Here is a 115,343-nt window from a genome sequence, read left to right as displayed (position 1 = left end):
ATATCGGGGACATTGGATATTCTTCTTCTTTAACTAAAAATACAGAGTTGGACAATGGGATGAGATATCTATTAAAACTCAGGGCCGAACTTCCTAAACTATTTTCCTCTTCCATGAGCTCTTCAGAGATCTGGCATAAGATAGACCAGGATTCTAAACAGAATGGATTTGATAATGTGCACTCTTTGTATCCGTTTGCAGTTCTAGGACATAGAGTATATAAAGTTCATTTGCCTAATATTTCTTTTCCTATATTGCCAATCAGTTTTGCAAGTTGGTTCAGTCTACAGGGATCTATCGAATTCCTAAGTCATAAGGTACTTCCAGAACTTTTGACTCCGGATCATGAAGGAGAGAAGACAGGGCTTTGGGCGATAGAACCACATTTAGGAAAGGGAAAAACCGGTTTTAAATTTGAAGAGATCCTTGTGGTGGAAAAAGATAAGGCATACTGGCTGGACGAAGAAGTTCCGCATGTAAAAAAATACGGGAAATTATTGGAAGCAGTATGAAATTAAATCATAAAATACTAATATTTATAGCTCTATTTTTCCTAATTGCTTGTAATCCTTCTGGAATTAAGATAGGAGAAGCATACAAATTGGGAGAAGTCCCTTCTTCTATTTTAGAAGTACAGGATAAACAGGATCCATTCTCAAATGATCTCAAAGTTGAGATGAAGGATCTTCCTGGCCACGACGATCTAGTTTTCGATCGTGCCAAAGGATTCGGATATGCGTCTGGAATGGACGGATGGATCTGGAGATTGAATTTAAGAACGGGAAAGGCGGAACAATGGGTGAAACCACCTGTCAATCCTGCAGGGATGCAATATTCAGATCATAGCAAGGATAAAATTCTAGTCTGTGCCTCCAGGCTTGGAGGAGAGGCCTATGAAGAAAAAAATAGAGTGGGGCTCTACGAAGTAGATATTGAAACTAAAAAGATAGATCCGATCATTTTAGATCTTCCTAAATTAGAAAAAGAAGAATTCGAAAAAGTGTATTCTTTTTCAGAGATGCCTAACTTTTCCCTTACAGATCTGAATTCTTCCAATTCAAGACCGTTCTCCTTATGTAATGATCTGGCAGTATCCGAGGATGGAAATCGTATCTATATCACCGAACCTTTTGAAAGAGTCGATGCGGCCATGGGAAGCGGCGCTGTTCCGGAAGCAATCGGACTTTATCCACATGGAAAGCTGTGGGTATTGGACAGGCAAAAAAACACAGTCTCACTTGCGTTAAGCGGCTTTACCTTTGTGGATGGAATTCTGATCGAAAAGAGTCCGGATGGAAAGGAAGAGTCTGTAGTATTTACGGAAACCACTAAGTTTAGGATCATCCGTGCCTTTCTCACAGGAAAGAACCAAGGAAGTTCGGAAGTATTATTCGAAAATCTTCCAGGCCTCGCGGATGGATTAGAGAGAGATAAAGACGGAAGGATCTGGACCGGGATCATCAAAAAAAGATCCGGGCTTGTCAATTTTATACATAAGAACCCTTGGCTTAAAAAGATAATCCTATCGTTGCCTCAGAAAATCCTGCCCATCTCTCATACTACTGGAATACTTGTGATTGATTCGAGTGCAAAAAAACCTCTTTATTATTCTATGCATGACGGTTCTAAGATTAAGGATATTTCAGTTTCGATCCCTTTTGAGGACAGAGTGTATTTTCCGTCCTTCGATAAAACTTCTAGGGGACTGTATTCCTTGCCTGTTTCTTCTTTTAAAATTAAGGAATAAGATTCGGGCGATTCCTCGCGATGCTCGGACCGGGCAGTAAATAGAAAAAATTAGTGAATTATATAAATGTATATTATGTTTATATAATTCTATTTTAGAACATAGGAGGAATGGTAAGTAAGATGCTACCTGCATCGGTCCCGGTTTGTATATCCGTTCCGGAACTGAGGGTAACAGTATGGCTCAAAGAACAGACTTGAGTAATTCCTCCTCCATCCCCGAATCCTACTAAATCCATAGAAATAGAATATTGATCTCCCGAAGTGAACGATATAGTGGCAGGAAGGCCTCCCGAGCCGTTGAGAGAACCTATATAGCCGGAACATCCATTTACTTCGAGATCGAAGGTGAATTCGTCTTGGTACCAGGAATCTGGTATATTACGGACCCTCGCTAAGTAAGAACCCGTACTTGGATCGGATGGAGTAGGTGCAACAAGTGTTAAACTGCTTGGAGAGATTTCTATGTAAGGTTTGCCGAAATGATTTGCTGCACCTAGAAGTAGTAATAGGGAACTGGCGTCCTCTTTTTGAGAAGGATCAAAGTTTTGCATGAGCAAAAGAACAGTCCCACAATTGAACTGTACTATAATACAAAATAGAACTAAGAGAGAATAAAATGACCGAGACATACCGGATTTTTCCATCTAATCCGAATATTGCGAAAAATAACGACGAAAAAATCGATTCGTCCTGGCACATTCACGAAAATTCTAATGAACTTCGACCGCTAGTAAAGTGACGTCATCTTGGAAACCTCTCGGACCCACAAAAATCTTAAGTTCCGAGATCAAATCTTCCGCTACTTCTTGGATACCTGTATTTCTGCTTAAAATGGATAGTACCCTGCTTTCTCCGAATTCCTTTTTTTCCTGATCGAACTCCTCGAAAATCCCATCCGAAAAGAAAAAGATCCTGTTCCCAGGAAGAAGGGGCACAGTCACATTTTTATACGTAGCTTCTTTTTTCAGACCTATGATCGGTCCTCTGGAATACAGATAATCCGCACCTTCCTGTTTTTGTTTTAAGACCTGAGGAGGATGCCCCGCCGAAGAGTAATACAGAACCTTATTGTTTAGATCTATATCAGCTAAAACCGCGGAAAAAATGATATTGATACTTCTGTATTTCTGGCAACAAGACGCATTTAATAATTCTAATATACGAGAAGGCTGGTCTTTGACGAATTTAATACTTTCGAACTCGGCCTTGATCGCCATTGTAAGAAGTGCAGCCTGAACTCCGTGGCCTGTCGCATCGACCAAGAACAAACGAAAATATCCTGGTTCCAGTTCGAAAATATCATAGTAGTCTCCTCCAATTTCCGACATAGGAAGATAATACGGATGGATAGACACATTCTTGCCGTTTAGATTGAGAGTAGGTAAGGTCTTCTGCTGTAACTTTTTAGCGAGAGAAAGATCTCCTCTTAAAAGTTTCAAAGACTCGTTTAAATTTTCAGTTCTTTCTACTACGATCTGCTCGAGGTTTATATTTAGTTTTTTGAGTTCTTCTCCCAGATCTTCTGCAAGTACGAAACCTTTAGAAAATCTGGACGCTAGTAATACACATTGGGAAAGGACAAGTGCCAGGACGCCGTAGGGAACTAAGTAAAAAGAATCTATAAATTTATTCAGATATAGAATATCGTTCGCTACTGTGATCAGATTTACTACCAGACTGAAAAAGCAAATTCTGGCCCCTTCTACTCCTTTTGCAGACATGAATGCCAATCTGAAAAATAGGTAAGTTAAAATTCCTAACATCATTATTTCCAAAGAATTGATGAAGAAGGACATAGTATAAAATTTTGTAGGAAAGAAAGCCGCAAAGAAAACAAGAGGAATACTTAAATAAAATATAATATTGAATACTTTGTCCTTTTTGAAATGCTCCTTGAATACGGATTGGACATATAATATTGTCCCTGGCAAAAGTAAAAATAAGAATAGGATCTCTCCTCTTACCGAGAACTCGTAGTTCTGAAAAAGAGGAAATACATTATAAAAGATCCTTTCTCCGTAAAAAGAGACTCTAAGCGCGATACACAAGCAGAGCACTGCAAAGAATAAGGCGGAAGCGTCCCTTCTTCTCATTAAATAGAACGTAAAATGATATAAAGACATCACGAACAAGGTCCCGAATGTGATGGAATCCAACATGGTTGCTCTTAAAGAAACCTGTTGTATATCAGAAGTGTTTCCTAATTGGATCGGATTCCAGATCCCGGCTCCGTTGGAGTATTTATAATTCGAAACGTGGATAAGGATCTCTAATTCAGGTTTGTCGGAGATAAAACTAAAAACCCCAGGTTTGTAACCTGGAGAATATTCAGATTCTTCTTTCCCTACGTTTCCAGCTCTGGAAATCTCTTTTCCATTTACAAACAATGTATACGAAGAGCTAATAGAAGAGATCTTAAGACTAAGTTGAGTATTTGCTTCGGGCAATAATACTTTTGCCCTATAACTTGCGTAACCGTGGCTGGGATACTTATGAGTGACGTTACGTCCTTTGTCCCATTTTGCAGGTACCTTTATATAAGAAGGGATTGCTTGCTCTTTAGATTTGGTGTCGGAAAGAAGCTCATTCCAATAAAATTCCCAGTCTCCATCTAGATGGATATTGCCGTCCGTTTGGAAATTCCATTGCCTTAGATCCAAGATCCCTTTTACAACTTTTGGGTTTTCCTTTCCAGGTTGGCAGCCTAAAAAAATGAAGAATAGTATAGATCCTAAGAACCATTGCGGTATTCTATTCTTGCCCAAAATCCGGATCTTCCTGCTAAGAAATTTCATTAGGCTTATGCTCTATATGGATTTCTGATAGCTAAAAATATTCAGATCGGATTTTTTTTAGGAAGAGAAACGCGGGTTAAACGCTTTGTTTTTTTCGTCCAATGCCTGATGCGGTTCAATATTTTAATTATAGAAGATAGGGAAGAAGAATACAAGTGGATCCGGACCCTATTGGGAGGTATCGAATCCTTTACTCCCAACTGCACTAGAGCCTTGGATTTTCAAGAGGCTTTAGATAAGACCAAGACAGAGTTCTTTGACGTTATACTATTCCAATATAATCCTCAAAAAAGTTTAGAGGTTCTGGAGAAGTCCCAGATCCGTCTTCCTCTGATCGCCATTGCTGAAAATCCTGAAAATAAAGAAGTTCTTAAAAATTCTAAGATCGTCCTCGCAGATCTTTTGCTTAAAGAAAACGTGAGTTCAGATCTTCTAGATCGTTCTTTACGTCTCGTGTTGCAAGCTAGGATGACGGAAGAGAATCTAAATCTTCTCAAGATAGGGATTGAAAGATCCAAAGATATTTTTCTGATCACGGAAGCTTCTCCTATAGATGATCCCGGCCCTAGGATAGTATATGTTAACGGAGCTTTTGAAAGGCTGACAGGTTATAAAAGAGAAGAAGTATTAGGAAAAACTCCTAGGATCCTGCAAGGCCCTAAAACGGATAGAGTTGTACTGGATCGTATCCGAAAGGCGATCTCGGAAGCAAAGCCATGTTTCGAAGAGATCATCAATTACGATAAGGACGGAAAAGAATATTGGATTGAGATGGATATCTTTCCTATCGTGAACGAGCAAGGTATTGTTACTCATTTGATGGGAATTGAAAGAGATATTACCGAAAGACGAAATTCTGAAGAAAGGATCAGGCATTCGCAAAAGATGGAAGCAGTGGGACAGCTTGCAGGAGGAATGGCCCATGACTTTAATAATTTATTAAATGTAATATTAGCAAATCTGGATCTTCTCGAAATGAAGTTGAAAGATTCTGAAGATCTGATGAAAAGGGTCAGGTCTGCACAAGACGCCATACAAAGAGGGGTCGAGATTAATAAAAGACTTCTTGCTTTTTCCAGAAAGCAGGCTTTGAATCCAGAAGCATGTGACGTAAACCGGGTATTGAGGGACTTTGTTCCCATTTTGGATCGTATCCGGACCGAAAAAATAGAAATAGAATACGAGATCGCCGACGAGAAGGCGGTTTGCGACATAGAAAAGACCGGACTCGAGAATGCTATTCTCAATCTTGCGTTGAATGCAAGAGATGCTATGCCGGACGGTGGTAAAATATTTATTTCTACGGGATTTGTCCGAAATGGGGACTCAAAAGGCCCTAAAATTTCAGGATTGGATGAAAAAGATTACTTTCTGGTCTCCGTTACCGACACAGGGACAGGAATGGACGATATTACTAAGGCTCGTATTTTTGATCCTTTTTTTTCGACCAAGGGCGGAGGAAAGGGAACAGGTTTGGGATTGACCATGGTTTACGGTTTTGTAAAACAATCGAACGGTTTTTTAAAAGTGATCACAGCACCTGAATATGGTTCAAGTTTTCTAATATTCTTGCCGGTGCATGAACAGGACAAAAGTGAAGAAGTTCTCACGACCAAAAAGAAAACTTTGGTCATGGAAGAAAATCGAGAAACTGCTGAATTGGCCTGTGTATATTTAAGAGAACTGGGTTACGAGCCACATGTGAGTTCGGATATGAAACGATTGGCAAAATTTTTCTCAGGTGATCCAGAAATTTCTTTCGTGTTGTTGGATCTCCAACTTGCGAATTCTAAGGGGATAGATCTAAAAAAAGAACTGGAAAGATTCGGTTCAGGAAAAATAATCGCTACCTCTTCGAGCCGGAGAGAAAGTTTAGAACTTCCGAATACTATTCCTCTGGTTCGAAAACCTTATACAAAAACCTCATTGAAAGAAGCAGTTCGCAATATCGGAGAAATTCTTCCATGACGGATACAAGAAATTCTAAAAAACTTCTGATCCTGGACGACGAAGAAGAGATCGCAAAGATCTTGGGAGAGATTGCAGTAGATTGCGGCTTTGTAGTTTCCTTAACTCATACTGCTCCAGATTTTCTAGATAAGTTGGATCCAAGTTTCGATTGTGTGATCTTAGATCTGATGATCCCCGGGATGGATGGAGTAGACGTTATCCGCTTTTTGTCCGAGAAGGATGTTCATCCTGACGTGATCTTGATCTCAGGTGCGGACAGAAGAACACTTCATAGTGCGGAAACATTAGCCGGAGAATACGGACTACATATCGCAGCGGTTATGGAAAAACCCATCCGAGTTTCAGATATCCGAAATACGTTGTCTGCGATTATCGAGAAAGAGAGCGATATTTCTTCCCGCACCAAGACAGGAGGAAAAGGAGCGTCCGGTCCTACATTCGAAAAGGAAGAAGTTTTAGACGCAGTTCGTTCCGATCAGTTTATATTATTTTATCAACCTAAGTTCGATCTAAAAACCGGAAGGGTAGAAGGTTTCGAGGCCTTGGTGAGGTGGAACCATCCTAAATTGGGATTAGTATTCCCAGATTCCTTTTTACCATTGATGGAAAAAGAGACCCTTATCTTAAATCTGATGACTGAAAAGATCATCGATCTCGCATTGGATGAAAAAAGGATCTGGCATGCAAACGGCCGAAGGCTTCGTGTGGCGGTTAACGTTTCTCCTGTGACTTTGACTGAACTTGATTTTCCGGAAAGAATACTCTCTAAGATCAAGAACAAAGGTATTCCCCAAAGCCAATTCCAAATGGAGATCACGGAAACAGGCTTTTTAGAGAACATTCGTTTTACTCAGGACATTTTGACCAGGCTTAGGATCCGAGGGATCGGTCTTTCTATCGACGATTTCGGTACGGGATATTCTTCCCTGAAACAATTGCATAGATTTCCTTTTACTGAATTGAAGATAGACAAATCATTCGTTATGGATTCCCCAAGGGATAGGGAATCTTTGTTTATTTGTCAGGCTTCTATAGATTTAGGGCATAAATTAGGAATGAATGTCGTCGCCGAAGGGATAGAGACTGCAGAAGTGGAAAGATTAATGAAAGAAGCCGGTTGCGATGTGGGGCAAGGTTACTATTATTCCAGACCAATCCATCCTGAAAAAATCCCAGAAATTCTTTCCAAATTCGGTTAACAATAATACCCTTGGCAGAATGTCCTCGGGGAAGAGTAACAAATTATCGGAACAAGGCCTTCCGGGGAAGACTCCCGAAACAAATCAAGAAACAAACTTGGTGTTTGATCATATACCTGACGCATTTATCTTTGCGGACCTCGAATGGAACCTAACGTATGTGAACAAGAAAGCGGAAGAAGTCATACGCAGGCCGAAAGAAAGCCTGATTGGTAAAAATTTACTTACAGATTTTCCTAGACTATTAGGGACTGACTTCGAGGCTCAATACAAAAAGGCAAAAGAAACCGGAGAATCCCGTGTATTCGAAGCTTTCTTCGAACCATTCAATTCATGGATAGAAGTTAGGATCTATCCGAGACCGGACGGATTTCTAGTTTATTATCTGGATATTACGCAAAGGAAAAAAAAAGAAATCTCCTGGGCAATCGGCGAAAGTCTACTTTGGGACATTTCCACCTCCGATACTCTAATTTCCGCATTCGACAAAGTACTCAAAACATTAATTAAAAATACTGCATGGACTTACGGGCAGATCTGGAGATCCAAAGACAATGCAGTCTATATCAACGAAGAAGATCCTTATGTTTACGATTCTGACCTTCAACTCGTATTTCGAAAAGAATCTATAAACAAATTTTTTAGCATCAAAGAAGGGATACTAAAGAAGGTCAGTGAATCGGGAGAATTATACTTTATTCCGGACTTAGCAGCCGACACAGAATTAAAAAGAAGGGATGCAGCATTAGCCTCAGGTTTTCGCTCGTGGTTGGGGATCCCCATACTTTCTCATGGAAGATTTTATGAAATAGAACTTCTATCCGAAAGAGTTTTGAATGCTGAAGAAGCATATCTGGATCTATTAGGGGTCGTTTCTAAAAGATTCGCGGAAATAGTAAGTAGAAGGGTAGCCGACGAGGAAAGAAAGGCGCTGATCGAACTTTCTTCCGAGATCATTCTGAGTGTGGATTCCGACTATGTGATCCGAAGAACGAACTCTGCTTTTCAGAGGATTTTAGGTTACGAAAGAAAAGATATTAAAAACAAGAATTTGTTGGAATTCCTACATCCTGATGATGTAGAATTCACCAAACAAAAAGTCTCCTCAGGATCCAAAGAAGGATTCGAAAATCGTTATATAACGAAAGAAGGAAAGATCTGCCATATGAGTTGGAATACTGTCCGCCTTCCTGACTCGGAAACGATCTTCTGTATCGGCAGGGATATAACAGAAGAAAAAGAATGGAACGATTCTCTTCGACAATTCCAAAAAATGGAAGCGGTAGGCCAACTTGCGGGAGGAATGGCCCACGATTTTAATAACCTTCTGAATATCATTTTAGCTAATTTGGACCTTTTGGAATTAAACCTAAGAGAGACCCCAGAGCTATTAAAAAGGGTATTCTCCGCCCAAGAAGCAGTTAGAAGAGGGGCCGAACTCAATAGAAGATTATTGGCGTTCTCACGTAAACAGGCATTAAATCCGGAACAAGCAGATGTAAGTCATGTAATCTCGGACTTTGCCGACATACTCACTCGTATAAGAAACGATATAGTCAGTATAGAATTCTGTTTCGAAGATTTTCCTTTAATCTGCTCTTTCGAGAAAAATGGTTTGGAAAATGCTCTTCTAAATCTTTGTTTGAATTCAAGAGATGCGATGCCTCATGGCGGGAGAATTTTAGTAAGCACAGGGTTTTCTCCAGCCGGAAAAGAACATAGATCCATGATCCCCGGATTTGTGGATATGGAAGATGCATGTATCATTTCCGTTCGAGATGAAGGTAACGGAATGGATGCATGCGTATTGGAAAGATTATTCGAACCATTCTTTACCACAAAAGAGTCCGGAAAAGGAACCGGTCTAGGCATGCCAATGGTTTATGGATTTGTAAAACAGTCCAACGGGATGGTGCATGTACATAGTGAAATTGGTAAGGGAACCTGTGTGGAAATTTTTCTTCCATTGAGCAGAAATCCGGAGATTATTAGTGAGAATCGAAATGAAAAAGTCCTGGTATTAGAAAGAAACTTAAAAGGGCAGACTTACTTAATCGCCTTGTTGAAAAGATTAGGATTCGATATATTTCCTGCTTACGATCTCCAGGAAGCAAAAACTGTTTTAGAAAATTATCCTGAAATGTACGCAATCTTTGCGGAAGAGGAAATCCTATCCGAAAATTCGGACTGGGAGCAATTAAAGAATAAAGACAGGATCATTATAACTTCAGAGTGGAATTCCAAAACGGACCTTGGACCTTCTTTGAAAATTTTGAGGCGGCCCTATACCTGGACTAAGTTGAAAAAAATGTTAACTTAAAGAAAATATAAAGTATTTTCGTACCTGCCTTCAGACTTCCGATCAAATTACCGCTGATCTTGGATTTTCCGCCTTTTCTTTTTTCATAATGCACCGGGACTTCTTGGATCTTAAATTTCTTTCGAATCGCTTTTATCTGCATTTCAAGATTCCATCCCCAAGTAGGATCTTGTAGGTTCAAATCCAGCAGGGATTTCCATCTTAGAATACGAAATGGTCCCAGATCGGTGAATTTTACTCCGTAAAAAGTTCGGATCAAAAAACAAGAAAGCCAATTGCCGAACTTTTGCAAAAAAGACAAAGAACCAGGCTCTGCATTTCCTAAAGTCCTTGAGCCTATCACAAAATCTGTATTCGGATCTTGGGAGAACGCGGAGAATAAGTCTTTCAGATTTCTGAGATCGTCTGAACCATCCGCATCCATGAATACAATAAAGTCGGGAGAAATTTTTCTTTCCAGGAGATAGCGAATGCCTGCTAAGCATGCTGCTCCATAGCCTCTTTTTGGTTCTTGGACTAATATGACTCCAGTATCGATTGCAATCTGTGGAGTAGAATCTTTGGACCCATTGTCCAAGATCAAAACTTGCTCAGGCAAAATCCCGGATCCAAAGAGAGACTCCAGGACTTTGGGCAAGGCTTCTTCTTCGTTTAGGGCAGGGATCAAAAATTTAGAATTTGCCCAGGGAGCTAACAAAAGGTTTATTCTCCTCGTCTGTTCTTAGAGATCCTGAAAAGTTCCTCAGGAGAATAGATCCTGTTTTTTCCGGAATTTAGATCTATCTCTTCTTTATGAATTAAGCTGGAAAAAGGATAATGATTTTCTATTTCCGAGATCTTTTTGCGAAGTTGATCGGAGGTAATATTCTCGCTATTCTTTCTCATATGTTCCGCATTGGATTCTTTCAGACGAGTATGATACATTTCGAATACGATTTTAGAATGACTTTTTTCGATCCCCGTAAATAGATCCTTCCAAACTTTGGTTTCTCCAGGAAGAATACGCGTATCTGCAACTAGCCTCGCCTTAGGATACCATTCCCATTCTTGTCCGAATTTGATCTCTTTGGTTGCCAGAGATTTACCTTTGGGATCCAATATGGAAATTTTCAGAAGTATAAATCTTTCGGGATCTCCCGTCGGAATATTATGAGCCGCCTTTTCATTCGTAAGAGAAACTGAATATTCTAGGTCATTCCCTTTCGTTTTCCATTGAATAGGTTCTACCTTTAATCCGGTTTTATATCCTCCAGGGATTTGTTTTTCATAAAGTTCGAATTTTTTCGGAACCCCTCCTCCAATAAAGGAATGTTTATGAGAAGTTCGGATCGGAGTGTTTAGTTCCGGTTTGACTAACTTTCGTTGTAATTCTCCCATATGGCAGGAACCGCAGGCCAACTTTCCGTGGGAGTTCCCCTTTTGTTCTAACTCGATTCCTGTTTTGAAAGCACATACCAATTGGTCGTCCAAAACGTAATTTGCGTTATGACAATCTAAACATCTATTCCTCAATTTATCCGGAATAATTTTCACAGGATGAGGAGGTTTTGTTTTTCCATTCGCTCCTAGAACGTAGGAATTCCCATTTTCGTCCAAGCGAACATGGCATACCGCACAGGTAACCGCCTCAGCTTTCATCTTAGGATCGAAGTTAGGATTTGGTTCTTCTATAGGAGTTCTATAATCTCCGTTATTTAGATAGTTGACCAGAGTTTCTCTTTGGTTGGCAACAGGGGTATGGCAGTTCAAACAAAGCCAGCGCGGAGAAGAAGACTTAGAAAGTTCAGACTGGAATTGAAGGTCGGAAAGCGCGTTTGCGTGAGTGGACGTTTTCCATTCTGCATAAATTTCAACGTGGCATTTGCCGCAATTCTCTGCTCGAACTTCTCCCACTCCTGCAAGAGGAGGAAGGACAGGTAAAGGTTTGGACCAAGGAGCCTGGGAAAACACCTCTTCCACAGGGATTGGTTTATCTTTAGGTTTTGTAAAAATACAATAGAATAAACTAGCGGCCAACGATAAAAATAGGACCGAGAGAAGGAAACTTCTTCTTTTATTTAAGAACATTATAAAAACTTTATCTAGTTACCAATGGATAATGTTGGTAACCTTTAGAAGACCATTCCCACATGGATCCCGCATAGTTTTTTGCATTATAACCCACAGAGACCAAAACGGATGTCATCCAACCTGATCTGACTCCTCCAGTGCAATAAGAGACTACCGTCTTATCTTTGGAAATCCCTAATTCATATAATTTAGCTACAATCTTGGACTCGCTTAATAAATATCCATCTTTATCCAGAAATTGTCTATAATAGATCCATTTAGCTCCAGGAAGATGTCCTCCTCTGGATTCTCCGTACGGAGTCTGTCCCAAAAATTCCCTTTCTTCTCTAGTGTCTATGAACGCGAATTTTTTATCCGAGAGTTCGGATTGGACCAATTTGGAATCTGCGGACCAATTTTTATTCTCCAAAGCGGAAGCGTTTATTTTAGAAAGTATTTCCGGGCGGATCGGGATTGGGGAATTAGAAGCCTTATGCAGAGCGTTAATCCCTCCGTCTACTACAAAAGATTTAGAAAAACCTAATGTACGCAAGGACCATACGATCCTACCTTCTTCTCCCCATCCTCCTATTGGATCTCCGAATACCAATACGATCTTATTGGCTTCCAAACCTTTTTTACGTAGGAGTTCCTTCGCGTCCGAAGTCTGCATTAAATTTCCTTGGTTGGGAAATTCTTTTTGAGAGATCTCCTGCCAACCCAAGGGAACCGACTTGCAGAATGTGGATATTTTGATCCCATCTCTTGCATCCACAAAGATAGCGCCTTGCCCATGTAAATACAATGCTTCCGGCGCACTGATGAACCATCCTCTGACTCCGGAAAGTTTTTCGGAGGCAAAGAGTGAGGACGAAATTAGAAAAACTACGGCAAAGGAGAGGATACGTTTCATTAGTGCTAACTTGGGTGGTCATTTAAAATTCGTCAATAAGTAATACTAAAATTCTTATATAACAGAATATTTTTAATATTACAGACGGACGGTCGCGATTTTTACTGGTTTTTAATGGCGGTAAGGGAAATTGACTTTGGAATTCGAAAAGGATAAAGAAAGAAGAAGCCTTATTCTAAATCGGACAAACTTGGTTTGGATCCTTGCGGCCTTATCTTATCTATGCATTTTTCTCTTTTGGGAAGGTAAGAACTGGGAAAGAAGTTTAAGCGGAAGTTTGTATATCTTTGGATTTTGCGGATTAAGTGCTGTTTATGGATTTTTATTTTTTTCTAAAACTTTCGAAACTTCCGGAAAACTGAGTTTTGTTTTAGGACTTTTACTTAGAATTTTTTTGGTCTTTTCTACACCTATCTTCGAAGATGATTGGGCACGTTATCTTTGGGATGGATGGATCAGCTCAGAAAAAGGAAGTCCTTATGGGATCACTCCTGAATCTTTTTTTGGGGAATTAGATCCGACCAGAACGGAAATACTTTCCAGGATCAATCATCCAGACTGGCCCACTATCTATGGTCCAGCGCTCGAGATCTATTTTTATCTCATCCATCTTCTATTTCCTTGGAAGCTTTGGGCTCTCAAACTTTTTCTTTTGGTTCCTGACATCCTTCTCTTCTTTTTGATTAGGACTAAATATGGGGTTCGTTCCTCTGCTTTATATTTTTGGAATCCAATTCTTATCAAAGAAGTCTTTCTGAACGCTCATCCGGATATTATAGGGATATTTCTTTTATTCTATTCTTTTTATTTGGCGGAGAAGTATAGGTTTCGTTTAAGTTTTTTTATATGGGGACTCAGCCTTGCTGTAAAAGGATTCGGAGTTTTACTTTTTCCTTTTTTATTGAAGTTGTATTGGAGCAAAACCCCTAATTGGAAAAAAGCAGGGATAGTTGCCGCGATTTCCATTTTGGGGATAGTCTTGGCATATTCTCCTTTTCTATTTTTTTCACAAGAGACGGACTTTACTGCTCTGAGTAGATTTATAGGAAGTTTTACATTCTTTCCTTTGGGTTATAATATCCTTCATACTATATTTGGAGAATTCGCTCGGGCATTTTGGACTTTTCCTGCGATAGTAAGTATATTATTCTTTTTGAATAAAAAATATTCTTCTCACCTGGCAGAAGAAGAGAAGATCGGAATTACATTCTTCTTATTCTTCTACTTCTCCCCTGTAGTAAATGCATGGTATCTACTTTGGATGTTTCCGTTTTTGCTCAGGATCCCCGGAACATTTTGGCCTTCTTGGGTGCTTTTGTTCTTAGGCCAGGTCTCTTATTTGAACTACGCGAACACGGGAGATTGGAAATCCGTATTAGAAAAAGGTTATTATGCGCATCCGGATCTGCTTTTGATCTCGATCAGTTGTGTCTTCTTACCCATTCTTCTTGCCTGGTTAAGAGTCCGATTTTCTGCAAAAATCACTGATTCTCTCGAAAAACCCTCTCATTTGAGCTAAATCGGATTTTTTTCTCCTTTGAAAGAATTTTGGTTGTTATTTTGGATACTATTTCCAATAAGTTGGATAAAATCTTATTATAACTGCTCGGAATAAACGCAATTCCGATCTAGTGGGGAGAACCGAGTATGCCAACGATCGATCCGATTGAAAGAGGTTTGATCCAATCTATTGGGACCTTGGTTCGGAAGAGAAGACAAGAGTTAGGTCTTTCTCTTGGGAAACTTGCAGAATTATCTCAGGTAAGTCGAGGAATGTTAAGCCTCGTGGAATCCGGAAAGGCGGCGCCTTCTATCGCTTTATTATGGAAAATTTCTAAGGCGATCCGTTTGCCTTTATCCAGCCTCATGGAATTTTCTAAGGAAGAATTTCCTAAAATATACAGGAAAGAAGACTCCAGTGAAAATTTAGTAGAAGAGAACCAGTACGTGATCCGTCCTCTTCTTCACGAAGAAACTAGATTTCAAACTAGATTGTTCGAGATTCGACTTCTTCCGGGAGTCGCTAAAACCTTTATTACAAAAGTACAATCCAAACAAAGACAAAATTTGTTCCTACAGTCAGGCGCGCTTCGTTTGAAAGTGGGAGGCAAATGGTTCGATTTGCAAGAAGGAGACAGTATGACCTTTTTAGGAAAGGACCTGCAAGAACTTGCAAATTTAGGGGAGAAGGACTCCTATTTGATCTGGTCCTCTTCTCTTTCCGATGATTGAAATAGATCTCTGCTCACGTTTTGTTAATTGCAATTCTTAAGGGGGCTTAGAGTATAATCCGGACTTTTCATTTTGAGAAAGTCTCTTGGTTAGATGAAAGTCCTCAATAGCATCCTGGAAATTTTTTCCAAACGAAAAAAACTGATCGTGTCCGTACTGATCGGATTTGTTTCTATTTTTTTCTTAAAGGAAGCCTCTTACTTTTTATACAAATCCTCTCCAGAATCTCAGGTAATCAATTCAGGATTTTATTATCTTTCCAAGTCGGATCTTTCTAAAGAATACGATTCCGATTCTTTTCTGTTTCCTTATCATCTAAAGATCCTCAAGATAGATCTTTCTCCGGAAGGATTCAAAAGGTATTGTAAGTTTTTATTATATATCATTTCTGCGATCCTCATTGCTTACGCTTCCTGTTTTAGAGGCTACTTTACAGGGATCTTTCTAGGTTTTTTCTTACTTCTTTCTCCTGTTTATCTCATCCAAAACAATTGGATCGGTTTTGCAGACCATCTCACATTTTTCTGGTCTGTATTATTGATTTTATTTTTAGATCTGAGAGATCGTGACAAAGGTAAGAAGATCTATTTGTACGTTCTATTCTTACTTTTCGTTTTGGGATCTTGGACCCATTTTTATCAGTTTATTGCGATTTCCTTTTTCGTCTTGTTTTTGAATTTCTGGGAGAAGAAAGAGATCGATCGTGAGATATTAAAGATCTTTCTACTAGGGATAGTTGTAGGGAGAGTTTCTTCCTTTCTAGTTTTCTATCTAAATGGAATCGAATGGAATGAAAGAAGATTGGATACCGCCCAGTCCTTAGGTTTTGCGCGCTGGTATTCTATGCATACGAAACATATTCTTCTTACCTTAGTTTCTTTCTGGAACGGTTTGCTGTTTCTCTTTTTGGAGAATTTAGCACGTAGAAAGATCTCGATCTTGCTCGTGTGTTTTGGGGCCTTCTTCATTACATTCTTTACTGCAGACACCACAAGAGTGTTTTCTCACTTATTCTATCCGGCTTGGATCTCTCTTTGGTTGATCCGTTCTCAAATAGGATTTTCTAACCGGGAAAAATGGATCCTGGGCTCCGGATTGGTCCTGGCAGCGATCTATCTTTTGGCTTTTGACCCTTTTTATAAATGGGGAGGGGACCTGATCTACTTAGGACCCCGTATTTCCTTTTGAAGCGGAATCACTTTATAAAAAGGTAATTTCTAATTTTTGAATATTCTGCTTTAGCGGAAGATAACGTTGCATCGGGTTACAGAAACCCTTTTTTCCGGCCACTTTGTTCCCTATTTTTTAGAGTTTATTCCGTTTTGTTCAAAAAATTGATCCTTTATTATAATATATTGTCCAATTAATTAGATATTATGTTCGTTATATTGAAATAATCTTGGTAAAAACGACGCCTTATCTCGACTTTGTGCTTAGAGTCCGCAGTGGAATAAACATGAGGGAACCCCGACCGGACCAGCATTTAGGAGAACAAAATGAAAAATACGCTCATTTATTCGAGCCTCCTGGCAATTGCGCTGGGATTACTCGGGAATTGTGGAGAAGGATCGTCTGACAGTTCCGCACTTGCATTAGCTGCAATCGGCGGAGGAGCATCAGGTGTAAAAGTTGCGAGCGCTTCCGATCTAGCGATAGAATCTGCTGCCGATTATAACGAGAATCAATACGGTCTGATCACTGCGGCTACTCTAAGAAGTTGGGTAAGCGATTGGGCAAATAATAAGCCTGCTAGCGTTACTGGAAATTTGGTGATCTTCCAAGCAAACAAAGTGGGAGCGGATGCAAATAAAAGTTTGATCCTTCCTACAACTGGAGTAAAAGTTTTTGTCTCCGTTGCGGGAAACAACACTGCACTTTATTCTTGGAAAACTTTTAGAGAGACCAGATACAACGGTTTGATCTCTATTCCTGGTGGTACTGCAACCACAGGTGGAAACGGACTTATCAGCGGAGCTAGCATTGACGAATGGTTCCAAACTTACGGAGTAGATCCTACTAAAGATCTGATCGTATTTGCAAGCGGTAACGGAGACAACTACGGATCCATCGGTCACCAGCATTATTCTTTAAGATATTGGGGTGTGGCTCACGAACATCTTGCTATCCTGAACGGAACTATCAAAGGTCAATTCCCTGAAGCAGAATTGGGTAATGACACTGACGAGTCTGTTCCTCCTTTGAACGGAACGTTCTCTGTTAAACAATTAAAGAATGTAGATAATAGGATCTTAACATTAAGTATCGAAGATACGATCGAAGTTGCTAAGAACAACGGACATCATAGTGTGAAAGGACTTTCTTCTACCGTTCTGATCTCCGATAACAGAACTGCAAACAGTAACAACGATATCAGCGTCTATACTTCCTCTGCCGGATGGCAGGAATATAATGGTGGAGAGAACACTACCGGAACCACTAAGTCCGGAGGTGGAGCAGTCGCTTTCGAAGGTCACTTGAAAGGTGCTGTTTTCGTTCCGCATTACAATCTTGTGGATCGTTCTTCTTTAGATAACGCTTACGCTTATACTACTTCCGCTGTTGGTACTTTCAACACTCTGAAGTTCAAATCTAAAGCGGACGTCCAGGATATATGGGACACTTATGGAACAACTGGCGGACCTAACGCAGGTGCTCCTGCATACGAAGAAGGACAAACCATTCTTCAATACTGCAGAACTAATACCAGAACTCAAACGAGCGGTATTTCCACCCTATTGATCTTGGGACGTCCTTCGGTGTTCTTGGAAGACGGATGGAGTATCTTCGGATTCTTGTCTGGAAGTTTCCCATCCGGCAATTTCAACGACGACGTAACTGCGGGAGCTTCTTCTTATCCTTCCGTTCCGGTTAAGTTTGCCGCCGACGTTCAAGGTGCGATCGAGTCCGGCGCAAGAGGATCCGGTCTAGGAGCTCACTATAATACAGGTGTGAAAAAATCCACTGTGGATTATTTCCAAATTAACTCTTCGGCTACTACTACCAAAGCAGCCTTTGTAGAAGACTGGAATTACAAGAACCAATAAATCGAGTCACATAAACTGGGCGGGGTATACCCGCCCTTTTCTATTCTGTAACATAATATAAAAAGAGGGAGTTACTGCTTTATGAAAACTTTATATATCTACGCGCTGATCTGCGCATTGATCTTCTCTTCTTTTCAAGGGATTTTTGCTTCCGGAGGATTCGGGGGCGGCGGAGTGGCCGGACAGGCTCTTCGAGGTAAGGAAAGGGAAAAATTCAATCTAGGCAAGGCAATCTATAATGCAGAGGTCGCCTTAGACGCCAAAAAAGAAGATCTAGTTAAATCCCAGAAAAATCGTTTGGAATATCTGCAAGGCTCCTTGCCCAACTCCGAAAAAGGAAGGGTAAATTTGGAGGATTTGGCAGGCAAATTATCCGAAGAACAGATTTCCGCTTTGGAATTTTTCATAAGTATCCGCTTCAACGTGAAGTTGGAGGATAAAAAGGATTAATCAGGGAATCATTATATAATGAAATATTTATTTAAGAAGGGAGTTTTTCTTCCCCTTCTATTTTTGGTTCAGCCGTTTTTTATCGGGGAATTATTTTCTCAGACGGTTTGGGCGCCTTATCAAAGACAATTATGGGTCCGGACTACCGCAGTGAATTCAGTATATGATTCAGCTTATGTAGGCAGATACCATACCACTTACGATGATGATGTTCGTATCAATGTAGGCGCTCTTGCTTTTGAATACGGGATCACGGATCGTTTGACTGTGGATCTGCAGACAGGTTTCGGTAAATTGGGAAGGACACAGTTGATTGACCGTTATTTCGGTACCTTAACTTCTCCGGAACAGCCTGATAAATACGGGATCATAGACTCTCGGGCAGGGTTACGTTATAAGGTTTTGGACGAGTATGATTTCGATTCTATTTGGGTTCCAACAGTCAGTGTAAGGATTGGTGGAATAAAGAAGGGAGACTACGATAGAAATCCACAGGCTCTCGGAGACGGAGCTAACGGTGCGGAAGTAAATATCTATTTAGGAAAAGACTTCAATATCTGGGGACTTGGTGCTCTTGGAGAATGGAGTTATCGCAGAAGGGAAAAACCTGTGCCCGACGATGTCCTGTATTACGGAGCATTGTACAAACGTTTCTTTGATTCATTTATCTTTATCGTAGGAAGTAGGGGACAGATCGGTCAGGGAGGATACGCGTTTGCAGATCCTAAAGGAACTCCTCCTCTAAACTTGATCCAAATAGATACACCTTCGATTGCACCGTTTGGGACGGATTGGTACAACTATTATCTGGAACACGAAAGACCTGCTTGGGGAAGGAAGGAAATATATCATAACCTTGAAGTGAGTTTAGGTTATACCGACAAGTATGGGAATTACTATAACTTCTTCTATTCTCATACCTATTCCGGGTATAACACCGCAATCTTAAGAACCTTCGGGTTCCTAATCAATTTTCCATTTAATTTATGATCGGAGGGGAATATGTTAAATTTTAATATTAGAAAATTAGGAATTCTTTCTATACTAATTTCGGTTTTCGCTTCTTGCGATGCGCCGGAATATATCACTCCGTATCAGAAGCTTGCTTTGGTGCAGCCAGTGCAGGTGTTCGAGACTTCACAACTTTTGTCGGTATCCAGCGATGATTATAATAGCAATACCTTTGGACTGATCACTGCATCCACTTTGGAATCTTGGAGATCGAATTGGGCAGCGAATCATCCCTCTGCGATCAGTGGGAGATTGATCATCTTTCAGATAAGTGGAGGAGCGCTTTCCGGTTCTTATGTAAGACCTGAGACAGGGGTAAGAGTGTATGGGATCACTGCAAGTTCTACCGATTATACTTTTTTCGGACAGACTAGGTTTAACGGGCTGATCGATACCGAGACCATCGTTCCGGAAGGAAAGAATATAGACGCGTTCTTGAAACGTTTTGGTGTGAATCCCGCAGCCGATTTGATCGTGCTTGCACAAGATATTCCTTCCGACGGAAACCTGATGCTTACGTTACGCTCTTGGTATACATTATATTATTGGGGAGTGGAAAAAACTCATCTTGCAGTTTTGAACGGAGCAGTTTCCACAAAGATAGGAGCTTCTCAACTTACTGGTGGGTCTTCCTACACTGTTCCTACAACTAGTGGAGCAGGTACTGTGGGAGCTTTATACAGAGATCATACCATCTTGCAGGCTACATTGGCGGACGTTTTTAATGCGGTCCAAGGTATCACGAGCCCAACTTTTGAAGGTTCTACTCCGGCGCCTGCAGGAGGAAGTTTCATTATGGATGCTAGGTCGTCTACGGAATATGACGGAACTGGAAGCACAGTGGGGCCTTCCAATCTTACCTGCGCGGACACTCCTAGTTGTTATACACCTTTCGAAGGACATGTGAAAGGAGCAAAAAATCTTCCGTTTGCGAACTTTATAAATGCGAACAAGGAGTTCCTCGCAAAATCGGATCTTCAAAATCTTCTCTCTACGAACGGATATTCGGAAGGACAGACGATCATCGCGTATTGCAGAACTAACGTAAGATCTTCCATCACTGGATTTGCTACTCTTGCGATCCTTGGATACCCTACCAGATTTTATGACGGTTCTTGGGTAGAATGGGGATCTCTTGCTTATGATTCCAACGGGGTTTGGTCCAATATAAGTGCGGTATCTGCTTGGAGAACGGATCGTTCTTCCGTAACTGAAGCAATTACGTATAACGTAGGAAAATCTGGAATAGACGCATCCAATATTTCTAATTTAGGAACTTATTTCACACCGGAACGCAGCTTTGCGAAAGGTACGAACGATATCATAGACCAGGATAAAAAATATCTTTCAGGCTCTGCTTCTTCCGGTGGCGGGGGAGGTGGTGGCGGTTCAGGAGGAGGTGGAGGAGGAAATCCTTGCGGAGGATAGGCCCCTCATTCTTCTTTGCTGCACTTTTTGCGGCGGCCTTCTTCTTAATATTTTGTAAAGAAGAAGGGTTTCACCAAAGGCATTGGGTATTCCCCCTCGAATCCCAAGGCTCGCTTACAGTAGATCCGAATCCGGCCTCTTGCGGGAGCTGCCATTTACAACAGTTCGGTTCCTGGAAGTCGACTCTTCACTCCCGGGCCGTTGGCCCGGGCTTTCTTTGGCAATTACCTCGGATCGGAAAACATGGATCCGAAAATTGTATGAACTGCCATAGCCCGAATCCGGAAACCAAAAATATATTACTCTCTCGTTTAGGTTGGGAAGAAGTTTCCGACTCTAGTTGGAAACCGGGCAGTGAGAACAACGGAGTCCAATGCGCAAGTTGTCATCTCCGAAAGGGAAAAGTATACGGGCCATTCCCAAAAGACGGGAACAAAGACAGAATATTCCAAAATTCGAATGTTCCTCACCAAGGTTTTATCCCTCAGAAAGAATTCGAAGAATCTGAATTTTGTAAAACCTGCCATCAATCTCCCGAAACTGCAAAACAGGTAAACGGAAAGTTCCTGATGGACACTTATGGGCAATGGAGAAGATCCGAATTCGCAAAATCAAATGTGCAATGCCAGAACTGTCATATGCCTGATAGAAAACACGAATGGAAAGGTATCTCAGATCCGGAAATGGTAAAACATGGAGTCCAAACTTCTTTACAGGTTATACCAAAAGAAGAGGGAGCGGAAATTATCTCCGAACTGAAAAACTCAGGAGTAGGGCATTTATTTCCCAGTTATTCCGTTCCAAAAATATACTTAGAAGTTTGGGCGGAGTCCATTACTGGAGAAAGAAAAAAGATCTCAGAAAGAACTCTAGGTTGGATGCTTGATCTTGAATTACAGAAAGAAATTTTCGATACAAGACTTTCTCCCGGAGAATCTACTCTTTTGCGCACCAGCGTATCCAAAGAGGAATTTTCCAGACTTGGAAAGGTAGAGTTCGTCGTTGTAGTAGATCCCAAAGAATATTATAAAAGAATGTTTCAGGACAATTGGAACTACAGAGACACTTTCCGAGAAGATACAAAACCTTGGGTTTTGCCGAATTTGAAAAAAGCGTTAGAAGAAGCGAACGCAGCAAAATATGAATTGGTTCGTTTGGAATGGAAAAAATAATTTCCGAATAAACGGACCTTCCTAATCATTATCCCGAGTATGGGCTCTTTATTAGAAGAACCGGAATTTCCAAAATTGATAAGCGCTTATAGAGAAGCTTTAAAAAGAAGATATTCCAAAGACAATCTTTCCAAGTATCCGAAGTTCTCCACAATATCGGAAGAGAAAGTGGATCTTTTGGTACGTTACTTTCTGGAACTGTTGTACCCTGAATATGAGGGCAGAAAAAGGTTAGACGGGGCATTTACGTCCTTGGCTGGATTTGTACATTCTCCGCCAAAAGTATTCGGGTTATTGGGTTCTTTGAGTATGGCAGTGTTCAAACTAGGCCGTCATTTAAAGTCCGCGTTCCAAGCAGGATTTGCAGCCTTACATTCTTATGTAACCGCTCATAGATTCGAAGAGATCATGTTCTCCAAAGCAAAGGAATTATTAAAAGAAGGGAAGGATCTCGAAAACAAATCCGTATTCAATCAGGTGCTTGCTTCCGTTTCAAAAAAAGAGGCGGATCAATTCAGAGAAGATATCTTAAAACTATTTTCCACACTTTCGGATAAGGAACTTCTTTCCAAGATCAAACAACTCATGGACGCAGTCGTTAAGACGATGAAGTCCAAAACAAAAACATACACTCAGGAAGAAGTGGAAGGTATCATGTTAGGTGCAGGAATTCTCACAAAAGGAGAAGAACTATTTGCAGGAATGACTAGAGAAGAAATGGATTTGATCTTGGAAGCGATTGATCAAGTGGAGAAGGATGCGTTTGAAGAAGCGATCGCCTCTGTAAGTAAATAACCCTTGCCGACGGTCGGAGTCGAACCGACACGGGGTTGCCCCCGCTGGATTTTGAATCCAGTGCGTCTACCAATTCCACCACATCGGCGGGTTTTATAATTCCGTATTGGATCAGGAATCGAGTTCGATGTATTTACCCTTACCGCGGGCAACAATCTTACCGATCTCGTTCTCTATTTCGGCTCTGTTTTCGATCACTTTTTTGTTCTTTTTAACGAACCAGCCACGTAAATGCAGAGGTTGATTTACTTGAGCAGGTTGTAAGAAACGGATCGTCAACTCGCCAGTTGTCGTTTTAAAATTCATCGCCTCATTGATTTTGGCCATGATTTCGTCCAAAATAGTGGCGATGATTCCGGGATGGATCACGTCTGGGGACCCTTGGAACTTTTCAGGAACCGTGTAGTCACCGTAAGCGGTTTTAGTGTCCTCATCAAAGGTGATCTTTAACTGAAGACCGTCCGGATTATCAGGACTAGACCCGAAGCTCAGGTTTTCCCGAACCGTTGATTTCATATATGTCAACTTATTACTTAACATTCATGGTGTCAATCGGAAAAAAGCTATTGGGTCCCGTTTAAGAACGACGTAATGTTCTGTCGAAAATACTAGGTAAGATTTTTTCCAATGACAGCCCTTCTTTTATTACTAGGACTTCTTTCTGCGGGAGCAGGAGCGTACACTTTATTCCGAGATCCGAATAGATCTTCCGGAAGTCCTGCGCCTTCTCCTGGAGGAGGAAGTGCGGGTGGAGGAGGCAGTCCAGGGTCGGGTAGCGGAGGTGCAGGAACTCCCGCTCCGGCTGATCGTGGAAAACTAGTCAATGTAGGAGACCAAAATTCTCCTCCTTCTTCATCATCTTCTCTACCGCAAAAAGGTGGAGGGCAATCGGAAGCGGAGAAGCCGGATCAAGAATGGAGTCCTCCTTCCGGAAGTGGTGAAAAGCCAAACTATCCGGGCTTAAAGAAGAAGGATAAATTACAACTTCCTCATACAACGGATGATATCATCCGGAATAACTCTCGTTATGCGCATCATAGAAGACCTCTTTTACATTCGGAAGCGTTAGTAGATAAAGAAAATTTATTAGGTGCGTTGGAGATCTTAAAGAGAACTAACGCTAGGATTCCTGATGCGGATATTAACGAGAAGATAGACAATAATATCCAAGCAATCGAAAACCATCTAAGTTCTCCTCCTGAAGAAGAGACTTATACTCCTGACGATCCGAATTATAGCGGAGCCCCAATTCCGATGGGAGATCTGGTCAAGGCGATCAAGGATATCAGCCAAGCATTAGGTGGCAGCCTCTCCCAAGGATTTGCAAACCCGATCCAGATCCAAGCTCCTCCCGGAACAGAAGCTCCAAAACTTCCCACGGAATTACCTCCTGGGCCGGTATCTTATCAAATTATTTCTTATGCTCCTTCTTCCGGGCCAATGCCTCCGCCACCACCTGGAGCGCCTATTTCTTATTCTGCGGGAGTTCCTTCACCTCCAGGAGGATTTCCTCCTGGTCCGGGCGGCGGTCCTCCTCCAGGCGGTGGGCCAGGTCCTGTTGGACCGGAAGACTTTGCTCCTTCGGAACCTTCTTCCAAACCGAAAGACCAAGAACATTTAGATCCGAGCGAGATGGATCTTCCGGAAGATACATTCTTCTCGGATGAATGGGATAAGTTTAAGGACCTTCCTCTTGTTGATAGAAGGACAGGTGAAGATCGTCGTTCCCAAGGAGAAAGAAGAGGCGGAGAAGGTTCTCGAAAAGATAGAAGGGGAGAAGACGATAGAAGAAAAGAAGATCTCTTCCAAGAGAGAGATGATTATCTTAAGAAGAAGGCGGAAGAAAAACGCCAGGAAAGAGAAGAGCAATCATTAGAAGAACCTTTACCTCAAGATTGGCCTAGACCTGAATATCCACTTTCAGATCAGATCCCAGGTTATGCGGCACCTGTTGTTCCTCAGATAGATCTTGTTCCGATCCGTTTACCTGATCCGGAAGATAAAGTTATCCGAGGAGAACCTGAAGGAACTCCGACGAGTTCTCCTTCACCGACTCCAAGTGGAGAAGCTGCTCCTTCTCTAGGTCCGATCGAATTACCTAAGATAGATCTTCCTGACCCTGTGGATGAAACAAAGCAGGAGGAATATAGACCTGAAATTCCTCCACTCGCGGGACCAGGTGCTCCTAGTTCTGCGCCTTCTCCTTCTCCAAGCGCGGAAGAAGCTCCTGAAATAGAAGTATTGGATGGAGGTCTGGAACCTTTAGACCAGGATAGGCCTGAAGGTCAAAGCGGAGGCGGGGACGACGAGCCTAAAATGATCCACGGTATTCTGGAGTTAAAACCTCCGGAAGTGGATGATGCTCCCTTCTTGACCTTGACCTACGATTTCGGAAAGATACCTCATTCTTTCAAACTTTCCAAGAATTACAGTATTATGGAATACTCATATTATAAGTATAAACCTATGCTGATCAAGGCCCAGGAATTCGCCCGCAGGAAAATGTTGAAGAACGCTTTGAACTATTATCGTGTGATCAAATCCCAGAATATCCCTCCTGAGCTCAGAAAGATGATCAATCGGAACATCAAGGACATCACAGAGTTCATGGAGAAATACTTAATGGCCAAAGGCTGAAAAACTTTTTCTAAAAATTTTATTTGACTAATTAGGACGGGTGTCCTATTGTTTTCAAAATTAGGACAATTGTCCTAATTTAAGAAGATGGACGAATGAAAGGCTTAGCTACGCGAGATCAAATTATCGAAGTGGCAGATAAACTTTTTTACGAGAAAGGTTTTGAAAGTACTTCGTTTGCGGATATTGCCGAAATTATAAAAATTTCCCGAGGCAATTTTTATCATCATTTCAAATCGAAGGATGAGATCTTGGATGCTGTTATCGAATATCGACTGACTAATACCAGGAATATGCTTAATAGCTGGGAGTCGGAAGTCGGTTCACCCAAAGATCGTATTCTAAGTTTTATTAATATTCTAATTATGAATATAGCTAAGATAAAGTTTTACGGATGTCCTGTCGGAACTCTTTGTACAGAACTCGCCAAATTGAATCATCCGGCTCAGACGAATGCGAATAAACTTTTTACTCTGTTTAGAGAATGGTTAAAGAAGCAGTTTCGCCTTGCCGGTCATTCTAAGAATGCTGACGAGTTTGCTATGTATATTTTGGGTATGAGTCAAGGAGTAGCTACTCTTGGGAGCGCTTTTCAAGATGAGAAGTATATCAGACAAGAAGTAGGCCGAATGACGAACTGGCTTGAAGGTTTAAAATAAAAAGGAAAAGTATATGTATATTGTATTACTAAAATTTGATTTTAATAAAAGTAAAGCTCCGCAGCTTATGGGTGCACACAACGAATGGATTAAGAACGGTTTTGAAGATGGTCATTTTATACTTGTGGGAAGTCTCAAGCCAGGACTTGGAGGAGCTATTCTTGTCCAAAATATATCGAGAGAAGATTTGGAAGAAAGAATATCAGCGGACCCGTTCGTAGCAGAAAATGTTGTGAAGGCTGAAATTTTAGAAGTAGAACCTTCAAAAGTTGTTCCGTCTTTAGAGTTCTTGGTGGGATCCTCAAAAACCTGAAATTCTGTCTGAAAATCGAGATTGGGTGAAATAATTGGTTTTTTAGAAAAAAAGAAAAACTGCTTTCCTTCCTGGCTGTCTAAATTTAGAATGATTCTAAATAGGAGAGAGCAAAATGCCTCAAGTTACTTCACTCGCACCGGACTTTAAAGCAGAAGCCGTCATCGGCCAGCAAATCAAGGAAATCAAACTTTCCGAATATAAAGGAAAGTGGGTTGTTCTATTCTTCTGGCCCCTCGACTTCACTTTCGTTTGTCCTACTGAGATCATCGAGTACGATGCAAAACTGGACGAATTCAAAAAAATCGGAGCGGAAGTTCTAGGAGTTTCCGTAGACAGCGCTTTTACTCACCTTGCATGGAAGAACACTCCTCGTAAACAAGGCGGATTGGGAGATATCAAGTATCCTCTAATCGCTGACATAACCAAGTCAATCGCAAGAGATTACGGAGTTCTTACTGAAGGCGGAGTTGCTCTAAGAGGGACCTTCGTGATCGATCCTGCCGGAGTGATCCGTCAGTCCACCATCAACGATCTTCCTGTAGGAAGAAACATAGACGAAGCGATCCGTCTAGTCAAAGCTTTCCAATACGTGGAAAAACACGGCGAAGTTTGCCCTGCAAACTGGGACGAAGGAAAGAAAACCATGAAAGCGGATCCAGAAAAGTCCAAAGAATACTTCTCTTCGGTAAACTAATCCCATTCTTACGGAAATCCGGTCCTAGGACCGGATTCTCCTTTCTGAATTTCTCCTGGTCCAAGCATCCATCCTTCTAAAACCTGGTTATATAGCCCTTATTCGGGCAAAACTCACCTTTCAGACCTTCGGAAAGGATTGCATCTTTCCTTTTAAAGTCTAAGATATGGGAGAAGAATATTATGGCACAAGCACTTGAGATCATTTCCGACGAAGATAGGTATTATCGTGCAGATAATTTTCCCAAAGGACTTACCCGCAAAGTGGTAGAGTCTATCTCCCATATTAAAAATGAGCCAAGCTGGCTAACTGAATTCCGTCTAGAAGCATTTAAGGTTTTTGAAAGTAAACCTATGCCTAGTTGGGGATTTTTTCCCAACTTCAAAGTGAATATAGACGAGTATGTACATTATATAGGCGCAAATCATAAAAAGAAAAAATCCTGGGACGAAGTGGATCCTGAAGTATTAAAAAGTTTTGAAAGACTTGGGATCCCTGAACACGAAAGAAAATACCTGGCTGGAATTGAGGCCATGGAAGATTCAGAAACTGTTTACGCTAACGTCAAAAAGGAACTTACCGACTTAGGAATTCTATTCTGCGATATCGATACTGCGATTCGCGAATATCCAGATATCGTTCGTAAATACATCGGGAGTGTAGTCTCTATTGGGGACAATAAATTCTCCGCATTGAACTCCGCGGTTTTTTCGGGCGGATCTTTCGCTTACGTCCCTAAGGGTGTTAAAACCCCTATGCCTTTACAGGCATATTTTAAAGTGACTGCAGCTTCTTCTGGGCAATATGAAAGAACTTTGTTGATCGCAGAAGATGGAGCAGAATTGGAATATTCGGAAGGATGTTCTTCTGTGCAAGACAAGGGCACAAATTTCCATACTGCTGTAGTAGAACTGATCGCTCATAAGAATTCCAAAATATTCTACACAACCATCCAGAACTGGAAAAAGAATATGTACAACTGGACCGTTAAGCGTGGCCTTTGTCATGAAGCTGCTCATATTACCTGGACGGATGTGAATATAGGCGCAAACACGATCAAGTATCCGGGCATCGTATTACAAGGGGATAATTCTACCGGCGATATTCTGTCCTTGGCTTTTGCCGGTTCCGGCCAGATCCAAGATACAGGAGCAAGGATCATTCACGTTGGTAAAAACACCCGCAGTAATATTCTGGCAAAAGGTGTTTCCTTGGATGGCGGGATCAACTCTTACAGAGGTCTTGTAAAATTTACAACTGGTTCTTCCAACGCATACAGCCACGTAAAATGCGACGGTCTGATGATGGACGATCGTTCCCAATCCCATGCGTATCCTTATAATGATGTAAGCGGGCAGAATGGAACCTTGAACTATGAGGCGACTGTTTCTCGTATTGACGAGGACCAACTCTTTTATCTTCAATCCAGAGGACTTTCGGAAGACGACGCAAAACTTCTGATCATCAACGGTTTTTGCGAGGGTGTAACTAAACATCTAAACGTAGAATATTCGGTAGAGATGACTAGGCTTATCAGAATGATCCTGGAAGACGGGAAAGTTATTTCCGAACATTCGGATTCTGTCGTTTCCTGACCGGAAAAAAGCTGGTATTCCTTTTAAAATCCGGTCATACAAATCGTATGCAGAGAATATTGGGTATTTTCCTAGTGGTGGGTTTGATCTTGGCGGGGATTCAGATCTTTTCTCCGGATGGGTCTGTTTCTTCTAACGAGCCGGAAAAATCGGACACACAAAAAGAAGAACCAAAACCGGAGACTTCTTTACAACTTTCCGCACTCTTTTCTGGGATAACCGATTTTATAAACCAGTTAGAAAAAGAATCCGCAAGTCGCAATAGCACTCCTGAAATTCTTTCAGACCAGGAATTGCAGGAACTTTTCCAACAAGGTTTAGATTCTTATAATGCGGCAGAGTATGAAAATTCTATCTCTCAATACGATCGTTATATTGCTGTGAATTCCAAAAATACTTCCGCATTCTATAATCGTGGTTTGGGTAAATATTATCTGAATAGATACGCCGAGGCCGAAACGGATTTTGATTCCGCATATTCTTTGGATCCTAAGAATCTGGATTCATTATATTACAGAGGTTTAAGTCGTTTCGGTTTGGAAAGAAAAGAAGAAGGTTTGGAAGACTTGAATCGGGCCATCGATTCCGGACTGATAAAATCATACGCTTTTGCGGAACGAGCTATCCAACTAGGTATATTAGGAAAAGCGAAAGAATCTTTGGCGGACGCTAAAAAAGCGGTACAATTGGATCCGGAATATCCTAGAGCGATCTTTGCCCTAGGTTTTGCCAATTATGCTTCCGGAAAATATAAGGATAGTATAGATTCTTATTCCAAAGTTTTGAAGATACTGCCGGACGATTCGATCTCTTACTTCAATCGAGGATTGGGTTATGCTGCCTTAAAAAGAAAGGCAGAGTCCTGTAAAGATTATAAAAAATCCTGGGATCTGGGATATACAAACGCAGAAAAAGAATATAAGGATTCTTGCAAGTGAACGAAACCCTTTCCAATTCTGAACTCCAGGAAAATGGAACCCGAAAAATACCGGTCAAGGGCCAAACCTTGGAAGAACTCACCCGGATCATTTCAGAACTGGGAGAAAAGCCATTTAGAGCGAAACAAATTTATAATGGATTGTACGTAAATCGTTACGAGTCCTGGGAAGAATTTTCCACGATCGGAAAAGACTTAAAGGAAAAATTAAAGGAGAAGTTTACCTTCTCCTCCATCAGCGTCGCGAAACATTTAAAATCGGTAGATGGGACCCAAAAATTCACATTCGAGTCCGCTCCAGGAAGTGGAAAAGAGTTCGAATCAGTTTGGATCCCTTCCGGTGACGGTGGAAGAAAAACAATCTGCATTTCTTCTCAAGTGGGTTGCACCTTAAATTGTAAATTCTGCGCCACAGCTAAATTGCCTTACCAAGGAAATTTAAAAGCGGGAGAGATCATAGACCAGATCCTTCAGGTGGAAAAGATAGTAGGCGATCGAGCCACGAACATAGTCTTCATGGGAATGGGCGAGCCTATGCATAATTACTTTAATGTAATGCGTGCAGCGGAACTTCTTCATGACCAGGAAGCTTTAGGTATGGGCGCAAAAAGGATCACAATCTCCACCTCAGGAGTAGTGAACGGTATTCGTAGATTTATAGAAAATAAAGAACCTTATAATCTTGCGATCTCGCTCAATCATCCGGATCCGAACGGAAGAAAAGAGATCATGGACATAGAGGAGAAGTTTTCGCTTCCCGAACTTTTAGACGCAGCCTTAGAATATACCAAAGTTCTAAAGCGTAGGATTACGTTCGAATATGTAATGATCCCCGGTGTGAACATGAGCGGAGAAGACGCTAAAAAATTAGTGAAGATCGCAAGAAGACTGGATTGTAAAATAAACGTAATCCCTTTGAACACCGAGTTTTACGGCTGGAGAAGGCCCACCGATCAGGAAATAGATGAGTTTTTACGTCATCTGGAACCTGCAGGAGTTCCTATTTTAAACAGACGGTCCCCCGGAAAAGACATCAATGGGGCCTGCGGAATGCTCGCCGCAAAAAGTTGACCTTAGATCCGTATCGAATAACCTAGCTGGAATGAGGCTGTCCCTTTTTTCGACCTTATTCTTATTTTCTTTTATTATGATCGGGCTCACCGATTGTAAGGATCCTTACCAACAAAAATGCCAAGAGATCTGCGGATTTTTCACCTCTTGCGTGGAGAAACAATTCGAATCTAAGGGACGGATGGAAGCTTCCCAAAAAAGTTTCATGCAGATCGAGTGTGAATCCGGATGTTTAAGAGAACAAGGATATGCAATGCCTTGTTACGAGTCCGAAAAAACATGTACCGGATTTACTCGTTGCCTCATGGAATCCGGGCTCATGGATTGAGATCATCGTTTTTCTATTAAGTTTGGAGTATTATAAAAATATGAATTTCGTTCAGGATGGGAAAAACGTTCCGCTTGTGAAATATTCTGTTTGGTTTCTTTTGGCAGTAGCTGTTCTGCCCTTGTTTTTGACATTTCCTTTGGATGTGATCGATATCGACTCTTCCCAGTACGCGGAGATCGGCAGGGAAATGACCGATAGCGGGAATTGGTTTTTTATCCGAGACAATGGCAGAAGATACCTAGACAAACCGATCCTTACATTTTGGAAGATCAGTTCTTCTTTTACTCTTTTCGGCCAGAACAATTACGCATTCCGTTTGCCTGCAATACTCATGACCTTACTCTCTCTCTGGGGAGTGTTTACGATCACCAAGTTATATTCAGGAAATATAAAACGTGCATGGATATCCGTATTCTTATACGCTTTGTCTCCCGGATTGTACGCGATGGTGGTGGATCCTAAGATAGACGTATATGTGACTCCTTATATCATTTTAGTATTCGCTTTTTATTATTTAGGAACAAAAAAGAATCCCGCCTATTATTACGCGATGTATCTTGCTATGGGACTCGGCTTTGTCACAAAAGGGCCGATCGCAGTAGTGATCCCCGGAATTGGGATTGGCGGAGACATTCTTTTTAGAAGGGACTGGAAAAGACTTCTCGGGATGAAATTATTCCCAGGAGGAATTTTGGCATTACTTCCTCCTTTCTTATGGTCTATTCCTTTGTATTTGGAATTCAATACTTACGGACCTTATTTCTTTCTTTGGGTCCAATCTTTTGGTCGTTTTTATATCAAGATGTACGACCAAAAATTCAATCCTCTATTCTTCTATTCCAACTTCTCTTGGGCGTTTGGTATATTTATATTACCTTTCTTTGTCTGGATTGGATCGAATTTTTATGGATTCTTAAAGGAGAAGGGCGGAAGTCTATTTTCTAATATTCGAAAAAATGAATGGAAGGATCAGGATTTTGTTCCGGCTTTCTGGTTATTCTTATTTTTGTTTCTGATCAGTTTTTCCAAATACCAATTGCCTCAATACATTTATTGGTGCCTTCCTGCTGGAGCGGTCGTCGGTTCGGGATTTTTACTGAGATTGATAGAAAGCCCGGAAGGATCTCTTTCTTTCGCAGGTAAAATTTTAGTTTATCTTACTAGCTTGGGATTCGTATTTGCAGGGATCTTATTCCCCATCTTGGTTTTAGATGTTCCTGTTTCCTATTATGTTTGGTTGGCTATTTATCTAGGAATTGCAGCGATCGTTCTATTGTATTTTAAAACGGAAGCTGTGCTTGGGACCTTAGTGGTATCCGTCTCCTTCTTCTTTACTTTAGTAAGTTTGTATGCTTATCCATTGCTTGTGTCTTACCAACCTTCGAAAGAAGTAGGGGAGATTATCCAAGAAGCGGAACCTGGAAAAGAAAAGTTTCTGATGTTCGGAGTGCCCGCTTCTAAAAGATCCTATGCATTTTATTCAAAACGTTTGACCAGGACCTTATTCGATCCTGAAGTTCTATTCGAAGCGCTGGAAAAGGACGGAGAAAGAATGATACTCATCTCTGAAAAGTATCTGCCTCATTTCGATGCGTTCACCGCGAATCGAGTGGATCTGGATATTTTTGCAGAATATGAAAGTTATAAGGTGGCCACTCCTGAGTTTGGTTTCTTTCTAAAATCCAAACGAGATTCTTTGACTACCAAGGTGTATTTAGGAAAGATCCGATTTAAACCCGGAAAAGAGACTGCAACGCCGAATTCTAAATAATTCTTTTTTTTAAATTTAAGAAAAAAAGTATAAGGGAAATTTTAGAAACCCACCGAATTCTTAAGTAGGCTTTGTTATGAGCCTGGTTTGGTTTTGGTCCCAGGGTCCTCCTGGGGCTACTTTTCCCTGTTTCTTCTAAATTTCTGGACGCTGAGTCGCTTATACTTTAGAAATGGCGAATGTTTGCTTCCCGCACATTTCTTCACCTTTGTTCTATCTTATTCCTTTTTCAATGTGTCACATCCCCCATTAAAAACACTCCTCTAAAAGAAGAGAGTCATATCCTATCTTGGGATAAGAGAGAATCAGAAGCGGTTAAAATTCTCACCGATCTGATCCGGATTAAATCGGTGAGAGGAAACGAAAAACGAGTCGCAGAATATATCCGATCTATTTTCGAAAAGGAAGGGATCAAAACTAAGCTTATCTCCGAGCCTGGCTTTCCGGATAGAGTGAATCTGATTGCAGAGTTGGAGCCAAGTGTTCCTAGTTCTGAAAAAGGTTTAATTTTAGGAAACCATTTGGATGTGGTAGAAGCGGATCCTAAGGAATGGACGGAAGATCCTTTTGCGGGGATTATCAAAGACGGTAGAATTCACGGGAGAGGAGCCTTGGATTGTAAGGGATTAATTGCGATGCAGATCATTTCTTTTCTGGAACTCAAAAGATCTGCGGTTCCACTTAAAAGAAAAATAATGTTCTTAAGTATGGCGGACGAAGAATCGGGCAGCGAAAGAGGCGCCAGGTTTTTACTCAGGGCTCATCCTGAATTATTCAAAGGTTACGGATATATGTTGAACGAGGGGAGTTTCGGGACGAGGGATGTCGCTATTCCAGGAAGTATCATCTTCAATATCCAATATGCAGAAAAAGGAAATCTTTGGTTGAATGTAAAGGCTAAAGGGGACCAGGGACATGGAAGCACTCCGAGTCAAAATTATCCAAGTCTTAGACTTTTGAAATTTTTGACAGAAGTTTTGGAATACGATAGTGAGATCCGTATTTCCGAGGAAACCCAAGGATTTTTTTATCAGTTGGGAACGATCAGTCGATTTCCTAATTCATTTATATTAAAAAATTCAAATATTCCAATCTTGAGAAGATTACTGTACGGGCCAATTCGTGCAAGTAGACAGCTCAGTGCGATCACTCGAAATACTAAGGCCGTTTCCGGTCTGAAAACGGAAGAAGGTAAAGGTCATAATGTACTTTCCTCCTTAGCGGAAGCGAAACTGGATGTGAGACTTCTTCCTGGATTTGAGCCTCTGGAATATTTGAAAGAGATCCAGAAGATCGCCGAAAAATATGAAGTAGAAGTGGAACCTGCATCCACAGTTTCTTCAGACAAATCTAAATTAGATTCTATTCTTTTTCAAACGGTTGCTTCTGTTGCGACTCGTAAAATCCCGGGAAGTGTGGCGGCACCTTTTATTTCTCCAGGTAAAACGGATAATGCTTACTTTCGTCAGATAGGTATGGAGTGTTATGGGTTAATTCCTGTTCTTCTGAACGAAAAAGAACTCACTATGCTTCATGCTAAGAACGAAAGTATTAGTCTGGAAAATTTGAAATTGGGAACACAGATCCTATTCGAGATACTACATCAAATGAACTGAGGGTCTTTTTGCTTGTCAAAGAACCTGGACCGGGTCCTTATGTTCGAAAAACAAGAATTGGATCTACTTTGGTTCGCTATATTATTCCTTATATCTTTTTATACTTATTTTATCTACCGTTCAGAATTCTACCTTATAGAGCCTGTTTAGTTTACGGAAGATTTTTGGTACGTCTTCTTTATCCACTCGCTAAAAAACATCGTAAGATAGCTTACGATAATATTTCTTATGCATTCCCTGAATATTCGGAAGAAAAGAAGAAGGAACTCGTATGGAAAAGTTTTCTTCATATAGGTGATCTTCTTGCGGGAACTTTATTCGCTCCTCGTTTAAGTCGTAAATGGATGGATAAGTATCTGGTTTATGATGCTGAGTCTCTAGCAATCGAACAAAAAACGATCCAAGATGGAGTAGGAGTTGTTCTGATCTCAGGACATTTTGGGACCTGGGAAATCCTTGTACAATTCATGGGGATCAGAATGAAGGGAGGAGGGATTTATAAAAAAGTCCGAAACCCTTACGTGGATAGACTCATTCATAAATTAAGAAGTAAGAATGGGATCAAATTAGTTTCCACAGAAGAATCCAGCCAAGTTACTAAAATGTTAAAACAAGGATACTGGGTGGGATTCGGTTCCGACCAAAATGCCGGTAAGGTCGGGATCTTTGTGGACTTCTTCAATCGTAAAGCTTCTACTTACCAAGGCCCTGCGTTGATGGCTTATTTGACCGGCGCAAAAATGTTACTCTATTCGGTTTTATGCGGAGAAAAAGGAAAGGTCATGGTCCGAGTTAAAGATCTTGGCTTCGTAGATAAATCCGCATTCTCGGATAGAGAAGCTGCGATCCGTCACTACACTGAAGTTTGGACGAAAGCTTTAGAAGAAGAAGTGAAACTGTATCCTGAGCAATATTTTTGGGTGCATAGAAGATGGAGGACCAAGCCAGGAGACTTTCCGGGTCAAACTTAGTTATGGTTCCTGCGATCCCGATCATCTCGTTTACAATCTGCGTTTTTTCCGCATTTCTGATCTTTACTAAACGGCCAAGATATCCTTTCGATTCTATTTATTCCGTGTTTACGATCTTTCTTGCGGCACCTCATCTAGGACATTTACTTGTTCACAGATTCGAATGGGGGCCTGAGTTTTTAGATTTTACTATTCTATTTCCTTATACCTATGGTCCGTTATTATTATTGTATATTCGAAATTTGACGATGGAAGGTAAAAGTTTTAGAAGATCGGACCTTCTTCATTTTGCTCCTTTTATTATCTTACAATTTATTCTTTTGACTAGGTTTTTCTTCTTCCAAACTCCTGAAGAAGAATTTTATCCTCACGATTGGCATAGGCCGAGTAGGGGATTTCATCCAAACGGCGGATTATTAGTTACTTCCATGCTAGTGTATTCCGTTTGGACATTTCTACTTTTGAACAGACATAGGAAGAATATCGTAAATCATTTTTCTAATATCGACAGTATTAAGGATTTACGATGGATGTATTGGAGTTTAGTATTATTCGTAATTTCTACCTGTGTTCATTTTTTGTTAGAAGGTTTACTGTTTACGGATCTTCCTCCAGAAGCCTACGAACCAAGACTGGTTCGAGGAGCAGCAGTATTAGCGTTCTCCGTGTTTTTCTGTTGGTTCGGGGTTCGACAAACTGTGGTTTACACTCATAGAGAACTGCACGCGTTTCAGTTCCAACAAAAGGGTCCAAAAGAAGATGAGGAAGTGGAAGAAGAACGCAAAAAATACGAAAAGTCCGGATTGAGAGAGGATATGATTCCTGAGTATCTTTCTAAGATCCGGAATTATATGGAATCTGAAAAACCTTATAAAGATTCCGAATTTTCCATCGATCTACTTTCCGAAAATACGGAAGTTCCTAGATTCTATATCACACAAATCTTAAGCGAAACCTTAGAAACAAATTTCTATAATTTTGTGAACGAATATAGGATCAAAGATATCATTTCCGCTTTGGAAAATATTTCGGAAGAACGTCCTAATTTTCTGAGATTGGCCCTTGAGTATGGGTTCAATTCCAAGTCCACTTTTAATACTTCCTTTAAAAAAGTCACAGGAAAGACACCAACTCAGTATCTGGAAGAAATTTCCGAAGTAAGCTCTGCCTAAAATAGCAAAAATATGGTTCGAGCCGATTGGGACGGTCGAATTCATCCAAAAGATTTCGTAAATTAAACTCAATAACAAGTTTGGAGTAGTTATGCTTCGATTACGATGTATTCTATTGACTGCCATCGCAGCTTTTGTTTGGAACTGCGATAGTTCCGGAGGAAGCGACCTGTCTTCGGCCGCGGTTTTATTAGCCGCTTCTCAATGTACACCTACAACCACCACTACAATGCCTACCACCCTTACGGACAATTCCTCCTGTCCTGCAGCAGTGAACAATGCAACCGATGACCTAGGTTTTGGAGGTCCTACCTGCGTAACTAGTATCGCTGCAGAGGCACCTTGCTGGATGAAAACCAGTTTTCATTGTGTAACCGTAACGGTCTCCGGTTCTAATTATGTGATCACTACCAACGATAAGCCGCCTCATAAAAGTGCATATTATTCAGTGGCTTCTGGATATAATGAGGCGATGGACACTGCTGGAGGTTTCCATACAAATCCGAATACCATTATATCTCAGAATATCACCATGACGATCCCGACTACCCCTACCGTTACGGATTGTACCCAATCCAATGCAGGAACAGATTCTGTAGGAATTACAACATTAGGCGTTGTGATCTTTAATAACCAGGCAGCTCCTGGAGATTCTTTTGCTACAGAATATTACACGATGGACCAATCCCAAGGGCACCCTCAGAATACTGGAAAATATCATTATCATACAGAACCTTACAAGATCACTAACGACGATGATAGCATGGTAGGGATCATGTTGGATGGTTTTCCAATCTATGGAAAGAAAAACCAATCTGGTTCTTATCCTACATTGGATTCAACCACTCACACAACTTCTTGTACTCCAACTGAGTTTCCGGATGGAACGTATTGTTATCACGTAGAAAACAATACAGGTTTGAACGGATACATTATTGGAAGTTACTTCAAGGGAACTCCAGGTTCCGTAGACTAATTAGAGGTTTTGTTGAAGTTCTATTTACTCGCGATCTGTTTTCTTCTAGTCGCTTGCGATCCGGTTCGGGTCGCAAGTATTGATCCTTCTATCACTCGAAATGGAAGAGTCGTTTTTTATAGAGGAGAGAAGTTTTACGGACTTTTGGAATCTAAGGCAGAAGAATTGGGAATTGTCCGTGTGACTTCCTATAAGAACGGTTTACCTGATGGAAAAGAGACGGATGTACATTCCAACGGACAAGTTTTGGCAGAAAGAGAATTTTCTGAAGGGAAGAAAGTTGGAACTCATCTAGGTTGGTTCCCCGACGGTAAAAAACGTTTTCATAATGAATACTTGGAAGGGCAGTTCCATGGACCCCAATGGGAATGGAGAAACTCCGGCACATTGTATTCTTATGCAAAATTCGATCATGGAAAAGTGATTGGTAAGAAGATGTGGAGAGAGAACGGGCAGATCTATATGAACTTTGTGATCCACCAGGGACGTGCATATGGAATGACAGGTGGGAAATTATGCAGCCAGATCCGAGGAGATGAAGATGGGAATACGATCCTATTCTAGAATTTTATTCTGTAGTTTGGTTTTGATCTCTATTTTGGTTGGTTGTTCCAAAGATCCAAAAGAAGAATACTCTGAAGAGATTACAGACTTCTCCCTGCCCCAGAAAGACAAACTTCCGTTGTATTATGGAAAGGATCTACAGCCGGTTTGGGAGAGAAAAGACTCGCATAAGCCCAGGGAAATTTCTAAATTTATAATGAAAGATCAGGAGAATCAAGATGTCTCGGAAGGCTCCTGTAAGGGAAAGATTACTGTGGTTTCCTTCTTCTTTACTAAATGTGCCGGGATCTGTCCTACGATCACAAACAATTTGAGTTTGGTGCAGAAGCAATTCGAGGCTGATCCCAGTATCCAAATTTTGTCCTTCTCCGCTACGCCCAATCTAGATTCTCCTCAGGTCCTAAAAGAATATGGATCCAAACGAAAGATCCATTATGAAAAATGGAAACTTCTAACCGGAGATCAAAAGGAGATTTATGCCTTGGCCAGAGATTCCTTTAATGCAGACACAGCTATCCCGAAAGAAGACGCCAAAAAGAAACTGACTGAAAATGATTTCCTTCATTCAGATCATGTATATCTTTTAGATTCTCAACTTAGATTACGTGGGATTTATAACGGCAAGATGAGATCTTCTATCCAAGAATTGAATTCAGATATAGAAGTTTTGAAACGAGAACTTTGATTCTGGGTGTTTAAGATAATCTGAGACGATCATCTCTCTAATAGTAGGTCCGCACTCACCGGGCAATGGTCAGAAAGGCCTTTTTCCGCACTTGGATTTCCATCAAAATTACCATCGTCGGTCTCAAACTTGGTTTGGACAAAACTTCCCTGTTGCCATTCCATATTCGTGATCAGATAATCGATAAAGCCGTCGTTATGCTGCCAGCAGTCTGATTTTTGTTTATAATTCGCAATCTTAAGTTTTAGATTTCTTTGTAGGATTTTCCAGAGATCTACTCTTCTTTCCAAAACCTCATTAAAATCTCCTAATAGAACAAATTTGCCTAGGGACGGTAGGATTTCCTTCAGCGCAAGTATCTGTTCCTTTCTTTCCTTCTTATCTTTGGGAGAATGGCCTGCTTTTAAATGAACTACTATTACGGAAACTTTCTTACCGTCGAAATTGAACTCTGCAAGTAACCCTTTTCTGAGTCCTGGGCGAAGAGAAAGTTGTTCCAATTCTCTGATAATCGGGCTACCCAGTTCCTTTTTCCAGCAAAGCCCTAATTCTTGGGAATAGCCCGGAGTAACCGTTGCCTTGCAATCATATTCATTTATTATAATATGATGAAGTGCCGTTTCGTTTTCAATTTCTTGGAATCCGATTACGTCCGGATGATTATGGAGAATTATCTTTTTGATCTTAGAAAAATCTTCTTCCGTTCTATGTTTTCTATCTTTCGGAAATTTATGAGAGTCTCCAATCTCATCATATAAAAAGTACGAATTGAAGCTTGTTACTTTGAGTTTTTTTATAGGACCTTTCGCGATAATGGAGATTGTTATTAGGAAAGCGAAGGGAATTCCCAGAAATCGGATCAGTGCGCAGTGCATCATTCTTTCCAAATTAGATTTTTGAATTCATATTTTAGAGAAGTGAGAAAGTAAAATCCAGGAATTTTCTTAAAGTTAAGAACGATCGTTCTGATCATATCTATCATAAACTTAGGTTTTGTATTCGAGATCTTTTATCTTCTAAAATAGACCTTCTTAAGTATAAATAGTATCCATTTAATTGATACTTAGTCTCAAAGAAAAATGCAAGAAATCGCCAAACCGATCGCGTTTTTAGGCGTTTACTTGCAATTTTAACCGAAGACAAAATCCTTGTTCCCAAACCTTATTTTGGAACCCACGGGACTTCTCACGAATGAATAAGAAAGCTTTGAAACTTTCGGTTCCGCTTATTGCTATTGCAGCAGTGGCTTACCTGATTTTTTCTCCCTCCAAATATGTAGGCTACTCTCCGGATCAGCCTATACCTTTTAACCACAAGATTCACGCAGGTGATAATAAGATAGACTGTCGTTATTGTCACACTGGTGTAGAAACAAGCGCGCACGCAACGGTTCCGAATACTTCTACTTGTATGAACTGTCACTCGCTTGTTGCAAAGAACAGCCCAGATATTAAATTTTTGAGCGAAAGTTACTCGAACAAGAAGCCGATCGAGTGGGTGAAAATCCACGACTTGCCGGATCACGTTCAGTTCAATCACTCTCGCCATATCTCAAGAGGCGTGGATTGTTCTCAATGCCATGGCAATGTAGCTGAAATGGTCAAGGTCAAGCAGGTAGCATCCCTGAATATGGGATACTGTATCAACTGCCACCGGGAGAACAATGCTCCTACCGACTGTTCCACCTGTCACAGATAATCAGGAGATAGCATAACAGATGGATAAAAAGAATTTCCAGAAAGAAAAGAAAGCTCACTGGCTCTCCCTCGAACTGAAAGATAACGAAAAAGAAACGAAGGATCTAGCGCGCTCTGAATTTTTCACTTCTCCGGATCCAGTCATCGCAAGGATTAAGTCCGGTGAGTTCGATCGTAAGACCTTCCTTAAATTGATGGGCGCGGGAGTCGCTATGACTTCCTTAAACTGCGTTCGCAAGCCTGTCGAAAAAATCGTTCCATATGTGGATCTGAAAACCGACGAAGGTACTTTCGATTTCGTAAAACACGGACAATCTTACTACTACGCAACCGTATTCAACGGAACCGGTTACTTAGTAAGATCTAAAGACGGTCGTCCTCTAAAATTAGAAGGAAACGAAGATCACCCTGTTTCTCAAGGTGCCCTTGGTGCTTCCGGCCAGGCTGCTATCTTTGATCTATATGATCCAGACAGAGCACAAGGTCCTGCTGCAATTTCCGGCGGAAAAGTGGAGAATATCCAATGGGCCGCTTTGGATTCTAAAGTGCAGGAAGCTCTTTCTAAGAATAAAGGTAATACTGTAATCGTAACTAGACCTCTTGATTCTCCTTCCACCAAAGCGATCATCGCTGACTTCTTAAAAGCAGTCGGTGGAGGACAACATTTAGAGATCTCTATCACTTCTCCAGAAGACGCAATCTCCAAAGCTCAAGCTGCTTCCTACGGAAAGGCGCTTGTTCCTAACTATAATTTCGAATTGGCGAACACGATTCTGTCCATCGATTGCGATTTTATGGGTGGATGGTTGTCTCCTGAGGAACACCAAAAGGATTTTGCAAAACGCAGAAATCTAAGAGATGGTGCAAAAGATCTTAACTATTTCATCGCTGCTGAATCCGTTCCGACTATGTCCGGATCTAACGCGGATCTTAGACTTCCGATTCGTCCTGGCGACCAGTCCAAACTGGCACTTGCAATTGCTGCAGGTTTGGGAGAATTGGGAGCAAACACCAAGGACGTTACCGGAGCTTCTACTGTAGAAAGTCTCGCGGGAGAACTTGGCGTTAGCGCAGAAGGTATCCGCAAAACTGCAAAAGCACTTTGGACAAACAAGGGAAGATCTCTTGTGGTTGCTGGTGGTCTAGCTGCTTCTACCAAAGAAGCTGTAGATCTTCAGATCCTAGTAAACTTCTTAAACTCTACTTTAGACAACGACGGTAAGACTGTTGATTACGCTTCTCCTAAAAAAGAAGGTTTGGTGGATTATTCAGGTAACCTAAACAAACTTACTGAAGCATTAAAACAAACTAAAGTAGGAGTTCTATTCCTTTACGATACCAACTTGGTTTACCAAGCGGGAGAATCTTGGAAGGACCTTCTTCATAGAGCTGCTTTGACCGTAAGTATTGCAGACAGAGCGGATGAGACTGCACTTGCTTCCAACTATCTGGCTTCCACTACTCATTTCTTAGAGTCTTGGGGAGATTCAGAAGGAACTAAGGGAATATTCTCCATCCAACAGCCTGCGATCCGTCCTTTATTCAACACTCGTTCTTTCGAGGATAGCTTGATCGCTTTTGCAGGCGGATCTCTAAGCGGAGAAAAATCATTTTACGAATACGTAAAGAACTCTTGGACTAAAAAACTTGGTTCCAAACAGAAATGGGAAGATCTTCTCAGAGTAGGAACTACTGTAAGAGCTAAGGACCGCAGAAAAACTGCAAGTGCTACTCGTGGCTTCAACAAAGGAGCCCTGAAAAAACCTGCAAGTTATCCTGCTGGGATCCGTCTGGCTCTTTATGAGACAAGCTCCATCGGAGACGGTAGAGCGGCTAATAACTCTCTATTACAAGAGCTTCCGGATCCTGTTACTAAGGTTACTTGGGACAACTACGTAGTTATTTCTCCTGCATTAGCAAAAGAAAAAGGAATCCAATCCAACGATGTAGTTTCCGTAAAAACCACGAAAGGTTCTATCGAACTTCCTGCTCAGGTTCAACCTGGAGTGCATAAGGATACGATCGGGATCGCGGTTGGTTACGGAAGAACTGCTGCAGGTAAAGTAGGGAACGAAGTAGGTAAGAACGCTTATGTTCTGGCAGAAGATGGAGTCTTCTCTGGAATTTCCGTAACATCTCTCGAGAAGACCGGAAAAACCTACAAGCTTGCTTGCACCCAGCACCACCACGTATTATCTCCAGGTTTCGGATACGAAGATCGTCCTTTGGTCCAATCTACTTCTTTGGAAGAATGGAAAAAGAATCCAGCTTCCGGAGTTAAAGAATCCGAAATCCCTAAAATCAAAAAAGACGGTAAGATGGTCTATGCAGCCGGAGCAAACCCGGTTCATGAATACCCTGGTTACAAATGGGGTATGGCTATCGATTTGACTGCTTGTACCGGTTGCGGTTCTTGCGTCATCGCTTGCCAAGTAGAGAACAATATTCCGGTAGTAGGAAGAGACGAAGTAAGAGTGGGTCGCGAGATGCATTGGCTTCGTATCGACCGTTACTATATCGGTGATCCTGAAAAACCGGAAGATCTACAGATCGCTCACCAGCCTATGCTATGCCAACAGTGCGATAACGCTCCTTGCGAGACTGTTTGTCCTGTTATGGCTACCGTTCATAGTTCTGAAGGGATCAACGACATGGTTTATAACCGTTGCGTTGGAACTCGTTACTGTTCTAACAACTGTCCTTACAAAGTTCGTCGTTATAACTGGGCTCAACACTGGTATAACGAGACTGGAGCTGAAAAAGGATCCAGAACTCCTAGATATCTTGGACTCAATCCAGATGTTACGGTTCGTGGAAGAGGGGTTATGGAAAAATGTAACTTCTGTTCTTCTCGTATCGCAGAGAAAAAGATCCAGGCCAAAAACGAAGGTCGTACGTTGAAAGACGGAGAACTGAAGACTGCCTGCCAACAAAGTTGTGCGGCCGATGCAATCAGTTTCGGAAACACGAACGATAAGAGTTCTACGGTATCCAAACTCAGTTCGGATCCTAGATCTTTCAGAGTTCTTGAGTATTTAAATGTCGGTCCCCAGGTCGCATATCTGACCAGGGTAAGAGCTTAATCCGGAGTAATTAAAGCGCTATGTCTATACCTAACGCAATCAAAGAAGCCCTGGATATCCAACCCTTAGTCACTGGCGGTAAATCCGTCCGTGACGTTACGGAGGATATCCTCAAGCCGGTAGAAGCTTTCCCCACTTCCTTGTGGTGGAAGGCTTTCATTCTGGCTCTTACCATTACCGTAATCGATTTAGGTATCATCGGATACTTGGTATACGAAGGTCTTTACATCCTCGGGATCAACAATCCTGTTGGTTGGGGATTCTTTATCGTAAACTTCGTATTCTGGATCGGTATCGGTCACGCTGGAACTCTGATCTCTGCGGTTCTTTATCTGTTCCGCCAAGAGTGGAGAACTGGTATTAACCGTGCCGCAGAAGCGATGACCATCTTTGCGGTATTAACTGCTGCATCTACTTTGATCATCCACATAGGACGTCCTTGGATGGGATTCTGGTTATTCCCTTATCCGAATGAAAGAGGACCTCTTTGGGTGAACTTCAGATCTCCTCTGATCTGGGATACTTTCGCGGTTTCCACTTACTTGAGTATCTCTCTTGTTTTCTGGTATATCGGTTTGATCCCGGATATCGCAGCTGTGAGAGATAGAGCGACTACCCCTCTTCGTAGAAAGGTATATGATATTCTTTCCTTCGGATGGGTCGGATCCAATAAAGCATGGTCTCACTTAGAGACTGTTGCGATGATCCTCGCTGCATTGTCTACACCTCTGGTTCTTTCGGTGCATACGATCGTATCCTTCGACTTCGCGGTTTCCATCGTTCCTGGATGGCACACTACGATCTTCCCTCCTTACTTCGTTGCCGGTGCGATCTTCTCCGGATTTGCGATGGTAGTCACCTTAATGGTAATTGCAAGGGAAGTCTTCCAACTGAAAGATTATATCACCATGAAACACTTGGAAAACATGAACAAGGTGATCATGGTTACCGGTTTGATCGTTGGTCTTGCTTACTCCACTGAGTTTTTCATGGCTTGGTATTCCGGAAACGAATACGAAGGATTTACCTTCGTAAACAGAGCGTTCGGACCTTACGGATGGGCATACTTCATCATGTTCAGCTGTAACGTGTTTGCGCCTCAGGTGTTCTGGTCTAAAAAACTTAGAAACAGCATCCCTGTGATGTTCATCGTTTCCATCATCGTAAACATCGGTATGTGGTTCGAACGTTTCGTGATCGTAATGACATTACACGCGGACTTCTTGCCATCCAGCTGGGATAAATACATTCCAACGGTTTACGACTTCATGATGTTACTCGGAACCTTCGGTATCTTCTTCACTATGTTCCTTCTGTTCTGTAGATTACTTCCGGTAATCGCGATCGCAGAAGTGAAAACAGTAATGCCTCATAAAGATGGAGGTCATCATTAATGTATACTCCTAAGAAAGAACAGTTTCATACTTTCGAAGAAACAGAACATGGGGTTTTCGGATTATTCGATACTCCCGCTCAGATCATAGACGCGGCTCAAAAAACAAAAGATAAGGGTTACACCAACTTCGATTGTTTTACTCCGTATCCTGTTCACGGACTGGATGACGCAATGGGTCTTCCTCGCTCCGGACTTCCTTGGGTGACCTTCTTCATGGGACTTTTCGGATGTATCACCGGCTTCTCCATGCAGTATTTAACTCATAAATACGATTGGCCGATCAATATCTCCGGAAAAAGTTTCAACGCTTGGTTCGCGTATATTCCGATCACATTCGAGTTTACAGTGTTCATGGCTGGACTTTCTACAGCTGCAGCTTTGTTCTTCCTGGCTAAACTTCCAAAAACCGGTCGTAAGGTTTTACATCCGGATATCACTACCGACAAATTTGCACTTTGGATCCCATCCAACTCCGCGAATTATTCAGAAGGTTCAGTGACCGACTTTATCAAAGGCCTCGGCTCTAAACATGTCGAGACGGTGAAATAGGAGAATTTTGATGATTTCACTGCAAAGAATTTTTGCTCTTTCTCTCGCGGGCTTGATCCTATGGAACTGCGAGTCTAAGACTCCTCCTATGGAGTATATGCCGGACATGGCCGATTCTCCAGCAAGAGAGGCTCAGGAAGCGGACTCTAATTTTCCGAACAATACTTCCTTACGTTTGCCTCCTTTAGGAGCAGTTCCTCAGGGATATTTCCCGTACGAGTATGCAGGTTGGGCACAATCTCTGGATGCTCTTCCTAATAAGGGACTTGCGAATCCTATCAAAGGAGATCTGGCTACTCTTCAAAAGGGGGAGATCAAATACCAAACGTATTGTAGCCCTTGTCACGGTGTTAGAGGACAAGGAAATGGAACCGTAGTAGGTCCAGCTCCACGTTTGAATATGGCTCAATCCGACGGAAGCCCAATGGCTGCACTTACATCTGCAACCGCTAAAGCTTATTCCGACGGACAGATCTATCATATCATCACCGAAGGAAAAGGAGCTATGAAAAGTTACGCTTCTCAAGTTCCTACCGAGGATCGTTGGAAAATCATATTATATGTTCGTAAATTACAAGAATACGACAACAGAACGGCTGGTAAATAATGGAAGTTAAAGTAGAACAAAACTTAATCAACTTTAAGTTGGATTCCAAAACCAGAAACGCTCTGGTAGGAATGATTCTAGTAGGTTTGGCAAGCATTGGCCTCGCGGCTTTCGGTCTTGGACATCCTGAACTTCGTCATGAAGGCGGTCATTCCAATCCGGCTTGGTCCGTATATCTGGTCGGCGTATTCTTCATTTTGGGAATTACACTTGCAGGGATCTTCTTTACCTCATTGGCACATATCACAGGTGCTCATTGGCCGGTAACTCTTCGCAGAATTTCCGAAACGTATGGACTGTTCGTTCCGGTTGCAGCGGTCCTTCTTCTTATTCTGATCTTGGGAGCTCACGATCTATATGAGTGGACTCACGCAGAAGCGGTAGAAGCTGATAAACTCTTAAAACACAAAAAGCCTCTTTTGAATATCGGGTTCTTCTCCGCAATGGTGGTCGTTTTAGGAGCAGCTTGGTCTACGTTCGGATACTTATTCTATAAGAAATCCGTAACGCAAGACAGTGACAAAGACGTTAAACATACTCAGTTCAATGCAAAGTTAGCCGGAGGATATATCATATTCTTCGCACTTTCCTTCTCCTTAGTTTCCATCATGTTGATCATGTCTCTTACTCCACACTGGTTCTCTACCATGTTCGGAGTTTACTGTTTCGCAGGAGCTTATCAGGCAGGACTTTCTTCTTTCGTGATCATGGCGTATTACCTGAAGAAAAAAGGATTTTTAGGAAATCTGGTTAACGAAAACCATATCCACGACTTAGGAAAATTCATACTTGGTTTCACAGTATTCTGGGCTTATGTTGGTTTCTCTCAGTTTATGTTGATTTGGTATGCCGCTATTCCGGAAGAAACTTTCTTCTATGAGCAAAGGCTTACTGGCGGATGGGAATATCTGACACTGGCATTGCCTGCGATCAAGTTCGCGGTTCCTTTCTTACTCCTATTGAACCGTCCTAACAAAAGAGACATCGATTTCTTATTAAAAGTATCTCTTTGGGTTATCTTTACTCAAGCTACTGAGATTTTCTGGTTAGTATATCCTGCTAATTTCGTAGATTTTTCCTTCGGCGGATACTTGGTATCTTTAGGAGCAGTAGTAGGAGTGATCGGATTATTCGGTCTGGTAGTTCTGAAAAGATTGGAAAAAGCTCCTTTGATCCCGGTAGGAGATCCGAGATTGGAAGACTCTTTACACCATCACCAATAAGGAAAAGGATCATGAAAAAATTAGCATTAAATATTACGATCCTCGGAATTGCAGCTCTCTCATTGGGAGCTTGTTCCAACACCGCTCAAATCGTAGGGAATATCAATTGCCCTACATTAGAAAAAGGTAAATTGGATCCTAAAGTCGGAATTCTTTCCGATGACCAATCCAATCCGGTTCCCGTGGAATTCCTTCCTGTTGGAACAGTAGTAAAAGTTTATGATTACAGAAACCATTACTATATCGCGAAAAAATTGGTTCGTATCAAGACCGAGAAAAACGAAGGTTGGGTGGACCCGGTTTGTTTGGTAGTCGCTCAGAATCCTGACGATTCCGTTTTCAAATGGGCCTATCGTTCCGATTACAAACCTTTCTTGGACAGAGAAGACAGAGACAGATATAATTATAAAAACGATCCTAACGCAGGACCTGATTCAAAAGGAAGATCTGCAGACGGATTCGAATATGATATCTACAAGAACCTTCCCAAAGACAAGGTTCCTCTGGCAGATCTGGCACCTGAGCTGAAAAAGTAAAAGAAAACGTTCTTTTATCCGTTTCAAAATTCACAAAGCCCCCTCCGAATTTGATTCGTTGGGGGATTTTTTTTGCATAAGCGAGTATAGATATTATGAATAAAAAGATACTGATCAGAAAGTTCGCTGCAGGTTTACTCCTTTTGTTTTTTTCCTGTTCTATTATTTTTCACACGATCATCATATCGGGTGCGGTCCCATTTTCCATAGTATGGGGAGGACGATTGGAGACTTGGGAACAGATGGTCGTATTCGAATCGGTTTCTATTCTTCTGAATTCTATCTTTTTAATAGTGATCGCACTCGATTCCGAATTTATCAAACTCCCTATTCCTAAATCGATCGTTCGGATCTCAATTTGGTTCATGGTCGCGATCTTTTCTTTGAATACTTTAGGAAATATATTCTCTATCAATTCAACAGAATCTTTCGTATTTACTCCGGTCACTTTAGTGATCGCTCTATGCAGTTTGGCGTTGGTATTAATCCCTTCAAAAGAAGAAGTTTGAGAATTTAATCCATAAACGAAGTAAATTTTTTACTGGAATCTTCCTGGAAATTCGTTTAGGGTTTCCAAATGCGTTTACTCGTCCTTTCTATCTTACTTTTATTTTTATCCAATGCCTGCGCTTCCAGATATTCTCTTGCCCCAACCGGTGATGTAGGAGTTCCCACAAAACAACTGACTAAAAAATTCAAGATCGCTTATTTAGGGTTTAATACGTTCAAATCCACTAAGTTAAAAAATCCAGATGGGACAGTGGACTTCGAGGCTCTTTCCGATCCATATTCCCGTACGATCAAAGAACCGATTGGAGGTAGTTTTCCTATTCCAGGGGAAAATAAACCGAATGGAATTAGGAAAGATTTAGCTGCGGAGAAGGTTTCGAAATTCGCAAAGTCTTTCTTAGAGGTAACAGGTCCTACTGGGATCAAAGAATTGGAAAAGTTTTTAGAGATCTCAAAAACGGCTGAGAATTACACCTTCTCCTTTAAAAATCTTCCTTATGATTATTATATCATGGGATTACATTATCCTGTTTTTGAAAAAACGAGGCATATAGGCCTGAACTTTGTAACCATCTTTTCCAGTTTATTCAGCGTAGCAACTTTAGGTATTCTACCTTCTTATGAAGCGTATGCAGCCAACACGAAAGTTTTGGTATATGATAAAAACCTAAATCTGATCAAAGAACTAGAATACGATAATAATTACTCTGTATGGAGGGCCTTATGGGTCTCTCCGAATCCTAAGGAATGTGGGATAGGAAGTTTGGAATGTCTCGGAATGTTCAGCCCTACATTGGGTACGAATCCTCCCATGGTATTTGAAGTAAGTTCTCCTAAAATCAGCGCCGACCTTAGCGATTTTATAAATACTTTAAAGTAAGAAAAGACACCCGGGGATAGACAATTCCCCGGGATTCGAAGCTATTTAGCGAGAAGGGATGCTAATAAGGTTTTCTTATCGATAGGAGGATCGAAAATAGAAGCAGAACAAACTTTATAATTTACGGCAGTAGGACAACTTGCCGTTCCTCCGATCTTACAGCCTGACTTCTCACATTTTTTGCGACTTTCAGAAGTGTCCGAGCCTGAATAACTGCAGTAGTCCCTACAATTGGAACTCGATCCGGATGCGCAGATATAACATCCGTCCGCATAAAGATCAAATTTTGAATAAGCGGAAAAGACCAAGAAGAGAAGCTGGACGACGAGTAGTTTTTTCATATATTCCCCAAACTCAAAATTGGATTAATAATTTATTTCCAAAATTAGAGCTAGTCAATCGATTAATTTCGAGAAGTAAATTCTTTAATATGGAATTCGTTCTGTATCAAATGGGATCTATAGATTTACGAAAATACAGATAAAACTCTGTTTTTCGGGGATTTTTCCTTAGTTTTCAAGTTCCCCCGTTTGCGGGATACGTTAGTCGATCCGTGTCCCCTAATGGATAGAATTTGGTAAAAAATTTTTTCCAAAAGAAGTCGATTTTACTTTAAAAAAACGAATAGGAAAGACATTCCAAGAATAAATTGTGAGTCAGTTGATTCCGAAAGAATCAATTCGTTTATTAAAAGAAGTCTTAGTCGGATTATGCAATATTTTGAAAAGAATTCCAGAGCATTAGATTATATCCTTTCCAAAGATCAGAAAAAGCATGTCATTCTGAAATATCTATTAGATCAGGAACTTTCTCTTAAGATCTATCCTTTTGATAAAAAAGCGGTCATCAAAAAGTATTTGGAAGAGGATGAAAAGGTCCTGATCCGTATGCCCGAAGACTGGGAAGAAGCGGGTGAGAAGAAGGTCTCTTTATTCAAGATCCTGGCCAAGTATATAGAAATTGACTGTCAATTTCTTCAACAAGCAGAGAAGGATCTTTATCTACTAAAGGTAGAAAGACTTGCCATCGCAAAATTGAATCGGGAAAGTCCTAGGGTCAACGTTCCTAATGGCAAAACTGTCGTCACGAATCTAATCACACCTAAAACAGTGATTGAAGCGAATATGTTCAATATTCCGACTTTGGTAAAAGTGAATTTAGAAGATTATAAAAACCGTCTGAAAAAGACGAGCTCTGATAATATAGTGATCGAGGCATTTAAACCCGGGTTAGATAGGAAGTTCGAGATCGTTAAACGTTCTCGCAAATCCTTATTGCTGGAAGATACACAAAACGCTAATTCATATTCAGAATCCGGTCCGGATCGTTTGGATTATTCTAAAGAGGTAGACGACGATATTGGGACAATGATCCGGAAATTTAAGGATCAAAAAATTGTTTCGGAACTCATTCGCCCTATCATTTACAAAAACCATTCAGACCAACCGATCCCCATAGGTTATATCTGGATACAAAGTAAGGATAAAAAACTCAGTTCAGATTATTTGACGGAACTGGGAAGACTTTCCGAGGAGGTTGTGGGCCGGATCAAAGAATCGAATACTATCAAAACTACCGAAAAGTTCAGGGTTTTCGATGCTTCTCCCAAAGGACTTAAAGTAAAGATCCATGATCCAAATCTGATAGATACCCTAACTAAGCAGGAAGATTTCATTTTCGATATTCTCTTTAAGATGCAGGCTCCTTTGACTGTTTCAGCAGCGATCCGTTGGTGGGGTAAAGATGAGGACGGAAATTTGACTTTAGGTTTGGAGTTTAAGGGTAAATCGGATCATCCTGGAGAAAGGGACAGGTATATTAAAAATCTAGAGTTAATGCAAAAGGGTGCTCTTTAATTTAAAAGTCGAATTTTCCTTGGGGATCTATGAGAGAATCAAAATCCCTAAAGGATGCAAATTCCGCCCAAACTTCTCTGAAGACCCCAACCAACATTTTTCTATAATATTCATTGTCGAAACCTGTCTTTTTGATCTTGTTCGGATAGAGTTGTAATTCTTCTTCCGGCATGTATCTTCTATCTTTTGTTTTTGATCTTTGGTTCAATACTAAGTATTTTATTTTCTCTCCTGCTTGCACATCCATTCCCAAATCTTTAAGTTTCATCATGGAAAGTGCAGTGGCTCCCATTACTTCGTATTCTTCCAATTCTCTGGAGCTGGATTTGACAAGTAGTAGATTTTCCGGTGAAATATGATTTTGACGGATCATGGAATCGTATTTATGATAGATGGATAAAATTTCGGATTCAGACTCTTTCAGATCTTTGATTGTGACCTTGGTCTTCATCCATTCCAACATTTCACTTTGAGCGCTTGTGATAAAAGAAGGTAGGTCCTTTCTTCTGGCTCCTATTCCTCTACATTTCAATTTTCCGGATTGGAATCTTCCCATATATCTGTTTGCCACAGGCATTTCAGAATCCTGACTGGAAGGGGGAAAAAGTAACCAGGTATAGATCCCGTCCACTTCCATTCTGATCCCGGTCTTCTTCTGTATTTCTAAACACAAAGAATCTAATTCGGAGGAAGTTAAAGAAGAAGAATCGTGGTTTTTAATAAAAATGCTGTCAGTAATCGCGTGAACAAACTCGTAACCGAATTCTTCTGCGGTTTCTTTTGCGAGTAGAAGTTTTTCTCTTCCAAATGCGTTTACACTTTCGTGGCTTTCTAATCTTCCGAATTTTGCATTCCTGTAACCCAAGTATCCGAAAGAAGTGACTAACATCCATTTCAAACTGGCTTGTTTAGCTTCGTAATCTTCTAATTGTTTTCCGGAAGTGATCTTGGATTGCCGCTTGTAATACGCCCTTCTTTCCAATACATGCTCCAAGGCTTCTGAAACAACTCCTTTACGTTTATTGCATATACGATATCCTATGTCCGGGGCCTTTGGAACTGTTTCGTCGGAACTGCAACAAAGGCAGTTTACACATTCGGGAGAAATATTATGCATTGCCATGATGCTTGGATACATTTGCGCAAAATCTAATTGTGCAACGTTCTCCGCTATTTTTCCGTAACTGACATCCGGCTGAAAAACTAATCCTCCCTTGTCTGCTTCCAGTAATTGGAGGGCCGTTTTAGGAGCTTCTACCGCACTTTTTTGCCAAGGAACTAGATAACCTCTTCTTAATGCTACGTCCGTTTCGATATAAGTGAGCGCCTTTCCCGTAGATGCTCTCGCCATTTTTTGCATAGGAAGTCTGGAAAGTCTCGCGAGCTCTACGACTCCCATTAGATCCGCTTCCTTATACACGAAACTGTTTTTAGAATCAATATGCCATCTTCCGAATAAAGGATAAGAAGGTGCCCTGAACACTATATTTCCGTAGGTAAAGTAACTGGTTCCTTTGGTGCTGATATTTCTTCGGATGGGCGTTGTCCTATCCCTGTCCAATGCGGGTAGAAATCCTTGTCTTTGTGATTGGTAGAACAAGTAGGGTAGAATGACCTGGTCTCCATACCGGGTAAGAAGAATGTCCGGATCTTCTTCCCTTAAAAGTATATCTAGTTTTTCTAATAATTTTTTGGGGTTTGTTCCGGACAATTCATGGCAGTCCGTATCCGTTCTTACGATCAAAGGATTATTTTCTAGATTGATCCTGTGACTTTTTTTGAGTTCCAAATACATGATCTTGAATTTGGGGACCTCGTAGTCCATTTCTAGAGGAGAGTCCTCTGTTCTGACATTTACGACTCTTCTCGCTCCAGGATCTTCTGTATAATCGATCTCCATTTTGCATAAAGGAAAGAGACCTTTCTGGAACATATAACTGGTAGGAAGATCTAGATCTGAATGATAGATCTCGAATTTCCCGTATAGAGCGTATAATTTACGGCTGATCTTGGGAAGGATAGAAGGTCTGGTGATTACAATTTTTAGGACCGGAACTGTTTTGTTTTCGTAGAATAGGTTTCTATTTTCATAAACCGGAATGTCTTGGATGGCATCTAATTCGAAAAGGCGTTTTACTAATTTTTTAAGTAGGCCGGCTTCTCCTCTTGCATAGATGATCGGATTAAATTTATCTAAGAAGAGTTGGGGTACACCTTCTTCATTTTTTAACCAAAGATATACCATGTCCTCCGCATGATAAACGTCGAACAGATATCCCTTGGCAGTTTGGAGATTCATTCTTGTTTCCGAAGAGCTTCCGATTCTTTTTTTAATCTAAGTATTTCCTTTTTTAGATCGATCATCATCGTAAGAAGCATGATATCGATCGGATAGGGAGAAGAAGCCATTACTCCTGCCTGCACCTGGAGTTTTGCAGTTCGGATCAATTCGTCAAAAATTTCCTGGTCCGGTTTACGAAGCCCTCTTCTGTATTGTCCAAGACTGGACTCGATATACTGCATTTGCCTAGAATATGGAATAACCGTCCTACCCATAAATAAACTCCTGTTTGGAATTCGGATCCGTTCCGATCTCGTATATAGATTTCGCTTTTCTGATCTTTAGATAAGAATGACCTTCCACCACATTTAATTCCCAAAGATCTTCGGAGAGCTCCACTAACTTGGGAAAAATTTTTTGAAAGTTGGGATGAGTGTATTTTGTGGACTCCACAAGCACGATCGGGATTTGTTTGGAACGCATACGTTCCAATAATAATACCAACTTTTCCAAAAGAAAAAGACCCTCGTCGTCCTGAACATCTCCATCGAAGAATTGTTTGCAGGGAGCTAAGATGAAGTAGATCGTATTTTCTTTTGTAGAAGAATAGATCTCCCATAAGGAGTCCAAGATTTGATAAGGAGTGAATGCTCTCTGCACTAGGATCTTTTCCAAAAGAGCCTCGGGAGATACTCTCCTCTTTCTGGTCTCTTCAGTGATGGTAAACACGTCGAAACGAATGGCGCAGTCCAAATTAAAAACCTGGAATCCGGAAACCGCAAATGCGTATTCCCAACGAAGCGCCAGTTTGTAGATTCCCTGCCTTCCTGTTAAAAGCCCGACATTGTCCCTGCTCCAGCCTAGGACCGGGCGAAACAACTGGTCTTGGAAACCTTCCAGGGGACCTAAATACATATATACTATATAAATGATATGTTGAAATATGTAAAGTGAAATGAAGTGTTGGAATTCCAAAAAGAGGAGTTTGGGCTATGGGCTATAACTATTTATGTCTTGTCGAAAATGATTTTACCAAATCCTTGGAGCTATGGAATCAGATCATTTCAAAACGGTTCGCGCACGTTCTGCAGTAGATTACCTTTTTAGGACCGTTCACCAACATCATTCTCAACTCAGCCAAATGGCGGACCAAAAGGCAAATATTTTGATCGCCGCTTCATTTGTAATACTCTCACTCTCCTTGGGCTATGTTCAAAGGCCGGTCTATAGAACAGGATTGCTGACCCTGATGGTATTTATCGTAATCGCAGCAAGCTTAGCTATACTTGCAGTCATGCCTACGTTCAAACAGAAAAAGAACGGTAAAATAAATCCTTTGTTTTTCGGACATTTTGCTCCGTTGAGTGAAAAAGAATTTATGACTAAGATGGAAGAGATCGCTTCGGAAGATTCTTCTTTGTATGAGGCATTGACTAGAGATCTATATAATTTGGGAAAATCCCTCTACTTTACAAAATATAGATATTTGAGATGGAGTTATCGTTGTCTTTTAGTGGGAGTTACTTCTTCCATGATCTTAATATTCCTGGAAATTAAAGGAATTATCTAATATTATATTTCCATGAAAGAACCTAAAATCTCTCTTCGAGTCGCGACATGGAGATTTAAAAACTTTAGCAGAATGGGAGACTGCAAGGTTTATCTTTTGACCAGAGAAGATTGGGAACAATTCAAAAGATAGATGTTTAGTTCGGGACCATTGTTTCGTTTTTCTTTTTTTTCATTCTTTTGACTAGGTAATCTCTCAGTGCCAAGAAAGGTCTTTCGGTTATGTAGAAAATAGGGATGCAGAGTATAAACACAAACAGTGTTGAATAAACACCTATACATAGAAAGGCCAAAATTCCGATTTTTCCATTTAAAAATATTTTAGAAAGAATGTAAATGGACAATGAAAGTAAAGTTCCATGCCATAAATACATTGTATAACTCACCCTGGCAACGGGCCGAAATATGGAAAGGCTTAAGAGTTTGTTCCAGAAACTACCTTCAATTAGAGATAAGATGAAGAGAAGACTATAGGCAATCTGAAAAGATGTAAAAATAAAAACTAGATTTCCTGTGCTTCGTTTTATAAGAAAGGAAATGCTCAGGGAAATCAAAAATCCGATTGAGAGAATTAAGTTTGTTCTTTGATTTTCATTTTTAAAGTAAGAGGGTCGCCATCTTACTAATTCGGCTATAAGCATTCCGATCACAATCGCATCAAATCTTGTTTCAGTATGGGTATCTATCCAGAATCTATTTATTCCTACAAAATAATAAGTCGTTCTTAAAAGCAAAGGTAAGAAAAATAGAATTAAAACTAAGACCCTTCTTGTATTATCTTTAACTTTAAAAAGTAGAAGAAGGCATAAGCTTGGGACTATTAGGTAGAATTGCTCTTCTATGGAAAGAGACCAGCCAAAATAAAAGAGTCTGTCATGAAAATAATTTGAAATGTATAAGATGTCTGCCCAGGAATTAGTTAAAGAATTTCCCAATGTTTCGTGGGCGGTAATTTGTGTAAGAGTCGGATTTGGTAGTTTTTCATATAATTTGTATATACTTTTTGATTGGAGAAAATTAATTAACAGGCAAATATAATATGCTGGCATGATTCTTAGTGTTCTCTTTAGATAAAATGTCTTTAAGTCTATATTGGAGGTCTTAAAATTTTCATCTAATAGGCCACCGTAGATTAAAAAACCGCTTAACATAAAGAACAGGTCTACCCCTGTTCTGAAATTCTGAGCGATAGTGTTTATGATATCATTATCCGTTTTTAAAATGCTACTAGCACCGGTACCCATATGGAATAAGATCACTAAAAAAATGGATAAGGCTCTTAAGCCGTTTAATGCGGGTAATTCGGATTCATTTTTGGAGAATAAATATTTCAATTTGGATCTCTTACGTTTTATTTCTGGAATCGAACCATAGGGCGACGTATAATATAGAAATAAAAAGACCATAGCTTGAAAACATATTTTTGTTTTCTGATTTGAACTATTTGCTCAGTTTAAGTAGGACACAGGTTAGAATTCACAGCTTGATCTGGATCGGAACAAAACGATTCAGGATTTCCCTAACTGCCCGATTGAGTCTGGGCTTTCCTTCCGCTTCCATGAGGATCCAGTAAGCATAGTCTATGCTAAACATATCCTTGATATTCTTTCCGACCTTTATCCATTGTTGCTCTATTCTTTTCTTGGCTTCCACAGTTAGGTTCGGATTTTTTTGGAAATTTTCCAAATAGGAATAATATTCCGAGGTAAGAGAAGCAGGGATGGGGTCCTTCCATTTTCTGCCTCTTAAAGTTCTTTCCGTTTCCCATCGGAATTCACCCAGGGTTTTGGTGACTACTAACGTAGCATTCTCCGTCATGACTACCGGAAATAATAACCTGCTATAATCCTGGTTACCTACACTTGTTTCTTGCCAGAGAACTCCTCTGTTTCCGCTATAAGGAAGAAGGATGCAGTCCGCAAAAAATTCTTTTCTATACTGTTCGGTATGGCTTGGATCCGTATTAGAAATTGCAGTTATTTCCCTTTGGAAGATGCCTGTATCTATTTGTCCAACTCTTTCCGCATTGGATAGAATCTTGTCCGGAAGAGTAAGATTTGCTTCTGTAGCTCCGTAAAATTGATCTTCGGATAGGATCGGATAGGCAAAATTCGGATTCAAGGAGACTCCTAAAAGTCCCATATAAAGTATGTTTTCCAATTCCCAGTCAAGAATATGCAAAAGATATTCTTTATTCGTTATATTCTTTGCTTCCGGTTCTTGGTTCCAGCGCAGATTCGATTTTTGGATCTGATCGTAGGTTTGTCCCAAATGGTTTTGGGAAGGATTCTTTTTACCCGCAAGTATCAAATTTAACCAATCAGGGAGTAGGTGTACTGAAAGTTTTACTTCTCGGTAATGACGATCTGTGACTGAGGATTTTAATGTAGCGATAGAGAGCTCTAGATCCTGTAGTCTTTTTGCGGAGACTAAACCTTCATCCAAAAAGAAGAAGTGTATAAATAGAAGTACAGGTTTCGGAATATTTGCAGCCTGAGAGCGGAATTTTATATAACAAACTTTGTACAATCGTATTAATATTTTATAATCTTCTTGTTTGTGCCTTCTGCGTATCAAGCCTGGATGTTCTTTGTATGCGTTTACTAACCGACTGATCTCTTCGCAGGTGCTTGGATGCAGGCCTGAATATTCTAATATTTGGCCCAGGCTATTTATGTATTCGTCCGGTATAGCACCCGGATGAGCCGGTCCAGCGGGACTTGTTTTAGGAGTTTCGATCCATTCTTCCGTTTTTTTCTCGTCTAGTTCTGGAGCCGTTTTGATCTGTAGAGTAAGATTTGTTCCTTCTTGGGAGATCAATATCGCTTCTGATTTGAGCCATTGTTTGTTCTCGTCCGGAACTAAGATCTGCATTCTTTCGTATCTCGTGAGAGAGAACGTTGCTCCTACTTTTTTGGTATAGATCCTGGCTCTTATCGCTCTGTTTAAGGAATTTTCGTCCAGGTCTTGAATACCTAATAAGGCAGGAAACCTTTCCTCAGAATCAGTTTCTAAGATAGCTGTAATAAAGTTTTTGGCAGTGGCTTTATGATCTTCTATCAAATGGTCCAAAGCATGCACGATCAAAATATCCTTCCATGCTGGAAGGTTACTTTGTTCCGCCAGGAACTGTAAAAACTCCGGAAGGAAATATTTTCGATACCAGGAGGGATCTTCGGCCAATCGTTTCAGATCGGCGTTATCAACTTGGTCCAAGAATGTGTGAAAAAGATTCGTGTCCTTAGAATTAAAATGGTGGAGCTGTAGTTTGGATACGATCTTTGCTCTGTGTTCTAATGCGAGACGGTTTTGTCTGCGTAGATAACGTTGCAATAGATAGATTACAGTGAATAGGAGGACTAAAAAGATCGCTCCGCTGATAACGGGAGTCCATGAGAACTCTGGCCAAATCAGGATAGGGCTACCGGGGTCCTGACCTAATATGAACATGCAAAGATATTAAATGGAATTATAAAGTAGTCAAGATGTTTCCTGAGTTTGGAAGAGGGGAAGAGAGAAGAATTCGAGGAAGGATGAATGACTTCTCCGGAAATTTTTCCCGGAGAAGTCGTAAATTTTAATCCAATCGGAAATTGGTCATTGGGAATTGTTGGGTGATTTCTTTCACTCCAGCCTTGACTTTTTCCTTGGTCTTTTCGTCGTCCGGATTGTCCAAGAAATCACAGATCAGATTTCCTACTTTTTCAATATCGGAGGGCTTCAATCCTCTAGTGGTAAGCGCAGGAGTTCCTAAGCGGATTCCGGATGCGACTGCAGGAGGATTTTTATCGAATGGGATCGCGTTTTTATTCACTGTGACCCCGACCTCGTCCAGACCGTCCGCCGCTTTTGCACCGGTCAGTCCTTTTACGGATACATCCAGTAGGACCAGGTGGTTGTCTGTTCCACCGCTCACTACTCTGAATCCTCTTTTTACAAAAACTTCTGCCAAAGTTTTTGCATTGGCGAGTACCGTTTCAATATACTTTTTATAATCAGGAGTTAAAGCTTCTCCGAATGCGACCGCTTTTGCAGCGATCACGTGCATTAAAGGTCCACCTTGGATCCCAGGGAATACTCTGGAGTTTAATACTTTCTCATTTTCTAATTTAGAAAGAATTAATCCGCCTCTAGGTCCTCTGAGGGTCTTGTGAGTGGTAGTGGTAACATAATCAAAACTATCGATCGGAGAAGGATGGTAACCTGTAGCGACCAACCCGGAGATATGCGCGATATCCGCCATAAGTTTTGCGCCTACGGATTTTGCGATCTCTGCGAATTTGTCGAAATCGATCGTTCTGGAATATGCAGAAGCACCTGCAACGATCAATTTAGGTTTATGTTCTTTTGCAAGGGAAGCAAGAGCATCATAATCAATTGTTTCCGTTTTAGGATCCACACCGTACGGGATCGGTTTATAATATTTTCCGCTGATATTTACTGGAGAACCATGGGTCAAATGTCCTCCATGAGCCAGGTTCATTCCTAAAAAAGAATCTCCAGGTTCCAAGGTAGCCAAGAAAACTGCCATGTTTGCCTGTGCGCCGGAGTGAGGCTGAACGTTTGCGTATTCTGCCTTGAAGATCTTTTTGGCTCTTTCGATCGCCAGAGATTCCACTATATCAGCGTTTACACATCCATTATAATATCTTTTTCCCGGATATCCTTCCGCGTATTTATTGGTAAGCGTAGAAGTATATGCTTCCAAAACGGGTCTGGACACGAAGTTTTCGGAAGCGATCATTTCCAGGTTTTGTTCCTGTCTCTGGTCTTCCGCTTGTAAGGCTTTGAAAATTTCGGGGTCTTGTTGGGGAAGGTATTTCATTTTTTCCTCTGTGGTGCCTGTGAGAATCATTCTCCCAGAATATAGCCTAGATCTGAATATTTTTCCTGGAACAGCCGATCTGCCACTTTGCGAACGTTTCGAAAGAAGGAAGGATCCGCCTCGGTACCTAGGATTTCAACCCCCAGATAATCCGCAAATAAAAGGGAAAGGTCTTGTTTGAATTTTCCCGGCGAAAAAGAGGCAGGTAAGGAGGTAACAAATTCCTCATGAGCTCGGCCTTTTCTGTATTCCGGTTCTTCCGGAGGATGGGGTAGGAGGTCCGACACCAATGGAATAAGCTTTGGATCCAAGATCAGGGTCCCATGTTGCACGATGCAGTTCTTCTTTCTGAACTGAGCGTTACCCGAAATCTTTTTCCATACATCCGGAGAAAGTTCCAAGGCCAGGTCCGACTTGCCCTTACATTTTGTTTTGAGTCCTTGTTTGTTCAAAGCGGAAGATATCAGACCTAAGAATATATTATAAGAGTTAGAGACAGGATACAGTTCCGGTTTTGTCTCTAAGGAAACAAAAAGACTGAAGTTCAGATTCCATCCCGGCTCATGAACTACTGTCCCTCCGCCGCTTGCTCTTCTGGCCAAATAGACCGGATCATCTGGAGAAGGTTTTTTAGGAGCTTGTCTTTTTTGGAATTTTGCTAGGAAGCTTTCTATATTTTCTTTTCCTGCGCTTAGTTCCGGTTTTTCGGAGAGACCCATTATAATGGACCTCGGTCCTTCCCAAAACCGAACCCCTCCGGAATATCCTCCGGATACTAGTTGGACTGCGAGAGCTTCTTCCAAAGCTAGATTATAATAAGGTGTCCTGATGGATTTTTGGTCTAGTATAAAAGTCCGCACTTCGAGACCAGAGTCTATGGGACTATAGTTTTCGTCCATGGGTTTACTACGGACTGTAGTCTTCTTTTTTATATTCGAGAGCCGGTTCTAATGTTCATCCCATCTTCTTCCTCAAGGAATATCTCTAACTCTTTATTTTTATCAAAAATGAACTTCGTTCTAATGTATATTATAAATTAATAATATTAAAGTGAACTTTAAGTTTAGTTGAACTTCGGTCACCACGAAGCGATTTTTAGGAAAATTGGAACATTATTCTTCCTTCTCTTGTCTTAATTTGTAGAGCATTATGAAAAATGAATATGATTTGCTATTTAAAAAAGATGGAGTTTCTTCTGTCGCCTTCGGAGACCAAGGTCGTTTTTGATCGGTTTTCAGTTGTTGTCTTGGCGTCTGCTCTTTTTTTAGGAGCATGCGTGCAGGATAGGGAGCTCCAATCTAAAGAATCTAAATTGTACAAACCTAGCTTCGCTCTTTTCGGAGATAGTATCTCTGCCTTTTGGCCTGTGGAAGAACAGTTTCCTGAATTCGAGACCTATAAGAAAGCGTTTCCGGGTAGAAGGACCTACGAGATCCAAGAGGCAGCCAAAAACGAGACAGGACGATATAGATCCTGTATGTTGAACGGCGGTGTTAACGACTTTCTGAATAATTTCGAACCAACTTGGGAAGAGGTCGACGCCACAGTAGAAAGGCAACTCAAGACCTTGGAAATTCTGAACGACCATTGCGACTATATTATCGTTCTGAATGTATGGACAGTGCAACTTCCTTGGCCGGTGAAAGCAGCCTCTATGATCAATTTGGAAATGAAGGAGAAGGTGACCTTCTTACCGCGGATCGATCCGGAAGATCTGATCCATGGCGAGATGTTATTGGACGGAGGTCACCTTACTGAGGAAGGATATGGAATTCTTTCCCAGAGAGTGAGAGAATACTTAAGAGCCACCTTACCTGAGTTCTGGTTGGAGTTCTTAATATGAGGTATAGGTTCTTATTCCTTTTGGTTTTCCTAAGTCCTTTTACGGATATTTTAAGTTCGGATAAAACTGTGATCCCATATCCGGTCTGGGGGCAATCCATAGGAGTATATAATATTTTTGTAATTAGTGCGGAGGCACAGGAATATAGGAATTCTAAGGATTATGATCGGAACCGTAAAGTTTCTTTGGATGGAGAACTGAAATTAGGAGATCATTTTTCTCTTTCTGCAGGTTACGGATATGTGGACCAATATGCTACACAGACAACACCTTGGAGCGGTTGGGATAGATGGAAAGCAGGTCTAAAAACATTTTTCACTTTCGGGATATTTTCGATAGGAGGAGGTGTGAATGTTTACGGACCTTCTGTATCCGAACCTTGGATCGGACAAAGAAATCCTGATCTACTTTTGGTCCGGCCTCATTTAGGATTTGTATTAGATTTCGGTAAAGTGAAGTTCCAAGCATTCGGTCTGTACGAAAGAGAAACTGACTCCAAATTCAGGGATCCTGTCCAAGATAGATACTATCGTTATATGGAGGCGGGGGCCACACTTTCTTATGAAACGAATTCGAACTGGGTCCTTCTTCTGGAAACTACCTATCGTATGTCGGTGGAAGATACGATCCCGGCTCCTCGTTCAGATTCATTTAATCTTCACCCGGGAGTTCAGTATAAGATAGGAGATGGAGGAAGAGTTTTCTTTAGCGGCTTATATGGAATGAGAAAAGATAATACCTACGACCAGGGTTTTAAACTGGGTTATCAACAAATGTTTTCCTTCGAGTGATCTCCGCGATTGAGCATAGATCCTAACTAGAGCATCGCGAGCTGGCGCGGCCAAAATTAATCCTTTGCCTCATAATATTTGGTCGATGCTTCCTTCAGGAATTTTTTCTCTTTTTTGTTCAAGGAGCCCATTCCTTCTTTGGAGATTTTTTCCAAGAGACGGTCTACTTCTTCCTTTGCTTCTTCTCTGGTTTTCATCTCTTCTTGCCAGCGAACCATTTTTCTTTTTTGTCTCCATCTGGAGAAAGAAAAGCTAGGAAGTTTTATCCCGAACCTATATTTTATTTTAGTATAATATAGGAAATAGAGCCCGCCTGCAGCAAAGCCGCCGATTCCGTTTGCGATTGGAGTTCCTGCCTGTAATCCTAAAAGTACCAAAACTAGTAAGATCAAAACCGCCAGATACTTGGCTTTGATAGGAAAGATCCCCCAAAACAAAAGTTCTCTATTCGGCCAGATCAATGCGTAAGCTGTGATTAGCCCGTATAGAACTGCGGAAATCCCGAGTACTGTGCCTTGGGGAAATCCTGCTAAATAAGCGAGTATCGTGGAGACCCCACCCCCGAAGATACAGAACATAAAATAACGTAAAAAATTCCTGGTTCCCCAATGAGACTCTAATGCAGAGCCGAACATCCAGAAAGCGAACATCTCGAATAGGAATCCAATTAATATATTAGGAGAGTGGAAGAAGCTATATGTTAGAAGCTGCCAGCCGAAAAACTTTCCCAGGACCAGATCTGGACTCAGACCGAAAATTCCCAGTATGCCCAATAGGATCCCGGGAGAGGTCAGGCTCAGAATAAACTCTATCCCGAAGATCGCTATATTTAAGATCAAAATTTTACGAACGAGTGGAGAGGTTGAGACACCGAATCCGCTAGAGAAAGACGCCATTGACTCCCTAGTTTTCTTTTTTCCTTTCGAACGACAACCTAAATCCGGATTTTGTTTCCTTTGACAGTTTGGGCGAAATATAGTAAATGTTCCTAAGATGGAAATCTTCTTGTACGGAGTCCGGGGATCTATTCCTTCCCCCTTATCAAACGAGGAATACAGGGAGAAAGTAATTTCCATATTGAGACTGGCCGCCAAGTCGGAGGGAAAAGCTTTTTCTTCTCCCGACGAATGGTTCGACGCCTTGCCTGAACCTCTGAATTATGTGGTCGGTGGAAATACCACCTGCGTTCGGATCCTAGGTTCTTCCGGGGTGGAATTGGTTGTGGATTTAGGAACCGGCGCCAGAGTCCTGGGAGAAGATCTAGTCCGAGGAACATTCGGGCAAGGAAAGGGAGAAGCTTCCGTATTTTTCACGCATACCCACTGGGACCATATCCATGGGATCCCGTTTTTCAAACCTCTGTACATCCCCGGAAATAAATTTACTTTTTATTCTCCTTTAGAGGATCTTCCGGAAAGATTAAAATACCAGCAAGAGCCTAGATTTTTCCCTATCCATTTTGATCATTTCGGTTCTGAAAGAAATTTCCATAGGCTCCAAAAGGGAGAAATCCTGGAAATCGGCGGTGTTAAAATAGAATGGCTTTCTCTCAAACATCCTGGAGGCTCCATCGCCTATAAATTCACCGAAAACGGAAAAAGTTTCATTTTTGCGACAGACGCAGAATACAATGGTGAGGATTTCCCCCTGATCCAGGAACAAAAACCTTTCTTTAAAGGGGCGGAGCTTCTGGTTTTGGACGCTCAGTACACCCTGGATGAATCCTTCCAAAAATTCGATTGGGGACATACTTCTTATACTATGGCGGTCAATTGTGCTTCTTCTTGGGAGGTCAAAAAACTGGCTTTGACTCACCATGAACCCGCCTATTCTGACGAAATTTTAGCCATCATCTTGGATGACGCCAGAACCCATGCTGAAAATCTTGGAGCTAAGGACCTATCCATAGTCTTGGCTAGGGAAGGAATGAAATTCGAACTCGTATGAATCTATTTAGCGAAGGAATTCACAGAGCTACAAAAACACTTTTGGTCTTAGCCTTACTGGGCGGTCTGTTTTTCGGATACATTATCGCGGAAGTGGACGAAGGGGGAGAGCTTGCGATCTTAGCTTCTTACCAACCTACCACTCCCACTCGTTTATACGACATCAACGGTGTGGTGTATGCTGAGTTGTATCGTCATAAGCAGCAGCTTCTAAAATACCAAGACATTCCTCCTCATGTGGTCCAAGCCTTCCTTTCCGTAGAGGATAATAACTTTTTCAATCACTTCGGGATAGATTTCTCCGCAATCCTTCGCGCGGCGGCAGTCAATGTGATCTCCGGTAGGATCAAACAGGGTGGATCCACTCTTACTCAGCAGCTTGCTAAAACCGTTTTGAATAATAGGAAAAAATCTTTTATTCGTAAATTCGTAGAGGCGCTGTTTACTCTTCAGATCGAACAGGAATATTCCAAAGAAGAGATATTAGAAATTTATTTTAACTTAATATACTTAGGCCATGGAACTACCGGACTTGCTTCTGCGGCGGATGTATATTTTCACAAGGACGTATCTGATTTGGATGTAGCAGAAGCAGCACTTCTTGCAAGACTTCCTAAAGCTCCTGTGGACTATTCTCCTTATAAAAACCCTGCTGCTTCTAAAAGAGCACACCTAGAAGTCTTAAAACTTATGGCTTCCCAAGGATTTGTTCCGGAAGATAAGGTGCAGACTATCCACGATGAGTTCTGGGAAAAATACTGGCCGATCGTAATCACCCAGTCTCCTTCTCAATCCACCTGGGGAACCAAACTGAACAGGGCCCCACATTTTACTGAATTCGTCAGACAAAGATTATTAAAAGAATTGGGAGAAGATCGGATCTACAGCGGGGGTTTAAAAATTTATACCACCCTGGACATCCGCAAACAGGAGATCGCTCAGGACGAACTTCGTAAGGCTCTTAAAAAACACGACGATCTGGTTTCAGGTGTTACCGTGAATTATGCGGGCGGCGCGGACAGAGGCCTGGTAGGACTTTATAATTTTATCGGATCCTTATTTCCTGTAGCTCCTCCTTTTGTGAGTCGCTTGGATGATAAGGCAAATTTCAGAGTGGCTTTGGAAAAAGAACTCATCGATACAGCGGATGTGCTCAGCTTGCTTCTTCCTGCGGATAATGAGTCCGCTGCTTTTACTGAATTCCAAAAAAGAACTGCAGTATTCGGTAAGAACCTTCACGTAGAAGGTGCTGCTATTACGATAGATCATACCAACGGTTATATAGAAACAATGGTAGGAGGATATGAATTCACTCCTAAAAACCAATTCAATCGCGCGGTCCAGGCCAGAAGACAGACTGGCTCTTCTTTCAAACCTTTTGTGTATGGCGCTGCGATCTCGGAACGTATTGTAGGTTCCGGAACTGGGATCATGGACGCACCTTTGACAACTTTGACGGAAGAAGGAGAAGGTTGGTCTCCACAGGACTTCGATGGAGACTTCCAAGGGATGGTTCCTCTTTCCAGAGCGCTTTCCATGTCCTTAAATATCGTTTCCGTGCAGGTGTTCCTACGCACTGGAGCGGATGCAGTAATAGATTTTGCTTCTCGCTTAACAAAAGCTGATAAGAGCAGATTTATGCCAAGTCCTGCTCTTGCCTTGGGGATTGCGGAACTTTCTCCTTACGAAATGGCGGTGGGATATTCTATCATCGCAAACAAGGGAAGAAATGTGATCCCACTTTCCGTTCGATATGTGATCGATCAGTCAGGAAATGTAATTTATAACGAAGAGCTAAAAGTCCGAGAAGAATTGGACAAAGAAGCGGAAGACGGCTCTATTCAGATCATCAGCGAAGGCACAGCTTATATTCTTCGCAAAATGTTAACCATGGTTGCTATGGGAGGAACTGCAGCGAACGGACTCCATTCTCCTGACCAAGGAAATTATAAAGGGATCGCTGCCGGAAAAACCGGATCTACTTCTTCTTTTACAAATGCTTGGTACTGCGGATTCGATCCTAAGCTCACTACCGTAATTTGGCTTGGATTCGATAAGAGTTCTATCTCACTCGGAAGAGGTCAGGCTGCGGGAGTTCTTGCAGTTCCAATCTGGGGAAAAATGTACCGTCGTTTCTATAACGGTGAAAATTATCCGACTTTCGAGAATGAGCACGGTCTGGATCCACAACCGGAAGAAGTACAAGGTGGAGGAACCTGCGCGTATAATGGATTGTCTCCTAAGCCTGGAGTATGTCCTGTTACCCAGAACTTGACCTTAAAGCCGATTACTGTAGCAGGTGTGACAAAATCTGTCCAAGCGAACCGCCAATGCGACGGAGACCGGGACCATCATAAGTCAATAGATTTCAGAGAATTCCTCCAATTGGAATACCAGATCAGCGACGAAGAGATCGGAAAAACGGAACGTAAGTTTAAACCGCAAGCGGACTAAAAATTAAGTGTGATTTCGGGAAAATTCATCCAAAACACCGATTTGACAAGAACGACTTTACAGAATTTTTCCGCTTTCCGAAAGTGAAATGGAGGCGGTCCCGGAATGGGACGTATACACCGACCTCCGTAGGATCAAGATGTCGATAGAGATCAAGGTTCCCGAAATGGGTGAATCCATTACGGAAGCAACAATAGCAAACTGGGTAAAAAAAGAAGGCGAACGAGTAGAACAGGACGAGGTCCTGGTGGAATTGGAAACCGACAAGGTGACCATGGAGGTACCGGCCCCCTCGGCGGGTGTTCTCCAAAAAATTAACAAGAAACCGGGGGAGACGGTCAAGATCAAAGAAGTGATCGGAATCATTGACCCTTCTGCCTCCGCAAAAAGCACTCCTACTTCCAGCACTCCTTCCTCAACGAATACAGCACCAACTAACACGACCAGCGCAACGCAGAACGATACACTTCCCCCTGCTGTTCGCAAACTGATAGATGATAACGGATTAAATCCTGCTTCTATTTCTGGTTCCGGTAAGAACGGACAGATCACTAAAGAAGACGTGTTAAATGCAATTGCAAATAAACAGTCAGCACAACCCGCTGCTGCGGTTTCCGCGGCGCCTGTTGCAGCAAAATCTGCTCCTTCTCCTGAAATTCCTAAAGCGGTTCCGGCTGCTTCTCGTAGTAATCTTCCGAGAGAAAACGTTGTTCCTATGACTAAACTTCGCCAGACGATCGCAAATCGTTTGGTTGCAGCTCAGCATAACGCAGCTCTACTGACTACTTTTAACGAAGTGGATATGAGTGCGGTCATGGACCTTCGTGCTAAATACAAGGACAAGTTCAAAGACGCACATAATATCAATTTAGGATTTATGAGCTTCTTTACCAAGGCAGTGATCGGAGCTTTAAAATTTGTTCCTGCAATCAACGCAGAAATTCGCGGTACTGATTTGGTTTATAAAAACTACTTCGATATCGGTGTGGCTGTTGGAGGTCCAAAAGGTCTGGTAGTTCCGATTGTTCGTGACGCGGATCTCTTAAGTTTTGCTCAGGTTGAATCCGAAATTGCTCGCCTCGCTAATAAGGTGAAGGATGGGAAAATAGATCTTTCCGATATGGAAGGTGGTACATTCACCATTTCCAACGGGGGAATTTACGGTTCCATGATGTCTACTCCTATATTAAACCCACCTCAAAGTGGAATTTTAGGACTTCATAATATTGTAAAACGTGCTGTGGTAGTGAACGATCAGATCGTGATCCGACCTATGATGTATGTTGCCCTTTCTTATGATCATAGGGTTGTAGATGGAAAAGAAGCGGTTACTTTCCTAGTGAAGGTAAAAGAAGCGATCGAAGATCCGACCCGCCTTCTTTTAGAAGTTTAAGGAAGTCTAATAAGTATGGCGGAACAATACGACGTATTAGTGATCGGATCGGGACCCGGAGGTTATGTGGGCGCGATCCGAGCGGCTCAACTCGGGTTCAAAACCGGGATTATCGAAAAAAGAAAAACCTTGGGAGGAACCTGCTTGAACGTTGGTTGTATTCCTTCCAAAGCGCTTTTGGATTCTTCTGAAGAATATCATAAGGTTTTACATAAGACAGATGTCCATGGGATTGGAGTGGGAAAAGTCACTCTGGATCTAAACAAACTCATGGAGCGCAAGAACACCATCGTCAAAGAAGTCACAGATGGCGTGGACTACTTGATGAAAAAGAACAAGATCACTCGTTATGAGGGTTTTGGTAAATTGCTCGGCGGTGGTCAGGTAGAAGTCGCCTTAGCTGACGGCAAAAAAGAAGTTTTAAGTGCAAAACATATCGTTTTAGCGACGGGTTCTGTTCCAATAGATATTCCTGGTCTTCCTGTGGACGGAAAGACGATCATCACTTCCGACCATGCAATTGATCTAAGATCGGTACCTAAAAAACTGGTAGTGATTGGTGCGGGTGTGATCGGCTTGGAGCTCGGTTCCGTTTGGGGAAGACTCGGGGCAGAAGTCACAGTGGTGGAACTCCTGCCAGGACTTCTACCTACTGTAGACCGTTCTTTCGGCAGCTTATTGCAAAGAAGTTTAGAGTCCCAAGGTTTTAATTTCTTATTCGAACATAAAGTATTAGGAGCGACTGCTTCCAAATCAGGTGCTAAAGTAAAGATTGCCGCGCCTGACGGAAAAGAATCCGAACTGGATGCGGACGTTGTGCTTGTAGCAGTCGGCCGTAAACCGTTTATCGATGGGATCGGATTAGAAGCAGCTGGGGTCCAATTAACGGAAAGAAAAAGGATCAAGGTAGATTCTCATTTCCAAACCAGTGCGGCCGGCATCTACGCGATTGGAGACGTGATCGACGGACCTATGCTTGCTCATAAAGCGGAAGAAGAAGGTGTTGCACTTGCGGAATTACTCGCAGGTCAATCCGGACACGTTAATTACGCTGCGGTTCCAAGCATTATCTATACCTGGCCGGAAATGGCTTGGGTCGGAAAAGGCGAAGAAGAACTCAAAAGCGCGGGTGTAGAATACAAAGTAGGCAAGTCATTATTCAAGCCGAATGCAAGAGCTAAGGCTATGAACGAAGCGGAAGGCCAAGTCAAAATTTTAGCAGATAAAAAAACGGATAAGGTATTGGGAGCGTTTGTGTTCGGGCCTAGAGCTTCGGATATGATCGCTGAGCTTGCGGTTGCGGTAGAGTTCGGTGCTTCTGCGGAAGATATAGCTCGTTCTTTCCACGCGCATCCTACATTGTCCGAAGTCGTAAAAGAGGCCGCCATGGCCGTAGACAAGTGGGCAATTCACGCTTAGGGGAGATCCGATCATGAAAATCGAACAATTGATGGCATTATACGGAGAGAATGGGGCATTACTCGAAGAACTTTACGAAAAGTTTAAGAAGGATCCGAACTCTTTGGACAAGGAATGGTCTCTATTCTTTCAAGAAGTAGAGACTAACGGAGTATATCCTCAAAACGGATCCAACGGGAACGGAAATGGCAACGGCAAATCTGCAGTTGCTACTTCTTTCACGGATGCTCAGGCAGGATCCATCAGAGAGATGGGGATCATCAACCTGTTGAACGCGTATCGTAGACAGGGGCACTTAGCTGCTAACGTAGATCCTCTGGGGATTTCTCAACCGAATCGTAAGTTCATCGAATCCAAATTAGGAAATTTAACTCCTGCGGACTTAGATACGGTAGTCGACACACAGAATCCTTCTCTGGGTCGTGCTAAACTGAAAGATGTTGTGGCTTGGTTCGAAAAAGCATACTGCAGCACAGTAGGTTACGAGCAATATTATCTGGTAAATGACGAAGAAAGAGAGTGGCTCCAACATCAGATCGAGTCTGCGGAATATCATGCGCCTCTTCCTAAAAGTATACGTCTGAGATTGTTCGAAAAATTATTCCAAGCGGATCATTTGGAAACATTCTTAGCTAAGAAATACGTAGGTAAAAAACGTTTCTCCTTAGAAGGGGGAGAAAGTATGATCCCTATGCTGGACACCATCGTAGAGGAAGCCGGACGTTTCAAAATGGACGGACTCGTGATCGGTATGGCGCATAGAGGACGTTTGAACGTGCTCGTAAACGTGATCGAAAAACCTGCTTCTTTAGTATTCGCTGAATTCGAAGAGAAGGCAGACAAAAGCGCCGGAAGTTATGCGGACGTTAAGTATCACTTAGGATATTCTAATAGCAAAATGACTTCGAGTGGAAAAGAAGTAAAACTTTCCCTCGCATTCAACCCTAGCCACTTGGAAGCGGTGAACCCGGTTGTTACAGGTTCCGTTCGAGCTCGCCAAGAACAATATGGAGATGCAGATCGTTCTAAATTTATGCCGATCACTATTCATGGAGATGCGGCGTTCGCAGGACAGGGAGTGGTGGCAGAAACCATCAACCTCATGAACCTAGACGGTTATACCACCGGCGGAACTTTCCATATAGTGATCAATAACCAGATCGGATTTACCACTTTGCCGAATGAATCCAGATCCACGTTATACGCAACTGACCTTGCTAAAGGTTACCAGATCCCAATCGTTCACGTAAACGGCGACGATCCGGAAGCAGTATACCGAGTGACTAAACTCGGAATGGAATACCGCCAGAAATTCAAAAAAGACTTTATTATAGATCTGATCTGTTACCGCAGATTGGGCCATAATGAAACGGATGAGCCTGCATTCACTCAACCTAAGATGTATTCCATCATCAAGAACCATCTTCCTACAGCTCAATTATATGAGAAAAAGTTGATAAACGACGGAGATATCTCCGCGGAAGAATTGGACTTCATCAAAAACGGTTCCGCTCAAGGTTTGGAAGATTCTTTTCAAAGAGCAAAAGAGCAAGATATCAAGATGAAAGTGGATACAATGCAGGGAGTTTGGGCGAAATATTCCAAAGAACCTCTGGATAGCGGCACTGCTACTTCTCTTCTTGCTGAACAAATTGATCGTATCGTAAAAGCGATCACTACCGTTCCTGATGGTTTTACTCCGAATCCTAAACTAGTAAAACTTCTCCAAAGCCGTAAAGAAATGGCAGAAGGAAAAGTTTCTTTGGATTACGGAATGGCGGAAGCGCTCTCTTTTGGTTCGATATTGGAAAACGGATTTAGAGTTCGTCTTTCCGGCCAGGACAGCCAGCGTGGAACATTCTCTCATAGACATGCGGTTCTTGTTGATATCAACTCAGGAGCAAAATACGTAGGTCTAAATCATATCTCGGAAAAACAAGCGAAGGCAGAAGTAGTGAACTCTTCCTTGTCTGAGTTTTCCGTTTTAGGTTTCGAATACGGTTATTCTCTTTCTGACCCGAGCGCACTCGTACTTTGGGAAGCTCAGTTCGGCGATTTCGCAAACAATACTCAGGTAATCTTTGACCAATTCCTTTCCAGTTCGGAAGTGAAATGGCAGAGGATGTCCGGTCTTGTGGTCCTTCTTCCTCACGGATATGAAGGACAAGGACCAGAACATAGTTCCGGTAGGATAGAAAGATTCCTGCAACTATGTGCGGACAATAATATGCAAGTGGCAAACTGTACGAATGCTGCTCAGTATTTCCATTTGCTACGTAGGCAGATATTGCGTAATTTCCGTAAACCTCTGATCATTTTCACTCCTAAGTCTTTGTTACGTTTCCCTGGAGCGCTTTCTCCGATAGACGACCTGTTAAAAGGAGCGTTTAGGGAAGTTCTTCCGGACAAGACCGAGATCAAGGCTGATAAGGTGGAGAAGGTAATCTTCAGCTTCGGAAAAGTATATTATGATCTTCTAAAATATAGAGAAGAGAATAAGGTGCAAAACACCGCTCTTATCCGAGTGGAACAGGTATATCCTTTCCCTGCAAAAGAGATCCAGGAGGAAGTCCTTAAAACTTACAAAAACGCTAAAACTTTTGTTTGGTGCCAAGAAGAGCCTAAAAACCAAGGAGCTTGGACTTTTGTAAGAGATAGATTCGAGGATCTTCTTCCTAACGGAACAAAACTCAAATACGCCGGAAGAAAAGAATCCGCAAGCCCTGCTGCAGGGCATATGAAAGTCCACACTCAAGAGCAGGAGCAACTGGTTTCAGACGCTTATTCGGTCTGATCTTAGGTGTCGAATAACGTGGGGGAGCCTGTCCTATTAGCATTAGTGTTTGCGGATCGGGTCATCTCGGAAGACAACGGGAAAAAAGGGATCATAGGAACTTTTACTAAGTTCTATTCCGGACAATTCCCTGTTGTCTTTCCTCCCTGGGGAATCTATGTATGTGTCACAAATCTTTCCTCGGGAGACCATGAATTTTCTTTAGAATTAGAACACGCCGATACAGGTGAAAAAGTGATAGGTGTCGGAGGAAATATTCGAGTCAATAACGGATCTGAACCCGTAGAAATCGGGATCCCAATACCTCACGCAGTTTTTCCCAAAGAAGGACGATATATCCTACTTTTTAAGGTAGGTACCGAGATCGTAGGAAGCCGACCTCTCTGGGTAGATAAATTAAATCCGGCCTGATCCGATCTTTTAGAACATCCTAAACCTTTTGCGAATTCCTTCGTTTTCTTGTACGAGCGGATAATAATTTTTTTCCAATATTAATCTTTTGAAATGCGCTTGCCTTGGGAATTTTTTCCAAGTATCCTACCCGTCTCTAATATACGAATTTATTATATAATATGACGACTCCCGCGGAAAAAGAAATCACATTAGAAAAGGCCTTAAAGGATGCAAAGCTGATCGAATCCAAATTTAAAGGTCTTCTGGAATCTTTGCCTGATTCTATCGTAATGGTAAACGAATCCGGAAGTATCGTGTTTGTGAACGAGCAGGCGCTTAGAATGTTCGATTACAAAAGAGAGGAACTTTTGGGACAGCCAATAGAGATCCTTCTTCCAGATAGATTCAGAAAAAACCATATTTCTCATCGTGATCATTATTTTACTCAACCAAGAACCAGATCCATGGGAGTGGGCTCGGAACTTTTCGGTAGGAAGTCAAACGGAACCGAATTCCCGGTAGAGATCAGCTTAAGTCCCTATCATACGGAAGAAGCAACATTGGTATTGAGTGCCATCCGTGACATTCGAGAAAGGATCAAGGCAGAAGCAAAGTTCAGAGGGTTGTTAGAATCCGCGCCTGACGCAGTCGTGATCGTGAATCGGGAAGGAGATATAGTACTGATCAATTCCCAAGCAGAAAAATTATTCGGATACCCCAGAGAAGAATTATTACACAGACCCGTAGAAGTTTTAGTCCCTGAAAGATTTAGGGCGAATCATCCGAAAAACAGGATAGGCTTTTTTAAGGATCCAAAAGTCAGAGGGATGGGAAGCGGACTCGAACTATATGGACTTAAAAAAAACGGATTGGAATTCCCTGTGGAGATCAGCTTAAGTCCTTTGGAAACGGAAGAAGGTATGTTGGTTTCTAGCTCTATCCGCGACATCACGGAAAGAAAGCAACAAGAAGAATTCAGAAGAGCCGCATTAGAAGAACAGAATGAAAGAATGAAGGAAACCGCTAGATTAAAAAGTGAATTCTTGGCAAACATGTCCCATGAGTTAAGGACTCCATTGAATGGCATCATAGGTTTTTCGGAATTACTCTCTGATGAAAGACCGGGATCTTTGAACGAAAAACAAAAAGAATATTTAACGGATATCTTAAATAGTGCGAACCATCTCTTAAAATTGATTAATGACGTACTTGATCTGGCCAAGGTAGAATCTGGAAAGATGGAATTATTTTTAGAAACATTCTCCTTAGCCGCAGCGATCAAAGAGGTTTCTTCCATCATTCGTCCATTATTGAGAAAGAAAAAGATCAATTTTTCGATCAAAGTAGAGGACTCCATTGACTTGGTGACCTTGGATCCTCAAAAAATAAAACAGATCTTATACAATCTTTTATCCAATGCAGTAAAATTTAGTAATGAAAGCGGAAATATCAGAGTGAATATGGAGGCGGGAGATAAGGATACCATCAGAATGAGATTCGAAGACGAAGGGATCGGTATAGGAGAAAATGATCTAACCAGGATTTTTGAGGAATTCCAACAAATTGACAGCGGGGCCAATCGGCAATTCCAAGGAACGGGGTTAGGGCTTGCCTTGACCAAAAGGATCGTGGAATTGATGAACGGAACAATTACCGTAGAAAGTGAGTTGGGAAAAGGATCCGTTTTTACTATAATACTTCCTAGAAAGGTCTCCAATGGTAAATAAATATGCCTCCTAAGGTTTTGGTAGTGGATGATAATATCGTAAATCTCAAATTGATTTGCGAATTATTGGAGTTGGATCAGTATGAAGTTTTAAAAGCAGGAAACGCAGAAGAGGCGCTACAGATCATTGAGAATTTTCCTTTGGATCTGATCTTAATGGATATAGAATTGCCTGGTGTGGACGGACTTACGCTTACTCGACAGTTAAAAGAAAGAGAGAATACGAAAAGTATACCGATCATAGCAGTTACCGCTTTTGCTATGAAAGGAGACGCTCAAAAAGCTTATGGAGCAGGTTGCGACGGTTATATTACAAAACCAATCGATACCAGGAAATTTACGAAACAAATTAGTGGTTTTATCAAGGGAATAGGCCCATGATCCAAGGGATTTTTTTCGTCTCTTAACGATACACGGTCTTTTTCGGACATATATTATATGCACATTCTAGTCGTAGACGACAGTTATCAAAATCGGAAATTAATTTCTGCTCAGTTGGAGAACGACTCTAGAAAAATTTACACTGCTTCGAATGGACTAGAAGCTTTGGAGATCTTGGAAAATGCGAAAGTGGATCTGATCATTTCCGATATCTTAATGCCTCAAATGGACGGATACCAATTCTGTTCTCAAGTAAGACAGAGCGAAAAGTTCAAAGACATTCCGATTATCATATATACTGCTACTTATACTTCCGAATCAGATGAAAAACTTTCTTTTGATCTGGGGGCGGACGCATTCTTAAAAAAGCCTGCCGGTCTGAAATTATTAGAAGAAACAGTAACCAGACTAGTGGAGACTCCTAGATCGGATCGTAATGTTAAAAGATTGGTAATGGACTCTGCACCTCTTCGACAATACAATCACAGATTAGTAGAGAAATTAGAGGAAAAAAATTTCGAACTCAGAAAGAGAAGTGAAGAGTTAGGTTACGAAATAGAGGAAAGAAGAAGGGCCGAAAGGCTGAACCGCGAGGGTGAAGAATTATTCAAGGAACTAACGGACGCTATCCACGAGGTGTTTTGGATGACCAGTCTTTCCAAAAATGAGATGGTATATATCAGCCAAGGATACGAACAGATTTGGGGAAGATCCAGGGAAAGTTTGTTTGAAAATCCGATCTCTTGGTTGGAATCAATCCATCCAGACGATAGAGACAGGGTATTTAATAATGCAAAGTCCCGACAAGTTACTGGAGAATATAGAGAAGAATACAGGATCGTTCGTCCGGACGGAGAGATCAGATGGATAAGAGACAAGGCGTTTCCTGTTAAGAACGAAAAGGGAGAAACCATTCGAGTCGCAGGGGTCGCAGAAGATATCACTGAGAATAAATTAAAAGAAGCCCAACTAAAGGAAGTAGAGAAAAAAAGGGCTGAACTAGAAGAACAGCTCATTCAGGCGCAAAAACTGGAGAGTTTAGGCACCTTGGCAAGCGGGATCGCTCACGATTTTAATAATATACTCTCTATTATTATGGGTCATACCTCGGTGATAGAGATTAGTAGGAACAATCCTGAAAAATTTTCCCAACATATCTCCGCATTACATTTGGCTACTCAAAGAGGAGCTTCCCTTGTCAGACAACTTCTGACATTCGCCAGAAAAACAGAATTCAATCTAGAACCTACACAAATAAATGATATCATATTAGAAATCAGTAAATTGATTTCCCAGACATTCCCTAAAAATATTAGGCTTTTTACAGACTTTCAGGAAAACCTTCCGTTGCTGCAAGTGGACGCCAATCAAATCCATCAGGTTTTGCTGAATTTGTGTGTGAATGCAAGGGACGCTATGCAAGACGGCGGCGTCCTGAACATGGAAACATTCTTAACGAATGCGGAAAATTTAAAGATAGGATACTCTAAGAGCCTTGCTGAAAAATATGTAATACTTCGGATCTCCGATTCAGGAAGTGGAATGAGCGAAAAAACAAAACAAAGGATTTTTGAACCATTCTTCACAACTAAAGATGTAGGTAAGGGAACTGGACTTGGGCTTGCGTTGGCTTATAGTGTGATCGAAAATCACAAAGGTTGGATGGAAGTTGAATCAGAATTAGGAAAAGGAACTACATTCTTAGTATACCTGCCTGTTCCAAAAGAAAGATCGGAAATGAATATAAAGCCTGTTTATTCAGAATCGGAGTCTTTAGGAGGTCAGGAAAGTATACTTGTCATCGAAGACGAAGAGCTTCTCCGAGATATGTTGGCAGATCTTTTAAGATCCAAAGGATACAAAGTATATTTGGCTGCAGATGGAGAAGACGGTGTGGAACAATTTCTTTTGAGACATTCTCAAATCCAATTGGTGCTGACCGATCTAGGACTGCCAAAGTTTGGAGGAGGAGAAGTCATCAAGAGGATCAGAGCCATTCATAGTTCCGTAAAAATTCTTTTAGCGAGCGGATTTATGGAGCCGGAGTTGAAACTTTCCTTAAAAGATTTCGGAGTAAGTTATTTTATTCAAAAACCGTATTTAGGTACCGAGATCCTTTCCTGTATTCGGTCTGCCTTGGACCAAACATAGCATTTCACTTAATTTTAGCTTATATTAGAAATGAAATATTGATCTATGTAGCAAACGCTTCGGTGTAGGTTTTACGGGGTATTACTCGCTCATCTGATCGTTTACTTGATCGTGGAAAATAGACCTAATCTGAGATAGATCCTGACGATTCTAGATTTTTAGAAATTGTAGGAAGAGCAAAAGGCGACTTGGATCTCACTTACGAATTGATCCAAAAAGAAGGAGAAATTACAGACGATCTTTCTCTGCTACGAATTGAGGCACCTAAGAAAAGTTTAGCATCTACTGAAATTTTGCTCAAAGATACAAATCCTGAAAAAAAGAATAGGATCCAAAAGACGGTTTCCGTTCAAGAATGTAGAAGGCTGGCTTTGGAATATTCTTCCGGCAAAAAATATACTAAGGCGGGAGAGCTTGGCCTAAAGTATGTGCAAAGAAGACCTACGGACACCAAATTTCTAATAGAAAAAACAGGACAGATATCTGAGTCGGACGAGGACAGACGGATTCTGAGATGAGGCTCATTGGAAGCCCGTCGGAATCATATGGATACTGAGGGTTTTGTTTACTTTTTTAGTTGGGCCAATAGTGAAATCAGATGTTTTCGATCAATAGTTGACATACCTTTGTACAAACGAGCATTCATTTTTCTGCCTGCGCGGATAATTTTCAAACGTGCGTTTTTGCCAGACATCGTTAATCGCACCAGAGACTCTCTTGCGTCCTGAGAAGAACGTTCTTGGATTGCGAGATCTAAATCGACCAGTTTTTGCACTAATGGAGTGATGGTAGACTGGTCTCTAAGGATTTGTTTTGCTATCTCTTTCATAGATTGGGGACGTTCCCCTTTAAGGGCACAAAGAACTGCGCCCATCGCAGGAGTTATGTGAGTCATTCCGAAACGAGAATAATCTTTTTTCAGTTCATCCAGGATTTGGTCTCGTAATACTGTAATTAGGACTAATAGTCTATCTTGTTTCATTCTATTCCTATTCTCCTTTTAACATATCTCAAATCCAAAATTATTTTTACGAGAAACAAATTGCTAAAGAGCAAAAGTTTCAGTTTTTATTCAGAGATGGTTTAGTGAAAAATACTTGGAATGCCAAGCAATAATCGCATCAGCAAATGAATTTCTATAATTTATTATTTACAGTGGAGATTTCCAGTTTCTTAGCTTAGTTGAGAATTTTTAAAAAGCTTTGAATACCAAGCATTTTTGGAGGGAATTTGTCTATATCTAATACATTTGCGAGAGTTACTTATTTAATATTCGCGCTGATTTCTTACATGGTCTATCTTTTCGCTATGGTGATTTTTGTTTTCCGCCTAATTGATTTCACTCAATTTATTGAGCCCATCTCATTTGAATTTCGAATTGGGTTGATTGGGTCGATTGGTTTAGACATTGCATTAATTGCATTGTTCGGCATTCCCCATAGCGTCATGGCAAGAGCAGGTTTTAAAGAGTATTGTCGCAAAATAATACCTTTGCCGATCGAGAGGAGTGTCTATGTTTTCATTGCCAGCGTAACTTTGATTGTCCTCTCATGTCTTTGGCAGTCGATCCAATTCGAAATATGGAATATTAAAAGTATTTACGGAATGTATGCAGTCTATTCTATTTTTTTAATAGGACTTATTGTGGCGGTCGTTTCCACTTTTTTGATCGATCACTTCCAACTTTTCGGATTAAAACAACCCTGGAATTTTCTTTTAAAAACCGAATCAAACAATTCTGAGTTCGCTACACCTTCACTTTATAAGTTGGTGCGTCATCCGATGATGTTCGGAATGATCTTGGTCTTATGGAGCACTCCGACGATGGATCTAGATCATTTCATTCTTTCTGCAGGTATGTCGCTTTATATTATCATTGGAACATTGTTTGAAGAAAGAGATTTGGTCCAAACTTTCGGCGATAAGTATCTGCAATATAAACGTGAGGTTCCTATGTTTTGGCCTTTTTTCTCGCTGAAACAAAAGATTAAATCGGAGAAGAAAGTATGAAAATTGATAATATGATATTGCCGAAAAGATTCTGCGGCCCGCCAAAAACAGGCAATGGCGGTTTTACTGCCGGTATTTTGGTGGAAGCGGTAGAAAGTGACGCTGCCGAAATACGTCTTCTGAATCCGACTCCTGTCGAGACATCGATTCTTATGGAATCCGAAAAAGGACAAAGAGGAACAATTTACGACAGCTCAAAGAAAATCCTAGCAACTCTGAAATCGATAGCGGACGAGGAATTTTCAGAATATAAATTGCCCGTCGTTCCTGATTTGGAAGAAGCAAAGAAGATCTCCGCCTCTTATCCGGGATTTACGACTCATCCGTTTCCCACATGTTTTGTGTGTGGTCCAAAACGAGAAGTAAACGACGGAATGAGAATATTTGTCGGCCCGGCTCCGCAGCAAAACGGATTTGAAAACCTTATGGTGGGACATTGGCTTCCTGACGAAACACTTTCATCCCAAAATGGTTTTGTCAGAGATGCGGTGATCTGGGGAGCTTTGGATTGTCCTGGAGGATTCTCAGCTGTTTTAGATGAGCCTCAATTAATTGTGTTAAGCAAAATACGCGGCAAGATCATAGAGCGTCCTAAGATCGGAGAAAACTATACTGTAGTGAGCTGGCGGTTGCAAAAGATGTCAAGAGCGTTCAAGGTCATGACGGGTATTTTTAAATCCGATTCGAAACGATTATTTGCAATTGCCGAAGCGCTTTGGTTGGCTCCTCGGCATTGGGATAGCACTAATCAACAGTGGTAGTCGCAGTCGGTTTTATGGGGAGTGAAACATTAAGGATTTATTTTAACTTCATCTTACGGATCTCTTCTGCGACTGGGATGTTTTGGTATTCTATCCTTTCTTTTCCGTAATAGAGTAGCGCTTCTATAGAGTTTGCTTTAGGGAAAAATTTTCGAATCTCTGCGAGTGGAATGCGAATCGTATCTGAGTTAGGGCTCTTATTAAAAAATTCGGTGTTCTCTGCTCTTAAGATAAGTTGGAGCTCCTTAGGTTCGAAAGTTTTGGTTCTTTCGGATTTTATAATATTCTCAGAGAGTGTTTCTTCTTCCTTTTTCCTGGAAATTGTGCGGAACGGGATTGTGGTCCATTCGAAAAGAGCTCCGATATCTGCAAACATTCCTAAAATATATCGATTCCAAGGTTTATCGTCCGTTTCCAGCTGTCTATATCCGTCCGTTTTCTTGTAATCGTAATGTATGATCTTAGTTTCTAAGGTTTTCCTTTTTTCGAATGTTTCTTGGAAAGAAGCGCCCTCTATTTTTAGTACCAGTTCGAAGTTTTCGAATTCGTAGTTTATTCTTCCTCTATTGGAAACGATCTCTTCTTCCTTTTTATCCAACAAACGAGAATCTATGGTTTCTTGTTTATAAGGAAAGACAGTGAAACAATTTAGAAATATAGAATGTACCAAAATTACAGTTATAAAATATCCGAAAGATTGAGATCTGTTCACTGAAATAAAGGCACCATTCCGTAGGCGGACTCGAATGTATCTGCTTGTTCTTCGCAGGCCCAAAGTTCCAGACTCTTATCGTAATTCTGATTTGTGGCCAATGTGAAGATTGCCTGATTTTTTCGGACCTGGCATTTGACAGTTTCTATCAACCCTTGTCTGTTCCGATTGCATGCGCTCGCGATCCGTAAAATTGCGGAAAGTTTTTCGACTATTTCCTGTTCTCTTGGACCCACTCTTTGGAATTCTCTATGTTTGGATTTAGGAGAACTTTTGCGATGGTATCTTGCGGTGAGTGCAATGATCTCTATCTCTCCCCAGGTGAATCCGAGCATAGCCTCAGAGTTTCGGATCAGATAATAACTGTGTTTATGATAGGCCGAATGTGAAATGAATAGCCCTACCTCATGTAGTAAAGAAGAAGCTTCCAAATATTCTCTTTCTTCTTTTCCTAATCGATGTACTGACTGAAGTTGATCGAAAATGTCCAAGGCAAGTTTGGAAACATGACGGGCATATTCTTGGTCCCTTGTATAGGAAACTAAAAGATTCAAAATGGATTTTTGGCGGATATCGTCCAGATGTTTGGAATGTTCCAGATCCTGGAAGTGCTCCCATTTTCGGATCGTATCGTAGATGATTCCTTCTCTAAGTGCGAACTCTGAAACTGTCATATCCGGCAGGTCCAATAACTGGAATAACTCATCCAGGATCAGCATTCCACCCACGATGATATCGGAACGTTTAGAATCGAAGCCTGGGATCTTACTTCTCTTTTTAGAAGTGTCCGCTTCTAAGATCATATTCCTTGCGCGTTTGAATTCGGATGACTGGAACGTGTAATGATTTAAAGGTCTTTCTTCCGTTTCCCCCTCGAAGGCGCGGATGATCCCTGCGGTTGCCTGGACGGTTCCCGATGAACCGATGATCATTTCAGGCTTCAGATCTCGGATGATCTTTCGGAAAGGAAGAATGATCTCCTCTACATAGAGTTTACATTTTCGTATCTGAGAGGAATCCAGGGTTTCGGATTTCAGGAATTTTTCGGTGAGTCTGATCGCTCCCAATTTGAAACTTTTAGAGAATAGGATATCCCCTCTATAACCCACTAAAACTTCGGTACTTCCTCCGCCTATATCCACTAGCAGGACCTTTTTGTCGAATACCGGAAGTCCTTGCAGGACCCCGAAATAGATAAGTCGGGCTTCTTCATATCCGCTGATCACATCTATCTTGATGCCGGCTTCCTTCCAGGCGGCGGCCTGGAATTCGGCACGATTGGAGGCTTCTCTCATTGCGGAAGTGGCAACCGCTCTGATCTCTGCCTTTGAGTTATCTGCGAGCATCTTAAAACGCTTTAAACACTCGATTGCACGCCTAAATGCGGGAGGATCGATCTCTCCTCCTTCTTCCAAACCGCTTCCGAGACGTACGTTCTCCTTCTCTCTGGCGATTGCTTCAAAGGTCCCGTTTTCTCGGACCCGGACGATTATCATGTGGAAGGAGTTTGTGCCAAGATCGATGGCAGCTAGGGTGTTTTCCCGGACCATAAGTTGCCCAAGTTAATGGAGGTCGCAATGGGTTCCAATTTGTTTTTCGTTTTTTTTGTTTTGGAATTGCCCGTAAGGATCGGGCAGGAAATATTGAATTGGATCGTGGCCGTAAAATCCTAGAGATTTTCACCGATTCGGCAGATAATAAAAAAGATCAACCAGCCTTCAGGCAGCAAAGGATAGAAATGATATTCGATAAGCTATACGGATTATTTTCCAACGATATGGGAATCGACCTCGGAACCGCAAACACTCTCGTCCATGTAAAAGGGCAAGGTATCGTTCTTTCCGAGCCTTCCGTAGTAGCGGTCCACGCGGCTACGGGCAAGGTGCTCGCAGTAGGCCAGGAAGCTAAGAGAATGTTGGGACGTACTCCCGGCGAGATCGTAGCGATCCGTCCTATGAAAGACGGGGTGATCGCGGACTTCGAAACTGTCGAAAAAATGATCCGCTACTTCATTGCAAAAGTCCATAACAGAACTACTTTCGTAAAACCTAGAATCGTGATCGGAGTTCCTTCCGGGATCACCGAGGTGGAAAGACGCGCGGTCCGTGAGTCGGCGGAACAAGCAGGTGCTAGAGAGATCTTCCTGATCGACGAGGCATTGGCAGCTGCGATCGGCGCAAATATTCCGATCAACGAACCTGCTGGTAATATGATCGTGGATATAGGTGGTGGAACCACTGAGATCGCTGTGATCTCTCTTGGCGGTATGGTGATCGCCGAGTCCATCAGAACAGGTGGTGACGAGTTCGACGATGCAATCATCAAATATTTAAGAAACCAATACAACCTGGTCGTTGGGGAAAGAACTGCGGAAGATATCAAACTGACTATCGGTAACGCTTACCCTGAAAAGAAAACCGAGACCATGGAAGTAAAAGGTAGGGATGCGATTTCCGGATTACCTCGTACTCTGGAATTGGAATCCAACGAGATCCGCAAGGCTCTCAAAGAACCAACCGACGAAATTTTAGACGGAATCAAAAGAGTTCTGGAAAGAACTCCACCTGAACTTGCTTCGGATATCGTAGAGAGAGGGATCGTTCTTACTGGAGGGGGATGTCTTCTCCGAGGATTAGAAACCTATCTTTCTAAAGAAACCGGCGTTCCTGTGTTCAGAGCGGAAAACCCTCTGACCTGCGTGGTACTTGGGACCGGAAAATTCTTGGACGAAGTTAAGTATCTGAAACCAGGGATCCGTTAATTCGGATCTCGGTCTCTGGCTGATGGCCGGAGTCCGATACGGAATTTTTTATGCTTTGGCTTCAAGTTAATAAAAGTAAGGAAACCGTTTCCCTTTTATTCTGTATCGTATTCTCTCTATTGTCTCTGACTTTTAAGAGTAACGTTTTAGTCAGAGGGATCGCAAGTTTTCAGAGAGTGGGAGATTCCGTTTCCGGTTCTATCGACGGAGTAGGTTCCTTTTTTAAAGGAGCTTATACTAAATTAGAATCTTTTGAAGCGGTTCGTCAAGAAAGAGACGCATGTGTTGCCGCGATCGACGATTATAAACTTCTTCCCCAAGATATTGAAAGATTCAGCAGAGAAAACGAAAGTCTCAGAAGAGAATTACGTTTTAATACTAAACAAAAATATTCTACAGTCAAAGCGGAAGTTCTTTCCGTCCGTTTGAATTCCATCTATCGCACTATTATCATAGACAAAGGCTCCGAAGCGGGGATCAAACCTTATATGCCGGTCACCGCAAGAGCTGTGAACCAAAAGGGCGAAATTATAGAAGCTCTGGTCGGAAAGGTGATCGCAGTCACCGGGGGATCCGCAGTGGTCCAGCCGATCATCAATTCCAATTTTAATATGGGTGTTTCCATTCCGGAAAGTAATCTCTGGGCCACTCTTTCCGGAAACTCAGGAAGAGGAATGGAAGGATTGATGAATTATATCGACAGCGGTATTATCATCGATCCTAGGATTTTCGGAGATTATCCGATGGGTCCAAGCGAGATGATCCAATACACCGAATCTTTAAGTAAGATTGGCAAACCTGTATATAGTTCAGGTTCTTCCGGAATGTTCCCACCTGGAATTCCAGTGGGTATTATCACAGAAGAAGGTCCGCGTAACGGAAGTTTTAAAACTGCATTCCTAAAACCTTTTGTTCGTTTCGATATGTTGGAGTCCGTTACAATACTCATGAAACTCCCTGAAAAATGGGCTGAAACCTGGCCTGAAGGACAGAATATCAATATCGAAAATCCGTATTTTGGCGAACTGAATTATCCTAAAGAAGAAAGAGAGCCTAAAGCTCTAACCCCTAGCGGGAACAAACCAGTAGAAACTCCTAAGCCCCAAAAGCCGGAAGGTACTGGACCCGGATTCTCCGAAGAGGAAACAAACTAATGATCTTAGAATATATAGTCATTGGTGCCGGGATCCTGATCTCCCACTTTTTGAATGGAACAAACCTATTCGAGATTTCTGGATTTAAACCGGACTTTATGGTGATCTTCGTTCTGTTTTTTGCTCTTAGAAGAGGAACAATGGCAGGGATTTGGATCGGATTTTTCGGTGGATTACTTTCCGATTCAGGTTTAGGCGGAGAAATTGTAGGGAACGTGGTCACCTACAAGATAGGACTTCACTCTCTTACATTCTGCATCATGGGATATATAGTAGGAAAGTTCGCAAGACCTGCCTATCACGAAAATCAAATTTCCATAATGTTGTATTCTCTGGTAGTGACATTGATCTCCAGGATCGCATCTTATTTCTTATTCTCATTATTCTTTCACGAAAATCTAAACTACTCCATCATCAGTACCTCGATATTTAACGGCGCAATCGCTCCGATATTCTTCTGGGTACTCGGAAAATTGTACAGATTGGAGCAGGCGGAAGGCTAAAATGTTGGGGGGAGGAGGATCTTCTTCAGCCACAGAATTTAGACTGGAGCGCAGTTTCAGGCTAAGACTGTACATGTTCTCCGGCCTTGTGGCATTTGCGTTAATCGCATTCGTGATCCAATTATTTAATCTTCAGATCGTGCAAGGAACGGATAACTCTTTAAAGGCGGAGAAGTTCGTCCGAAAAAGTGAGACCATTCCGGCTGCCAGAGGAGAGATGTTTGATCGAAACTTTCTCACTCCTGAAACTTCTATGGCGCTTGTTTCCAATTATTCCAGTTTGGATGCAGTATTAAACACTTCTATTCTTAAATACGATCCAGCTAGAGTTAAGAATTTTCTGCAAGAATTCGCAAGAACTCTTTCGATCCCGATGTCCTATTACGAAGAGGACTTGCTTGAACCTAAATTTTCCAAAAAGATCAAAACCAAAAAACCTTTTGTTCTCTTGGAAGCAATCTCCAAGGCACAACAAGAGCGTATATCAGTTTTTGATAATATATCTAAGTATGTGATCTTGGTTCCTTCTCCCAGAAGGATCTATAAAATGGGTCCTGCACTTGCGCATGTGACGGGTTATATAGGTAAACCTAGTAAAACGGACCTTCTCACCCGTGAGATCAAATCTTATCAATGGCTCGGAAAAGACGGGTTGGAGCTCCAATACGACTCAAGACTCAGAGGAACGGACGGTTTCCGTATCCAAAAAAGAAGTTCCGAGGGAAATATTGAAGAAGAAAGGGTAGTGGAACATTCTACTCCAGGAAATAACCTAGTCCTTACTATAGACAAGGACATTCAGCTTGCCGCATACAAGGCTTTAAAAGGAGCCAGAGGAACTGCGATCGCAATGCGTCCTTCTACCGGAGAAATTTTAGCTATGGCTTCTAATCCAAGCTATGATCCAAATGTCCTCTCCGGAAAAAGTAGATCGGAAAGGACTGCACATTATAAGAGAGTGGATGCGAACGGAGGATTTTTAAATCTTGCGATCCAATCCAAATTCCCTCCCGCTTCTACCTACAAAACGTTAGTTGCACTTGCTGCTTTGGAAAGCGGGCATAAGGTGGATTATACTCCTGAAACTAGTTACCAATGTAATGGTAGTTATACTTTAAAATCCACATTCGCCGGAGTTCCCGACCAAGTATTCTATTGTTGGGAGAAGGGTGGACATGGCACGAATGATCTTGCCCATGCTCTTCAAAAATCATGTTCCGTGTATTTTTATAATCTAGGATACAAACTGGGTTCCGATCCTATCTTAACCTATTCTCGTTTATTCTTATTGGATCAAAAATCCAAGATCGATCTTCCGGGAGAGATTGCGGGTCAGGTCCCTTCTCCTGCATGGAAAAAAAGGATTTATGGGACCAGATGGTTCGATGGAGATACGATCAACCTTTCTATCGGACAGGGATTCATGTCCGTTACTCCTCTTTCTATGACATTATTCTATGCAGGACTATTGAATAGAGGACAGATCTACCAACCTTATATAGTGAACGAGATCAGAGATCCTTTAGACAATTCAATCATCAATCGTACTGATCCACAAAGACTGAGCGATATCCCGATCCAATCTTCTACAGTAGAGGCGATTAAAACAGGACTCAGACTGGTAGTGAAGAATGGAACAGCAGCATTCGTATTAAATAAACCTGGGCTTCCGGACATCGCAGGAAAAACAGGAACCGCTCAAACAAGAAGAAGGGGAGCTTCCGGATCCAACCACGCTTGGTTCATAGGGTATGCACCTGCAAATGCTCCTGTCAGCGAACAAGTGTTGGTCTCCGTCTTCGTAGAATACGGTGTAGGTGGAGCTGCCGGAGCGGCACCCGTCGCAAGAGAAATGTTTAGAGCTGCTTTCCCTCCTGGAAGTTTTAAAAGAACTGCAGAGATACCTGAGACTGCCCCTGTAGCACCGGAGAATGTACAATGATGTCGGATCGTTCCATAGATAGGATTGACTACTTTTTAGTAGGCTCGGTCATCATAGTAGTGATCTGCAGCGTTCTCACATTATATTCTCAAGAGTATAATTTTGACGATCCGAGTATCGGGCTCATGAGCCATAAATGGTTTAAACAGTTCTTATTCTTCCTTGCAGGTTTAGTGATCATGTGGTTCGTATCTCGGATCAATTACCAATTGATCGGAGCTTACGCGTTATTTGTATATGGATTCGCTATTCTATTACTTGCACTCACTCTCGTTAAATGGATCGGTTATCTTCCTTCCAGTAGAGGTGCGAGATCTTGGATCAAGGTGGGACCTTTCTTATTGCAGGCCTCGGAGTTTGCAAAACTGGCCACTGTGATCCTACTCGGACAGTATCTAGTATTAAAAGAAAAAGAGATGAAGAAGTTAGTAGTACTAGTCATCCCATTCGGGATCGTTCTACTTCCTATGGCGTTGATACTTTTACAGCCCGACTTTGGGACCGCGGTTTCCTTCTTACCAATCTTATTCACTATGTTGTTCTTGGGAGGAGCCGACTATTTCCATATCGGTTCTTTTATCACATTCGGCGGGATCTCACTCGTTCTTCCGATGTATGTTGAATATTCCAAACTTACATTACTGAACGATATTCTCGCATTCTTACAAAGAACCGGAAAAACGGACCTTCTATCCGTAGTAAACCGATTGGGCGGGAAAACCTGGCAGGTCTTGGATGGGAAAGAAGTAGCCGGGGCCAACCTGACTCCTAAAACGATCGCCGCATTAAGAGAAGTATTCGATCAAGTAATCGATTTAGAAGCGAGCTTCATATTTAAGATACTTTCTAACCAGGGATTATTGATCGGAGTAGGCGCCACGCTCATCATATTCAGTATTATCATGATCTTGCTTAGGATAGCCAGAGGAAGTAAAACATTACGTTCTTATTATATTCCTTTGGGGATCTTAGGTATCAGTTTGATCTCTGCGGTTGTTGTGATGAAAACGGTTCCTTTCCGGGAAAATCAGGTCATTCGATTGACTGCGTTTTTGAATCCCGACGAGTTCAAACAAGACGCAGGATACCAGCTCAGAGCGTCCAAACCTGCGGTGGGTTCCGGAAAGTTAGTCGGAAAAGGATTTCTAAATGCGGAAATGACGGAAGGAAAGATCCCTCATGTTCCTGAATCCAGTACAGACTTTATATTCGCTTCTTGGGCGGAACAAACCGGATTTTTGGGTTCTGTCTTCTTACTCTTCTTCTTATTCTCTATTCCACTTCGAGGACTACAGATCAGTTACGAAAGTAAGGACAGATTCGGATCCTTACTCGCATCCGGGATCGTTGCGATGTTATTCTATCATATGGCAATTAATATAGGGATTGTTCTCGGACTATTGCCGGTGACAGGGATCCCTCTATCCTTCATGAGTTACGGTGGTTCTCACTTACTTATGTCCATGGCAGCGGTCGGGATCATTCTATCCATCAAGATGAGAAAACACGCAAACTAAAGTTTACTATTGGGAAAATGGCTGACTTAGTAAAAAAGCCTGCCGATATTCTATCATAAGCCGGCATGGAAAGAGTAAAAGATTCCAGATTTCTATTCGATCTGAAAAGAAAGTTCCGCTATATCTTGGAAGAAGTGGAGAAGAATACTTACGACCAAGATTCGGAAGTCAGAGAATTAGAAACACTCTGGGAAGAAATGTTCAATGTCGCCTCTCGCAACGATACTCCTTACTTCAAAGCCAGACTTTCTAATCTAAAAAGACAGTTAGACGGCTTTGTTCGAAACAAGGCCTACGAAAAACAAGAGTTCGATCGGATCTATAGACAACTAGAGAAGATCCGTAAAGACGATACAGTAGAATTTTTAGACGAGTCTATGCGTTCTACCTTGGGAAGGATCGCAGAAAACACAAACCGTGTCGGGGCTAATGTTTCCGGTTCAGGATTGGAGCCTGGCTCTTTGAGCGGAATTCCGCTACTTCTCACATTCAGATGTGGCACAGTTCATTTTATCGTAAAATCGGGACCTAAAAAGATATTCAAAAATGTGAATAGAACCAAGGACAAGGTCCTTTACGAAGGAAAAAAATATCCTATTTTCCCGAGTAGATCTATTTATTTTTCTTGGGAAGGAGAAGGTAGAGCCTGGGAAACGGAACCCGGCACCTTGCTCATGATCCGTTATCCGGAAGGGAATCGATTCTTTAGATGCGACGCATTAGGAGACACATTCCGTATTCCGGAAGATACTTTTAAAAGAAGATTACAACCTACAGATAAACAATCTTCAGAGATCCGTTTTTATTTCCGTAAAGCGGGAGTTCGGTATTATTATATTCCCCAAAAAGGGGAGTGAGCTTCGGATCATCCTAATGATATTCGAAGAATTAGATTCCGAAAAAGGCCCGATATCCTTTCTAAAGGAAGATGACTATATCATTCAGGATAAAGATTCATTCTTCGATCTGATCTATTCTGCAAGTAGCGATACGATTGCCGTCCATTCCTCTCATTTTCCGGAACATTTTTTTGATCTGAAGACTGGCTTTGCTGGTGAGATTTTTCAGAAAATTACCAATTATCAAAAACGATTTATCGTTCTAGGCGACTATTCTAATATTCCTTCTAAAAGTTTTAAAGATTTAATTTACGAAACCAATAAAAACGGAAAAGTGATCTTTGTGGAAACTTTAGCGGAAGCAATCCGACTGCTTAAGTAACTGTTTTAAAGAGGAATTATGAAATATTCAAGAATTACTATATTGTTAGTTTTTATAAATTTACTTGGGTGTCTCCCTTCGATTTCTGTAGGAGAAGGTTTTCAGGTAAAAGGGAAAAAATATTCAGATGTTTCTGAGTTTAAGTCAAAGAAGGTTTATTTAGATCTTACTTACGAATATGGGATTATTAGGGAAGAAACGAAAACAAAGTCGGGTAAAATAGAAAAGAAAACAGATAGGGCGACTCCAGAAGTATATTTACAGTTTAGAGATGCCCTCTTTTACGAATTAAAGGGAAAATATAAGTTAGACGTTGAATTCGGGCTACCTAAAGCAAAGGATTCTCTCTTCATTTCAGTGACGCCTAGAATGGATATGGAATATACAACGGTAGAGAAGGCTAGTATCATCCTGAACAAAGGACAGGATCCTTTGTATAAATTGGACATCGTAAATGCACCTAAGATCCAGGCCTTAAAAATTGAGTATGCAAAGACGGTGGAGCAACTAGCCGAGATTTCGGCTGAAAAAATCTTCGATGCTATCTCAGGAAAATCGGAATAATAGATCTTTGTAAGTCGTAAAGAATTTACTTTAGGTTTCTTGAATTCTCTAAAGGAACCTTCTTTTCTTTGCGACTTTGCGTGAAAAATAAAAGAAAGACCCACCTAACATAAATTTATCGTAATTTAGGTTGCAATTTTCCGCATTCAGGGGAGAATCCGAAACCTTTGCGATGCAGAACAATACTTCTTTCTGGGACAATTGGACATTCGAAAGCCTTTTCGACTTATATTCCGGAGGTCTGGATTTTTCGAGTTCTAAAGAATTAAAGATCAATAAAGAGACAAATTCTTATGATTGGACAGAAGTTTCCACAGCCTGTGTCCAGATCGAGAGTTTATTCCATCTGATCAACGAACTCGTTTTGAGAGAAAAAATATTCTACGACCAAAAATTCTCCGCAGGTTGGAATTCCTTCGAAAGTCTGGATTCCTTGGATGGAAGCCTTTTAGTTTCTGTGGACATACCCACGAACGAACCGGAGGTAAAAGATTCCAGAAATGAGGCCTTAAAATTATTATGCGCCACCGACCTGATGAAAAAACACCAGGAAGAGAACCTTAAAGGTTACCGTGACAATAAACAATCTCCTCACGAATATTTCAGCCAAGTCGTTTGGGGTGCCGCGGGAAATTTAGGAAGAAGTACATTCTTAGGCGCACATTACGTGGCTCATCCAATCCGAGCCTCATTATTAGAGCAAGTGCCTTTATTCAAACCAAGCGCCGATATCAATTCTGAAGTCAAAGAGTGGATAGACGAAGAGAGAGTGAAGGTGTTTACGAGTCTTACGCCTGTCGGAAGAATGAATAATTTTCAGCTGATTCTTCCTCCTTTGGTGACTGAGGTGATAGAAGCTTCTTCTTCTCTTTCCGAGATCATACCTGCCACGATCGAGACCAGGGAAAAATACAAAAAGATCCGGGAATGGATCGGAGAATACCAAACCGCCTTAGAAAGCGAGAACCCCACAAAGATCTCTAAGTTTAAGAAAACATTATATAATGTGGGCCAGGATCTTGAAAAGATGAGAAAGCCCGGAGAATTGGGAGATACAAAAGTAGGAATGTCTTATATCAGTTTAAGTCTTCCCGCTCCTAAAATTCCGGATCTACGGAAATTTTTCGGAATAAGAAGCGCACTCAATAAACTTCTGCTCAGCCCAAAAGGGGAGAAGGCCTTATTAAAACTTTTAAAATGGTTTGGATGCGAGAAAGGAGAAGAGCTGGGGACGATCCGGAAATATTTTCTATTATAAAATTGGAATGAAGGCGAGAGCCCGAAGGCGGAGAGATTACTCTCCGTCCTCGAGTAGATTGTTCAAGCTATCCAGCAGAACATCCACTTCCACACCGTAGCCCATACATACTTGCTCGATCGTTTCGAGCTCGTTGATGGAACAATGAGAGCATCCGCCCAAATGATAGCTGGAGAACACCAATCCTGCTTCCGGATGAAGACCGATCGCTTCGCCTACCGTCATTTCTTTAAAAAATCTTGGCTTGACCGCTTCCGACATGGGGAAAATCTCCTAAGTACTGGTTTTCAGTTCCAGTATATAGACTCCCTAGGCCAAAGTCAATTCCATGTTTTTTCAAGAAACCGGCAAATTCTATATTCGTATCGAGGAAAGATTCGAGTCCTCTCATTATCTTTACAAATACTTCCCTGACGGCTCGGATGAGCCGATCCACGGGCATTCCTTTAAGGTAGAAGTCTATCTTTCCGGCCAAAAGAATATTGGGGATGACGGGATCAGTTTCGACTTTTTGACCTCGAAACGTAGGCTCAAGGAACTGGTGGCTGAGTTAGACCATATTCTGATCAACGATCATGCAGATTTTAAGAAGACCAATCCAACTTCTGAAAATATGGCCCGTTGGTTTTACTATGGCTTAAAGGATAGTGTGTCCGCTGCTCAGGGAAAAGTAGATCGGATCGTAATCCACGAAGGCCCCGAGAACCTGGCTTATTACGAGCCGTTCTACTAAACCTTACCATACGTAAAAAGAAAAACTAAATTTGCCACCGCATAAGAGATCGTAAAATAAAAACCGATCCGTAAAGGGCGAGGAAGTTTCATCACTCCACAAAGAACGAAGTGGACCGCTAAAAAACAAAGAGCTAAAGTATTGGTCCAAAGAACTGCCTTCACTGGTTCCGAGTCCGCTCCGTATAAAAGCAGAAGGACCGTAGGCAAAAGTCCCAGAAAACTCATAAACCCGCCGGTTGCGATCCAAACCATTAGGATCATTCTGGACTGTCTTTCGTCCGGATGTTGGAAGACCGAGATGGCACCCCCCACCACTAACTGGTGGAGAAAACCATGGAAAGCGTAGACCAAACTTACGCATAAAAATAGGATCGTAGGCAGGTTGAGATGATTCAGGTCTGACAACTGGAAAACTCCGGACTTCTTATCGACGCACAAATCTTACGGGACCGCTTTTGCTTCACAACTAATTTACTGTTGACCTTCGATTGAAAAAAACGAAGATAACAGGCCGGACATGAATCAAACCCTTTGGACTCCCAGTCCCGAACTCATTCAAAACTCAAGACTTACAGAATTCCAAAATTTTGCCGAACAGAAGGTCGGTAAAAAATTTAAGAACTATACAGAGCTGCATTCCTGGTCTGCAGAATTTCCCGAAAAATTTTGGGGACTCATCTGGGAATTTGCTCCAGTCATCCATTCCAAAACCTACGACGAAGTCATTCGACCAGGCAAGACATTTAGAGAGGCAAAATTTTTTCCGGGAGCAAAACTGAACTTCGCCCAAAATCTACTCCGAAAAAAAGACGATACAATCGCTCTATTTTACAGGGGGGAAAGCGGAGCGGAGAAGAGCATAACTTATTCCGAACTTTATAAGCAAGTGGGAGCACTTGCCGCCTATTTTAGATCAGAAGGAGTGGTGCCTGGAGATAGGATAGCAGGACTCATGCCGAATGTTCCTGATACTGTTCTTGGGATGTTAGCAGCTACCAGTCTCGGGGCCGTTTGGACATCTTGCTCTCCGGATTTCGGGGTCAAAGGAGTATTGGATCGATTCGGCCAGATCAAACCTAAAATTTTGATCACCACGGATCGATACGAATTTAAGGGGAAGTCACTTCCACTTGCGAATACTGTACAAGAGATCTCTTCCCAACTTCCTGATCTTAAAAAGATCTTAGTTTCCGAATATCCTAGTCTGGGATCTAATGATCGGAAGAATATCACGGACGGTTTTCCTAAAAATTCGATTCCATTAGAAGAATCTTATAAATCTTTTCTGGGCAAGGACCCTGAATTCTACCAAACATCTTTCGATCATCCTGTGTATATCATGTATTCTTCCGGAACAACTGGACTTCCTAAATGTATGGTCCAAGGTTCCGGAGTATTCCTGAACCATTGGAAAGAACTCGCATTACATACGGATCTGAGAGAAGGAGATGGTATATTCTATTATACCACTTGCGGATGGATGATGTGGAACTGGCTCGTAAGTTCTCTTTCTATTGGAGCTACAGTTCATTTATTCGATGGAAATCCATTTCATCCCGATCCTGGAGTATTATTCCGTTATGTTTCCGATCGTAAGGTGAAGGTGTTCGGAGTTGGAGCTAAGTATATTCTTAGTTTGGAAAAGGAAAAATACAAACCGAGTGTTGATCTATCTTTCGTAAAGTCTGTATTATCTACAGGATCTCCTTTGCCAGGATACGGGTTCGAATATGTATACGATTCCTGGAAGAAGGACCTAAGGCTTTCCTCTATCTCAGGGGGAACCGATCTGAACGGATGTTTTGCATTAGGAAATCCTAATTTACCTGTACGTTCCGGAGAATTACAATCTTTAGGCCTTGGAATGTCAGTTCAAATTTTCGACGATTCTGGAAAACAGATCCAAGGCCAAAAAGGAGAATTAGTTTGTACAAAACCATTTCCTTCTATGCCTTTGGAATTCTGGAACGATCCGGACGGAAAAAAATACCTTGGCGCTTATTTCGATACATATCCGGACATCTGGAGACATGGAGATTTTGCGGAAATTCTTCCTAATGGAGGAATGGTGGTGTATGGAAGATCAGACGCTACCTTGAATCCTGGAGGAGTTCGCATCGGCACTGCGGACTTGTATAGTCTATTAGAGACCATTTCTGAAATCGCGGACTCAGTAGTGATCGGTCAGGAATGGAAGGATGATGTAAGAGTGATCTTATTCTTAAAGATGGCTCAAGGTGCGGTCTTGGATCCTATATTCGAATCCAAGATCAAAAAGGAGATCAAGGAGAAGGTCTCTCCTCGTCACGTTCCGTCTAAGATCATTCAAGTCGCAGATATTCCTTATACTCGAAATATGAAAAAAGTAGAGATAGCGGTTAAGAAGACCGTTCAAGGGGAAGTCGTCACAAATCAGGACGCTCTCATCAATCCGGAATCATTAGAATATTATAAAAATATCCCGGAACTCCAGACGGATTAGATCCAAGCTTACCGTGTTTTTTTCCCTTGATCCATAAGGGCTAAGAAAATATAAAAGAATGGTGTTTCGAATATTCGGTATCCTTTTTTCTTTTTTATTCCTTTCTCCCGTATTCTCACAAGGTATCTCGGGTTCTCGTTTGGAAGAGATCCAAAAAAGGGGAGAATTGAGGGTCACAGGAAATCGTAACTTCGACCCGTTCTATATCTCTGATCCAAAGGATGGTTTTCCTGGATTCGATGCAGAGCTGGGTAAAAAATACGCCGAGTTCTTGGGAGTCAAATACACATTCACAAACCGTCCTGAATTCGAAGACTATGCGGAAGCGATCAAAAGCGGAGAAGCGGACATCGCATTCTCTGGCTTAAGTTCTACATTAGAAAGATCTAAAAAAGGAAGTTTCAGTTCTCCTTATTTAGTTTCCACTCCCGGAGCCTTGGTAAACAAGAATGCTCTTCCCCCTCCTCCCGAAGGAAATATTATCTCTACTGTATATTTTAGAAGTGTAAAGGATCTGGAAAGTGTAAGCGGTCTCAGCTTCTCTGTCAGAGCCTTTTCTGCCAGCCATGAATATCTTTTAAGTATCTTTCCAAATTCCAGGATATTTACTTACGGTTCTATGGAAAGTGCTTGGAATTCGGTGAAAGAAGGACAGGCAAATTGTTTCGTAGGAGATTCTCTCTATATCAAGGGACTTATACTGAAACAGAGAAGTATTTTATCCAATTTTAGGGCACTTATAGAACCGGTTCAGGAAAATCATGTGAGCGCTTTGCTTCCCAAAGGGGACATCTACTTCTCCCGTAATTTCGAATTTTTTCTGTCGGAGCTCAAACGAACAGGAGAATTAAAAAGTTTAGAGGACAAGTATTTTAACAGGAACGACTGGGTTAAATAGAGAAACAGTCTAATCCGTATGGCGACTTTGGCAAAAAGAAAGGTCCAAAATTCTCCCGGACAGATCTATGTAGATTCCAGTTGTATCGATTGCGAAACTTGTAGGATCTTAGCCTCGGATGTTTTCGGAGAAGACCAAACAGGTTCCTTCGTTAAAAAGCAGCCTGAAACAGAATCAGAAAAATTCCAAGCCTTACAAGCATTAGTTGCTTGTCCCACTGCCTCCATCGGAACTGAAGATCGCGTAGATCTCACGGAAGCAAAAGCATCTTTTCCAAGGCAGATCCAAGACGAGGTCTACCATTGCGGTTTTCATTCCAAGGATTCATTCGGAGCGTTCTCCTATTTGATTCTACGAGAAGAAGGTAACGTACTCGTGGATTCCCCCAGATATATTCCCTCACTTTCCGAAAAAATAAAAAATCTGGGCGGCATCAAATACCATTTTCTAACACATAGAGACGATATAGCGGATCACGAAAAATTCCATGCTGACTTTGGGACGCAAAGGATTATCCATGAAGGAGATCTATCCGCTATTCCTAACGCAGAGATAGTCATCAAAGGAAAGGAACCATTCTCTTTAAGCGAAGATCTATTGGTGATTCCCGGACCTGGACATACAAGGGGACATTCTACTTTATTATATAAACGTAAATTTCTATTTTCAGGAGATCATTTGGCATTTGATCCTAAGAGAGAAAGGCTGATAGCGTTCAGAGGAGCCTGCTGGTATTCTTGGGAAGAACAAACCAAGTCCATGCAGGACTTGGAAAATTATAGTTTTGAGTGGCTTCTTCCAGGCCACGGGCACCCCGCTCATACGGATCGGAAACGTATGAGCGAGATGCTTAGGTCCTGCGTTCTATGGATGCAAAAACGTTAGAATGATTCCCTGCTTCCCAAATACTCTTCCTGGCCTGAAAAAACGCTTTCTGCGTAGGCAGGAACTCCTCCCCATTTTTTAACAGCTGCCGGTCCCGCGTTGTAGGCGAGAAGTGCCTTGCGGATATTTCCCTCATGGGTTTCCAACAAATGGTTCAGATAGGAGACTCCGAGGTGGATATTTGTCTCCGGTTCTAGTAGGTCTTGCTTCTTGATACTTTTTCCTTCCCAAGATGCGATCCAGGATCCGGTTTGGGGCATGATCTGCATAAGCCCCAGAGCATTCTTCTTGGATCTGGCTTTTCGGTAGAATTCAGATTCCGTCTTGATGATCCCGAGAAGTAGTCCTACCTTCTCTCCTTTTTGGCAATAAACTCCGCAGGCGCTATTATTGATCCTTTCTGATTCCTTTTCTACGGTTAAGGAGAGAATTTCCAGCTCTGGTTCGGTAAGGCTTGGTCTCTCGGAGCGGATGTATTCTTTGATTTGGGTGGATTCGGGTAGGGAGTTCCTACCGGGTGTGCTCTTCCCAATAAGGGAGCCCGCGATTGGAGCCACTAGGGACTGGTAGAACAGGGGTAACGAGGCGATGAATATGTATCTTTTTCGGATTTTAGGCTGGAGCATTCTCCTTGCCTCCTCTCATGGTGCATTGCACCATATATGACCAGTCTTTTTGCGGCGCACTATGGACCAAGTAAAAAACTGTCCGGTTTTTGGAGTTGGGGCAAAAAAGTAGGCTTTTTGGGAGGGAATTTAGCCCTTAAGAAATTCAAAGGGAAGAAGGTAAGACAAAAGAAACATTTTTCATTTTAGAAATTTATTTCCAAATATGTAACTCTCATCCGTTCGCTCTAGTATTTTCTACCCTTCAACACATTCGTCGTGCTTACTTGCGATATCATCTCAACTACAAGATATTGGAAAAAAATTTCCGATAGAAGAATAAATCTTTCGGTATAAAGAAATTATAAAACTAGATCGGAACGTTTAGTGAGCATTTGGAAATAAATTTTCTAACCTAAAATGAGTATATGTATTTGCGTTCGCTTCTCAAAACGATTCTCATCTTATTGTAAACATAACATTCGATTTATTTAATATAATTTTTCAAAAATAAAAATTTTGATGCAAATTTTTGTAACTGCTTCGTCATAATATTAAGAACCGGAGATTTGTTGAATAAACAGGTCTGAAAAAGAAAAAATTCCTTCGCGCTGATCGATCCCGCGATAGAGAAAATTTAAAGATACATTACAAAAAGCTAAATCTGCATTCGTCGGATTCGATTTCTAAAAACAAAAACTCTGAAGTCGGATATTTTCTGGGGAAAAATAATGAGGGTATCTTTAGCTCTGTCCGTACTATGCCTTGTTGCATTTGCGCAATGTACCCAAATGGGCAATCCTTCTAGTGATCTCACTTGGGAGGAAAAACAACTTCTCTGGATTACCTACGGAGAAGAGATGAAAGGCGGCTTACAACTCACAAAATCAGCGGCTCAAAAATGGGGTCTTGGTATCGACGTCTATCCTGCCAAAACCAGAGTGGATAGAATGAGAAATACAATCGCCTTTACTGATTCGGGCAAATGTAATGTAGAAGGTATCTCGCACAAAAATGTAAAAGATTGTCAGCTATTCTCCTCTAATCCATTTTACCTCGCGGCTTGTTCCATCAGCGCAACTACCAAGATAGAAAATAGCGTCATTTTTATTTTTAAAGACAGGATCAAAGCAACTGCGGACGCAATGAGGATGGAAGGAAGCACCATCGATGCAAAAGAGTATATAATCGCAACAGTCGCCCACGAAGTAGGGCATTGTCTTGGGTTACAACATTCTCAAGATCCTAAAGATCTAATGTTCCCTATGCTGACAGGAAGTGTATTTGAGCCTAGTCGGACTGAAATGCATGCGGCCCAAGCATTATATGATTCTTCTTTACCCCCGGGCTCGATAGACGATTCCAATCTTTATACGAAACAATCAGACTTTACTTACTTAAAACAATATACCGTACCTTCGTTCGCGGTATTCGGAAATATAAATATGGAAGAGGAAGACCGATAACCCCAGACGGTGAAAGCCGATCGGTCTTCTATGGTGTGGATCGAAGATTGCCGGGGATTAAACTCCCCGGTTTTTTTCTAATTTTTCGGCCAAGTCTACAAGTAGTCTCACTCCGTATCCACTTGGTCCGTTCCCGATTTGGGTACCGGAGGATTTCTTTCTCCAGGCGGTCCCTGCGATATCAATATGCGCCCAGTCGATCCCTGAATCCACAAAACGTTCCAGGTATTTTGCGGCAGAAAGACTCCCTCCAGGACGTCCTGCAATATTACGTAAATCTGCTATATCGCTCTTTAGATCTTCGCCGTATTCTTCCCATAAAGGTAAGTTCCAAGTCCTTTCATCGGAAGAAGCGGAGGCATCGTCCAAAAGCCCACGCAGTTTGTCTGAGTTGCTCATAACTCCTGCGGCCTCATGGCCTAAGGAAATGATAATTGCTCCGGTCAAAGTGGCCAAATCTATCATGTAATCCGGTTTATATTTTTTTCCAATATAAGAAAGAACATCTCCTAAAACTAGACGGCCTTCCGCATCCGTGTTTTGGACTTCTACAGTAAGTCCGTTATGAGCGGTGTAAACGTCTCCCGGCTTCAGAGCGGCAGCATCCGGCATATTCTCCGCAACTCCGATGGCTGCAATTACCGGAACAGAGATGCCTAATTCTGCGATCGCACCGATTGCATGGATCACGGCTGCCGCACCACACATATCGTATTTCATTTCATGCATATCTTGTGCGGGCTTAATGCTGATTCCACCTGAATCGAATGTGAGACCTTTTCCGATCAAAGCTAATTTCTTTTTGGATTTCGCCTTAGGTGGGTTGTATTCCAAAACGATCATCTTCGGTTTTTTGTCGGAACCTTGGGAAACTGCGAGAATCCCGCCCATCTTTTCTTTTTTAAGTTGTGGTTCGTCCATCACGGTGATCTTGATGCCTGCTTCTTTTGCGATCTCTTTGGAACGAGAAACAAATTCTTCCGGAGTAAAATGATTCGCAGGAAGGTGAGCGATATATCTGGCACCGTTCACATATTTGCTTACAGCTCTGGATTTATCCAAACCAGCCTTTGCTGATTTTTCTGCATTAGGATCTTCTAATACGAAGCTTACGGGGCCGAATTTTCCTTTTTTCTCCTTAAAATCCTTTGCCAAGGCATTGATAGGGAATGCGCCTAGATCGATCGAGTTTGCGATCTGATATACTAAGGAAGAAGTAGAAAGAGTTTTGGTCAAAAATCTGGTAAGCTTGATCTCCAATCCTACCGAATCCCATTTGCGTAGTTTTTCTCCTATACTTAGGAAGATTTGAGCAACAGAACGAATGCTTACTTTGTTGGAGTTCCCCAGGCCTAGGTAGATAATTCTTTCCGACTCATCTGTAAAACTTTGTCCAGATTCTGCGGAGAATATACCGGACCGTATTTGGTCTGCAAATTTGGTCTCTAATTCTTTAGGCAGATTATCTTTTACAACAGGAATGACTTTATAAATATTTTTGGAAGTGTTCTTCCCGATACTAAAATTGATTTTTGATCTTTCTATTTTCATTTTTTGTCCAACGCCTTGATATCTCCGAGTATCTCATCCACGTGACCTTTCACGCTTACCTTTGGATAAACTTTCAAAATTTTCAGATCTGTCCCGATCAGGAAGGTGGTTCTGAGAATTCCCATAAATTCTCTCCCCATGAACTTTTTCAACTGCCAGACCCCATAGGCTTCGCAGATACTTCCGTCCTCGTCGGAGAGAAGAGTAAAATTGAGTTCTTGTTTTTCTATAAATTTCTGGTGGGACTTGACTGAATCCTTGGAGACACCGACCACGTTGTAGCCTTCTTTTTTCAGCCTAGCAAAATTATCCCTAAAATCGCAAGCCTCGGTAGTGCAACCTGGGGTTTGGTCCTTAGGATAAAAATATAATACCAAACCCTTTTTTCCGGCTAGATCCTTAAGAGAGACCTTTTCCCCGTCTTGGTTCAGGGTCGTAAAACTAGGGGCCTTGGACCCCGCTTTTAAAGTACTCATACAAAGACAAATGATAGGGAACTCGGCTACTATACAAGATTTTTTGTTTCGTTTCCGTTTTCGGGAGGGAAGAAGAAGGTAAAAAGCCTTGCGAAATCGAAAAAATCTGACGATAGTAAAAGTATGGATCCTAAAGAAAGAATGGAAATGATCCGTCATGGAAATCAGGCTTTCAACGAAGGTGATATCCGAAAGGCCAGGGAATGTTTTCTCAAAGCGGAATACAAGGACGGTCTCATTCGTTTAGGAGACCATTTCATGTTCGAGAAAAAACTTCCTATCCTCGCCTACGGTTATTATAAAAAAGCAGGTTACCAGAGAAGGATAGACGAAATTTTCCAAAGAATGTTATGGGCCCTCTCCCAATGGATCGGGCCGGATAAGTTCAAAAATCCCGAGCCAGAAAGAAAGGCTCCGGATCCGGAAGATTTTGTGGTCCACCCAATCTTAAGACAAACCGCTTTGGACATACTCAAGAAAAACGGAATGTCGATCTAAGCGTCACCGATAGCTATACTTTACGAAATTGATCCGTCTATTTTAGGATCTTCCCTTAAAACCTTCCATAGTTTTATAAACTCCGAAAATATTATCCGCGATCCAGTCGAAGACGGATATCGGAAGTATCCCTCTTAATGCGTTGGAAAGATAGATCGTCCAAGGTAAAAGTAATCTAGGTTTTCCTTTTTTCATGGCCTCCCAAACTTTTGAAGTTACATATTCAGGAGTAAGTATAGGAGTGAATAACATTCCTTTTACACCTTCGAACATTCCAGTGGAAATATAAGCGGGGTTTACGGTAGTAACCTTTACATGCCCATAACAGGCCTGGACTAATTCCAATCGTAAGGAATCACTCCATCCTGTTTCAGCCCATTTGGAAGCACAATATACGCTCATTTTGGGATTGGAGATCAGTCCTGCAGCGGAGGAAATATTTACGATCCTAAATTCTCCGGATTTATCGGATAACATTTTAGGAAGAAGGAACCTGGTTAAATACATCGGACCTAATGCGTTAACCGCCATTGTAGCTTCTATATCCGATTTAGGATCGTGTTCCCAGAAATACTTTCCTCTTACGATGCCTGCATTGTTTATAATTATATCAATCCCTCCCAATTGTGAATCGATCTTGGACACAGCATTTCTAACTTTTTCACGATCCGAAATATCTACAACGTCTGTAAAAATCTTAGTGGAATCCGATTTCAGTTCTTTCGCGGTGAGAAATAAGGCTTTAGAGTTTACGTCCCAGAGAACTAAAGCAGAGGCATTTTCTTGGACAGAAAGTTCTGCATAAATTTTACCCATACCCATTGCGGCGCCGGTTATTAATATTCTCTTTCCTTTTACAGTTTTCATATTATTTCCTCGGAAATCCTAAGTCTACCAAAGATCTTTATAATAGTATCAGGGGCGTCCTCATATTTTATAAGTAAGTTATCTGAGAAATATCAATAATTATTAATATCTTTGGTCTGAGTTGAATCGTTGACAAAGAGGAGATTGCGGATCTATTTTTATTAAATAAGCGGGTGTGCATATGTATAGATTGATATTTCTGTGTTTTGTAACTTTGATGGGTGTTTCGGTTTACGCACAGAGTGGGGGTTCCGGAAAGCCTAAAATGGGAGGTCCTGGAAGTCCTTGTTTTGAGGATAGACAAAAGTATTGTAAGGATATTCCGAAAGGTCAAGGAAGGATCCGAGATTGTTTGATGGAAAACTCGGATAAATTATCACCCGCATGTAAAGAACATCTGGAAAAAAGGTGGGGGCAAAAAAAATCCTAAAAGGGTCCTAAAATCCTATCCTTTTAAAAAGAAATCTTCTATCTCATTTCGGAGGATTCGGTATCTTGTCTTCTAGAATCCCCCGAAATGCTCCCGAACAAGATCTTATATCCATTCTATCTCTTATTCATCTTTCTGATCCTTCCTAATTGTTTTTTTTCCGGAAACGATCGGAAGAATGACCCAAACACGCAATCACATCCGCCAGTCGAAAGACTTTATGCTTCTACCTGGTCCCAGGATTTTTATGCGATGATGAAATATGTCCATCTTTACGATGAGATCCATCCGTTTTTGTATAATTTGGAAGGTGGGCGCAGCAATACCGGTCGTATACTTTCCGTTTGGAAAAAAGATGAGATAGACGAAAGGATCCGTTGGCTAAGGCTCATGTCTCCTCGAACATTGATCATTCCCACTATCTTTCGTTGGGAAAATGATTATGAAAAAGTCTCGGATGTGATCGGTTTGAATGGGAATACCAAGGTGAGAGACCTTCATATCCAGAATATACTCAAAGAGATAGATACGTACGGATACGATGGTATTGATATAGATTATGAAGGGATGACATGCGAGAAGAAGGAAGTATTTCAGGAATTTCTAATACTTCTCCGGGACGAGCTACATAAAAAAGGGAAGATACTATCTGTGGCCATCCACCCTAAGACTGTTGCAGAAAAACCTTCCGTATATGCGTGCAAAGGTTTGAAGTCTCCGATCCAAGTGGATTTTTACGAAGCGTATAGAGGTCAGTTGACCCACGATTATGAATTTTTAGGAAAAGTTGCAGATAAGGTCAAAATTATGGCCTATGAACTACATCCTCGTAAACAAGGTTTTCCGGGGCCGGGGCCTCAGGCGCCGGATTGGTGGATCGATAAAATTTTAGAATATGCTGTTGCTCGTGTCCCGAACGACAAGCTATACATGGCGATACCTACGTATGGATACGATTGGGCATTACACTGCGAGGCAGAAACAAAGTCGGTCTATTATTCTAGGGCAAAATGGATCCGAGAAAAAATGGCTCCCAGAAAAGAAGAGCCTACAGATGTATTAGAAATTTTTAAAACGCAGCCCAAAGCAGGGGATTGGACATATCTCAGGCCTTATTTGTATAGACACCAAGGTCATGTATATTCAGATCCTTCTCTCTGGTATAGAATGGGCGGTTGTGATCGGGTAGCATTCTATATGAATCGAAGCGCTTTTGAAAAGAAGATGAAAATATTGGATAAATACAAGATCCGAGGATTTTCCTTCTGGCAATTAATAGAGGATAACGATCCTGAGATCCACAAATATCTGGAAGAAAAATTAGGAAGAGAATAACGTTCCAATTCCTTAGAGAATTGAATAGTAAAAGGCTAATGTAAATGCGGGTATAGAGATAATTATATCAGCAAGAACTGAAATCAAGACCCCGATTGTGATAGAAGCTAATCTGTCTAGTCCGCCTTTCTTTTCTGTGGATTCGCTGGGATTTAGAAAAAATACTACGCAGGCTATTGAGATCGTTTTGATCAAAAAATATGAGATAACGACAAAATTTAATCTATCCTCAGCGATGTTGATTATTAAAAAGTATAGTAAAAGTAGAAATCCAAAATCGAAACACGAAAGAATTATGGACTGAATTGTCCGATTCTCATTTTTGTTTTCGTAATATTTTTTGTAATAGTTTGCAATCCAGAAATTAACTATGAGCTTCAGTATCATAAATAAAGAAGCAAAGATTTCTGGTTTTGGTTCTAAGGTGTGAGCTATAATCAATTTTAGGTCTCTCAATCCAGTTTACAATACGTATATCAAAACTAAATCTGAATCCAGACAAATTAATTCTCCTTCATGATACTTCCGGAGATGATCAGTTTCTGGATCTCACTCGTTCCTCCTCCTATCTCTCCTAATCGGGTGTCTCTGTATAGACGAGAAACTTTATACTCGTCCATATAGCCTGCGCCTCCATGGATCTGGACCGCAAGATTTGTGACTTCTCTTGCTGCAGTGGTGGCGAATAATTTGCAAGCGGCACATTTTCCGGAAAGGCTCATGCTCGGTTTTCCTTCCGATTCGATTTTTTCCATTTCCCAGGCGGTATTATAAGTAAGCCATTTCGCCGCTTCGTATTTGGAATAAATTTCCGCCAGCATGAATGCGACGCCTTGGTGTTGGTAAATTGGTTTGCCGAAACTTTTGCGGGAAGCAGCAAAAGATTTGGATTCATCAAGACAAGCCTTCATGACTCCCAAGGAATACGCGGCTAAAGAAAGTCTTTCCGCATTAAAGGTTTGCATGGTTTGTCTAAAACCTTTTCCTAATTTACCTAAGATATTCACTTCTGGAACTTCTACATCTTCAAAGAATAACGCTCCAGTTGGAGATGCCTTCAGTCCCATCTTGTCCATTGCAGCGGATCTGGAGATACCTTTGGAATTTAGATCTACGATAAAATGAGTGAGTCCTTTTTCCTTTCCGGTCTCGTCTTGGGTTCTTGCAAGAACCAAACAATAGTCTGCGTTGGGAGCATTTGTGATAAAGGTTTTTTGACCGGAGAGAATGTAACGATCTGTTCCAGATTTCTTAGCAAGAGAAGAAAGTCCTGAAACATCAGAACCTCCGTCAGGTTCGGTGACTCCTAAGGAGCCGATGGTCTTACCGGAAATAATATCAGGCAAATATTTTTTCTTCTGATCTAGAGTTCCAAAGTGTTTGATAGGCAGTCCGAATAATCCTGCGGAAGCTCCTCCGCTAAAAAAAGTAGAACCACAATATTCGGAGACGATCTCCATAGCCAAGGTACTCAAAAAAACTCCAGCGCCCTGTCCGCCGAATTCTTCTTCGTGTAAAAGACCAAGGTAGCCAGCCTCTCCTAACTTGAGATAATGAGATCTGGGAAGTTCCTTTGTTTTATCTGCTTCTTCTGCATAAGGATGGATCTCCTTTTTGCAAAAATTACGAAATGATTCTGTGAACTCTTGTTCATCTGAGCTTAGGCTGAAATCCATTTTTGGTTCCTCGGATCCTGCTAAACTCAAAGAATCAGATGCGAAGGCAAGTAGAATTCCCTGCCTCCGAATATCGTTCGTTAAGAATACAAGCTGAAGATGGATTTCAACGGAAATGATATATTCAGAAAATATGAAATACTATTTTCCTTTGAAAACAGCGGTTCTTTTTTCCAATAAGGAACGGATCCCTTCTTGTCCGTCTTCCGATCTTAAACAATCAGTCACCAGAGGTAAAAGATCATCGATAGCTTCCAAATCTCCTACTTCGATGGCTTTTCGTGCGTTTGCTAAGACTGCATCTATTGCCTTAGGAGCCTGTGCGGAAATTTTTTCGGCAAGTTCGATTGCCCTTGGTAATAATTCTTTTTTAGGAAGGACCTCCTGTACCAGTCCGATCCTGTAGGCCTCGTTCGCATCAAAACTGTCGCCCGTTAGGATATGTTTCATAGCATTTCCCCAGCCGGCAGTTCTTACAAATCGGATCGTTGCTCCACCAAAAGGTAAAATGCCTCTTTGCACTTCCATTTGAGCGAACATAGTTTTTTCTGCGGCGAGTGCAATATCGGAAGCCAACATCAATTCGATCCCTAAAGTTAGGCAAAACCCATGGACAGCAGTGATCAAAGGTTTTTTTCGGACCCTGTTTGTTCCTCCAGTATCCCAAGGGTTGATATTTCCGGTTTGGAAAAAACTTCTACCTCTTTCAATGATCGATTTTGCGACATCCTCCAACTCCAAACCGAAAGTAAAATGAAGACCGTTAGCATATAGAACTGCACATCTGGAACTTGGATCATCTTCGTAAACGGTGAGAGCGTCACTTAACTCCATGATCATTTGTGTATTCATTGCATTTCTGGCATCGGGTCGGTTGAGTGCGATACTAAAGACTGGACCCTTTTTTTCGATTTGGATATAAGTATAAGATTTCATAAAATCCTCCGTAGCGGGTAGACCATATAGTCTACTCTTCATGTCCCATGTCGTTTGTTTTTTTAAATTTGATGTCAAACTTTTTGTTTTTTGAGAAAAGCCGATTTTGTGTCCTTACTAAAGTAATCGCAGTTAATGATTTGAATAAGGCTAAAATCGTTTCCAATTTTAGCTTGTAGGATCTCCTACAGAAGGTTGACAACACTGACAGATAGTGGATAAAGCCTTGGATGCCTAATATTCCGATCTATCCTCCGGAACATATCACTCAATCTCCGGCTTTCTGGATTTTGGTTTCCTTTGCAATTTTTGGAACGTATCTCGGGGCTTTATTAGCTATAGGGCAGAATATTCTAGAAAGGAAAACTGCGCTCAATCGTTTACTTTCCCTATTGTTTGTATGTCTAGGATTATTGCAGGGCACTTGTTTATTTTATGTGTTCGGACTTTCTTCTTCTTTTCCTAGAATAGTACTCCTTCATATTCCTATTTTGGGTTCTATAGGTCCGATCTTATATGGAATCCATAAGATTATCCAAAATTCAGAATTCGAAAAATCTGCATTAGGTTTAAGTCCCAAACATTCCATTTTGCCCGGGATCATTTGGGTCTTGTATTTTTTAAGTTTTATTCCGGATCAAGAATCAATCAGAGAAGGCATTCGATCTTTCTCTCTGACAAGAGGAGCATTTGATCTGATCTTTCTCATTCCACTTTTGATACTCGCTGCCTATATTGGCGGGCTATTGAGAGGGAGTAGAATATTATTTAAACCGAATGTTTTGAAAGAAGAGTGGACTGCAAGGGTCCTGCTCTATATCATTCTTGCCACAATCGCAAACCATTCCGTAGGTGCATTTTTTCTAATAGATAAGAACCCTCTCTTTCTGTTGGTCAGCGCTTCTATGATGGCCTTAAGTCTTTGTGTTTCCTATTTGATCGGGAGAAGGTACCCTGCTTATTTCCAAAACCTACAAGAGGTCGCAAGAGTCACTTTCCAGAAATATTCCCGCTCCTTACTCCAAGGAATGGACATAAGTGCACTCAGAGGAAATTTGCTACAAGCAATGGAAGTCGAAAAACTATACAAAGACGAGGACTTAAGTTTGGCGAGTTTAGCGGACGACTTAGGACTTTCTTCTCACCAACTTTCCGAGCTGATCAATCAGGAAATGGGTAAAAATTTTTCCGCATTTGTAAACGAGTACAGGATCCGAGAGGCTTGCGAGCTACTTTCCAAAAACAAGGATTCTTCTGTCCTGGATATCGCCTATGAGGTGGGATTTAGGAGTAAAACTTCCTTCCATAGGGCGTTTCAAAAAGAAGTTGGAATTCCTCCATCCGAATATAGGGAGAAAAATTCGTAGGTAACGGTCCCATCCTATCAATTGAAACCGGTTTTGCGGTATCGGTTTATAGAATGGAACGACGGATCTAAGATCGTTTCGTATAATTCTCATCATAAGTTATATGGGAGTGGATATGAATTCCTTAGCTCTTGAGCGAAAAAACATTTCGGATCGATTTACCGAAAAAGAAAAAACAAAACGTATCATCAAGTGGATCCGCTATTCGGATTCCAAACTCAGAAAGCGTTTCTCTTTTTTAAGATACCAAAACGCGATCGGATTCGGGATCACCATGGGTTCCGCTTTCGGAATGATCCTATTAGGAAGTTTGTATGTAATGGATATCATTCCATTCTGGGCTTGCATTATAGGCAACGGGATCTTGGCTTCTTTTCTTCATGAGATGGAGCACGATTTGATCCATAGTATTTATTTTAAAGAAAGTCCTAAAATGCAAAATTTTCTATTTTGGATGGTCTGGTTATTCCGTGCGAATACGGTTAATCCTTGGTTTAGAAAGGAGATCCATCTTCTTCATCATAAGCTTTCAGGAAACATAGAGGATATAGAAGAAAGATTTATCAGCAATGGAATGCCTTGGGGGATCAGGCGTATACTTGTGATGATAGATCCGATTATGGCAGTGGTTCTACAAGGACCTAAGATCAGAAGGGACGCGATCCGTTATCTTAAAAAAATAAAAGCTAAACCGATTAAGGGACCATATCGTTTAGTTTACCTTCTTCTTTGGTATTCATTCTTGATCTGGGGAATGGTTTCTTTGATCAACTGGGCCTTAGGTAGCCTGATACAAGAAACTGGAACAGCTGCAAACATTCATAATTTCTTAAATACTGCAGCAGTGGTATATTTGATCCCTTGTTGGCTTAGACAATCCGCGATCCAGATCGTTTCTTCCAATATGCATTATTACGGGGATGTGAAGAGTTTATACCAACAAACCCAAGTATTGGATTCTTGGTGGATATTACCTTTACATTTGTTCTGTTTTAATTTTGGAGCCACTCATGGGATCCATCATTTTGTGGTAACGCAGCCGTTCTATTTACGACAAGCAGTCGCACCTAAAGTAAAACCACTCTTAAAAAAATATGGAATTCGTTTTAACGACTTTGAAAGTATGACAAGGGCGAATCGTTACCAAAAAGAAGAAATGGATGGTATTGCGATTCCGGCCTAATACTTTAAAGTCGGAAATGGCATGCAAAATTTAAAAGAATCTGAAAGGCCACAAGGTCAATTCATTCGATCTTTAGACCAAGCGGAGGCAAATTTCTGGTTATACGACCGTGCCTCCTCTATGAACTTCTGCGTAATGGCAGAAGGAGAAGGTTCTTTCTCGGAAGAAAGTTTACGCAAAGCACTGGACCTTATCCAAAGCAAACATGCGTTAGCTAAGGTTCAGATCTTAAAACAAGCCGGACAAGATTCTCATTTATACTTTGCGACCTCGGACAAAAAAATCCCCATCCAAAAAGATCTCTATTCTAACGATTGGAAATCTAAATTAGCCAAAGAAACTATCAGGCTTTTTGAATTGGGGGATTCTCCCTTAATCAGAACTATATTGTATACTTCCGGAAATTCGAAATTTGCGATCGGTGTTATTTTTCATCATAGTATTGGAGATGGAAGATCTGGTTGCAGATTTCTTTTAGATGTACTCAGAGCGAGTACGGGAGAAGCAGATGAGATTGAGGCAGACGGAGAATATTCTTCCTTAATGGAATTGTATCCCGCAGAAGAATTATACAAAGGCGGACCCAAGCCGGAAAAACCATTATCCATTCCTCAATTCTCTCGTAAAAAGGAAGAACAAGATCCCGAGATAATCAGTTTTTATTTGGAAGAAGAAGACGTAGATTCTCTATTAAAAACTTCTAAACAAAAAAAGATCTCCTTTCATGGGATCTTAGGCGCTTCTCAGGTAACTGCGCTTGCTGATTTTTTTGATAGAGGGCAAGAAGGAGTGTTATATCTTTCTACTCCTGCGGATCTAAGACCTCATTTAAGCCATCCGGTGCCTGATTCCGCATTAGGACTTTATATTTCTCTATTCACGACTCCGGTGAATATCAGAGATCCTTTCGATATAAAAGCAAAAGCTATTATGAATGACGTAAGGGCTCGTATTGGAAGAAGGGAAGGTAGGGCATTTTATGAACTTCTTCCTCCTTCCGAACAATTTTTGGAAAAAGAAGATGGGCTAAAACTTTTTCAATTATTAATGAGCCGAAATCCTCAATCCAGTTTGTTGAGTAATGTAGGGATTATCCCGGTCCTAAGTTCCGAAGAGATAAAAGTTAAAGAACTTTCTTTTACAGTTCATCCTGCTTTGACGCAGACAGTTTTTACGACTGTGACAACTTACGAAAATAGAATGGCTATCAATATAAACTACGACAAAAATCGTTGGAAAGACGCGGATATCTCTCAGTTCGCATATTCCTTCCGGAAGAATATACTTTCGAATTCCTAAGGATTAGGAAATTATAAAGTATATTTAGAGATCAAAATGTTTTCATTTAAGTGCAGCTTGTTTGATTGAAAATTTAATTTCGCTCCGCTTCGATCACCCTTCGGATTTTTCGCTCCCTAGGGGTCGCTCAAAAAGGAAGAATCCGTTTTCTATTTATAAAAACCCTTCTTCCTAGGATCCAGCCCCAGATTAAGATCACGCAACCAAGATAAGATATCAGATTTGGGACTAAAAGAATTTTGACTTCTGCAAGAACGGGAACTTGCATAGTTAAGCCTGCAAGCATCAGAATTGTATGGATTTCCGCCACTCTTGCCTTCTTCTCGTCCAGATATTTGCCTAATCCGCCTCCAGTGATAAATGCAAGAGCCCCAAAGATAGCTCCGGTTCTTCCGATGTAAGCAGAGAAAAATTCAAAGTTTTGAATATCAGGAAATTGGAATAGAATGATAAACGGACGAGAAAATAGGAAACTTAAGGAAACAATTCCTAAATACCTATGAAGTCTAAGTTTGTTTTTAGGAGAAAGTTCCAACGCAGAAAACTTAAGCTCGATCTCCACTGCCAACCGGAATTGGTTCGTTTTCCGGAAGTAAACTTAAACCACCGGGTTCCAATTCCGGTTCGGAAATAGTATCGATCGAGATCTGTTTAGATTTCTTAGAAAGTTTAAAATAATAATACAACGGAACAGAGAATAGAGTGAACCCAAAACCCCAGAGAGCTTCTGCACTTTTATTATAGAGCAACGTTCCTATTATAAGAATATTAGAAAGTATGTATAAGTAAGTAGAATACGGATAACCTGGGATCTTGAACTCATTCTTTAAATGTCTTTTTTCGAAAATAACAGGAGTGTAGGCAGTGATCGTTGCAAGTAGTAGAGTGGAGCAGGTGATCAGATATAAAAGTGATTCAATCTCTTTTACGAAACAAAAAAGGCAGGCATATAAAAACTGAAAGATCAACGATTTGTAAGGGCTATGATATTTGGAATGTAATTTGGCCATACTTGGGAAAAAGAATCCATCCCTCGCCATCGCAAAATAGATCCTGGAACCACCGATTATATAAGCGGAAATTCCGCCCAAAAACACCCAGCAAATAAACGCTGTGATCAGAATATTCACACCTTTCCCAAATAAAAATCCGGAAGCTGTTACGCCTATTTTTTCGTCTCCCGCCAAAAGTTGTACGGGGGCAGAACTTAAATACAGAAAATTGATCAGAACATAAAGGAAGGTGACCAAAATGCAGGAAACGATTACGGATTTGTAGATGTTCTTCTCAGGATCTTTAACTTCTTCGGCTACATAAGTAATCATGTTCCAGCCCAAATAGGAAAAAGTGACTGGAATCGCTCCAGCCAGCAAAAGATTCCATCCATGTAAATCGGAAGGGATCAGTGGGAAGGATTCAAAATTTTGAATATTATAATTTCCTATAGTAAATCCTAATCCCACAAATGCAACAAGGCCTAAAATTTTGAAAGTGGTGAAAAAATTCTGGATGCGAGAGGCGAACCCAATCCCGAAAAAGTTAACGATCGAAAAAAATAAGATCGTGGAAATTCCCAGAATCTGGGCTACACCTAATGAAAATGTGATCCCCAAAAACTTGGACTCAAAGAAATAAATGTCCCAACTTGGATTGAATAAAGTAAGAAACGATTTAGAGAACGCGATCGCAGAAAGAGAGATAGACGCCGAAAAATTCACCGAAAGAGAAAGCCATCCGCTGGAAAACGCAACAATAGGAGAGTAGGCTTCCTTTAGATAAACGTAATCTCCTCCTGCGTATGGAAAAATGCTCGCCGATTTCGCATAACTCATCGCACCTGCAATCGCTAAGAGACCACCTAAGATCCAACAAAGAAGCGCCCAATTCGGATTGGAAGTTTGGGTCAGTATATAACCCGTAGTGATAAAAATCCCCGGTCCTACCATGGAGCTGAACATAAGAGAAATAGAATCGTAAAGATTAAGAGAGCGGCGAAGTTTCATTTCGAGTTTTGGTCAAGATAGCCCTTTTACTTTCGTCCACAAGACATTTTCAAGCCCTATTGGAGGGATCTCAGAAAAGCTTTCCTCGATGATCGAGGCGGTAAGAACTGTGTTTTATTAGCTTACGATAAAATTACAAGCGATGGGCAGTTAGGTCCCTAAGTGCTATCTTTTATAGTAAGAGCGGCATCTTGTAGGGTTTCAGAACTTCAGTGTTCCGCGTGTGAAAAACTCCATAGCTTTGATGCCGATGCCCTTGGTAAGTATTCCCCACTTGGAGGATGGCGAAGCTTCGGCATTCCTCTTCTCTGCAGCTTCGCCGAGCGTTCGAGATTCCTGAGTGCGGCTCCGCTGGAATTCTCTCTTGTCGGTCTCCGTGAACCCTCGCGTAATGATCTCGCATAATGCCCTTGCGTCCTTTAACGCCATACTAATTCCCTGTCCGCCCGGTCCGTACGGATGTGCTGCGTCCCCGATGAGAATCATCCTATTGCTATACCACCGAGTCGGCGGCTTCCCGTTGTAGACCGGACCGTAAGCCAGTATGGCTTCCGTGTCATTTGTCCACAGTTCATACTTGCCTCTGAGCTCGGGACGCCATTGCTCGGCTCGTCTCGCCAGCTCTGCCTTCACGTTAGCCTGCGTTACCTGTTTTGCGTCAGCTTCTGGCATATGGATGTGAGTCCACATGAAGATGCTTTTCTGGGTCGCGGCCTCGTTCACCTTTCCGCAAGAAGCAATCCCAATTGAATGACCAGGATAGTGATCCATTGTCATTGCGATCTTAGTTTCATCCTTAGTGAGGAGCCCTACCCCGATGTACCCAGCGTAAACCTTCGATGATCCCTGCCCGGGATTCAGTATCTTTCGGAGTGTAGAGCCAACTCCATCAGCCCCCACAACGAGGGTGCCCTTCACCTTTTCGCCCGATTCCGAGATCACCTCGACCCCTTCGTCTGACTCGGTTATGCTTTCGACCTTGAATCCGGTCACGATGGGGATTCCTAGGGAACCTGCTCTTTTCATAAGCTGTTCATGGAGTGCCAGTCTTGTGACCATGATTGCGGATGGGTAGGATGCGTCTTCCTTAGGGGCAGAAAAGCGGGAAGAGAGAGCGCCGAAGGTCATCTGAATCCCCTCGGTATCTTCGCCGATAGCGTCTAACTTCATAAATCTCAAGACCTTGACGCCTTGGTTGGATACTCGCACACCACTCGTCACGCCATTGGAATGTTCTTTTGATTCCAGAACTTGACTTTCAATTCCCTGTTCGGCCAGCATGATAGCAAGGCTGAGACCAGCCACCCCCGCGCCGACGATAATAACTTGAGCATTGGCATTAGTATTTCTTGATACTTTCATCCTGCCTCCATCATAAGTAAATTTAAACTTCAGTTAGAATTTACTTCAATTACAAGGCAGTTAATAGAATAAATCGGTCATTTCTATTCCGAAAAAGCTCCTTCGGATTTGTTCCGGAATACTTCTTGATTTCTCTAATGAAATGACTCTGATCGGAAAAATCGAGTTCAGGGAATAGCTTTCCAAGTTTAATATGACTTAGCGAACTTTTGAAACGGATGACCTTGCAATACTCTTTCAGCGATAAGCCAAATTTTTGTTTGAAGTAGCGATTGATTTGGCGGCTGCTCCAAAAAACTTTGTCAGCCATCAATTTAACAGGCATAGTACCATTCGAGTCGTATATCAACTGAAATAGCCTTTGCTTTCGGTCGTCAAAATTCGAATCAATTCGCGAGACTAATAATTCAGAAATTTTCTGAGAAAACCCTTCAAAATCTGAAAGATCATTTTCTGAAATCCCCCAAAAATTGCTTGGAAGTTGTCGCTCGCTGTTAAGGAGAAATCCTACTTCAAAATCAAGTAGATATTCGATGGCAAGCAGCTTAAAGCTCACGGCAAACATGATTCCGCCAGCGGGGATAACATTTTTTTCGGGAAGTGTGGCTAATCCCATTTGCATGGCTCGAAAGGGTTGGGTCAATGAAATGGAAAAAATTATATCGAGCCTTCCATCAGGTAATACAACAACTTCGTGGTCTTTCTTAGAATCATTCTTGAGCATCCAGATGCTGTCGACAAAAGGCTCTAAAATTGGTATTGGCTTATTAATGCTAAAATCAATCTGACCTTTGATCAAAGGTGGCTTGCGTGATAATTCGTTTGGGTAATTCATACATTTAAACTTTTCTCCCCACTCAGCTAAGACCGTATCCTTGCCCATAAATTCAAGTATAGGTAAGTAATTAATACATAGGCCCCATTTTTACAATTCTCATCAATCCCTTAAAGATGGTAAGTGGTCCGACGGTGAATCGATCCTCAAATTTGAACCGGGTAGGTTCCATAGAGTATCCCGGTTTTACACGGAATTTTGATCCCACGTGATTCATAGAACTCATTGCGAATCATATCGATCTTCAAGACACATTAAGATATCATAATAAACTAAACCTATGTCCCCAAGGGCGCCGAAGCCTTGAAATCTCTTTGAATTTAGATTTGAATTATGTCACATTAAAGATGCCGATTTTAAAATTAAGATAAGATCGATTTGCAAAATTTCTATAAAAACGGTTTGACTGGCCGAGTCGATTTTGTATCTTGGTCTTCTGGCCGTTTTCCGGTCAGTAACCGAAATTTTCGGGTAGGACGGCATTCGCCCTTCGAACCGTAAGTTTAGGGAAGAAATAAAGTTCTTTTACAACGAATATAACTGCGAATGAGAAATTAAAATTTTTTATTAGCTGAGATTAGATTATGGTGATGAGTTCGCCATAATATTAATAATCTCGAACACT

The 115,343-nt window shown here is 41.5% G+C and carries 105 protein-coding genes and 1 tRNA gene (1 of these 106 running past the window's edge); 74 read left to right on the top strand and 32 right to left on the bottom strand.

Going from position 1 to position 115,343, the window contains the following annotated elements; translation table 11 throughout:
* A protein-coding gene (locus LPTSP_RS09330) for a M24 family metallopeptidase (RefSeq protein WP_108928530.1) crosses the window boundary here: on the top strand, window positions 1-512 show its 3' portion. It extends 376 nt beyond the left edge of the window; 512 of the gene's 888 nt are visible here — the last part of the coding sequence; the start codon falls outside the window, past its left edge; it ends in the stop codon at window positions 510-512.
* Window positions 509-1,747 carry an SMP-30/gluconolactonase/LRE family protein gene (locus LPTSP_RS09325; protein WP_108928529.1) on the top strand — a complete coding sequence of 413 codons (1,239 nt, stop codon included), beginning with the start codon at window positions 509-511 and terminating at the stop codon, window positions 1,745-1,747. Before LPTSP_RS09330 ends, LPTSP_RS09325 begins: the two co-directional genes overlap by 4 nt.
* A 94-nt stretch (window positions 1,748-1,841) precedes the next feature.
* On the opposite strand, the gene LPTSP_RS09320 is transcribed toward LPTSP_RS09325, so the two are convergent.
* Together LPTSP_RS09320 and LPTSP_RS09315 are read right to left on the bottom strand one after the other, a co-directional pair.
* A complete protein-coding gene (locus LPTSP_RS09320; RefSeq protein WP_135354751.1) occupies window positions 1,842-2,378 on the bottom strand; it encodes a hypothetical protein in 537 nt (178 codons plus the stop codon).
* 81 nt (window positions 2,379-2,459) lie between these two features.
* On the bottom strand, window positions 2,460-4,514 hold the full coding sequence (locus tag LPTSP_RS09315) for a SpoIIE family protein phosphatase (RefSeq protein WP_108929856.1): 2,055 nt from the start codon (window positions 4,512-4,514) through the stop codon (window positions 2,460-2,462).
* A 138-nt stretch (window positions 4,515-4,652) separates the two neighbouring features.
* Between LPTSP_RS09315 and LPTSP_RS09310 the strand changes: the two genes are divergently transcribed.
* From LPTSP_RS09310 to LPTSP_RS09300, 3 genes are all read left to right on the top strand, one after another.
* The gene (locus LPTSP_RS09310) at window positions 4,653-6,512 is read left to right on the top strand and encodes a PAS domain S-box protein (protein ID WP_108928527.1); all 1,860 of its coding nucleotides are present in this window, start codon (window positions 4,653-4,655) and stop codon (window positions 6,510-6,512) included.
* On the top strand, window positions 6,509-7,714 hold the full coding sequence (locus tag LPTSP_RS09305; RefSeq protein ID WP_108928526.1) for an EAL domain-containing response regulator: 1,206 nt from the start codon (window positions 6,509-6,511) through the stop codon (window positions 7,712-7,714). The genes LPTSP_RS09310 and LPTSP_RS09305 overlap by 4 nt, the downstream gene beginning before the upstream one ends.
* A 100-nt stretch (window positions 7,715-7,814) precedes the next feature.
* Entirely contained in the window at window positions 7,815-10,034 is a 2,220-nt protein-coding gene (locus LPTSP_RS09300; protein ID WP_245915534.1) for a PAS domain S-box protein, read from the top strand.
* On the opposite strand, the gene LPTSP_RS09295 is transcribed toward LPTSP_RS09300, so the two are convergent.
* From LPTSP_RS09295 to LPTSP_RS09285, 3 genes are read right to left on the bottom strand one after another with little or no spacing between them, the layout of a single operon-like run.
* A complete protein-coding gene (locus LPTSP_RS09295) occupies window positions 10,009-10,731 on the bottom strand; it encodes a glycosyltransferase family 2 protein (protein ID WP_108928525.1) in 723 nt (240 codons plus the stop codon). The genes LPTSP_RS09300 and LPTSP_RS09295 overlap by 26 nt on opposite strands.
* A gap of 5 nt (window positions 10,732-10,736) precedes the next feature.
* Window positions 10,737-12,101, bottom strand: coding sequence for a multiheme c-type cytochrome (locus LPTSP_RS09290; RefSeq protein WP_108928524.1), 1,365 nt, complete (start codon window positions 12,099-12,101; stop codon window positions 10,737-10,739).
* Between the two features lie 10 nt (window positions 12,102-12,111).
* Window positions 12,112-12,996 carry a sulfurtransferase gene (locus LPTSP_RS09285; RefSeq protein WP_108928523.1) on the bottom strand — a complete coding sequence of 295 codons (885 nt, stop codon included), beginning with the start codon at window positions 12,994-12,996 and terminating at the stop codon, window positions 12,112-12,114.
* 136 nt (window positions 12,997-13,132) lie between these two features.
* On the opposite strand from LPTSP_RS09285, the gene LPTSP_RS09280 reads away from it, so the two are divergent.
* From LPTSP_RS09280 to LPTSP_RS09240, 9 genes are all read left to right on the top strand, one after another.
* Entirely contained in the window at window positions 13,133-14,515 is a 1,383-nt protein-coding gene (locus tag LPTSP_RS09280) for a hypothetical protein (protein ID WP_108928522.1), read from the top strand.
* Window positions 14,516-14,643: 128 nt separating this feature from the next.
* Complete coding sequence (locus LPTSP_RS09275) at window positions 14,644-15,228, top strand: helix-turn-helix domain-containing protein (protein WP_108928521.1); 585 nt, start codon at window positions 14,644-14,646, stop codon at window positions 15,226-15,228.
* Between the two features lie 93 nt (window positions 15,229-15,321).
* A complete protein-coding gene (locus LPTSP_RS19255) occupies window positions 15,322-16,416 on the top strand; it encodes a hypothetical protein (protein ID WP_245915533.1) in 1,095 nt (364 codons plus the stop codon).
* Window positions 16,417-16,724: 308 nt separating this feature from the next.
* Complete coding sequence (locus LPTSP_RS09265; protein WP_108928520.1) at window positions 16,725-18,272, top strand: sulfurtransferase; 1,548 nt, start codon at window positions 16,725-16,727, stop codon at window positions 18,270-18,272.
* A gap of 81 nt (window positions 18,273-18,353) precedes the next feature.
* Window positions 18,354-18,722, top strand: a complete 369-nt coding sequence (locus tag LPTSP_RS09260; RefSeq protein WP_108928519.1) for a hypothetical protein — start codon at window positions 18,354-18,356, stop codon at window positions 18,720-18,722.
* A gap of 18 nt (window positions 18,723-18,740) precedes the next feature.
* Window positions 18,741-19,712: a hypothetical protein gene (locus tag LPTSP_RS09255; RefSeq protein ID WP_108928518.1), complete on the top strand. Its 972-nt coding sequence runs from the start codon at window positions 18,741-18,743 to the stop codon at window positions 19,710-19,712.
* Window positions 19,713-19,724: 12 nt separating this feature from the next.
* The gene (locus LPTSP_RS09250; protein ID WP_108928517.1) at window positions 19,725-21,161 is read left to right on the top strand and encodes a sulfurtransferase; all 1,437 of its coding nucleotides are present in this window, start codon (window positions 19,725-19,727) and stop codon (window positions 21,159-21,161) included.
* On the top strand, window positions 21,149-22,333 hold the full coding sequence (locus LPTSP_RS09245) for a multiheme c-type cytochrome (RefSeq protein ID WP_108928516.1): 1,185 nt from the start codon (window positions 21,149-21,151) through the stop codon (window positions 22,331-22,333). The genes LPTSP_RS09250 and LPTSP_RS09245 overlap by 13 nt, the downstream gene beginning before the upstream one ends.
* Window positions 22,334-22,372: 39 nt before the next feature.
* Window positions 22,373-23,128: a hypothetical protein gene (locus tag LPTSP_RS09240; protein WP_108928515.1), complete on the top strand. Its 756-nt coding sequence runs from the start codon at window positions 22,373-22,375 to the stop codon at window positions 23,126-23,128.
* A gap of 4 nt (window positions 23,129-23,132) precedes the next feature.
* Here LPTSP_RS09240 and LPTSP_RS09235 read toward each other — a convergent pair.
* Window positions 23,133-23,216: transfer RNA gene (locus LPTSP_RS09235), tRNA-Leu, on the bottom strand.
* A 23-nt stretch (window positions 23,217-23,239) separates the two neighbouring features.
* Window positions 23,240-23,644: a PaaI family thioesterase gene (locus LPTSP_RS09230; protein WP_008595600.1), complete on the bottom strand. Its 405-nt coding sequence runs from the start codon at window positions 23,642-23,644 to the stop codon at window positions 23,240-23,242.
* Window positions 23,645-23,755: 111 nt separating this feature from the next.
* On the opposite strand from LPTSP_RS09230, the gene LPTSP_RS09225 reads away from it, so the two are divergent.
* The 15 genes from LPTSP_RS09225 to LPTSP_RS09155 all read left to right on the top strand — a co-directional run bounded on the left by LPTSP_RS09225 (window position 23,756) and on the right by LPTSP_RS09155 (window position 39,123).
* Window positions 23,756-25,765, top strand: coding sequence for a hypothetical protein (locus LPTSP_RS09225; protein ID WP_108928514.1), 2,010 nt, complete (start codon window positions 23,756-23,758; stop codon window positions 25,763-25,765).
* 95 nt (window positions 25,766-25,860) lie between these two features.
* Window positions 25,861-26,424 carry a TetR/AcrR family transcriptional regulator gene (locus tag LPTSP_RS09220; RefSeq protein WP_108928513.1) on the top strand — a complete coding sequence of 188 codons (564 nt, stop codon included), beginning with the start codon at window positions 25,861-25,863 and terminating at the stop codon, window positions 26,422-26,424.
* Between the two features lie 13 nt (window positions 26,425-26,437).
* Window positions 26,438-26,737 carry a YciI family protein gene (locus tag LPTSP_RS09215; protein WP_108928512.1) on the top strand — a complete coding sequence of 100 codons (300 nt, stop codon included), beginning with the start codon at window positions 26,438-26,440 and terminating at the stop codon, window positions 26,735-26,737.
* Window positions 26,738-26,852: 115 nt separating this feature from the next.
* Complete coding sequence (locus tag LPTSP_RS09210) at window positions 26,853-27,434, top strand: peroxiredoxin (RefSeq protein ID WP_108928511.1); 582 nt, start codon at window positions 26,853-26,855, stop codon at window positions 27,432-27,434.
* 182 nt (window positions 27,435-27,616) lie between these two features.
* Complete coding sequence (gene sufB / locus LPTSP_RS09205; RefSeq protein ID WP_108928510.1) at window positions 27,617-29,029, top strand: Fe-S cluster assembly protein SufB; 1,413 nt, start codon at window positions 27,617-27,619, stop codon at window positions 29,027-29,029.
* A 47-nt stretch (window positions 29,030-29,076) separates the two neighbouring features.
* Window positions 29,077-29,967, top strand: a complete 891-nt coding sequence (locus tag LPTSP_RS09200; protein WP_108928509.1) for a tetratricopeptide repeat protein — start codon at window positions 29,077-29,079, stop codon at window positions 29,965-29,967.
* Window positions 29,964-31,037 (top strand): dual-specificity RNA methyltransferase RlmN, encoded by a 1,074-nt coding sequence (gene rlmN / locus LPTSP_RS09195; protein ID WP_108929853.1) that lies wholly within the window; start codon window positions 29,964-29,966, stop codon window positions 31,035-31,037. The genes LPTSP_RS09200 and rlmN overlap by 4 nt, the downstream gene beginning before the upstream one ends.
* A 31-nt stretch (window positions 31,038-31,068) precedes the next feature.
* The gene (locus tag LPTSP_RS09190; RefSeq protein WP_108928508.1) at window positions 31,069-31,365 is read left to right on the top strand and encodes a Cys-rich protein; all 297 of its coding nucleotides are present in this window, start codon (window positions 31,069-31,071) and stop codon (window positions 31,363-31,365) included.
* A gap of 40 nt (window positions 31,366-31,405) precedes the next feature.
* Window positions 31,406-33,139 (top strand): ArnT family glycosyltransferase, encoded by a 1,734-nt coding sequence (locus LPTSP_RS09185; RefSeq protein ID WP_108928507.1) that lies wholly within the window; start codon window positions 31,406-31,408, stop codon window positions 33,137-33,139.
* A 179-nt stretch (window positions 33,140-33,318) separates the two neighbouring features.
* Window positions 33,319-34,755: a M20/M25/M40 family metallo-hydrolase gene (locus LPTSP_RS09180; protein WP_108928506.1), complete on the top strand. Its 1,437-nt coding sequence runs from the start codon at window positions 33,319-33,321 to the stop codon at window positions 34,753-34,755.
* Between the two features lie 68 nt (window positions 34,756-34,823).
* Window positions 34,824-35,726 (top strand): lysophospholipid acyltransferase family protein, encoded by a 903-nt coding sequence (locus tag LPTSP_RS09175; protein ID WP_100770151.1) that lies wholly within the window; start codon window positions 34,824-34,826, stop codon window positions 35,724-35,726.
* A gap of 2 nt (window positions 35,727-35,728) precedes the next feature.
* Window positions 35,729-36,898, top strand: a complete 1,170-nt coding sequence (locus LPTSP_RS09170) for a helix-turn-helix domain-containing protein (RefSeq protein ID WP_108928505.1) — start codon at window positions 35,729-35,731, stop codon at window positions 36,896-36,898.
* A gap of 91 nt (window positions 36,899-36,989) precedes the next feature.
* Window positions 36,990-37,874, top strand: a complete 885-nt coding sequence (locus LPTSP_RS09165) for a YHYH protein (RefSeq protein ID WP_108928504.1) — start codon at window positions 36,990-36,992, stop codon at window positions 37,872-37,874.
* Window positions 37,875-37,886: 12 nt separating this feature from the next.
* Complete coding sequence (locus LPTSP_RS09160; protein WP_108929852.1) at window positions 37,887-38,438, top strand: toxin-antitoxin system YwqK family antitoxin; 552 nt, start codon at window positions 37,887-37,889, stop codon at window positions 38,436-38,438.
* Window positions 38,416-39,123, top strand: a complete 708-nt coding sequence (locus tag LPTSP_RS09155; protein ID WP_108928503.1) for an SCO family protein — start codon at window positions 38,416-38,418, stop codon at window positions 39,121-39,123. The genes LPTSP_RS09160 and LPTSP_RS09155 overlap by 23 nt, the downstream gene beginning before the upstream one ends.
* 29 nt (window positions 39,124-39,152) lie before the next feature.
* Here the strand turns inward: LPTSP_RS09155 and LPTSP_RS09150 are convergent, their stop codons facing one another.
* Window positions 39,153-40,001 carry an endonuclease/exonuclease/phosphatase family protein gene (locus LPTSP_RS09150; RefSeq protein WP_245915532.1) on the bottom strand — a complete coding sequence of 283 codons (849 nt, stop codon included), beginning with the start codon at window positions 39,999-40,001 and terminating at the stop codon, window positions 39,153-39,155.
* Between the two features lie 313 nt (window positions 40,002-40,314).
* Between LPTSP_RS09150 and LPTSP_RS09145 the strand changes: the two genes are divergently transcribed.
* From LPTSP_RS09145 to LPTSP_RS09105, 9 genes are all read left to right on the top strand, one after another.
* A complete protein-coding gene (locus tag LPTSP_RS09145) occupies window positions 40,315-40,821 on the top strand; it encodes a cytochrome c3 family protein (RefSeq protein WP_008594443.1) in 507 nt (168 codons plus the stop codon).
* A 19-nt stretch (window positions 40,822-40,840) separates the two neighbouring features.
* Complete coding sequence (locus LPTSP_RS09140; protein WP_108928501.1) at window positions 40,841-43,903, top strand: TAT-variant-translocated molybdopterin oxidoreductase; 3,063 nt, start codon at window positions 40,841-40,843, stop codon at window positions 43,901-43,903.
* Window positions 43,904-43,929: 26 nt separating this feature from the next.
* Window positions 43,930-45,297, top strand: coding sequence for an NrfD/PsrC family molybdoenzyme membrane anchor subunit (gene nrfD, locus LPTSP_RS09135; RefSeq protein WP_024863936.1), 1,368 nt, complete (start codon window positions 43,930-43,932; stop codon window positions 45,295-45,297).
* The gene (locus LPTSP_RS09130; protein ID WP_108928500.1) at window positions 45,297-45,848 is read left to right on the top strand and encodes a DUF3341 domain-containing protein; all 552 of its coding nucleotides are present in this window, start codon (window positions 45,297-45,299) and stop codon (window positions 45,846-45,848) included. The genes nrfD and LPTSP_RS09130 overlap by 1 nt, the downstream gene beginning before the upstream one ends.
* A gap of 10 nt (window positions 45,849-45,858) precedes the next feature.
* Window positions 45,859-46,455 (top strand): c-type cytochrome, encoded by a 597-nt coding sequence (locus LPTSP_RS09125; RefSeq protein WP_108928499.1) that lies wholly within the window; start codon window positions 45,859-45,861, stop codon window positions 46,453-46,455.
* Window positions 46,455-47,678 carry a hypothetical protein gene (locus tag LPTSP_RS09120; RefSeq protein WP_108928498.1) on the top strand — a complete coding sequence of 408 codons (1,224 nt, stop codon included), beginning with the start codon at window positions 46,455-46,457 and terminating at the stop codon, window positions 47,676-47,678. The genes LPTSP_RS09125 and LPTSP_RS09120 overlap by 1 nt, the downstream gene beginning before the upstream one ends.
* Before the next feature lie 11 nt (window positions 47,679-47,689).
* Window positions 47,690-48,214 carry an Lsa16 family lipoprotein adhesin gene (locus tag LPTSP_RS09115; protein WP_108928497.1) on the top strand — a complete coding sequence of 175 codons (525 nt, stop codon included), beginning with the start codon at window positions 47,690-47,692 and terminating at the stop codon, window positions 48,212-48,214.
* Between the two features lie 95 nt (window positions 48,215-48,309).
* Window positions 48,310-48,723 carry a hypothetical protein gene (locus LPTSP_RS09110; RefSeq protein ID WP_108928496.1) on the top strand — a complete coding sequence of 138 codons (414 nt, stop codon included), beginning with the start codon at window positions 48,310-48,312 and terminating at the stop codon, window positions 48,721-48,723.
* Between the two features lie 68 nt (window positions 48,724-48,791).
* Entirely contained in the window at window positions 48,792-49,604 is an 813-nt protein-coding gene (locus LPTSP_RS09105) for an Lp29 family lipoprotein (protein ID WP_108928495.1), read from the top strand.
* 41 nt (window positions 49,605-49,645) lie between these two features.
* Here the strand turns inward: LPTSP_RS09105 and LPTSP_RS09100 are convergent, their stop codons facing one another.
* Window positions 49,646-49,945, bottom strand: coding sequence for a hypothetical protein (locus tag LPTSP_RS09100; RefSeq protein ID WP_108928494.1), 300 nt, complete (start codon window positions 49,943-49,945; stop codon window positions 49,646-49,648).
* 369 nt (window positions 49,946-50,314) lie between these two features.
* On the opposite strand from LPTSP_RS09100, the gene LPTSP_RS09095 reads away from it, so the two are divergent.
* The gene (locus tag LPTSP_RS09095) at window positions 50,315-51,460 is read left to right on the top strand and encodes a DUF1577 domain-containing protein (protein ID WP_108928493.1); all 1,146 of its coding nucleotides are present in this window, start codon (window positions 50,315-50,317) and stop codon (window positions 51,458-51,460) included.
* Between the two features lies 1 nt (window position 51,461).
* On the opposite strand, the gene LPTSP_RS09090 is transcribed toward LPTSP_RS09095, so the two are convergent.
* The 3 genes from LPTSP_RS09090 to LPTSP_RS09080 are packed head-to-tail and all read right to left on the bottom strand — an operon-like array spanning window position 51,462 to window position 54,656.
* Window positions 51,462-53,759, bottom strand: a complete 2,298-nt coding sequence (locus LPTSP_RS09090) for a DNA polymerase domain-containing protein (RefSeq protein ID WP_108928492.1) — start codon at window positions 53,757-53,759, stop codon at window positions 51,462-51,464.
* Window positions 53,756-54,016, bottom strand: a complete 261-nt coding sequence (locus LPTSP_RS09085) for a DUF8156 family protein (protein WP_108928491.1) — start codon at window positions 54,014-54,016, stop codon at window positions 53,756-53,758. Before LPTSP_RS09085 ends, LPTSP_RS09090 begins: the two co-directional genes overlap by 4 nt.
* Window positions 54,009-54,656: a hypothetical protein gene (locus LPTSP_RS09080; protein WP_108929851.1), complete on the bottom strand. Its 648-nt coding sequence runs from the start codon at window positions 54,654-54,656 to the stop codon at window positions 54,009-54,011. Before LPTSP_RS09080 ends, LPTSP_RS09085 begins: the two co-directional genes overlap by 8 nt.
* A 133-nt stretch (window positions 54,657-54,789) precedes the next feature.
* Between LPTSP_RS09080 and LPTSP_RS09075 the strand changes: the two genes are divergently transcribed.
* On the top strand, window positions 54,790-55,311 hold the full coding sequence (locus LPTSP_RS09075; protein ID WP_108928490.1) for a Pycsar system effector family protein: 522 nt from the start codon (window positions 54,790-54,792) through the stop codon (window positions 55,309-55,311).
* A gap of 136 nt (window positions 55,312-55,447) precedes the next feature.
* On the opposite strand, the gene LPTSP_RS09070 is transcribed toward LPTSP_RS09075, so the two are convergent.
* The 4 genes from LPTSP_RS09070 to LPTSP_RS09055 form a co-directional block, all read right to left on the bottom strand.
* Window positions 55,448-56,644 carry an acyltransferase family protein gene (locus LPTSP_RS09070; protein WP_108929850.1) on the bottom strand — a complete coding sequence of 399 codons (1,197 nt, stop codon included), beginning with the start codon at window positions 56,642-56,644 and terminating at the stop codon, window positions 55,448-55,450.
* 142 nt (window positions 56,645-56,786) lie between these two features.
* Window positions 56,787-58,760 carry a hypothetical protein gene (locus tag LPTSP_RS09065; protein WP_108928489.1) on the bottom strand — a complete coding sequence of 658 codons (1,974 nt, stop codon included), beginning with the start codon at window positions 58,758-58,760 and terminating at the stop codon, window positions 56,787-56,789.
* Between the two features lie 127 nt (window positions 58,761-58,887).
* Window positions 58,888-60,135, bottom strand: a complete 1,248-nt coding sequence (gene glyA, locus LPTSP_RS09060; protein ID WP_108929849.1) for a serine hydroxymethyltransferase — start codon at window positions 60,133-60,135, stop codon at window positions 58,888-58,890.
* Window positions 60,136-60,161: 26 nt separating this feature from the next.
* A complete protein-coding gene (locus LPTSP_RS09055; RefSeq protein WP_108929848.1) occupies window positions 60,162-60,995 on the bottom strand; it encodes a lipoate--protein ligase family protein in 834 nt (277 codons plus the stop codon).
* 416 nt (window positions 60,996-61,411) lie between these two features.
* Here LPTSP_RS09055 and LPTSP_RS09050 point away from each other — a divergent pair, with 416 nt between their 5' ends.
* Together LPTSP_RS09050 and LPTSP_RS09045 are read left to right on the top strand one after the other, a co-directional pair.
* Window positions 61,412-61,978 (top strand): SGNH/GDSL hydrolase family protein, encoded by a 567-nt coding sequence (locus LPTSP_RS09050; protein WP_245915531.1) that lies wholly within the window; start codon window positions 61,412-61,414, stop codon window positions 61,976-61,978.
* Window positions 61,975-62,769, top strand: coding sequence for a hypothetical protein (locus LPTSP_RS09045; RefSeq protein WP_108928487.1), 795 nt, complete (start codon window positions 61,975-61,977; stop codon window positions 62,767-62,769). Before LPTSP_RS09050 ends, LPTSP_RS09045 begins: the two co-directional genes overlap by 4 nt.
* 56 nt (window positions 62,770-62,825) lie before the next feature.
* On the opposite strand, the gene LPTSP_RS09040 is transcribed toward LPTSP_RS09045, so the two are convergent.
* The gene (locus LPTSP_RS09040) at window positions 62,826-63,665 is read right to left on the bottom strand and encodes a rhomboid family intramembrane serine protease (RefSeq protein ID WP_108928486.1); all 840 of its coding nucleotides are present in this window, start codon (window positions 63,663-63,665) and stop codon (window positions 62,826-62,828) included.
* A 97-nt stretch (window positions 63,666-63,762) separates the two neighbouring features.
* Between LPTSP_RS09040 and LPTSP_RS09035 the strand changes: the two genes are divergently transcribed.
* From LPTSP_RS09035 to LPTSP_RS08990, 10 genes are all read left to right on the top strand, one after another.
* A complete protein-coding gene (locus LPTSP_RS09035; protein WP_108928485.1) occupies window positions 63,763-64,716 on the top strand; it encodes an MBL fold metallo-hydrolase in 954 nt (317 codons plus the stop codon).
* Window positions 64,713-67,169, top strand: a complete 2,457-nt coding sequence (locus LPTSP_RS09030; RefSeq protein WP_108928484.1) for a penicillin-binding protein 1A — start codon at window positions 64,713-64,715, stop codon at window positions 67,167-67,169. Before LPTSP_RS09035 ends, LPTSP_RS09030 begins: the two co-directional genes overlap by 4 nt.
* Before the next feature lie 139 nt (window positions 67,170-67,308).
* A complete protein-coding gene (gene odhB, locus LPTSP_RS09025) occupies window positions 67,309-68,562 on the top strand; it encodes a 2-oxoglutarate dehydrogenase complex dihydrolipoyllysine-residue succinyltransferase (protein WP_167396453.1) in 1,254 nt (417 codons plus the stop codon).
* A gap of 15 nt (window positions 68,563-68,577) precedes the next feature.
* Window positions 68,578-69,981, top strand: coding sequence for a dihydrolipoyl dehydrogenase (gene lpdA, locus LPTSP_RS09020; RefSeq protein ID WP_108928482.1), 1,404 nt, complete (start codon window positions 68,578-68,580; stop codon window positions 69,979-69,981).
* Window positions 69,982-69,994: 13 nt separating this feature from the next.
* Window positions 69,995-72,775, top strand: coding sequence for a 2-oxoglutarate dehydrogenase E1 component (locus LPTSP_RS09015; RefSeq protein ID WP_108928481.1), 2,781 nt, complete (start codon window positions 69,995-69,997; stop codon window positions 72,773-72,775).
* 18 nt (window positions 72,776-72,793) lie between these two features.
* Complete coding sequence (locus tag LPTSP_RS09010; protein WP_108928480.1) at window positions 72,794-73,186, top strand: DUF6941 family protein; 393 nt, start codon at window positions 72,794-72,796, stop codon at window positions 73,184-73,186.
* 161 nt (window positions 73,187-73,347) lie between these two features.
* Window positions 73,348-74,895, top strand: coding sequence for a PAS domain S-box protein (locus tag LPTSP_RS09005; RefSeq protein WP_108928479.1), 1,548 nt, complete (start codon window positions 73,348-73,350; stop codon window positions 74,893-74,895).
* Between the two features lie 2 nt (window positions 74,896-74,897).
* The gene (locus LPTSP_RS09000) at window positions 74,898-75,275 is read left to right on the top strand and encodes a response regulator (protein ID WP_108928478.1); all 378 of its coding nucleotides are present in this window, start codon (window positions 74,898-74,900) and stop codon (window positions 75,273-75,275) included.
* A gap of 57 nt (window positions 75,276-75,332) precedes the next feature.
* Window positions 75,333-77,426 (top strand): ATP-binding response regulator, encoded by a 2,094-nt coding sequence (locus LPTSP_RS08995; protein WP_108928477.1) that lies wholly within the window; start codon window positions 75,333-75,335, stop codon window positions 77,424-77,426.
* 188 nt (window positions 77,427-77,614) lie between these two features.
* Window positions 77,615-77,944, top strand: coding sequence for a hypothetical protein (locus LPTSP_RS08990; RefSeq protein ID WP_108928476.1), 330 nt, complete (start codon window positions 77,615-77,617; stop codon window positions 77,942-77,944).
* Window positions 77,945-77,991: 47 nt separating this feature from the next.
* On the opposite strand, the gene LPTSP_RS08985 is transcribed toward LPTSP_RS08990, so the two are convergent.
* Window positions 77,992-78,408 carry a MarR family winged helix-turn-helix transcriptional regulator gene (locus LPTSP_RS08985; protein ID WP_108928475.1) on the bottom strand — a complete coding sequence of 139 codons (417 nt, stop codon included), beginning with the start codon at window positions 78,406-78,408 and terminating at the stop codon, window positions 77,992-77,994.
* 248 nt (window positions 78,409-78,656) lie between these two features.
* On the opposite strand from LPTSP_RS08985, the gene LPTSP_RS08980 reads away from it, so the two are divergent.
* Window positions 78,657-79,436 (top strand): methyltransferase family protein, encoded by a 780-nt coding sequence (locus LPTSP_RS08980; RefSeq protein ID WP_245915529.1) that lies wholly within the window; start codon window positions 78,657-78,659, stop codon window positions 79,434-79,436.
* A complete protein-coding gene (locus tag LPTSP_RS08975) occupies window positions 79,433-80,197 on the top strand; it encodes a hypothetical protein (protein WP_108928473.1) in 765 nt (254 codons plus the stop codon). Before LPTSP_RS08980 ends, LPTSP_RS08975 begins: the two co-directional genes overlap by 4 nt.
* A 37-nt stretch (window positions 80,198-80,234) precedes the next feature.
* Here the strand turns inward: LPTSP_RS08975 and LPTSP_RS08970 are convergent, their stop codons facing one another.
* Together LPTSP_RS08970 and LPTSP_RS08965 are read right to left on the bottom strand one after the other, a co-directional pair.
* On the bottom strand, window positions 80,235-80,909 hold the full coding sequence (locus tag LPTSP_RS08970; protein WP_108928472.1) for a hypothetical protein: 675 nt from the start codon (window positions 80,907-80,909) through the stop codon (window positions 80,235-80,237).
* Entirely contained in the window at window positions 80,906-82,459 is a 1,554-nt protein-coding gene (locus tag LPTSP_RS08965) for a Ppx/GppA phosphatase family protein (RefSeq protein WP_108928471.1), read from the bottom strand. The genes LPTSP_RS08970 and LPTSP_RS08965 overlap by 4 nt, the downstream gene beginning before the upstream one ends.
* A gap of 188 nt (window positions 82,460-82,647) precedes the next feature.
* On the opposite strand from LPTSP_RS08965, the gene LPTSP_RS08960 reads away from it, so the two are divergent.
* From LPTSP_RS08960 to LPTSP_RS08920, 9 genes are all read left to right on the top strand, one after another.
* Entirely contained in the window at window positions 82,648-83,670 is a 1,023-nt protein-coding gene (locus LPTSP_RS08960; RefSeq protein ID WP_008595388.1) for a rod shape-determining protein, read from the top strand.
* A gap of 50 nt (window positions 83,671-83,720) precedes the next feature.
* Window positions 83,721-84,824 carry a rod shape-determining protein MreC gene (mreC, locus tag LPTSP_RS08955; RefSeq protein WP_108928470.1) on the top strand — a complete coding sequence of 368 codons (1,104 nt, stop codon included), beginning with the start codon at window positions 83,721-83,723 and terminating at the stop codon, window positions 84,822-84,824.
* Window positions 84,824-85,327, top strand: a complete 504-nt coding sequence (mreD, locus tag LPTSP_RS08950) for a rod shape-determining protein MreD (RefSeq protein ID WP_100708168.1) — start codon at window positions 84,824-84,826, stop codon at window positions 85,325-85,327. The genes mreC and mreD overlap by 1 nt, the downstream gene beginning before the upstream one ends.
* A gap of 1 nt (window position 85,328) precedes the next feature.
* A complete protein-coding gene (gene mrdA, locus LPTSP_RS08945; RefSeq protein ID WP_108928469.1) occupies window positions 85,329-87,269 on the top strand; it encodes a penicillin-binding protein 2 in 1,941 nt (646 codons plus the stop codon).
* On the top strand, window positions 87,266-88,786 hold the full coding sequence (gene rodA, locus LPTSP_RS08940) for a rod shape-determining protein RodA (protein WP_108928468.1): 1,521 nt from the start codon (window positions 87,266-87,268) through the stop codon (window positions 88,784-88,786). Before mrdA ends, rodA begins: the two co-directional genes overlap by 4 nt.
* A gap of 65 nt (window positions 88,787-88,851) precedes the next feature.
* Window positions 88,852-89,643, top strand: a complete 792-nt coding sequence (locus tag LPTSP_RS08935) for a hypothetical protein (protein ID WP_108928467.1) — start codon at window positions 88,852-88,854, stop codon at window positions 89,641-89,643.
* Window positions 89,644-89,659: 16 nt separating this feature from the next.
* Complete coding sequence (locus LPTSP_RS08930; protein WP_108928466.1) at window positions 89,660-90,007, top strand: DUF4180 domain-containing protein; 348 nt, start codon at window positions 89,660-89,662, stop codon at window positions 90,005-90,007.
* An 18-nt stretch (window positions 90,008-90,025) separates the two neighbouring features.
* Window positions 90,026-90,571 (top strand): hypothetical protein, encoded by a 546-nt coding sequence (locus LPTSP_RS08925; protein WP_108928465.1) that lies wholly within the window; start codon window positions 90,026-90,028, stop codon window positions 90,569-90,571.
* Window positions 90,572-90,701: 130 nt separating this feature from the next.
* Window positions 90,702-91,829 (top strand): hypothetical protein, encoded by a 1,128-nt coding sequence (locus tag LPTSP_RS08920; protein WP_245915528.1) that lies wholly within the window; start codon window positions 90,702-90,704, stop codon window positions 91,827-91,829.
* Window positions 91,830-91,865: 36 nt separating this feature from the next.
* Here LPTSP_RS08920 and LPTSP_RS08915 read toward each other — a convergent pair whose 3' ends face one another.
* Window positions 91,866-92,090, bottom strand: coding sequence for a DUF1858 domain-containing protein (locus tag LPTSP_RS08915; protein ID WP_008593840.1), 225 nt, complete (start codon window positions 92,088-92,090; stop codon window positions 91,866-91,868).
* Between the two features lie 67 nt (window positions 92,091-92,157).
* Here LPTSP_RS08915 and LPTSP_RS08910 point away from each other — a divergent pair, with 67 nt between their 5' ends.
* Window positions 92,158-92,562 (top strand): 6-carboxytetrahydropterin synthase, encoded by a 405-nt coding sequence (locus LPTSP_RS08910; protein ID WP_108928464.1) that lies wholly within the window; start codon window positions 92,158-92,160, stop codon window positions 92,560-92,562.
* Here LPTSP_RS08910 and LPTSP_RS08905 read toward each other — a convergent pair.
* The gene (locus LPTSP_RS08905) at window positions 92,559-92,969 is read right to left on the bottom strand and encodes a hypothetical protein (protein WP_108928463.1); all 411 of its coding nucleotides are present in this window, start codon (window positions 92,967-92,969) and stop codon (window positions 92,559-92,561) included. The two genes, LPTSP_RS08910 and LPTSP_RS08905, sit on opposite strands and share 4 nt — an antisense overlap.
* Before the next feature lie 112 nt (window positions 92,970-93,081).
* Here LPTSP_RS08905 and LPTSP_RS08900 point away from each other — a divergent pair, with 112 nt between their 5' ends.
* Genes LPTSP_RS08900 through LPTSP_RS08890 form a run of 3 tightly spaced genes read left to right on the top strand, consistent with a single transcriptional unit; the run spans window position 93,082 to window position 96,829 of the window.
* Window positions 93,082-95,046, top strand: coding sequence for an acetoacetate--CoA ligase (locus LPTSP_RS08900; protein WP_108928462.1), 1,965 nt, complete (start codon window positions 93,082-93,084; stop codon window positions 95,044-95,046).
* A 58-nt stretch (window positions 95,047-95,104) separates the two neighbouring features.
* Window positions 95,105-95,944: a substrate-binding periplasmic protein gene (locus LPTSP_RS08895; protein WP_108928461.1), complete on the top strand. Its 840-nt coding sequence runs from the start codon at window positions 95,105-95,107 to the stop codon at window positions 95,942-95,944.
* An 18-nt stretch (window positions 95,945-95,962) separates the two neighbouring features.
* Window positions 95,963-96,829, top strand: a complete 867-nt coding sequence (locus tag LPTSP_RS08890; RefSeq protein ID WP_108928460.1) for an MBL fold metallo-hydrolase — start codon at window positions 95,963-95,965, stop codon at window positions 96,827-96,829.
* Here LPTSP_RS08890 and LPTSP_RS08885 read toward each other — a convergent pair.
* Window positions 96,826-97,455, bottom strand: coding sequence for a lytic transglycosylase domain-containing protein (locus LPTSP_RS08885; protein WP_108928459.1), 630 nt, complete (start codon window positions 97,453-97,455; stop codon window positions 96,826-96,828). The genes LPTSP_RS08890 and LPTSP_RS08885 overlap by 4 nt on opposite strands.
* Window positions 97,456-98,165: 710 nt before the next feature.
* On the opposite strand from LPTSP_RS08885, the gene LPTSP_RS08880 reads away from it, so the two are divergent.
* Entirely contained in the window at window positions 98,166-98,900 is a 735-nt protein-coding gene (locus LPTSP_RS08880; RefSeq protein WP_245915527.1) for a matrixin family metalloprotease, read from the top strand.
* A gap of 57 nt (window positions 98,901-98,957) precedes the next feature.
* Here LPTSP_RS08880 and LPTSP_RS08875 read toward each other — a convergent pair whose 3' ends face one another.
* The gene (locus LPTSP_RS08875; RefSeq protein WP_108928458.1) at window positions 98,958-100,451 is read right to left on the bottom strand and encodes a leucyl aminopeptidase; all 1,494 of its coding nucleotides are present in this window, start codon (window positions 100,449-100,451) and stop codon (window positions 98,958-98,960) included.
* The gene (gene bcp / locus LPTSP_RS08870; RefSeq protein WP_100711603.1) at window positions 100,448-100,927 is read right to left on the bottom strand and encodes a thioredoxin-dependent thiol peroxidase; all 480 of its coding nucleotides are present in this window, start codon (window positions 100,925-100,927) and stop codon (window positions 100,448-100,450) included. Before bcp ends, LPTSP_RS08875 begins: the two co-directional genes overlap by 4 nt.
* A gap of 123 nt (window positions 100,928-101,050) precedes the next feature.
* Between bcp and LPTSP_RS08865 the strand changes: the two genes are divergently transcribed.
* A complete protein-coding gene (locus LPTSP_RS08865) occupies window positions 101,051-101,425 on the top strand; it encodes a hypothetical protein (RefSeq protein WP_108928457.1) in 375 nt (124 codons plus the stop codon).
* 42 nt (window positions 101,426-101,467) lie between these two features.
* Here the strand turns inward: LPTSP_RS08865 and LPTSP_RS08860 are convergent, their stop codons facing one another.
* Window positions 101,468-102,292: an SDR family NAD(P)-dependent oxidoreductase gene (locus LPTSP_RS08860; RefSeq protein WP_108928456.1), complete on the bottom strand. Its 825-nt coding sequence runs from the start codon at window positions 102,290-102,292 to the stop codon at window positions 101,468-101,470.
* 181 nt (window positions 102,293-102,473) lie between these two features.
* On the opposite strand from LPTSP_RS08860, the gene LPTSP_RS19325 reads away from it, so the two are divergent.
* Together LPTSP_RS19325 and LPTSP_RS08850 are read left to right on the top strand one after the other, a co-directional pair.
* Window positions 102,474-102,722 (top strand): cysteine rich repeat-containing protein, encoded by a 249-nt coding sequence (locus LPTSP_RS19325; protein ID WP_108928455.1) that lies wholly within the window; start codon window positions 102,474-102,476, stop codon window positions 102,720-102,722.
* Between the two features lie 252 nt (window positions 102,723-102,974).
* A complete protein-coding gene (locus LPTSP_RS08850; protein WP_439957018.1) occupies window positions 102,975-104,057 on the top strand; it encodes a glycosyl hydrolase family 18 protein in 1,083 nt (360 codons plus the stop codon).
* Window positions 104,058-104,560: 503 nt separating this feature from the next.
* Here LPTSP_RS08850 and LPTSP_RS08840 read toward each other — a convergent pair.
* Complete coding sequence (locus tag LPTSP_RS08840) at window positions 104,561-105,733, bottom strand: acyl-CoA dehydrogenase family protein (RefSeq protein WP_108929845.1); 1,173 nt, start codon at window positions 105,731-105,733, stop codon at window positions 104,561-104,563.
* 141 nt (window positions 105,734-105,874) lie between these two features.
* Window positions 105,875-106,669, bottom strand: coding sequence for a crotonase/enoyl-CoA hydratase family protein (locus LPTSP_RS08835; RefSeq protein WP_108928452.1), 795 nt, complete (start codon window positions 106,667-106,669; stop codon window positions 105,875-105,877).
* Between the two features lie 230 nt (window positions 106,670-106,899).
* On the opposite strand from LPTSP_RS08835, the gene LPTSP_RS08830 reads away from it, so the two are divergent.
* The 3 genes from LPTSP_RS08830 (at window position 106,900) to LPTSP_RS08820 (ending at window position 110,518) form a co-directional block, all read left to right on the top strand.
* Window positions 106,900-108,036, top strand: coding sequence for a helix-turn-helix domain-containing protein (locus LPTSP_RS08830; protein WP_108928451.1), 1,137 nt, complete (start codon window positions 106,900-106,902; stop codon window positions 108,034-108,036).
* A gap of 115 nt (window positions 108,037-108,151) precedes the next feature.
* The gene (locus tag LPTSP_RS08825; protein ID WP_108928450.1) at window positions 108,152-109,219 is read left to right on the top strand and encodes a fatty acid desaturase; all 1,068 of its coding nucleotides are present in this window, start codon (window positions 108,152-108,154) and stop codon (window positions 109,217-109,219) included.
* Window positions 109,220-109,240: 21 nt separating this feature from the next.
* Entirely contained in the window at window positions 109,241-110,518 is a 1,278-nt protein-coding gene (locus LPTSP_RS08820) for a phthiocerol/phthiodiolone dimycocerosyl transferase family protein (protein ID WP_108928449.1), read from the top strand.
* A 127-nt stretch (window positions 110,519-110,645) separates the two neighbouring features.
* Here the strand turns inward: LPTSP_RS08820 and LPTSP_RS08815 are convergent, their stop codons facing one another.
* From LPTSP_RS08815 to LPTSP_RS08800, 4 genes are all read right to left on the bottom strand, one after another.
* Complete coding sequence (locus LPTSP_RS08815) at window positions 110,646-111,080, bottom strand: hypothetical protein (RefSeq protein WP_245915606.1); 435 nt, start codon at window positions 111,078-111,080, stop codon at window positions 110,646-110,648.
* Window positions 111,064-112,521 (bottom strand): APC family permease, encoded by a 1,458-nt coding sequence (locus LPTSP_RS08810; RefSeq protein WP_108928448.1) that lies wholly within the window; start codon window positions 112,519-112,521, stop codon window positions 111,064-111,066. The genes LPTSP_RS08815 and LPTSP_RS08810 overlap by 17 nt, the downstream gene beginning before the upstream one ends.
* A 201-nt stretch (window positions 112,522-112,722) precedes the next feature.
* Window positions 112,723-113,883 (bottom strand): FAD-dependent oxidoreductase, encoded by a 1,161-nt coding sequence (locus tag LPTSP_RS08805; RefSeq protein WP_108928447.1) that lies wholly within the window; start codon window positions 113,881-113,883, stop codon window positions 112,723-112,725.
* A 49-nt stretch (window positions 113,884-113,932) separates the two neighbouring features.
* Window positions 113,933-114,718, bottom strand: a complete 786-nt coding sequence (locus LPTSP_RS08800) for a helix-turn-helix domain-containing protein (RefSeq protein ID WP_108929843.1) — start codon at window positions 114,716-114,718, stop codon at window positions 113,933-113,935.
* Window positions 114,719-115,343 lie beyond the last annotated feature (625 nt).

The sequence above is a fragment of the Leptospira johnsonii genome, from assembly GCF_003112675.1.
GTDB classification, from domain to species: domain Bacteria; phylum Spirochaetota; class Leptospiria; order Leptospirales; family Leptospiraceae; genus Leptospira_B; species Leptospira_B johnsonii.
The sequence above is the reverse complement of the archived record's forward strand: the minus strand, read 5'-3'. Positions and strand labels throughout refer to the sequence as shown.

Excerpts from the sequence above, each read along its gene's own strand:
- LPTSP_RS09325 (WP_108928529.1), top strand. The coding sequence starts at position 509 with ATGAAATTAAATCATAAAATACTAATATTTATAGCTCTATTTTTCCTA.
- LPTSP_RS09320 (WP_135354751.1), bottom strand. The coding sequence starts at position 2,378 with ATGTCTCGGTCATTTTATTCTCTCTTAGTTCTATTTTGTATTATAGTA.
- LPTSP_RS09310 (WP_108928527.1), top strand. The coding sequence starts at position 4,653 with ATGCGGTTCAATATTTTAATTATAGAAGATAGGGAAGAAGAATACAAG.
- LPTSP_RS09305 (WP_108928526.1), top strand. The coding sequence starts at position 6,509 with ATGACGGATACAAGAAATTCTAAAAAACTTCTGATCCTGGACGACGAA.
- LPTSP_RS09290 (WP_108928524.1), bottom strand. The coding sequence starts at position 12,101 with ATGTTCTTAAATAAAAGAAGAAGTTTCCTTCTCTCGGTCCTATTTTTA.
- LPTSP_RS09285 (WP_108928523.1), bottom strand. The coding sequence starts at position 12,996 with ATGAAACGTATCCTCTCCTTTGCCGTAGTTTTTCTAATTTCGTCCTCA.
- LPTSP_RS09275 (WP_108928521.1), top strand. The coding sequence starts at position 14,644 with ATGCCAACGATCGATCCGATTGAAAGAGGTTTGATCCAATCTATTGGG.
- LPTSP_RS19255 (WP_245915533.1), top strand. The coding sequence starts at position 15,322 with ATGAAAGTCCTCAATAGCATCCTGGAAATTTTTTCCAAACGAAAAAAA.
- LPTSP_RS09265 (WP_108928520.1), top strand. The coding sequence starts at position 16,725 with ATGAAAAATACGCTCATTTATTCGAGCCTCCTGGCAATTGCGCTGGGA.
- LPTSP_RS09260 (WP_108928519.1), top strand. The coding sequence starts at position 18,354 with ATGAAAACTTTATATATCTACGCGCTGATCTGCGCATTGATCTTCTCT.
- LPTSP_RS09255 (WP_108928518.1), top strand. The coding sequence starts at position 18,741 with ATGAAATATTTATTTAAGAAGGGAGTTTTTCTTCCCCTTCTATTTTTG.
- LPTSP_RS09250 (WP_108928517.1), top strand. The coding sequence starts at position 19,725 with ATGTTAAATTTTAATATTAGAAAATTAGGAATTCTTTCTATACTAATT.
- LPTSP_RS09240 (WP_108928515.1), top strand. The coding sequence starts at position 22,373 with ATGGGCTCTTTATTAGAAGAACCGGAATTTCCAAAATTGATAAGCGCT.
- LPTSP_RS09230 (WP_008595600.1), bottom strand. The coding sequence starts at position 23,644 with ATGAAATCAACGGTTCGGGAAAACCTGAGCTTCGGGTCTAGTCCTGAT.
- LPTSP_RS09225 (WP_108928514.1), top strand. The coding sequence starts at position 23,756 with ATGACAGCCCTTCTTTTATTACTAGGACTTCTTTCTGCGGGAGCAGGA.
- LPTSP_RS09220 (WP_108928513.1), top strand. The coding sequence starts at position 25,861 with ATGAAAGGCTTAGCTACGCGAGATCAAATTATCGAAGTGGCAGATAAA.
- LPTSP_RS09215 (WP_108928512.1), top strand. The coding sequence starts at position 26,438 with ATGTATATTGTATTACTAAAATTTGATTTTAATAAAAGTAAAGCTCCG.
- LPTSP_RS09210 (WP_108928511.1), top strand. The coding sequence starts at position 26,853 with ATGCCTCAAGTTACTTCACTCGCACCGGACTTTAAAGCAGAAGCCGTC.
- sufB (WP_108928510.1), top strand. The coding sequence starts at position 27,617 with ATGGCACAAGCACTTGAGATCATTTCCGACGAAGATAGGTATTATCGT.
- LPTSP_RS09200 (WP_108928509.1), top strand. The coding sequence starts at position 29,077 with ATGCAGAGAATATTGGGTATTTTCCTAGTGGTGGGTTTGATCTTGGCG.
- LPTSP_RS09190 (WP_108928508.1), top strand. The coding sequence starts at position 31,069 with ATGAGGCTGTCCCTTTTTTCGACCTTATTCTTATTTTCTTTTATTATG.
- LPTSP_RS09185 (WP_108928507.1), top strand. The coding sequence starts at position 31,406 with ATGAATTTCGTTCAGGATGGGAAAAACGTTCCGCTTGTGAAATATTCT.
- LPTSP_RS09180 (WP_108928506.1), top strand. The coding sequence starts at position 33,319 with ATGTTTGCTTCCCGCACATTTCTTCACCTTTGTTCTATCTTATTCCTT.
- LPTSP_RS09170 (WP_108928505.1), top strand. The coding sequence starts at position 35,729 with ATGGTTCCTGCGATCCCGATCATCTCGTTTACAATCTGCGTTTTTTCC.
- LPTSP_RS09165 (WP_108928504.1), top strand. The coding sequence starts at position 36,990 with ATGCTTCGATTACGATGTATTCTATTGACTGCCATCGCAGCTTTTGTT.
- LPTSP_RS09155 (WP_108928503.1), top strand. The coding sequence starts at position 38,416 with ATGGGAATACGATCCTATTCTAGAATTTTATTCTGTAGTTTGGTTTTG.
- LPTSP_RS09150 (WP_245915532.1), bottom strand. The coding sequence starts at position 40,001 with ATGATGCACTGCGCACTGATCCGATTTCTGGGAATTCCCTTCGCTTTC.
- LPTSP_RS09145 (WP_008594443.1), top strand. The coding sequence starts at position 40,315 with ATGAATAAGAAAGCTTTGAAACTTTCGGTTCCGCTTATTGCTATTGCA.
- LPTSP_RS09140 (WP_108928501.1), top strand. The coding sequence starts at position 40,841 with ATGGATAAAAAGAATTTCCAGAAAGAAAAGAAAGCTCACTGGCTCTCC.
- LPTSP_RS09130 (WP_108928500.1), top strand. The coding sequence starts at position 45,297 with ATGTATACTCCTAAGAAAGAACAGTTTCATACTTTCGAAGAAACAGAA.
- LPTSP_RS09125 (WP_108928499.1), top strand. The coding sequence starts at position 45,859 with ATGATTTCACTGCAAAGAATTTTTGCTCTTTCTCTCGCGGGCTTGATC.
- LPTSP_RS09120 (WP_108928498.1), top strand. The coding sequence starts at position 46,455 with ATGGAAGTTAAAGTAGAACAAAACTTAATCAACTTTAAGTTGGATTCC.
- LPTSP_RS09115 (WP_108928497.1), top strand. The coding sequence starts at position 47,690 with ATGAAAAAATTAGCATTAAATATTACGATCCTCGGAATTGCAGCTCTC.
- LPTSP_RS09110 (WP_108928496.1), top strand. The coding sequence starts at position 48,310 with ATGAATAAAAAGATACTGATCAGAAAGTTCGCTGCAGGTTTACTCCTT.
- LPTSP_RS09105 (WP_108928495.1), top strand. The coding sequence starts at position 48,792 with ATGCGTTTACTCGTCCTTTCTATCTTACTTTTATTTTTATCCAATGCC.
- LPTSP_RS09100 (WP_108928494.1), bottom strand. The coding sequence starts at position 49,945 with ATGAAAAAACTACTCGTCGTCCAGCTTCTCTTCTTGGTCTTTTCCGCT.
- LPTSP_RS09095 (WP_108928493.1), top strand. The coding sequence starts at position 50,315 with ATGCAATATTTTGAAAAGAATTCCAGAGCATTAGATTATATCCTTTCC.
- LPTSP_RS09090 (WP_108928492.1), bottom strand. The coding sequence starts at position 53,759 with ATGAATCTCCAAACTGCCAAGGGATATCTGTTCGACGTTTATCATGCG.
- LPTSP_RS09085 (WP_108928491.1), bottom strand. The coding sequence starts at position 54,016 with ATGGGTAGGACGGTTATTCCATATTCTAGGCAAATGCAGTATATCGAG.
- LPTSP_RS09080 (WP_108929851.1), bottom strand. The coding sequence starts at position 54,656 with ATGTATTTAGGTCCCCTGGAAGGTTTCCAAGACCAGTTGTTTCGCCCG.
- LPTSP_RS09075 (WP_108928490.1), top strand. The coding sequence starts at position 54,790 with ATGGAATCAGATCATTTCAAAACGGTTCGCGCACGTTCTGCAGTAGAT.
- LPTSP_RS09065 (WP_108928489.1), bottom strand. The coding sequence starts at position 58,760 with ATGTTCATATTAGGTCAGGACCCCGGTAGCCCTATCCTGATTTGGCCA.
- glyA (WP_108929849.1), bottom strand. The coding sequence starts at position 60,135 with ATGAAATACCTTCCCCAACAAGACCCCGAAATTTTCAAAGCCTTACAA.
- LPTSP_RS09045 (WP_108928487.1), top strand. The coding sequence starts at position 61,975 with ATGAGGTATAGGTTCTTATTCCTTTTGGTTTTCCTAAGTCCTTTTACG.
- LPTSP_RS09040 (WP_108928486.1), bottom strand. The coding sequence starts at position 63,665 with ATGGCGTCTTTCTCTAGCGGATTCGGTGTCTCAACCTCTCCACTCGTT.
- LPTSP_RS09035 (WP_108928485.1), top strand. The coding sequence starts at position 63,763 with ATGGAAATCTTCTTGTACGGAGTCCGGGGATCTATTCCTTCCCCCTTA.
- LPTSP_RS09030 (WP_108928484.1), top strand. The coding sequence starts at position 64,713 with ATGAATCTATTTAGCGAAGGAATTCACAGAGCTACAAAAACACTTTTG.
- odhB (WP_167396453.1), top strand. The coding sequence starts at position 67,309 with ATGTCGATAGAGATCAAGGTTCCCGAAATGGGTGAATCCATTACGGAA.
- lpdA (WP_108928482.1), top strand. The coding sequence starts at position 68,578 with ATGGCGGAACAATACGACGTATTAGTGATCGGATCGGGACCCGGAGGT.
- LPTSP_RS09015 (WP_108928481.1), top strand. The coding sequence starts at position 69,995 with ATGAAAATCGAACAATTGATGGCATTATACGGAGAGAATGGGGCATTA.
- LPTSP_RS09005 (WP_108928479.1), top strand. The coding sequence starts at position 73,348 with ATGACGACTCCCGCGGAAAAAGAAATCACATTAGAAAAGGCCTTAAAG.
- LPTSP_RS09000 (WP_108928478.1), top strand. The coding sequence starts at position 74,898 with ATGCCTCCTAAGGTTTTGGTAGTGGATGATAATATCGTAAATCTCAAA.
- LPTSP_RS08995 (WP_108928477.1), top strand. The coding sequence starts at position 75,333 with ATGCACATTCTAGTCGTAGACGACAGTTATCAAAATCGGAAATTAATT.
- LPTSP_RS08985 (WP_108928475.1), bottom strand. The coding sequence starts at position 78,408 with ATGAAACAAGATAGACTATTAGTCCTAATTACAGTATTACGAGACCAA.
- LPTSP_RS08975 (WP_108928473.1), top strand. The coding sequence starts at position 79,433 with ATGAAAATTGATAATATGATATTGCCGAAAAGATTCTGCGGCCCGCCA.
- LPTSP_RS08965 (WP_108928471.1), bottom strand. The coding sequence starts at position 82,459 with ATGGTCCGGGAAAACACCCTAGCTGCCATCGATCTTGGCACAAACTCC.
- LPTSP_RS08960 (WP_008595388.1), top strand. The coding sequence starts at position 82,648 with ATGATATTCGATAAGCTATACGGATTATTTTCCAACGATATGGGAATC.
- mreC (WP_108928470.1), top strand. The coding sequence starts at position 83,721 with ATGCTTTGGCTTCAAGTTAATAAAAGTAAGGAAACCGTTTCCCTTTTA.
- mreD (WP_100708168.1), top strand. The coding sequence starts at position 84,824 with ATGATCTTAGAATATATAGTCATTGGTGCCGGGATCCTGATCTCCCAC.
- mrdA (WP_108928469.1), top strand. The coding sequence starts at position 85,329 with ATGTTGGGGGGAGGAGGATCTTCTTCAGCCACAGAATTTAGACTGGAG.
- rodA (WP_108928468.1), top strand. The coding sequence starts at position 87,266 with ATGATGTCGGATCGTTCCATAGATAGGATTGACTACTTTTTAGTAGGC.
- LPTSP_RS08935 (WP_108928467.1), top strand. The coding sequence starts at position 88,852 with ATGGAAAGAGTAAAAGATTCCAGATTTCTATTCGATCTGAAAAGAAAG.
- LPTSP_RS08930 (WP_108928466.1), top strand. The coding sequence starts at position 89,660 with ATGATATTCGAAGAATTAGATTCCGAAAAAGGCCCGATATCCTTTCTA.
- LPTSP_RS08925 (WP_108928465.1), top strand. The coding sequence starts at position 90,026 with ATGAAATATTCAAGAATTACTATATTGTTAGTTTTTATAAATTTACTT.
- LPTSP_RS08915 (WP_008593840.1), bottom strand. The coding sequence starts at position 92,090 with ATGTCGGAAGCGGTCAAGCCAAGATTTTTTAAAGAAATGACGGTAGGC.
- LPTSP_RS08910 (WP_108928464.1), top strand. The coding sequence starts at position 92,158 with ATGTTTTTTCAAGAAACCGGCAAATTCTATATTCGTATCGAGGAAAGA.
- LPTSP_RS08900 (WP_108928462.1), top strand. The coding sequence starts at position 93,082 with ATGAATCAAACCCTTTGGACTCCCAGTCCCGAACTCATTCAAAACTCA.
- LPTSP_RS08895 (WP_108928461.1), top strand. The coding sequence starts at position 95,105 with ATGGTGTTTCGAATATTCGGTATCCTTTTTTCTTTTTTATTCCTTTCT.
- LPTSP_RS08890 (WP_108928460.1), top strand. The coding sequence starts at position 95,963 with ATGGCGACTTTGGCAAAAAGAAAGGTCCAAAATTCTCCCGGACAGATC.
- LPTSP_RS08885 (WP_108928459.1), bottom strand. The coding sequence starts at position 97,455 with ATGCTCCAGCCTAAAATCCGAAAAAGATACATATTCATCGCCTCGTTA.
- LPTSP_RS08880 (WP_245915527.1), top strand. The coding sequence starts at position 98,166 with ATGAGGGTATCTTTAGCTCTGTCCGTACTATGCCTTGTTGCATTTGCG.
- LPTSP_RS08875 (WP_108928458.1), bottom strand. The coding sequence starts at position 100,451 with ATGAAAATAGAAAGATCAAAAATCAATTTTAGTATCGGGAAGAACACT.
- bcp (WP_100711603.1), bottom strand. The coding sequence starts at position 100,927 with ATGAGTACTTTAAAAGCGGGGTCCAAGGCCCCTAGTTTTACGACCCTG.
- LPTSP_RS08865 (WP_108928457.1), top strand. The coding sequence starts at position 101,051 with ATGGATCCTAAAGAAAGAATGGAAATGATCCGTCATGGAAATCAGGCT.
- LPTSP_RS08860 (WP_108928456.1), bottom strand. The coding sequence starts at position 102,292 with ATGAAAACTGTAAAAGGAAAGAGAATATTAATAACCGGCGCCGCAATG.
- LPTSP_RS19325 (WP_108928455.1), top strand. The coding sequence starts at position 102,474 with ATGTATAGATTGATATTTCTGTGTTTTGTAACTTTGATGGGTGTTTCG.
- LPTSP_RS08850 (WP_439957018.1), top strand. The coding sequence starts at position 102,975 with ATGATGAAATATGTCCATCTTTACGATGAGATCCATCCGTTTTTGTAT.
- LPTSP_RS08840 (WP_108929845.1), bottom strand. The coding sequence starts at position 105,733 with ATGGATTTCAGCCTAAGCTCAGATGAACAAGAGTTCACAGAATCATTT.
- LPTSP_RS08835 (WP_108928452.1), bottom strand. The coding sequence starts at position 106,669 with ATGAAATCTTATACTTATATCCAAATCGAAAAAAAGGGTCCAGTCTTT.
- LPTSP_RS08830 (WP_108928451.1), top strand. The coding sequence starts at position 106,900 with ATGCCTAATATTCCGATCTATCCTCCGGAACATATCACTCAATCTCCG.
- LPTSP_RS08825 (WP_108928450.1), top strand. The coding sequence starts at position 108,152 with ATGAATTCCTTAGCTCTTGAGCGAAAAAACATTTCGGATCGATTTACC.
- LPTSP_RS08820 (WP_108928449.1), top strand. The coding sequence starts at position 109,241 with ATGCAAAATTTAAAAGAATCTGAAAGGCCACAAGGTCAATTCATTCGA.
- LPTSP_RS08810 (WP_108928448.1), bottom strand. The coding sequence starts at position 112,521 with ATGAAACTTCGCCGCTCTCTTAATCTTTACGATTCTATTTCTCTTATG.
- LPTSP_RS08805 (WP_108928447.1), bottom strand. The coding sequence starts at position 113,883 with ATGAAAGTATCAAGAAATACTAATGCCAATGCTCAAGTTATTATCGTC.
- LPTSP_RS08800 (WP_108929843.1), bottom strand. The coding sequence starts at position 114,718 with ATGAATTACCCAAACGAATTATCACGCAAGCCACCTTTGATCAAAGGT.